108 protein-coding genes and 1 riboswitch (2 of these 109 running past the window's edge) are annotated in these 111,222 nt (G+C 70.3%); of the genes, 23 read left to right on the top strand and 85 right to left on the bottom strand.

Annotated features, from left to right (window positions below; translation table 11 throughout):
• Nucleotides 1–114: the 5' end (the start) of a polyhydroxyalkanoate synthesis repressor PhaR gene (phaR, locus tag A9O67_RS08990; RefSeq protein WP_068609395.1), read on the bottom strand. Its footprint begins 429 nt before the window's first position; 114 of the gene's 543 nt are visible here — the first part of the coding sequence; the start codon lies at nt 112–114; its stop codon lies beyond the left edge, outside the window.
• Nucleotides 115–249: 135 nt separating this feature from the next.
• On the opposite strand from phaR, the gene A9O67_RS08985 reads away from it, so the two are divergent.
• On the top strand, nt 250–846 hold the full coding sequence (locus A9O67_RS08985; RefSeq protein ID WP_068609394.1) for a chromate transporter: 597 nt from the start codon (nt 250–252) through the stop codon (nt 844–846).
• An 8-nt stretch (nt 847–854) separates the two neighbouring features.
• A complete protein-coding gene (locus A9O67_RS08980) occupies nt 855–1,460 on the top strand; it encodes a chromate transporter (RefSeq protein ID WP_082955469.1) in 606 nt (201 codons plus the stop codon).
• 40 nt (nt 1,461–1,500) lie between these two features.
• On the opposite strand, the gene rlmB is transcribed toward A9O67_RS08980, so the two are convergent.
• Entirely contained in the window at nt 1,501–2,289 is a 789-nt protein-coding gene (rlmB, locus tag A9O67_RS08975) for a 23S rRNA (guanosine(2251)-2'-O)-methyltransferase RlmB (RefSeq protein ID WP_068609388.1), read from the bottom strand.
• Between the two features lie 28 nt (nt 2,290–2,317).
• Nucleotides 2,318–3,022: an ABC transporter ATP-binding protein gene (locus A9O67_RS08970; protein WP_068609386.1), complete on the bottom strand. Its 705-nt coding sequence runs from the start codon at nt 3,020–3,022 to the stop codon at nt 2,318–2,320.
• A 14-nt stretch (nt 3,023–3,036) separates the two neighbouring features.
• On the opposite strand from A9O67_RS08970, the gene A9O67_RS08965 reads away from it, so the two are divergent.
• On the top strand, nt 3,037–3,690 hold the full coding sequence (locus A9O67_RS08965; RefSeq protein WP_068609385.1) for an arylesterase: 654 nt from the start codon (nt 3,037–3,039) through the stop codon (nt 3,688–3,690).
• A gap of 15 nt (nt 3,691–3,705) precedes the next feature.
• On the opposite strand, the gene A9O67_RS08960 is transcribed toward A9O67_RS08965, so the two are convergent.
• The 20 genes from A9O67_RS08960 to A9O67_RS08865 form a co-directional block, all read right to left on the bottom strand.
• Nucleotides 3,706–4,902: a cystathionine beta-lyase gene (locus A9O67_RS08960; protein ID WP_068609939.1), complete on the bottom strand. Its 1,197-nt coding sequence runs from the start codon at nt 4,900–4,902 to the stop codon at nt 3,706–3,708.
• A gap of 5 nt (nt 4,903–4,907) precedes the next feature.
• Entirely contained in the window at nt 4,908–5,432 is a 525-nt protein-coding gene (locus A9O67_RS08955; RefSeq protein ID WP_068609383.1) for a phosphoribosyltransferase, read from the bottom strand.
• 32 nt (nt 5,433–5,464) lie between these two features.
• On the bottom strand, nt 5,465–6,853 hold the full coding sequence (locus A9O67_RS08950; protein WP_068609381.1) for an adenylosuccinate synthase: 1,389 nt from the start codon (nt 6,851–6,853) through the stop codon (nt 5,465–5,467).
• Between the two features lie 69 nt (nt 6,854–6,922).
• Nucleotides 6,923–8,104: an ATP phosphoribosyltransferase regulatory subunit gene (locus A9O67_RS08945; RefSeq protein ID WP_068609379.1), complete on the bottom strand. Its 1,182-nt coding sequence runs from the start codon at nt 8,102–8,104 to the stop codon at nt 6,923–6,925.
• 72 nt (nt 8,105–8,176) lie between these two features.
• A complete protein-coding gene (gene hflC, locus A9O67_RS08940; RefSeq protein ID WP_068609937.1) occupies nt 8,177–9,073 on the bottom strand; it encodes a protease modulator HflC in 897 nt (298 codons plus the stop codon).
• Nucleotides 9,074–9,090: 17 nt separating this feature from the next.
• Nucleotides 9,091–10,458: an FtsH protease activity modulator HflK gene (gene hflK / locus A9O67_RS08935; protein WP_156682285.1), complete on the bottom strand. Its 1,368-nt coding sequence runs from the start codon at nt 10,456–10,458 to the stop codon at nt 9,091–9,093.
• Nucleotides 10,455–11,669, bottom strand: a complete 1,215-nt coding sequence (hflX, locus tag A9O67_RS08930; RefSeq protein WP_068609377.1) for a GTPase HflX — start codon at nt 11,667–11,669, stop codon at nt 10,455–10,457. The genes hflK and hflX overlap by 4 nt, the downstream gene beginning before the upstream one ends.
• Nucleotides 11,666–11,920 carry an RNA chaperone Hfq gene (hfq, locus tag A9O67_RS08925; protein ID WP_068609376.1) on the bottom strand — a complete coding sequence of 85 codons (255 nt, stop codon included), beginning with the start codon at nt 11,918–11,920 and terminating at the stop codon, nt 11,666–11,668. The genes hflX and hfq overlap by 4 nt, the downstream gene beginning before the upstream one ends.
• A gap of 93 nt (nt 11,921–12,013) precedes the next feature.
• Complete coding sequence (gene der, locus A9O67_RS08920) at nt 12,014–13,351, bottom strand: ribosome biogenesis GTPase Der (RefSeq protein WP_068609375.1); 1,338 nt, start codon at nt 13,349–13,351, stop codon at nt 12,014–12,016.
• Nucleotides 13,348–14,502, bottom strand: a complete 1,155-nt coding sequence (gene bamB / locus A9O67_RS08915) for an outer membrane protein assembly factor BamB (protein ID WP_068609933.1) — start codon at nt 14,500–14,502, stop codon at nt 13,348–13,350. Before bamB ends, der begins: the two co-directional genes overlap by 4 nt.
• A 5-nt stretch (nt 14,503–14,507) precedes the next feature.
• Nucleotides 14,508–15,173, bottom strand: a complete 666-nt coding sequence (locus A9O67_RS08910; protein WP_068609374.1) for a YfgM family protein — start codon at nt 15,171–15,173, stop codon at nt 14,508–14,510.
• Between the two features lie 69 nt (nt 15,174–15,242).
• The gene (gene hisS / locus A9O67_RS08905; protein ID WP_068609373.1) at nt 15,243–16,550 is read right to left on the bottom strand and encodes a histidine--tRNA ligase; all 1,308 of its coding nucleotides are present in this window, start codon (nt 16,548–16,550) and stop codon (nt 15,243–15,245) included.
• Nucleotides 16,551–16,641: 91 nt separating this feature from the next.
• On the bottom strand, nt 16,642–17,946 hold the full coding sequence (ispG, locus tag A9O67_RS08900; RefSeq protein WP_068609372.1) for a flavodoxin-dependent (E)-4-hydroxy-3-methylbut-2-enyl-diphosphate synthase: 1,305 nt from the start codon (nt 17,944–17,946) through the stop codon (nt 16,642–16,644).
• Nucleotides 17,947–17,951: 5 nt separating this feature from the next.
• The gene (locus tag A9O67_RS08895) at nt 17,952–18,890 is read right to left on the bottom strand and encodes a helix-turn-helix domain-containing protein (RefSeq protein ID WP_068609370.1); all 939 of its coding nucleotides are present in this window, start codon (nt 18,888–18,890) and stop codon (nt 17,952–17,954) included.
• Entirely contained in the window at nt 18,883–19,710 is an 828-nt protein-coding gene (gene pilW, locus A9O67_RS08890; protein WP_068609368.1) for a type IV pilus biogenesis/stability protein PilW, read from the bottom strand. The genes A9O67_RS08895 and pilW overlap by 8 nt, the downstream gene beginning before the upstream one ends.
• A complete protein-coding gene (rlmN, locus tag A9O67_RS08885; protein WP_068609366.1) occupies nt 19,707–20,861 on the bottom strand; it encodes a 23S rRNA (adenine(2503)-C(2))-methyltransferase RlmN in 1,155 nt (384 codons plus the stop codon). The genes pilW and rlmN overlap by 4 nt, the downstream gene beginning before the upstream one ends.
• A 7-nt stretch (nt 20,862–20,868) precedes the next feature.
• Nucleotides 20,869–21,294, bottom strand: a complete 426-nt coding sequence (ndk, locus tag A9O67_RS08880) for a nucleoside-diphosphate kinase (protein ID WP_068609364.1) — start codon at nt 21,292–21,294, stop codon at nt 20,869–20,871.
• A 42-nt stretch (nt 21,295–21,336) separates the two neighbouring features.
• On the bottom strand, nt 21,337–22,335 hold the full coding sequence (gene rluB / locus A9O67_RS08875) for a 23S rRNA pseudouridine(2605) synthase RluB (RefSeq protein ID WP_082955468.1): 999 nt from the start codon (nt 22,333–22,335) through the stop codon (nt 21,337–21,339).
• Nucleotides 22,332–22,979, bottom strand: coding sequence for an SMC-Scp complex subunit ScpB (gene scpB, locus A9O67_RS08870; RefSeq protein ID WP_082955467.1), 648 nt, complete (start codon nt 22,977–22,979; stop codon nt 22,332–22,334). The genes rluB and scpB overlap by 4 nt, the downstream gene beginning before the upstream one ends.
• On the bottom strand, nt 22,976–24,076 hold the full coding sequence (locus A9O67_RS08865; protein ID WP_068609363.1) for an RluA family pseudouridine synthase: 1,101 nt from the start codon (nt 24,074–24,076) through the stop codon (nt 22,976–22,978). Before A9O67_RS08865 ends, scpB begins: the two co-directional genes overlap by 4 nt.
• Nucleotides 24,077–24,112: 36 nt before the next feature.
• Here A9O67_RS08865 and A9O67_RS08860 point away from each other — a divergent pair, with 36 nt between their 5' ends.
• Complete coding sequence (locus tag A9O67_RS08860) at nt 24,113–24,937, top strand: outer membrane protein assembly factor BamD (protein ID WP_068609361.1); 825 nt, start codon at nt 24,113–24,115, stop codon at nt 24,935–24,937.
• Nucleotides 24,938–24,997: 60 nt separating this feature from the next.
• Here the strand turns inward: A9O67_RS08860 and rplI are convergent, their stop codons facing one another.
• The 5 genes from rplI to A9O67_RS08835 form a co-directional block, all read right to left on the bottom strand.
• Nucleotides 24,998–25,450, bottom strand: a complete 453-nt coding sequence (rplI, locus tag A9O67_RS08855; protein ID WP_068609359.1) for a 50S ribosomal protein L9 — start codon at nt 25,448–25,450, stop codon at nt 24,998–25,000.
• Nucleotides 25,451–25,464: 14 nt separating this feature from the next.
• A complete protein-coding gene (gene rpsR, locus A9O67_RS08850) occupies nt 25,465–25,743 on the bottom strand; it encodes a 30S ribosomal protein S18 (protein ID WP_068609357.1) in 279 nt (92 codons plus the stop codon).
• Between the two features lie 9 nt (nt 25,744–25,752).
• Nucleotides 25,753–26,070 carry a primosomal replication protein N gene (gene priB / locus A9O67_RS08845; RefSeq protein WP_269451563.1) on the bottom strand — a complete coding sequence of 106 codons (318 nt, stop codon included), beginning with the start codon at nt 26,068–26,070 and terminating at the stop codon, nt 25,753–25,755.
• Nucleotides 26,067–26,429 carry a 30S ribosomal protein S6 gene (rpsF, locus tag A9O67_RS08840; RefSeq protein ID WP_068609356.1) on the bottom strand — a complete coding sequence of 121 codons (363 nt, stop codon included), beginning with the start codon at nt 26,427–26,429 and terminating at the stop codon, nt 26,067–26,069. Before rpsF ends, priB begins: the two co-directional genes overlap by 4 nt.
• 64 nt (nt 26,430–26,493) lie before the next feature.
• Nucleotides 26,494–28,575 (bottom strand): sodium:solute symporter family protein, encoded by a 2,082-nt coding sequence (locus tag A9O67_RS08835; protein ID WP_068609355.1) that lies wholly within the window; start codon nt 28,573–28,575, stop codon nt 26,494–26,496.
• Nucleotides 28,576–28,699: 124 nt separating this feature from the next.
• Between A9O67_RS08835 and A9O67_RS08830 the strand changes: the two genes are divergently transcribed.
• The gene (locus A9O67_RS08830) at nt 28,700–30,160 is read left to right on the top strand and encodes a putative nucleotidyltransferase substrate binding domain-containing protein (RefSeq protein ID WP_068609354.1); all 1,461 of its coding nucleotides are present in this window, start codon (nt 28,700–28,702) and stop codon (nt 30,158–30,160) included.
• A gap of 39 nt (nt 30,161–30,199) precedes the next feature.
• On the opposite strand, the gene A9O67_RS08825 is transcribed toward A9O67_RS08830, so the two are convergent.
• The 5 genes from A9O67_RS08825 to ppsA are packed head-to-tail and all read right to left on the bottom strand — an operon-like array spanning nt 30,200 to nt 38,193.
• Nucleotides 30,200–32,401 carry a 3'-5' exonuclease gene (locus A9O67_RS08825; RefSeq protein ID WP_068609353.1) on the bottom strand — a complete coding sequence of 734 codons (2,202 nt, stop codon included), beginning with the start codon at nt 32,399–32,401 and terminating at the stop codon, nt 30,200–30,202.
• Nucleotides 32,398–32,772, bottom strand: a complete 375-nt coding sequence (locus A9O67_RS08820; RefSeq protein ID WP_068609352.1) for a response regulator transcription factor — start codon at nt 32,770–32,772, stop codon at nt 32,398–32,400. Before A9O67_RS08820 ends, A9O67_RS08825 begins: the two co-directional genes overlap by 4 nt.
• Before the next feature lie 22 nt (nt 32,773–32,794).
• Nucleotides 32,795–35,539, bottom strand: coding sequence for an ATP-binding protein (locus A9O67_RS08815; RefSeq protein WP_068609350.1), 2,745 nt, complete (start codon nt 35,537–35,539; stop codon nt 32,795–32,797).
• Between the two features lie 22 nt (nt 35,540–35,561).
• Entirely contained in the window at nt 35,562–35,771 is a 210-nt protein-coding gene (locus tag A9O67_RS08810; protein ID WP_068609348.1) for a hypothetical protein, read from the bottom strand.
• A gap of 28 nt (nt 35,772–35,799) precedes the next feature.
• Nucleotides 35,800–38,193, bottom strand: coding sequence for a phosphoenolpyruvate synthase (gene ppsA / locus A9O67_RS08805; RefSeq protein ID WP_068609346.1), 2,394 nt, complete (start codon nt 38,191–38,193; stop codon nt 35,800–35,802).
• Between the two features lie 184 nt (nt 38,194–38,377).
• Here ppsA and ppsR point away from each other — a divergent pair, with 184 nt between their 5' ends.
• Nucleotides 38,378–39,196, top strand: a complete 819-nt coding sequence (gene ppsR, locus A9O67_RS08800) for a posphoenolpyruvate synthetase regulatory kinase/phosphorylase PpsR (RefSeq protein ID WP_068609344.1) — start codon at nt 38,378–38,380, stop codon at nt 39,194–39,196.
• Nucleotides 39,197–39,220: 24 nt separating this feature from the next.
• Here ppsR and A9O67_RS08795 read toward each other — a convergent pair whose 3' ends face one another.
• From A9O67_RS08795 to A9O67_RS08700, 20 genes are all read right to left on the bottom strand, one after another.
• A complete protein-coding gene (locus A9O67_RS08795) occupies nt 39,221–40,099 on the bottom strand; it encodes a lytic transglycosylase domain-containing protein (protein WP_231960278.1) in 879 nt (292 codons plus the stop codon).
• Nucleotides 40,100–40,155: 56 nt separating this feature from the next.
• Nucleotides 40,156–40,515, bottom strand: coding sequence for a hypothetical protein (locus A9O67_RS08790; RefSeq protein WP_068609342.1), 360 nt, complete (start codon nt 40,513–40,515; stop codon nt 40,156–40,158).
• A 117-nt stretch (nt 40,516–40,632) separates the two neighbouring features.
• Entirely contained in the window at nt 40,633–42,486 is a 1,854-nt protein-coding gene (locus A9O67_RS08785) for a sodium:solute symporter family protein (RefSeq protein ID WP_068609340.1), read from the bottom strand.
• A gap of 16 nt (nt 42,487–42,502) precedes the next feature.
• A complete protein-coding gene (locus tag A9O67_RS08780; protein WP_068609338.1) occupies nt 42,503–42,763 on the bottom strand; it encodes a DUF4212 domain-containing protein in 261 nt (86 codons plus the stop codon).
• A 144-nt stretch (nt 42,764–42,907) separates the two neighbouring features.
• Nucleotides 42,908–43,495 (bottom strand): histidine phosphatase family protein, encoded by a 588-nt coding sequence (locus A9O67_RS08775; protein ID WP_082955465.1) that lies wholly within the window; start codon nt 43,493–43,495, stop codon nt 42,908–42,910.
• A 4-nt stretch (nt 43,496–43,499) separates the two neighbouring features.
• Entirely contained in the window at nt 43,500–44,363 is an 864-nt protein-coding gene (locus A9O67_RS08770) for an adenosylcobinamide-GDP ribazoletransferase (RefSeq protein WP_068609335.1), read from the bottom strand.
• A gap of 18 nt (nt 44,364–44,381) precedes the next feature.
• Nucleotides 44,382–45,452, bottom strand: coding sequence for a nicotinate-nucleotide--dimethylbenzimidazole phosphoribosyltransferase (gene cobT, locus A9O67_RS08765; RefSeq protein WP_068609333.1), 1,071 nt, complete (start codon nt 45,450–45,452; stop codon nt 44,382–44,384).
• A gap of 70 nt (nt 45,453–45,522) precedes the next feature.
• Nucleotides 45,523–46,992 carry a cobyric acid synthase gene (locus tag A9O67_RS08760; protein ID WP_068609330.1) on the bottom strand — a complete coding sequence of 490 codons (1,470 nt, stop codon included), beginning with the start codon at nt 46,990–46,992 and terminating at the stop codon, nt 45,523–45,525.
• Nucleotides 46,989–48,086 (bottom strand): aminotransferase class I/II-fold pyridoxal phosphate-dependent enzyme, encoded by a 1,098-nt coding sequence (locus tag A9O67_RS08755; protein WP_082955464.1) that lies wholly within the window; start codon nt 48,084–48,086, stop codon nt 46,989–46,991. The genes A9O67_RS08760 and A9O67_RS08755 overlap by 4 nt, the downstream gene beginning before the upstream one ends.
• Nucleotides 48,083–49,066, bottom strand: coding sequence for an adenosylcobinamide-phosphate synthase CbiB (gene cbiB / locus A9O67_RS08750; RefSeq protein WP_068609328.1), 984 nt, complete (start codon nt 49,064–49,066; stop codon nt 48,083–48,085). The genes A9O67_RS08755 and cbiB overlap by 4 nt, the downstream gene beginning before the upstream one ends.
• 15 nt (nt 49,067–49,081) lie before the next feature.
• Nucleotides 49,082–50,113: a biotin synthase BioB gene (gene bioB / locus A9O67_RS08745; RefSeq protein ID WP_068609926.1), complete on the bottom strand. Its 1,032-nt coding sequence runs from the start codon at nt 50,111–50,113 to the stop codon at nt 49,082–49,084.
• Between the two features lie 84 nt (nt 50,114–50,197).
• Entirely contained in the window at nt 50,198–50,914 is a 717-nt protein-coding gene (bluB, locus tag A9O67_RS08740; protein WP_068609918.1) for a 5,6-dimethylbenzimidazole synthase, read from the bottom strand.
• 8 nt (nt 50,915–50,922) lie between these two features.
• Nucleotides 50,923–51,489: a vWA domain-containing protein gene (locus A9O67_RS08735; RefSeq protein WP_068609326.1), complete on the bottom strand. Its 567-nt coding sequence runs from the start codon at nt 51,487–51,489 to the stop codon at nt 50,923–50,925.
• 95 nt (nt 51,490–51,584) lie between these two features.
• Nucleotides 51,585–52,748, bottom strand: coding sequence for an ATP-binding protein (locus A9O67_RS08730; RefSeq protein ID WP_082955462.1), 1,164 nt, complete (start codon nt 52,746–52,748; stop codon nt 51,585–51,587).
• Complete coding sequence (gene cobN, locus A9O67_RS08725; RefSeq protein WP_068609323.1) at nt 52,727–56,482, bottom strand: cobaltochelatase subunit CobN; 3,756 nt, start codon at nt 56,480–56,482, stop codon at nt 52,727–52,729. Before cobN ends, A9O67_RS08730 begins: the two co-directional genes overlap by 22 nt.
• 3 nt (nt 56,483–56,485) lie before the next feature.
• Nucleotides 56,486–57,565: a cobalamin biosynthesis protein CobW gene (cobW, locus tag A9O67_RS08720; RefSeq protein WP_068609321.1), complete on the bottom strand. Its 1,080-nt coding sequence runs from the start codon at nt 57,563–57,565 to the stop codon at nt 56,486–56,488.
• Between the two features lie 35 nt (nt 57,566–57,600).
• On the bottom strand, nt 57,601–58,170 hold the full coding sequence (cobO, locus tag A9O67_RS08715) for a cob(I)yrinic acid a,c-diamide adenosyltransferase (protein ID WP_068609914.1): 570 nt from the start codon (nt 58,168–58,170) through the stop codon (nt 57,601–57,603).
• 27 nt (nt 58,171–58,197) lie between these two features.
• Complete coding sequence (gene cobF / locus A9O67_RS08710) at nt 58,198–59,007, bottom strand: precorrin-6A synthase (deacetylating) (RefSeq protein ID WP_068609319.1); 810 nt, start codon at nt 59,005–59,007, stop codon at nt 58,198–58,200.
• Nucleotides 59,004–59,777, bottom strand: coding sequence for a precorrin-4 C(11)-methyltransferase (gene cobM / locus A9O67_RS08705; protein ID WP_068609317.1), 774 nt, complete (start codon nt 59,775–59,777; stop codon nt 59,004–59,006). Before cobM ends, cobF begins: the two co-directional genes overlap by 4 nt.
• Nucleotides 59,774–60,994 (bottom strand): bifunctional cobalt-precorrin-7 (C(5))-methyltransferase/cobalt-precorrin-6B (C(15))-methyltransferase, encoded by a 1,221-nt coding sequence (locus A9O67_RS08700; protein ID WP_068609315.1) that lies wholly within the window; start codon nt 60,992–60,994, stop codon nt 59,774–59,776. Before A9O67_RS08700 ends, cobM begins: the two co-directional genes overlap by 4 nt.
• Here A9O67_RS08700 and A9O67_RS08695 point away from each other — a divergent pair.
• Nucleotides 60,993–61,778, top strand: a complete 786-nt coding sequence (locus A9O67_RS08695) for a cobalt-precorrin-6A reductase (RefSeq protein WP_068609313.1) — start codon at nt 60,993–60,995, stop codon at nt 61,776–61,778. The two genes, A9O67_RS08700 and A9O67_RS08695, sit on opposite strands and share 2 nt — an antisense overlap.
• Before the next feature lie 41 nt (nt 61,779–61,819).
• On the opposite strand, the gene cobJ is transcribed toward A9O67_RS08695, so the two are convergent.
• From cobJ to A9O67_RS08630, 13 genes are all read right to left on the bottom strand, one after another.
• Nucleotides 61,820–62,557, bottom strand: coding sequence for a precorrin-3B C(17)-methyltransferase (cobJ, locus tag A9O67_RS08690; protein WP_068609311.1), 738 nt, complete (start codon nt 62,555–62,557; stop codon nt 61,820–61,822).
• Entirely contained in the window at nt 62,554–63,294 is a 741-nt protein-coding gene (cobI, locus tag A9O67_RS08685) for a precorrin-2 C(20)-methyltransferase (protein ID WP_068609308.1), read from the bottom strand. The genes cobJ and cobI overlap by 4 nt, the downstream gene beginning before the upstream one ends.
• Nucleotides 63,294–63,923, bottom strand: a complete 630-nt coding sequence (locus A9O67_RS08680) for a precorrin-8X methylmutase (RefSeq protein WP_197484473.1) — start codon at nt 63,921–63,923, stop codon at nt 63,294–63,296. The genes cobI and A9O67_RS08680 overlap by 1 nt, the downstream gene beginning before the upstream one ends.
• A gap of 11 nt (nt 63,924–63,934) precedes the next feature.
• Nucleotides 63,935–65,089: a hypothetical protein gene (locus A9O67_RS08675; protein WP_068609305.1), complete on the bottom strand. Its 1,155-nt coding sequence runs from the start codon at nt 65,087–65,089 to the stop codon at nt 63,935–63,937.
• Between the two features lie 74 nt (nt 65,090–65,163).
• A complete protein-coding gene (gene cobA, locus A9O67_RS08670; protein ID WP_068609302.1) occupies nt 65,164–65,961 on the bottom strand; it encodes a uroporphyrinogen-III C-methyltransferase in 798 nt (265 codons plus the stop codon).
• A complete protein-coding gene (locus tag A9O67_RS08665) occupies nt 65,951–66,628 on the bottom strand; it encodes an energy-coupling factor ABC transporter permease (protein ID WP_068609300.1) in 678 nt (225 codons plus the stop codon). The genes cobA and A9O67_RS08665 overlap by 11 nt, the downstream gene beginning before the upstream one ends.
• Nucleotides 66,603–67,529 carry an ABC transporter ATP-binding protein gene (locus A9O67_RS08660; protein WP_231960275.1) on the bottom strand — a complete coding sequence of 309 codons (927 nt, stop codon included), beginning with the start codon at nt 67,527–67,529 and terminating at the stop codon, nt 66,603–66,605. The genes A9O67_RS08665 and A9O67_RS08660 overlap by 26 nt, the downstream gene beginning before the upstream one ends.
• The gene (locus tag A9O67_RS08655) at nt 67,526–68,587 is read right to left on the bottom strand and encodes a FecCD family ABC transporter permease (RefSeq protein ID WP_068609298.1); all 1,062 of its coding nucleotides are present in this window, start codon (nt 68,585–68,587) and stop codon (nt 67,526–67,528) included. Before A9O67_RS08655 ends, A9O67_RS08660 begins: the two co-directional genes overlap by 4 nt.
• On the bottom strand, nt 68,584–69,522 hold the full coding sequence (locus A9O67_RS08650; RefSeq protein WP_082955460.1) for an ABC transporter substrate-binding protein: 939 nt from the start codon (nt 69,520–69,522) through the stop codon (nt 68,584–68,586). The genes A9O67_RS08655 and A9O67_RS08650 overlap by 4 nt, the downstream gene beginning before the upstream one ends.
• Nucleotides 69,519–70,082 (bottom strand): bifunctional adenosylcobinamide kinase/adenosylcobinamide-phosphate guanylyltransferase, encoded by a 564-nt coding sequence (locus A9O67_RS08645; RefSeq protein WP_068609296.1) that lies wholly within the window; start codon nt 70,080–70,082, stop codon nt 69,519–69,521. Before A9O67_RS08645 ends, A9O67_RS08650 begins: the two co-directional genes overlap by 4 nt.
• Nucleotides 70,075–70,938 (bottom strand): cobalamin-binding protein, encoded by an 864-nt coding sequence (locus A9O67_RS08640; protein WP_068609294.1) that lies wholly within the window; start codon nt 70,936–70,938, stop codon nt 70,075–70,077. The genes A9O67_RS08645 and A9O67_RS08640 overlap by 8 nt, the downstream gene beginning before the upstream one ends.
• A complete protein-coding gene (locus tag A9O67_RS08635) occupies nt 70,935–72,326 on the bottom strand; it encodes a cobyrinate a,c-diamide synthase (RefSeq protein WP_231960273.1) in 1,392 nt (463 codons plus the stop codon). The genes A9O67_RS08640 and A9O67_RS08635 overlap by 4 nt, the downstream gene beginning before the upstream one ends.
• A 9-nt stretch (nt 72,327–72,335) precedes the next feature.
• Nucleotides 72,336–74,201: a TonB-dependent receptor domain-containing protein gene (locus A9O67_RS08630; RefSeq protein ID WP_068609292.1), complete on the bottom strand. Its 1,866-nt coding sequence runs from the start codon at nt 74,199–74,201 to the stop codon at nt 72,336–72,338.
• 78 nt (nt 74,202–74,279) lie between these two features.
• A riboswitch (cobalamin riboswitch) is annotated at nt 74,280–74,524 on the bottom strand.
• Between the two features lie 35 nt (nt 74,525–74,559).
• Between A9O67_RS08630 and A9O67_RS08625 the strand changes: the two genes are divergently transcribed.
• The 3 genes from A9O67_RS08625 to A9O67_RS08615 all read left to right on the top strand — a co-directional run bounded on the left by A9O67_RS08625 (nt 74,560) and on the right by A9O67_RS08615 (nt 76,263).
• Complete coding sequence (locus A9O67_RS08625; protein ID WP_068609906.1) at nt 74,560–74,769, top strand: hypothetical protein; 210 nt, start codon at nt 74,560–74,562, stop codon at nt 74,767–74,769.
• Nucleotides 74,770–74,780: 11 nt separating this feature from the next.
• Nucleotides 74,781–75,143: a cell division protein ZapA gene (locus A9O67_RS08620; protein ID WP_068609908.1), complete on the top strand. Its 363-nt coding sequence runs from the start codon at nt 74,781–74,783 to the stop codon at nt 75,141–75,143.
• A 307-nt stretch (nt 75,144–75,450) separates the two neighbouring features.
• A complete protein-coding gene (locus A9O67_RS08615; RefSeq protein ID WP_068609290.1) occupies nt 75,451–76,263 on the top strand; it encodes a sulfite exporter TauE/SafE family protein in 813 nt (270 codons plus the stop codon).
• On the opposite strand, the gene rraA is transcribed toward A9O67_RS08615, so the two are convergent.
• The gene (gene rraA / locus A9O67_RS08610; RefSeq protein WP_068609289.1) at nt 76,242–76,745 is read right to left on the bottom strand and encodes a ribonuclease E activity regulator RraA; all 504 of its coding nucleotides are present in this window, start codon (nt 76,743–76,745) and stop codon (nt 76,242–76,244) included. The two genes, A9O67_RS08615 and rraA, sit on opposite strands and share 22 nt — an antisense overlap.
• A 179-nt stretch (nt 76,746–76,924) precedes the next feature.
• Between rraA and A9O67_RS08605 the strand changes: the two genes are divergently transcribed.
• Nucleotides 76,925–77,314, top strand: a complete 390-nt coding sequence (locus A9O67_RS08605; RefSeq protein ID WP_068609287.1) for an SWIB/MDM2 domain-containing protein — start codon at nt 76,925–76,927, stop codon at nt 77,312–77,314.
• 98 nt (nt 77,315–77,412) lie between these two features.
• Here A9O67_RS08605 and A9O67_RS08600 read toward each other — a convergent pair whose 3' ends face one another.
• From A9O67_RS08600 to A9O67_RS08585, 4 genes are all read right to left on the bottom strand, one after another.
• Entirely contained in the window at nt 77,413–78,588 is a 1,176-nt protein-coding gene (locus tag A9O67_RS08600) for a branched-chain amino acid ABC transporter substrate-binding protein (protein ID WP_068609904.1), read from the bottom strand.
• Between the two features lie 117 nt (nt 78,589–78,705).
• Nucleotides 78,706–78,900, bottom strand: coding sequence for a hypothetical protein (locus A9O67_RS13610; RefSeq protein ID WP_197484464.1), 195 nt, complete (start codon nt 78,898–78,900; stop codon nt 78,706–78,708).
• A 209-nt stretch (nt 78,901–79,109) separates the two neighbouring features.
• A complete protein-coding gene (locus A9O67_RS08590; RefSeq protein ID WP_068609283.1) occupies nt 79,110–79,589 on the bottom strand; it encodes a DNA polymerase III subunit chi in 480 nt (159 codons plus the stop codon).
• 22 nt (nt 79,590–79,611) lie between these two features.
• Nucleotides 79,612–81,129 (bottom strand): leucyl aminopeptidase, encoded by a 1,518-nt coding sequence (locus A9O67_RS08585; protein WP_068609281.1) that lies wholly within the window; start codon nt 81,127–81,129, stop codon nt 79,612–79,614.
• A gap of 30 nt (nt 81,130–81,159) precedes the next feature.
• Here A9O67_RS08585 and lptF point away from each other — a divergent pair, with 30 nt between their 5' ends.
• Genes lptF through A9O67_RS08565 form a run of 4 tightly spaced genes read left to right on the top strand, consistent with a single transcriptional unit; the run spans nt 81,160 to nt 85,550 of the window.
• On the top strand, nt 81,160–82,263 hold the full coding sequence (gene lptF, locus A9O67_RS08580; RefSeq protein ID WP_068609279.1) for an LPS export ABC transporter permease LptF: 1,104 nt from the start codon (nt 81,160–81,162) through the stop codon (nt 82,261–82,263).
• A complete protein-coding gene (gene lptG / locus A9O67_RS08575; RefSeq protein ID WP_068609277.1) occupies nt 82,260–83,369 on the top strand; it encodes an LPS export ABC transporter permease LptG in 1,110 nt (369 codons plus the stop codon). The genes lptF and lptG overlap by 4 nt, the downstream gene beginning before the upstream one ends.
• 17 nt (nt 83,370–83,386) lie before the next feature.
• A complete protein-coding gene (locus tag A9O67_RS08570; protein WP_068609275.1) occupies nt 83,387–84,331 on the top strand; it encodes a CysB family HTH-type transcriptional regulator in 945 nt (314 codons plus the stop codon).
• Between the two features lie 28 nt (nt 84,332–84,359).
• The gene (locus tag A9O67_RS08565; RefSeq protein ID WP_068609273.1) at nt 84,360–85,550 is read left to right on the top strand and encodes a pyridoxal phosphate-dependent aminotransferase; all 1,191 of its coding nucleotides are present in this window, start codon (nt 84,360–84,362) and stop codon (nt 85,548–85,550) included.
• Between the two features lie 12 nt (nt 85,551–85,562).
• Here the strand turns inward: A9O67_RS08565 and hrpA are convergent, their stop codons facing one another.
• On the bottom strand, nt 85,563–89,519 hold the full coding sequence (gene hrpA / locus A9O67_RS08560; protein ID WP_068609271.1) for an ATP-dependent RNA helicase HrpA: 3,957 nt from the start codon (nt 89,517–89,519) through the stop codon (nt 85,563–85,565).
• A 68-nt stretch (nt 89,520–89,587) separates the two neighbouring features.
• On the opposite strand from hrpA, the gene argA reads away from it, so the two are divergent.
• Entirely contained in the window at nt 89,588–90,937 is a 1,350-nt protein-coding gene (gene argA, locus A9O67_RS08555) for an amino-acid N-acetyltransferase (RefSeq protein ID WP_068609269.1), read from the top strand.
• Nucleotides 90,938–90,952: 15 nt separating this feature from the next.
• On the opposite strand, the gene A9O67_RS08550 is transcribed toward argA, so the two are convergent.
• Nucleotides 90,953–91,957 carry a TerC family protein gene (locus tag A9O67_RS08550; protein ID WP_068609266.1) on the bottom strand — a complete coding sequence of 335 codons (1,005 nt, stop codon included), beginning with the start codon at nt 91,955–91,957 and terminating at the stop codon, nt 90,953–90,955.
• Nucleotides 91,958–92,060: 103 nt separating this feature from the next.
• Between A9O67_RS08550 and A9O67_RS08545 the strand changes: the two genes are divergently transcribed.
• On the top strand, nt 92,061–92,948 hold the full coding sequence (locus A9O67_RS08545) for a LysR family transcriptional regulator (RefSeq protein ID WP_068609264.1): 888 nt from the start codon (nt 92,061–92,063) through the stop codon (nt 92,946–92,948).
• A gap of 115 nt (nt 92,949–93,063) precedes the next feature.
• Here A9O67_RS08545 and A9O67_RS08540 read toward each other — a convergent pair whose 3' ends face one another.
• Nucleotides 93,064–93,288: a hypothetical protein gene (locus A9O67_RS08540; protein WP_068609262.1), complete on the bottom strand. Its 225-nt coding sequence runs from the start codon at nt 93,286–93,288 to the stop codon at nt 93,064–93,066.
• A gap of 201 nt (nt 93,289–93,489) precedes the next feature.
• Nucleotides 93,490–94,677, bottom strand: a complete 1,188-nt coding sequence (locus A9O67_RS08535) for a JmjC domain-containing protein (RefSeq protein WP_068609260.1) — start codon at nt 94,675–94,677, stop codon at nt 93,490–93,492.
• A gap of 14 nt (nt 94,678–94,691) precedes the next feature.
• On the opposite strand from A9O67_RS08535, the gene A9O67_RS08530 reads away from it, so the two are divergent.
• Nucleotides 94,692–95,189 (top strand): FKBP-type peptidyl-prolyl cis-trans isomerase, encoded by a 498-nt coding sequence (locus A9O67_RS08530; RefSeq protein WP_043699090.1) that lies wholly within the window; start codon nt 94,692–94,694, stop codon nt 95,187–95,189.
• 58 nt (nt 95,190–95,247) lie between these two features.
• Here the strand turns inward: A9O67_RS08530 and dut are convergent, their stop codons facing one another.
• The 7 genes from dut to xseB form a co-directional block, all read right to left on the bottom strand.
• A complete protein-coding gene (gene dut, locus A9O67_RS08525) occupies nt 95,248–95,697 on the bottom strand; it encodes a dUTP diphosphatase (RefSeq protein ID WP_068609258.1) in 450 nt (149 codons plus the stop codon).
• Nucleotides 95,698–95,746: 49 nt separating this feature from the next.
• A complete protein-coding gene (locus A9O67_RS08520; RefSeq protein WP_068609256.1) occupies nt 95,747–97,531 on the bottom strand; it encodes a TRAP transporter large permease in 1,785 nt (594 codons plus the stop codon).
• Nucleotides 97,532–97,545: 14 nt separating this feature from the next.
• Nucleotides 97,546–98,163 (bottom strand): TRAP transporter small permease subunit, encoded by a 618-nt coding sequence (locus A9O67_RS08515; RefSeq protein WP_068609254.1) that lies wholly within the window; start codon nt 98,161–98,163, stop codon nt 97,546–97,548.
• 159 nt (nt 98,164–98,322) lie between these two features.
• On the bottom strand, nt 98,323–99,402 hold the full coding sequence (locus tag A9O67_RS08510; RefSeq protein ID WP_068609252.1) for a TRAP transporter substrate-binding protein: 1,080 nt from the start codon (nt 99,400–99,402) through the stop codon (nt 98,323–98,325).
• Nucleotides 99,403–99,615: 213 nt separating this feature from the next.
• Nucleotides 99,616–101,520: a 1-deoxy-D-xylulose-5-phosphate synthase gene (dxs, locus tag A9O67_RS08505; RefSeq protein ID WP_068609250.1), complete on the bottom strand. Its 1,905-nt coding sequence runs from the start codon at nt 101,518–101,520 to the stop codon at nt 99,616–99,618.
• Between the two features lie 22 nt (nt 101,521–101,542).
• Nucleotides 101,543–102,475 (bottom strand): polyprenyl synthetase family protein, encoded by a 933-nt coding sequence (locus A9O67_RS08500; RefSeq protein WP_068609248.1) that lies wholly within the window; start codon nt 102,473–102,475, stop codon nt 101,543–101,545.
• Nucleotides 102,472–102,738, bottom strand: a complete 267-nt coding sequence (xseB, locus tag A9O67_RS08495; RefSeq protein WP_068609246.1) for an exodeoxyribonuclease VII small subunit — start codon at nt 102,736–102,738, stop codon at nt 102,472–102,474. The genes A9O67_RS08500 and xseB overlap by 4 nt, the downstream gene beginning before the upstream one ends.
• Before the next feature lie 273 nt (nt 102,739–103,011).
• Between xseB and A9O67_RS08490 the strand changes: the two genes are divergently transcribed.
• The 3 genes from A9O67_RS08490 (at nt 103,012) to A9O67_RS08480 (ending at nt 106,038) form a co-directional block, all read left to right on the top strand.
• Nucleotides 103,012–104,175, top strand: a complete 1,164-nt coding sequence (locus A9O67_RS08490; RefSeq protein WP_068609244.1) for an aromatic ring-hydroxylating oxygenase subunit alpha — start codon at nt 103,012–103,014, stop codon at nt 104,173–104,175.
• 109 nt (nt 104,176–104,284) lie between these two features.
• Nucleotides 104,285–105,163, top strand: coding sequence for a DMT family transporter (locus A9O67_RS08485; protein ID WP_068609242.1), 879 nt, complete (start codon nt 104,285–104,287; stop codon nt 105,161–105,163).
• Nucleotides 105,160–106,038, top strand: coding sequence for a sulfurtransferase (locus tag A9O67_RS08480; RefSeq protein WP_068609240.1), 879 nt, complete (start codon nt 105,160–105,162; stop codon nt 106,036–106,038). Before A9O67_RS08485 ends, A9O67_RS08480 begins: the two co-directional genes overlap by 4 nt.
• A gap of 34 nt (nt 106,039–106,072) precedes the next feature.
• Here the strand turns inward: A9O67_RS08480 and A9O67_RS08475 are convergent, their stop codons facing one another.
• Together A9O67_RS08475 and A9O67_RS08470 are read right to left on the bottom strand one after the other, a co-directional pair.
• The gene (locus A9O67_RS08475; RefSeq protein ID WP_068609238.1) at nt 106,073–106,546 is read right to left on the bottom strand and encodes an EAL domain-containing protein; all 474 of its coding nucleotides are present in this window, start codon (nt 106,544–106,546) and stop codon (nt 106,073–106,075) included.
• 174 nt (nt 106,547–106,720) lie between these two features.
• Complete coding sequence (locus A9O67_RS08470; protein ID WP_068609235.1) at nt 106,721–107,629, bottom strand: dienelactone hydrolase family protein; 909 nt, start codon at nt 107,627–107,629, stop codon at nt 106,721–106,723.
• A 189-nt stretch (nt 107,630–107,818) separates the two neighbouring features.
• On the opposite strand from A9O67_RS08470, the gene A9O67_RS13955 reads away from it, so the two are divergent.
• Nucleotides 107,819–109,402, top strand: a complete 1,584-nt coding sequence (locus tag A9O67_RS13955) for a methyl-accepting chemotaxis protein (RefSeq protein WP_068609233.1) — start codon at nt 107,819–107,821, stop codon at nt 109,400–109,402.
• Between the two features lie 40 nt (nt 109,403–109,442).
• Entirely contained in the window at nt 109,443–110,213 is a 771-nt protein-coding gene (locus A9O67_RS08460) for a hypothetical protein (protein ID WP_197484463.1), read from the top strand.
• 18 nt (nt 110,214–110,231) lie between these two features.
• Here A9O67_RS08460 and polA read toward each other — a convergent pair whose 3' ends face one another.
• Nucleotides 110,232–111,222, bottom strand: the 3' portion of a protein-coding gene (gene polA / locus A9O67_RS08455; protein WP_068609230.1) for a DNA polymerase I. Its footprint extends 1,784 nt past the window's final position; only the last 991 of its 2,775 coding nucleotides appear in the window; its start codon lies beyond the right edge, outside the window — the gene reads right to left on this strand; the stop codon is at nt 110,232–110,234.

Here is a 111,222-nt window from a genome sequence, read left to right as displayed (position 1 = left end):
GGTGTCGTACAGGCGGCGGTTGGGGTATTTTTTGATGACACGGACCGCGGGGCCGGCCGATTCGGGCTGCTGCGTGGCTTCGGTTGCGTCGGCCTTGGCCTTCGTTGACTGCACGAAACGGACTCCTGAAACGATGGATGCAAAGATGGCCGCGCGAGCGCACGACACCCCTCGGGGCATTGTAGAGCGGTCGGGACGCCTTGCCGGGCGGGGATTTCCCGGCGTCGAACGTCACGTTGGATCGGCGCCATGAGCGCCCCGCCCGCCCCCGCCGCACCGGCTGCGCCGCGCTCCCCGGCGGCGCTTTTTTGGGCCTGCACCTGGCTGGCGCTGCAGGGCTTTGGGGGCGTGCTGGCCGTGGTGCAGCAGGAGCTGGTGGAGCGGCGCCGCTGGCTGACGCGCGAGCAGTTTCTGGAGGACTGGGCGGCCGCCCAATTGCTGCCCGGCCCCAACGTGGTCAATCTGTCGCTGATGATCGGCGGGCGCCACTTCGGCTGGCGGGGGGCCGTGGCCGCGCTGGCGGGGATGCTGCTGGCGCCGCTGGCGCTGCTGCTGGTGATCGCGATCGCCTTCACCCACGTGGCCGCGCACCCCATGGCACAGGGCGCGCTGCGGGGTATGGGGGCGGTGGCGGCGGGCTTGATCCTGGGGACGGCGCTGCGGCTGCTGGCCCCGCTGCGGGGGAATGTGCTGGGGCCGAAGGCCTGCGCCGCGCTGGCGGCATCGACCTTCGTCGCCGTGGCCTGGGTGCGGCTGCCGCTGGCCGTGGTGCTGGCGGTGACCGGCGGCCTGGGCTGGGGCCTGGCCGCGCGGCGGCTGCGTCGCCCGGGCGGGGGGCGGCCGTGAGCGCGACGATGGACGTAGCCGCGAGCGGGCTGGCCGCGGCGGACTGGCTGGCGATCTTTACGCACTTTCTGTCGCTGTCGTTGCTGGCGATCGGGGGCGCCATCACCACGGCGCCGGACATCCACCGCTATCTGGTCACGCAGCACGGCTGGTTGAGCGAGTCGCAGTTTTCGGCGGCCATCGCGCTGGCGCAGGCCGCCCCGGGGCCCAACATCCTGTTCGTGGCGCTGATGGGGTGGACCGTCGGCCTCAACAGCGCCGGGGGACCGGCGGCCGGCCCAAGCGCGTGGGGGCCAGGCCTGCTGGGGGTCGTCGTGTGCCTGGGGGCAATGCTGCTGCCCTCGTCGCTGCTCACCTACGGCGTCGCGCGCTGGCTGCACCGGCGCCGTGACTGGTGGCCGGTGCAGGCGTTCAAGCAAGGGCTGGCCCCGGCGGTCGTGGCGCTGCTGTTCGCCTCGGGCTGGTTGATGGCGCGCGGATCCGGCGATTGGCGGCAGGATGGGGCGCAGTGGCTGCTGGCTGCCGCCAGCGCGCTGATCGTCTGGCGCACGCGGCTGCACCTGTTGTGGTTGTTGGCCGCCGGCGCACTCCTGGGCGCTCTGGGCTGGGTTTGACGACGCCCACGCCGTGGGCGCGCGACCACCCAGACCGGCGTCACGCGGGCGCGGTGGACGGCACGGCAAGCCGCTGCCGGACCGCTTCGTACAGGCAGACCGCGCTGGCGACCGACACGTTCAAACTCTCGACCGCCCCGCGCATGGGGATGGACACCAGCTCGTCGCACGTGCGGCGCACCAGGGGGCGCATGCCCTTGCCCTCCGACCCCAGAACCACGGCCACAGGACCGCGCCAGTCGTGCTGATACAGGCTGCGCGGGGCGTCGTCGCTGGTGCCGATGATCCACAGCCCGCGCTGTTTGAGCGCCTCCAGCGTGCGGGCCAGGTTGGTGACCATGAAGTACGGGACCGTCTCGGCCGCTCCGCTGGCCACCTTGGCTACCGTGGCGTTGAGCCCGCAGGACTGGTCCTTGGGAGCGATGACGGCATGCGCCCCAGCCCCGTCGGCCACGCGCAGGCAGGCCCCTAGGTTGTGCGGGTCGGTGACGCCGTCGAGCACCAGCAGCAGCGGCGGATCGGCGCGGCGCTCGGGCTCGCTGCGCGCATCCAATTGGTCCAGCAAATCGTCCAAGGTGCGGGCCTGCGCCACGGGCTGCACCCGGGCCACCACGCCCTGATGGTTGGCGCCCCCCGCCAGCTTGGCCAGCCGGGGGCCGTCGGCCTCGATGACGCGCACCCCCGCTTCCTGCGCGCGTTGCAAAAACTGGCGCATGCGGGCGTCGCGGCGGGTGGGGTCGGCGTAGACCTCCAGAATGGTGGACGGCGCGGTCTTCAGGCGCACGCCGACGGCGTGAAACCCGAACAGGATTTTGGTTTCGGACGACATGGGGCGCGATTATGCGTCGCGGGGCCGCTCAGGGCGATGCGGCCGGCGCCGGTTGTACAGGCCACTCGCGGGCGCGGCCGGCCTCGATGGCGATGCGGCGCTCGCAGCGCGCGGCAATCGCCGGATCGTGCGTGACCAGCACCAGGGTGGTGCCGTGCTCGCGGTTCAAATCGAACATCAACTGCATGACGCGCTCGCCGGTGGCGTGGTCGAGGCTGCCGGTCGGCTCATCGGCCAGAAGCACCGCCGGCTCGACCACGAAGGCGCGCGCCAGGGCGACGCGCTGCTGCTCGCCACCGGACAGCACGCGGGGGTAGTGCCCCAGCCGCTCCCCCAGGCCCACGCGCTCCAGCATGCGCCGGGCGGCCGCGCGGGCGTCGCGCCGGCCGGCCAGCTCCAGCGGCAGCATGACGTTTTCCAGCGCGGTGAGGTTGCCCAGCAACTGAAAGCTCTGGAACACGAAGCCCACTTTGCGCGCCCGCAGCGCGGCGCGCGCGTCTTCGTCCAGCGCGAAAATGTCGACACCGTCCAGGTGAACCGTGCCGGCGGTCGGGGTATCCAACCCGGCGATCAGGGACAGCAGGGTGCTCTTGCCCGAGCCGGATGCGCCGACAATGGCCAGGGTCTCGCCCGGGGCGACGGCAAATTCGACGTCGTGCAGGATGCCGAGCGTGCCCGTCGCATCGGTGACCGATTTGGACAGGCGGTGCACGGCAATGATGGATGTGGACATGAAAGGCCTTTGACTTGAACCGCAGAGACTGTAACGCCACCGTGCTGGCCGCCGCCGCACTCGCGTACCTGCCCTTCAGAGCGGGGGCTGCCGAGCCGGGTTCCGCGCCGGTGATTCTGGTGGTGGGTGATTCGTTGAGCGCCGAATACGGACTGGCGCGCGGTACCGGGTGGGTGGCGCTGCTGGAGCGGCGGCTGCAGGAAGGCCGGCGCACGGCGCGGGTGGTCAACGCCAGCGTCAGCGGCGACACGACGGCCGGGGGCCGCTCGCGGCTGGCGGCCCTGCTCGAGCGCCATCGCCCGGCCCTCGTCGTGCTGGAGCTGGGCGGCAACGACGCCCTGCGCGGCCTGCCGCTGGAGACGACGCGCGACAACCTGCGCGCCATGATCCGCGCCAGCCGCGACGCCGGCGCGCGTGTGCTGCTGCTGGGCATGGACATGCCGCCCAACTACGGCGAGCGCTACCGCGCCCAGTTCCGCGCCGTCTACACAGACCTGGCCCGGGAAGAGAAAGTCGCCCTGGTGCCGTTTTTCCTGGCGGGCGTCGCCGACGGCCCGCAAGCCGCCGCCCTGTTCCAGGACGACCGCATCCACCCCAATGAGCGGGCGCAGCCGATCCTGCTGGACAACGTGTGGCCCCAATTGCAGCGGCTGCTGCCGCGGGCATGACCGTAGGCCCAGGTGTCAGGGTACCAGCGCGCCCAGCGCCTGCGCCAAGTCGGCGCGCAGATCCTCCACATCCTCCAGCCCCACGGCCAACCGCACCAGCCGGGGGGCGTAGGGCCAGGGACGCGCGCGCATCGTCGGTATGTCGTAGGGCACGCACAGGCTGACCGGCCCCGCCCAGCTGTACCCCAGGCGAAACACCCGCAAGGCATCGCAGAAGGCATCCACCCGCTGCGCGGGGATTGCCGGGTCGAACACGACGCTGAACAGGCAGCCCGCGGCGCGGGCGTCGCGGCGCCATACGGCATGGCCGGGGGAGTCCGGCAGTGCCGGGTGAAACACCCGGGCCACGTGCGGCTGGGTCTGCATCCACGCGGCCAACTCGCGCGTGGCGGCGTCTTGCGCGTGGTAGCGCAAGGGCAGGCTGGGCAGGCCGCGCAGCACCGCCTCGGCGTCGTTGGCCCCAACGCCCAGGCCCAGGCGCATGTGGGTGGACAGCAGCGCACGGTGCAGGGCCTCGTCCCGCGTGACGACGGAGCCCATCAACACGTCCGCGCCCCCGCTGGGGTATTTGGTGAGGGCCTGCATGGCCACATCCACCCCCAGATCAAACGGGTTGAAGGCCACCCCGGCGCCCCATGTGTCGTCCAGCGCCGTGACGATGGGCCGCGCGCGTCCTTCATTCGCGGCGCGGATGACACCGACCAGCGCGGGCACGTCCGGAAACTCCAGCGTCACCGAGCCGGCCGCCTCCAGCCACACCAGACGCGTCTGGGGCGTGATGGCTGCGGCCAGATCCGCGGGATCCATGGGATCGTAGATGCGGTGCCGGATGCCCCAGGCGGTCAGCTCGTGGGTGGCCAGCGCCTTGTTGGGGCCGTAGGCGTTGTCGGGGATCAGCACCTCGTCGCCGGCACGCAAAAACGCCAGATCGACCAGCGCGATCGCCGCCAAACCGCTGGGGGCCAAAACGCAGTGGTGCCCCCCTTCCAAGGTGGCCAGGCGCTCCTCCAGCGTGAAGGTGGTGGGCGTGCCGTGCAGGCCGTAGGTGTAGCCGGACTTGTCCTGCCACTGGCGCTCGCGCATCGCCGCGACGTTGGGGAAGAAGACGGTCGAGGCCTTGTGTACCGGCACCATCACGGCGTCGAAGCCGTCCGGCGCGCGGTAGGGGTGATGAATCAGGCGCGTGGCCTCGCCTGCAGATGCCGCCCCCATGGCGGTCAGATCTTCCACTTGGCCAGCAGCTGCTCGGGCCGCAGGTTGTCGTAGCACTCGAACGGCTGGTGGATCCAGGGGTTGGTGGGCAAAAACTCCACCGAATAGTCCGGCGTGAAAATGGACACGCCCTTGGTCCAGATGACGGCGCTGCGCAGCTCGGTGATCGGCGCGTAGTTGGTGCGCAGCATGTCGATCACGGCCTTGAGCGTATGGCCCGAGTCGGCCAGGTCATCGACCAGCAGGACGCGGCCGGCGATCTCGCCCTTGGGCGTGGTGATGTAGCGCGCGATGTCCAGCTGGCCGCGCACCGTGCCGCCCTCCGCGCGGTAGGAGCTGGTGGACATGATGGCCAGCGGCTTGTCGAAGATGCGGCTGAGGATGTCGCCGGGGCGCATGCCGCCGCGCGCCAGGCACAGGATGGTGTCGAAGTCCCAGCCCGACTGGTGGATTTTGATCGCGAGCTTTTCGATCAGGTTGTGGTACTCGTCGTACGAGACGTACAGGTGCTTGCCGTCTTCGGTGAGCATATCGGGGTCTTTCGCGTGGCGCTGCGGGGGCCTCAAGCGGCGAAGGGATGCCGCACCAGGATGGTATGGTCGCGGTCCGGGCTTGTCGAGATGACGTGGATCGGCACGCCGGTGGTGGCCTCGATGCGCTCCAGGTAGCGGCGCGCGTTGGCCGGCAGGTCCTCGTAGCGCGTGATGCCGGCGGTCGGCTCGCTCCAGCCCGGCAGGGTCTCGTAGATCGGCTCGCAGCGCGCGATCTCGTCCGCCCCAAGCGGCAGCAGGTCGATCTCGCGCCCGTCCAGGCGGTAGCCGACGCACAGCTTGAGCTCCGGCAGGCCGTCGAGCACGTCCAGTTTGGTGATGCACAGCCCCGACAGGCCGTTGACCTGCGCCGAGCGCTTCAACAGCGCGGCGTCGAACCAGCCGCAGCGGCGCGCGCGGCCGGTGGTGGTGCCCTTCTCGGCGCCGACGGTGGCCATGTGCCAGCCGGGCGTGCCTTCGGTCTGCCAGTCGAGTTCGGTCGGGAACGGCCCGCCGCCGACGCGCGTGCAGTACGCCTTGGTGATGCCGAGCACGTAGTGCAGCAGCCCCGGGCCGACACCGGAGCCGGCGGCGGCGTTGCCGGCCACGCAGTTGCTGGACGTCACGAACGGGTAGGTGCCGTGGTCGATGTCCAAGAGCGTGCCCTGCGCGCCCTCGAACAGCAGGTTGGCGCCGGCGCGGTGCGCGTCGTTGAGCTCGCGCGAGACGTCGGCCACCATCGGCAGCAGCTGCTCGGCCTGGCGCATCGCCTCCTCGTACACCGGCTCGAAGCGCACGCGCCCGCGCTCGATGTAGGGCGCCAGCGCCGGGCTCCACTCCAGCGTCTCGGCGCCGAGCAGCGTCACCAGCACGTGGTTGTGCAGCTCCAGCAGCTCGCGCAGCCGCTCGGCGAAGCGCTCGGGGTGGCGCAGGTCCTGCACGCGCAGCGCGCGGCGCGCCACCTTGTCCTCGTAGGCCGGGCCGATGCCCCGCCCGGTGGTGCCGATCTTGGCGGCGCCGACCTTCTCCTTGGCGGCCTCGCGCGCCACGTCCAGCGCGGCGTGGAACGGCAGGATCAGCGGGCAGGCCTCGCTGATGCGCAGGCGGCTGCGCACCTCCACGCCGGCGCGCTCCAGCCCTTCGATCTCCTCCAGCAGCTTGGCCGGCGACAGCACCACGCCGTTGCCGATGTAGCACCGGACGCCGGCGCGCATGATGCCGCTCGGAATCAGGTGCAGCGCGGTCTTGACGCCGCCGATGACCAGCGTGTGGCCGGCGTTGTGCCCGCCCTGGAAGCGCACCACGCCGTGCGCGGTCTCGGTCAGCCAGTCGACCAGCTTGCCCTTGCCCTCGTCACCCCACTGGGTGCCGACCACCACCACGTTGCGCCCCGGCTGGGGCTGGAAAACCTTGTCGTTCATGGAAAAAATCGCTCGATCGGTATCGCTTGGAGAGCGGTTGGGGAAAGGGCCGCGATGGTGCGGTGGGCATCAGCTCGCCTGCGCCGCGAGCGGTTGCACCACCCACGCGCCGTCGCGTTCGACCAGCGTGCGGTCGCAGGCAAATTCGTCCACCTCGTGCTCGTGCCCGGGCAGCACGCAGACCACGGTTTCGCCGGCCGCGCGCAGTTGGGCGATGGCCGCACGCAGGGCGCCATCGTCGCGCCACGGTGCCCGGATCGCCGGCCGCAGCGCGGGGGCCGGGGCCAGCCGGACCAGTTGCTTGAGATCCAGGCTGAAGCCGGCCGCGGGACGGCGGCGCCCAAAGACCGCGCCCACCTCGTCGTAACGGCCGCCACGCGCGATTTCCTGCCGCTCGGCTCCACCGGCGCCAAACAGCGAAAACCGCACGCCCGTGTAGTAGGCGTAGCCACGCAGATCCGCCAGATCGAAGGTGACGGAAACCAGCGGGTCGCGCTCGTGCAGGCGATCGGCCAGCCAGGCCAGATCGTCCAGGGCCCGCTGCAGCCGCTCGCCGCCCGGCAGGCGCCGCCGGGCCTCGGCCAGGACGGCCGCATCGCCATACAGCTCGGGCAAGGCCAGCAGGCCGTCGCGTACCGCGGGGGGCAATTCCGCGGCCAGCGCCGCCAGCGCGGCCGCATCCTTGGCCGCCAGCGCCGCATGCAGCCGCGCGATGCGCGCCGGCGGCAGCGGACAGCCGTCCAGCACCGCATCGACGATGCGCACATCGCCCAGGTCCACCCCCAGGCGGGACAGCCCCGCGGCGCGCAGAGCGTCCAGGGCCAGCTCGAGGACTTCCAGGTCGGCCTCCAGGCCGGCGTGGCCGTAGATTTCGGCGCCGAACTGCAGCGGCTCGCGCGAGCCGTGCGCGCCGCCTGCGCGGGTATGCACCACGGGGCCGCAATAACACAGCCGCGTGATGCCCCGCCGGTTGAGCAAATGGGCGTCGATGCGCGCGACCTGCGGCGTGGTGTCGGCCCGCAGCCCCAGCATGCGGCCCGAGAGCTGATCGACCAGTTTGAAGGTCTGCAGATCCAGCGCCTCGCCGGTGCCGGTCAGCAGCGACTCCAGGTGCTCCAGCAGCGGCGGAATCACCAGCTCGTAGCCGTAGCGGCGAGCGGCTTCGAGCAGGGAGCGGCGCAAATCCTCGATGTGGCGTGCCTCGGAGGGCAGCACATCGGCGATGTGATCCGGCAACAGCCAGGCAGACATGGGTGGTTCGAGGGCAGGCAAAGGCCGGATTCTACCCCGGCCCCGGTCCGGACCGGCCACGGATCGCGCCCGTCAGCGCGCGCCGGCCGCCGGCGCCGTGCCCTTGAACGCCTTGAAAAACTCGGACGAGGGATCGACCACCAGCACATCGCCCTTGCCGGCAAAGCTGGCCTTGTACGCCTCCAGGCTGCGGTAGAACTGGGCAAACGCCGGGTCTTTGCCGAACGCCTGGCTGTAGACGCGGGCTGCTTCGGCGTCGCCTTCGCCCTTGATCTTCTGCGCCTGGCGGTAGGCCTCGGCCAAGATGACCTCGCGCTGGCGGTCGGCCTCGGCGCGGATCTTCTCGCCTTCGGCGAAGCCGGTGGAGCGCAGCTCGTTGGCCACGCGCTTGCGCTCGGCCTCCATGCGGTCGTAGACCGAGCGGGTGATCGACTCGGCGTAGTCGATGCGCGAGATGCGCACGTCCACCACGTCCATGCCCCAGGGCTTCTCGGCGCCGCGCACCGCAGCCAGCACCTCGCGCTGCACCGCGGCCATCAGCTCCTCGCGCTTGGCGGAGAGCAGCTCGCGCAGAGTGCGCTTGTTGACCTCCTGCTGGAAGGCGTTACGCACCACGCGGTTGAGCTGGGCGGCGCCGGCGCGCTCGTCCAGCCCGACGTTGCGGATATAGGCCGACGGGTCGGAGATGCGCCAGCGCACGTACCAGTCGATGACGACGCGCTGCTTCTCGGCGGTCAGCGTCGGCTCGGTGTCGGTGCTCTCCAGCGTCAGCAGCCGCTTGTCGATGTAGGACACGTTCTGGAACGGCGGCGGCAGCTTGAAGTTCAGACCCGGCTCGGTGACCACGTTGCGGATCTGGCCGAACTGGAACACCACGCCGAACTGGCGCTGATCGACGACGAACAGGGTGGAGCTGACGATGGCCAGCAGGACCAACAGGGAAGAGGCAATGAATCCGATTCGGTTCATCATGGCGTCGGCTCCGTTCAGCGCCCTTCGCGGTCGCGGCTGCGCAGGTCGTCACGTCCGCGCGTGTCGGCAGCGGCCGGCGCGCTCGATGCGGCCGCCGTCGGAGCGGGCGACGGGACCGCCCCCACCGGCCCCTGCCCGGCGCTGACCTGTTGCATGATCTTGTCCAGCGGCAAATAGAGCAGGCTGGACTGCTGGCGGGTATCCACCATGATCTTCGTGACGTTGGTGTAGATCTGCTGCATGGCCTCCAGATACAGGCGCTCGCGCGTGACCTGCGGGGCCTTCGCATACTCGGCCTGCACGAGCGAGAAGCGCTGCGCATCACCCTGCGCCTGCGCCACGATGCGCGCCTTGTAGCCCTCGGCCTCTTCGATCAGGCGCGACGCCGCGCCGCGCGCCCGCGGCACGACGTCGTTGGCGTAGGCCTCGGCCTCGTTCTTGGCGCGCTCGCGCTCCTGCCCGGCCTTGAGCACGTCGTCGAACGCGGCCTGTACCTGCTCGGGCGGGCGCACGCCGCCGGCCTGCAGGTTGATGCCGACGATCTCGATGCCGACGTTGTAGCGGTCCAGGATGTTTTGCATCAAGGTCCGCACACGGGGGGCGATCTGCTCGCGCTCCTCGGCCAGGGCGGCGTCCATCTTCATCTTGCCGACCACCTCGCGCACGGCGGTCTCGGCGGCCTTGACCACCGCCGCATCGGGGTCGCGGCTGCTGAACAGGTAGGCGCGCGCATCGCTCAGGCGGTACTGCACGGCAAACTTGATCTCGACGATGTTCTCGTCCTCGGTCAGCATCGCCGACTCACGCAGGCCCGTGGCGCGCACGATCGCATCCCGGCCGATGTCCACCGAGCGGATTTGGGTGACGAACACCGATTCGTGGCGCTGGATGGGATACGGCAGCCGCCAGTTGAAACCCGCGCCGACCGTGCTGTGGTAGCGGCCGAACTGGGTGATGACGGCCTGCTGGCCTTCCTGCACGATGAAAAAGCCCGTGCCCAGCCAGATCAGCACCCCCACGCCGATGATCAGGCCGGCGCCGATGCCCGCCCCTTTGGGATCAGGGCGCATCGGCGCACCCCCCTCCCCCCGGCCCCAGCCGGGGCCACCCGGCGGGCGGCCACCCCCGCGACCGCCAAACAGGCCGCCGAGCTTGCGGTTGAAGTCGCGCCACAGTTCGTCCAGATCGGGCGGGGTCTGTCCGCCCGACGGCCGGCGCCGCCCGCCACCGTCGCGGGCATCGTCGTCCTCCCCACGCCCCCAGCGCGGGTCGTTGAGGTTGAACACCGCGCGCAGGCGGCGCGCCCAGCCTGCCCGGGACCACAGGCCCAGGCGGTCAGGCCCGCGTCCAGAAGGTCGTGCGCCCAAGGGGAAGTCGCTCATGGATGAAAACGTGAATCGTTGGATGGCATGCGAATTGTGCCGAATTGCGGCACGCCCCCGTCACCGTCGGGCATTGCGAGGTGCTCGCGCACGGCGTCGGCCAGCACCGCCCGCAGCACGTCGAGCCCCTCGCCGGTCTGCGCGCTCACGAAAACCCGAGTCACGCTGCGCCCTTCGAGTTCCGTGACATCGCGGTGCTGGCGCGGGCGCCGCTCGGGCGGCAGGGCGTCGATCTTGTTGAACACCAGAACCTGCGGCACGTCGGCCGCGTCGATCTCGTGCAGCACGCGCTGCACGTTGTCGATCTGTTCCGGGTGTTGCGGATTGGCCGCATCGACCACGTGCAGCAGCAAGTCGGCGTCGCGCGCCTCCTGCAAGGTGGCGGCAAAGGCCTCGACCAGCGTGTGAGGCAGGTCGCGGATGAAGCCAACCGTGTCCGACAGGGACACGTTGCAGCCGGCCTCGCCCAGATACATTTGGCGCGTGGTGGTGTCGAGCGTCGCAAACAACTGGTCGGCCGCGTAGGCGCGCGCCTTGACCAGCGCGTTGAACAGCGTGGACTTGCCGGCGTTGGTGTAGCCGACCAGCGAAATGGTAAAGGTACCGCGGCGCTCGCGCTGCCGGCGCTGGGTGCGCCGCTGGCGCTTGACCCGCTCGAGCCGCTCGCGGGTGCGCTGGATCGCCTCGGCGATCATGCGCCGGTCCAACTCGATCTGGGTCTCGCCGGGGCCGCCGCGCAGGCCGATGCCGCCCGTCTGGCGCTCCAGGTGCGACCAGCGCCGCACCAGCCGCGTCGACAGGTAGCGCAGCCGCGCCAGCTCCACCTGCAGCTTGCCCTCGTGGCTGCGGGCCCGCTGGGCAAAGATGTCCAGAATCAGCAACACCCGGTCGTTGACCGGCATCTTGAGGTGCCGCTCGAGGTTGCGCTGCTGTGCCGGGCTCAGGGACTGGTCGAACAGCACCTCGCTGGCACCATGCGCCGCGGCCAGCGCCGCGATTTCGTCCGCTTTGCCGCTGCCCACGTACAGCGCCGCATCGGGCGCTCGGCGGCGGCAGACGACCTTGTCGCACACCCGGTACCCCGCCGACTGGGCCAGTTGGGCCAGTTCGTCGAGGGTGGCGTCGAAATGCGGCTGGCCGATGTCGACGCCGACGAGAATGACACCCGGCGCCGGCTCACCGGCCGTGGATGCCGGGGCGGATCCGGTCACGGTGCCGACGCAGCCTCGGCCGTCTGGCCTGCCGTGAACTGCACCGGCCGGCCCGGCACGATGGTGGAGATGGCGTGCTTGTACACCATCTGGGTGACGGTGTTGCGCAGCAGGACCACGTACTGATCGAACGATTCGATCTGCCCCTGCAGCTTGATGCCGTTGACGAGGTAGATCGACACCGGCACGTGCTCGCGGCGGAGTTGGTTCAGAAACGGGTCCTGGAGGAGTTGGCCTTTGTTGTTGCTCACGATATCGTCCGTGTTCGATATAAAAATGGGACGCCGACCATACCACAAACGGCGGCGGCGTGCGTGGGCGCAAAGCCCCGCGGAAGGGGCGCGTCAGTCGTAGGGGTTTTCCTGCTTCTTGAACTCGATGCGCAGCGGCGTGCCGACCAGATCGAACGCCTTGCGAAACCGCGCCTCCAAGTAGCGCCGGTAGGCGTCGCCCACGTGCTCGAGCGAGTTGCCGTGGATGACGATGACGGGCGGATTCTGCCCGCCCTGATGCGCATAGCGCAACTTGGGGCGGAACATGCCGCTCTTGCGCGGCGCCTGGAAGGCAACGGCCTCCTGCAACAGGCGGGTGAGCACCGGCGTGGGCATCTTGACCATCGCCGACGCATAGGCCCGGGCGATGGACTTCCACAGCGCCTGGATGCCCTGGCGCTTGCGCGCGGAAATGAAGTGCAGCGGCGCAAACTTCAGAAAGGCCAGCCGCACTTCGATGGAGCGCTGCAGTTGCTCGCGCTGGTAGTCGTCCACCGCGTCCCACTTGTTGACCGCCACGACCACCGAGCGGCCGCTGTCCAGGATGTAGCCGGCGATGTGCGCGTCCTGGTCGGTGACGCCCTGCGTGGCGTCCAGCAGCAGGAGCACGACGTGCGCGCTCTCGATGGCCTGCAGCGTCTTGACGACGGAAAACTTTTCCACCGCCTCGAATACCCGGCCCTTGCGGCGCAGGCCGGCGGTGTCGATCAGCTCGAAGCGGCGCCCCTCGCGCTCGAAGGGCACGCGGATGGCGTCGCGCGTGGTGCCGGGCAGGTCGAAGGCAACCAGCCGTTCCTCGCCCAGCCAGGCGTTGATCAGCGTGGACTTGCCGACGTTGGGGCGGCCGGCGACGGCAAGCCGGATCGCCTCTTCGGCGGCCTCGTCGGCCTCGGAGGTGTCGTCGGGCCAGATCAGTTGATCGAGCGCGGCCTCGACCATCGAGCGCACGCCCTGTCCGTGCGCGGCCGACACCGGGATCACCTCCCCCAGGCCCAGTTCATAAAACTCCGCCAGTTGCGCGCCCTCGCGCATGCCCTCGGCCTTGTTGGCTACCAGCAGGCAGGGTTTGGCCAAGCGGCGCAGGTAGTTGGCGATTTCGTGGTCCTGCGCGCTCAGCCCGGCCCGCGCGTCCACGACGAAGATCACCACATCCGCCTCGGCCACGGCCTGGCGGGTCTGCTTGGCCATCTCGCGGTAGATGCCGCTGGACGCGTCGGGCTCGAAGCCGCCGGTGTCGATGACGATGAACTCGCGCCGCCCCAGCCGGGCGTTGCCGTAGTGGCGGTCGCGGGTCAGGCCGGGCATGTCCGCGACGATGGCGTCCCGGCTCTTGGTGAGCCGGTTGAACAGCGTGGACTTGCCGACGTTGGGGCGGCCGATCAGCGCGACGACGGGTTTGAACGCGGTCATTCGGGGCGCCAAGCGAACACGCCGCCGTTGCGGGTCACGGCCAGCAGGGTGTTGCCGACCAGCAGCGGCCCGTCGACGATGGGCGAGCCATCCGTCGGCAGCCGGTTCAGGAAGGACCCGTCGGCGCGCGACAGCAGGTGCACATGGCCCTGCGCATCCCCCACGGCCAGGGAACGGCCCACCGCCAGCGGTGCCGAGAGGCCCCGGTACAGCAGCCGCTCGTTGGCCCACGCGCGCACGCCATCCTCGCGCCGCAAGGCGATGACCCGGCCGTTCGACTCCACGCCATACACCCGCTCGGCATCGGCCTGCACGCCGGTCGTGCCGTCGGCCGGTTGCGTCCAGAGCACCCGGCCGCGCTGGGCATCCACACAGCCGATCGCGGACTGGAAAGCACGCGCGCACAGCACGTCGCGGTCGCGCCCGACACGGCCCACCAGATCGACGAGGCGCTCGATTTCGTTGGCGCCGCGCGAGCGGCCGATGGTGGCGTCCCACTGGATGCGCCCGGTGTCGGGATCCAAGCCGACCAGACGGCCGCCGATCCCGACGACCAGCGTGTTGCCCACCGCGCCCAGCACCCCGGCCTGGCGCAGCACCAGCGGCTCGGTGCCGCGGCTGGTTTGCGACCACAGGCGCGCGCCCGTCGCGGCGTCGAAGGCCACCACGCTGCGGTCGCCCCCCAGCACGAACACGCGCTCACCGGCCACGAACGGCGGCGTGAAGGTGCGCGCGGGCAGCCGCTGGCGCCAGCGCTCGCCACCCTCGGTCAGCACCACCAGATCGTTGTCGCGCGTGACGACGGCCGCGCGCCGCCCATCGAACCCGACCCCGGCGGCCATGGGGGCGCCGGACTCGGCCCGCCAGCGCACGCGACCGCTCTCGCCATCCAGCACCGTCACCGTGCCCGCGGCGTTGACCAGCGCCACCGACGCGCCGTGGACAGCCGGCACCATCAGCGCATCGACCGGGCCGAGCGCCTGCGTCCACACCTGCCGTGCGGGCACGAGCGCGGCCACCGGCTCCAGCGGCATGGGCTCGGGTTTGCGGCCGCTGGACGAGCAACCGGCCAGCGTCAGCGCGAGGGCGGCACCGGCCAGCCACGTGCCCGCACGCCGGACGAGCGAGGAGGGGTGAACGGGGGGGTGGATGAGGTTCACGGCTTGGCCTCCGGACGGGCGGTGGGATCGACACCCAGTGCGTTGAGCTTGGCCTCGACGATGGCACGGTAGCCGGCCGCAGGCTCCAGCCCCTTCCAGGCATCCAGGTAGGCCGCGCGGGCGGCTTCGTCCTGGCCCTGGCGGTGCAGCACGTCACCGCGCCGGTCGGCGCGCCACGGGCGCAGGGCCTCGGGCACATCGGCATCGAGCAGGCGCAGAGCCGCGTCGAGGTTGCCGGCGTCCAGCTCCAGCCCCGCGAGGCGCACGCGGGCCACGGCCACCAGGGCCTCGTCACGCCCACGGTCGATCACGAACTGCAGGGCCGCGCGCGCGTCGGCGGTCTGGTCGGCTTCGGCCAACACCCGGGCGGCCAGCAGCGCGCCGTGCTGCGCCTGCGCCGTGCGGGCCGCCTGGGCCTGCATATCGCCCCAGGTGCGCCGCACCCGCTCGACGTCGGCCGCGCGGGCCGCCTGATCCAACTCATCGTACAGGGCGGCCGCCTGCGCGGCCTGGCGCCGCTCCCAATACTGCCAGCCGTTGTAGGCGGCATAAGCCCCCAGCACCCCGATCAACAGCCAGGTGATGAGGTTGCCGTACTTTGCCCAAAATGCCTTGAGCTGGGCGATTTGTTCCTGCTCTTCGAGGTCGTAATGCGAGGCCATGCGGTGCCCGGTGGGTGTCGATGTGGCGGGATTGTAGAGGGGGGCGTGCCCCGGTCGCGATCGGCCGCGTCAGGTCGCGCCAGCGGGGCGCAACCGGGCGGCCCACTCGGCGGCCTCGGCCACGGGCAGCAGGGTCTGGGCCGTGACGGGGCCGCTCAGCCCTTCGCGCAGGGGCTTGACCGCCACCTGCCCGGCGGCCAGCTCGGCCTCGCCAAAGATCAGCGCGTAGCGCGCCCCGCTCGCATCGGCCTTTTTGAACTGCGACTTCATGCTGCCCAGCCCGTCCGGCCCGGCGGCGTGCATCAGCACCTGCAGACCCGCGGCGCGCAAGGCCCGCAGCACGGGCATCACCTGCGGCCAGGCCTGGGGGTCGGGCACGATGGCATAGGCGTCCGGCACCGGGGCGGCCGGCAGCCGCTGCTGGGCCTTGAGCAGTTCCAGAATGCGCTCCACTCCCATGGCCCAGCCGACGCCAGGGGCGGGTTTGCCGCCCACCTCGGCCATCAAGCCGTCGTAGCGCCCCCCGGCGCAGACCGTGCCCTGCGCCCCGAGCGAGGTGGTGACGAATTCGAACACCGTGTGGTGATAGTAGTCCAGCCCACGGACCAGCCGCGGATTGACGCGGTAGGCGATGCCCTGGGCGTCGAGCAGGCGGCGCACCGCCTCGAAGTGCGCCAGCGACGCCGGCCCCAGGTGGTCGAGCAGCTTGGGCGCCGCTTCCACCAGGGCCTGCATCGCCGGATTTTTGGTGTCCAGAATGCGCAGCGGGTTGGTGTAGAGGCGGCGGCGCGCGTCCTCGTCGAGCTGGTCGCGGTGCTGCTCGAAATACGCGATGAGCGCCTGGCGGTGCGCCTGCCGTTCGACGGGCTGCCCCAGGCTGTTGAGTTCCAGCGCAATGTCCTGCAGGCCCAGTTCGCGCCACAGGTCTGCGGCCATCGCGATCAGCTCGGCATCGGCCTCGGGGCCCGCCAAACCCAGCGCCTCCACCCCCACCTGGTGAAACTGACGGTAGCGGCCGCGCTGCGGCCGCTCGTGGCGGAACATTGGGCCCATGTAGTAGTAGCGCTTGGGGCCGTCGTAGAGCAGCGAATGCTCCACCACCGCGCGCACCACGCCGGCCGTGCCCTCCGGACGCAGCGCGAGCTGCTCGCCGTTGAGCCGGTCCTCGAAGGCGTACATCTCCTTCTCGACGATGTCGGTGACCTCGCCCAGCCCGCGCACGAACAGGGCCAGCGGCTCGACGATGGGGGTGCGGATGTTGCGGTAGCCGTAACGCGCGAACAGATCGCGCACGCGCGCCTCCAGCCACTCCCAGTGGGCGGAATCGGGCGCGACGATGTCGTTCATGCCTTTGACGGCGGTGATCTTGTCTGTCATCTCGGTCTCGGGTGGGGGCGCCGCGGCAATGGTGCGGCGGTGCCCGTGTGCCAGCAGAAAGGGGGATGGGGCGGGCGCGGCGGGCGGCGCGTCAGGACGCCCCGGCACCAAAGCGCCGAGCGACGTAGTCCTCGACGATCTGGCGAAAGTCCTCGGCGATGCGCTCACCGCGCAGGGTGGTGACCTTCTCGCCATCCAGATAGACGGGGGCGGCCGGGGCCTCGCCGGTGCCGGGCAGGCTGATGCCGATGTCGGCGTGCTTGCTCTCGCCCGGCCCATTGACGATGCAACCCATGACGGCGACCTTGAGGTTCTCCACCCCGGGATAGCGGCTGCGCCAGACCGGCATGGCCGCGCGCAGATGGTCGTCGATCTGTTTGGCCAGCTCCTGGAACACGGTGCTGGTGGTGCGCCCACAGCCCGGGCAAGCGGTGACGCTGGGCACGAATGCGCGCAGCCCCAGCGCCTGCAAAATCTCCAGCGCGACCACCACTTCCTGGGTGCGGGGCTCGCCGGGCTGCGGGGTCAGGCTCACGCGGATGGTGTCGCCGATGCCCTGCTGCAACAGCACGGCCAGGGCCGCCGCCGACGCCACGGTGCCCTTGGTGCCCATGCCCGCCTCGGTCAGCCCCAGGTGCAGCGGATAGTCGCAGCGGCGCGCCAGCTCCTGATACACGGCGATCAGGTCCTGCGCGTTGCTGACCTTGCACGACAGCACCACATCCTCGGGCGCCATGCCGAGTTCCACCGCGCGTTCGGCCGACGCGAGCGCCGAAGTGATCAGCGCCTCGTACATGACCTGCCGCGCGTCCCAGGGCTGGGGACGGCGGCCGTTTTCGTCCATCATCTGCCCGAGCAGATCGGCATCCAGACTGCCCCAGTTGACGCCGATGCGAATGGGCTTGCCCCAGCGCAGCGCCGCCTCGATCATCTGGGCGAACTGGCGGTCTTTCTTCTCGCCGCGACCCACGTTGCCCGGGTTGATGCGGTACTTGGACAGCGCCTGCGCCATCGCCGGATGGTCGGCCAGCAGCCGGTGGCCGTTGAAATGAAAGTCGCCGATCAACGGCACCGACACCCCCATGCGGTCGAGCTGTTCGCGGATGTGCGGCACGGCCCGGGCGGCCTCGTCGTTGTTGACCGTGATGCGCACCAGCTCGGAGCCGGCCTGGGCCAGTTCCTTGACCTGGATGGCGGTCGCGATGGCGTCGGCCGTGTCGGTGTTGGTCATCGACTGCACGCGGATCGGCGCATCGCCGCCGACGGTGACGCGGTGCTCACCCCAGGCGACGACACCCTGGCGGGAGCGGCGCGGGGCCGCGGCGCCCAGCGGAATCGGTCGGTCGGCGTTCGGCGCTGCGCCCCATGCGGCGGCCGAAGGGTCGATGGCGCTCATGACAATCAGCGGATTTCGAAACGGGCAACGTTGTTGCGGGTCATCGGCCCCAGATCGAAGGGCTGGCCGCGCACCACGACCTCGGTGGCATCGGCGCGCCCGACGGTGACCGCCAGCGGCAGATCCTCGTCGAAGCGGACGTCCTCGCCCGGCTGCAGGCTGCGCTGCAGCCAGACGCGCCCGGATGCGCCGATGACCTGGATCCAACTCGGGGCCTGCACGCGCAATTGCAGCGCCGCCGGGGCGGCAGGTGCCGCGGGTTGGGCACCGCCGGCGGCGGGCGCCGACGCAGACGCTTGCGGTGCCGGAGCCGGAGCCGGAGCCGGAGCCGGTACCACCGGCGTTGCCGGTGCCGTCGGGGGCGTCGGCGCGGCGCCCGTGGCCGGCGGCGGCGACATCGACGCCGGCCCGGTCGCGCCCGGGCTGGCATCGGCCGGGGATGGCACGGTCGCAGCTGACGGGCTCGCGCCGCCCTCCGCCCCACCCGCCACGGGGGCCCCGGGCGAATGCCCTGCGGTCGGCAGCACGAACCACAGTACCCCGGCCAGCACGACCAGCGCCAGCGCAATCCACAGCGGCGTGCGACGGCCGCCCCCTTCGCTGCCGCCGAAATCGGGCGAGGCGCTCTCGCGCGGCATCGGGGCATCGATCGAGCCATGGGTCGGCCCGAGCTGCGGGGCCTGCCCGGCCGGCAGGGCCGCAAGGATGGGGGCGGGATCGATCTTGAGCACGCGACAGACGCTCAGCGCCAGCGCGCGCACGAAGGTGGCATCGGGCAGCGCCTCGTAGCGCCCGGCCTCCAGCGCCTCCAGACGCTGGACCGGCACCTTCAGCGTCGCGGCGACGGCGGCGATGTGCAGCCCCGCCCGCTCACGTGCCTGCCGCAGCGCCTCGCCGGCCGACTGGGGCACCGCCGCCGGTGGGGTGACGCCCGTCTCACTCATGAAAAGCCCCCCGCTCGTACGAGCCGGCCTCGCGCGAGGCCGGGAACCGGCGTTTGAGCTGCTCGCCCAGTTGGAGCGCCGCTTCGCGGTTCTGCAGCCGGTTTTCGATCTTGATGCCCAGCCAAAGGGACTCGGCGTTGGCCAGCTCGGAATTGTTGAGGCGGCGGATGTAGAACCGCGCCCGCTCGCTGTCGCCACGCTGGTGCAGCAGCAGCGCCAGGTTGTACAGCACCACCGGGTTGCCCGGATCGAGCTCGAAGGCGCGCTGCAGGCTGCGCTCACCGGGCTCGGGCTGCCCCGCGCGGACTTGGCACACGCCCAGCGCCATCCAGGTCCGCGCCGCAGAGCGGTACCCCGGCGCCTCCAGCGCGCGCCGGAAGGCATCGAACGCGGGGGCGTGGCGCCCGTCCTGGCAATACATCCACCCCAGGTTGTGCCAGGTGTCCCCGTCGCGTGCGTCCAGCCGCAGGGCCTGCTGGAAACTCTCCTCCGCCAGCCGCAGATCCCGCAGTTGGGTGTAGATCAGCCCGCGCAGGTTGAACGCGGCCGCGTAGGTCGGATCGATCTGGATGGCCTGTTTGACCTCGTCCAGGGCGACCGTCGTCTGCCCCTGCTCGAAGTAACCGACGGCCAGCTCCAGCCGGGTGCGGGCCCGCTTGCGGGCCTGGGGCTCGTCCGATTCGGTGATCCAGTCGCGGCCGGTGCCAGCACCCGCCGCCGCCCCTGCGCCCGCGCAGCCGCCCAGGGCCGCGAGCCACACCGGCACGCCCAGCGCCACCGCCGCACGCGCGACCACCGCCAATGCCCGCCGTCGACTCATGCCGATCCCTCCGCGGCGCGGACTGGCCGGTGCACGCGCACCACGGCCAGATCGTCGCCGCGCCGTGCCAAACGCTCGCCCACGCGGGTGCGGTCGAGCACATCGCCCGCGAGCTGGCCGCAGGCTGCATCGATGTCGTCCCCCCGCGTCTTGCGGATGGTGGTGACGAGTCCCGCCGCATTGAGCCGATCGGCAAACGCCTTGACCGCCGCACGCGGCGAGCGCTGCAGGCCCGACTCGGGAAAGGGGTTGAACGGAATCAGGTTGACCTTGCACGGCACCCCCCGCCCCGCGTGGCCACGCAGGAGGGCGATCAGCTCCTGCCCATGCTGCGGGGTGTCGTTGATGCCGTCGAGCATGCAGTACTCGAAGGTGATGAAGTCGCGCGGCGCGGCCGGCAGGTAACGCAGACAGGCGTCCAGCAGCTCGTGCAGCGGGTACTTGCGGTTGAGCGGCACCAGCCGGTCGCGCAACGCATCGTTGGGGGCATGCAGCGACACGGCCAAGGCCACGGGGCAATCCTGCGCCAGCCGGTCCATCATCGGCACCACGCCCGAGGTGGACACCGTCACGCGCCGGCGCGACAGGCCGTAGCCGTGGTCGTCCAGCATCACCCGCAAGGCGGGAACGAGCGCGCCATAGTTCTGCAGCGGCTCGCCCATGCCCATCATCACGACATTGGAAATGACGCGCTCGCCCGTTCCCAGGCGCCGCCGCAGCTCGTGCTCGGCATACCACAGCTGGGCGATGATCTCGCCCGTGGTCAGGTTGCGGCTGAAGCCCTGGTGGCCCGTGGAGCAAAAGCGGCACCCGACCGCGCAGCCGGCCTGGCTGGACACGCACAGCGTGCCGCGATCGTCCTCGGGGATATAGACGGCCTCCACCGCATTGCCGTCGCCGACGTCGAACAGCCACTTGATGGTGCCGTCGGCCGACGCCTGCTCGGTGAGCACCGGCAGGCCCTGGATGCGCGCGACCGCGGGCAGCCGCTCGCGCAGGTCGCGCGCGAGGTCGGTCATGTCCTCGAAGCGCGCGACGCCTTTCTGGTGGATCCAGCGAAAGAGCTGGACGGCCCGGAAACGCTTGTGTCCGAGCCGCTCGCAGAAGGCGGCCAACCCCTCGAGGTCGAAGTCGAGCAAATTGGCCGTCATGACATGATCAGCGCGAGTAGATGTTCATGCCCGGGAAGAAGAACGCCACCTCGACGGCAGCGGTTTCCGGGGCGTCGGAGCCGTGCACCGCGTTGGCGTCGATGCTGTCGGCGAAGTCGGCGCGGATGGTGCCGGGGGCGGCCTTCTTCGGGTCGGTGGCGCCCATCAGCTCGCGGTTCTTGGCGATGGCGTTTTCGCCCTCCAGCACCTGCACCATGACCGGGCCGGACACCATGAAGTCCACCAGATCCTTGAAGAACGGGCGCTCCTTGTGGACGGCGTAGAACTGCTCCGCCTCACCGCGCGAGAGGTGCACCATCTTGGCCGCGATGATCTTGAGGCCGGCGGCCTCGAAGCGGCTGTAGATCTGGCCGATGACGTTCTTGGCGACGGCGTCGGGTTTGATGATGGAGAGGGTGCGTTCGATGGCCATGATGATCGAAATGGTTGGGGATGATAGACAAAACCTGCGATTTTAACCGGCGCGGCGACGCGGTGCACGCGCGCCCTGCCCCGCCCCGCGCCCGTTGCGCTCCGGGGCGGGCGGGCGGCTCGGCCGCGGACCGGCCCCGCGGGGCGGGCCGGCCCGGCGCCGGGGCGCCGCCGGCCGAGCGGGCAAGGGCGCGCCCGCCGCTTCCATGAGCTGGGCGACGACGCGCGGGTCCAGCTCCACGTAGGCACCACGGCGCAGGCCGCGCGGCAGTTCGACGGCGCCGTAGCGCACCCGGATCAGGCGGCTGACCGCATGGCCGACCGCCTCGAACAGACGGCGCACCTCGCGGTTGCGGCCCTCGGCGATGGTCACCCGGTACCAGCGGTTGGCGCCGTCGCCGCCGCCGTCCTCCACCGAGCGAAACTGGGCCGGGCCATCGTCCAGCTCGATGCCCTCCAGCAGCCGCTGCCGCTCGTCCTGCGACAGCGCGCCCAGCACGCGCACGGCGTATTCGCGCTCCAGCCCGAAGCGCGGATGCATCAGGCGGTTGGCCAGCTCGCCGGAGTCGGTGAACAGCAGCAGCCCCTCCGTGTTGATGTCCAGCCGCCCCACCGCCATCCACTTGCCCGAGCGCAGACGCGGCAGGCTGCGAAACACGGTGGGCCGGTTGTCGGGGTCGTCCAGCGTCACGACCTCGCCCGTCGGCTTGTGGTAGGCCAGCACACGCGGCAGGCGGGTCGGCGTGGCGCGCCAGCGCACCAGGCGGCCGTCCAGCTTGACCACGTCGCCGCTGGCGATGCGCTGCCCCACATGCGCCGCCTCGCCATTGACCGTGACCCGGCCCGCGGCGATGGCCTGCTCCATGTCCGCCCGCGAGCCCAGCCCCACCTGCGCCAGCACCTTGTGCAGCTTGAGGGTGTCCCCCGCCTGCGGCGCGGCGGGCCGGGCGGCCGGGGTGGGACGGGGCGCAGCCGCCACGGAGCGGACACGGGGGGCGCTGGATCGGGCGCTGGATCGGGTGCCGGGGGGCGTTTTCTTCATGACTGTCTTTCGTTCGTCGCGGCCACCGGGGCCTCGTCGTGGGCGGGGCCGTCCGCGGGTCGTTCGGCTCCGGCGTGTTCGGCCCCATCGAGCAGGGCGAGTTCCAGCCCCGCGTCGTCGCGGGCGGGCGCGTCCGTATCCTCCAGCAGCGGCAGCTGGTCCAGCGACGTCAGGCCCAGATCATCCAGAAACTGCCGCGTCGTCGCATACAGCGCGGGGCGTCCGACCGTTTCGCGGTGGCCGATCACCTCGATCCAGCCGCGGTCCTCGAGCTGTTTGAGGATCTGGCTGCCGATGGTCACGCCGCGAATGGCCTCCATGTCGCCACGGGTGACGGGCTGTCGGTAGGCGATGATCGCCAGGGTCTCCAGCACCGCGCGGCTGTAGCGCGGCGGCTTTTCCGGGTGCAGGCGGTCCAGAAACGGCCGCAACTGCGGCCGGCTCTGAAACCGCCAGCCACTCGCCACGCACACCAGCTCCAGCCCCCGATCCGCCCAGGCGAGCTGCAAATCCGCCAGCAGGCGGCGCAGCGTGTCGGGGGCCAGGGCGCCGTCGAACAGCGCCGTCAGCTCCCGCAGGGACAGGGGTTGGGCCGCGCACAGCAGCGCGGTTTCCAGAATGCGGCGGGCGTCGGTCGTGTTCATGCGCTGCCGGTGATACGGTCGTGCCCAGGGCCGTCGTGCTCGCCATCGGGCCGGACGGCCCACAGGAGGGCGGGATTGTAGTGCAGGCCGGCCGCCGTGACGGCGTCAGCCAGATCGGGGGGCAGCGGGCTCTCGAAGGCCAGCCAATCTCCGCCGACCGGATGCCGCAGCCCCAGCCGAACGGCATGCAAGGCCTGGCGCGCCATGCCCAGGGCCGGCCGCCCGCCGTAGAGCGTGTCCCCGACCAGCGGATGCCCCAGCCATGCCAGATGGACGCGAATCTGGTGGGTGCGCCCGGTGTGCAGCTTGCAGCCGACCAACACCCACTCGGCGCGCCCCGGCGTGCCGCCGTCGAGCCGCCGGATATCCGTGCGCGCCGGTTTGGCCGCGCCGCTCTCGGGCGGATGCACCGCCATGCGCAGGCGCTGGCGCGGATCGCGCCCGATCGGCTGATCGACCCCCACGCGGTCCGGATGCCGCCACGGCCCGCCCGCCAGCGCCACATAGATGCGCTGCACCTCCCGCGCAGCGATCATCGCCACCAGGGCGTCGAACGCCCTCGGCGTCTTGGCCACGACCATCAGGCCGCTCGTGTCCTTGTCGAGCCGGTGCACGATGCCCGCCCGCGGCAGGCGCGCAGCGCCCGCGTGGTGCGCGAGCAGGCCATTGAGCAAGGTGCCCGACCAATGGCCGGCAGCGGGGTGCACCACCCAGCCCACCGGCTTGTCGATGACGAGCAGATGGTCGTCCTCGAACACGATGGGCAAGGCCATCGGCTGCGGCACGAAGGCCTGCGCCTGCGCGGTCGGGCGCAGCTCGATGGCCAGGGATTCGCCCACGCGCAAGCGCCGCGCTGGCTTGGACTGCACCGCCCCGTCCAGGCACACCGCCCCTTCCGCGATCAGCTGCTGCAGGTAACTGCGCGACACTTCGGGCACGCGCGCCGCCAGCCAGCGGTCCAGGCGCGCGCCATGCCCGTCGGCATCCACCACGAAGCGGCGCCACTCCGACTCGGCGCCGGGGTCTGCCGCACCACCGTCCGCCGCGTCGGCCAGCGCCGCGACGTCGGCCTCGACCTCTATAATTTTTGACACCATGTTTGCTGCTGCGGCAGCGCGCCTGAGGGGCGCCCAATGAAGACCCACCGATTATCCGCCGATCGCCTGCGCGCGCCCACCCTGTCCGCCATCGCTCTGGGCATCGCCTTGCTGGCCGGCTGCGCCAGCGGCCCCGAAAAGGACGTCACCGCCGGCTGGAGCCCCAACAAGCTCTACGCCGAGGCCATGGACGAGCGCGCCGCCGGCAACTACGACAAGGCCATCCAGTACTTCGAAAAACTCGAAGGCCGGGCCGCGGGCACACCGCTGGCGCAACAAGCCCAACTCGAGAAGGCCTACGCCCATTACAAGAACGGTGAGCAGGCCCAGGCCATTGCCACGCTGGACCGATTCATCAAGCTGCACCCGGCCAGCCCCGCCCTGGACTATGCCCTCTACCTCAAGGGGCTGGTCAATTTCAACGACAACCTGGGGCTGTTCGGCTTCATCTCGCAGCAGGACCTCTCCGAGCGGGACCAGAAGGCGGCCAAAGACTCGTTCGAGGCCTTCAAGGAACTGACCGAGCGCTTCCCCGACTCGCGCTACGCCCCTGATGCGCGCCAGCGGATGACGTACATCGTCAACTCCCTGGCACAGTCCGAGGTGCACGTCGCGCGGTACTACTACCGGCGGGGGGCCTACGTGGCCGCGATCAACCGCGCCCAGGCCGCTCTCAAGGACTACCAGAATGTCCCGGCGATCGAAGAGGCGCTCTACATCCTGATGAAGTCGTACGAGGCGCTGGACATGCCCGACCAGGCGCGCGATGCCCGCCGTGTGCTGGAAGCCAACTTCCCCGCCAGCCCATTCCTCACCCAGGGCTTTCGCCGCGACAGCGGCCCGTGGTGGAAACTCTGGTGAGCACAAAAAAGGCCGCCTTGCAGGCGGCCTTTTGATGTGCGGGCAGAACGGCCTGACGGATCAGACGGTTTCGCCCAGCACCTGGACGTTGACGTCCACCACCACGTCGGTGTGCAGCACCACCGACACCGTGTAGTCGCCCACCATCTTGAGCACGCCGTTGGGCATGCGGACCTGGGCCTTGGCGACCGGGTAGCCGGCCTTGGTCAGCTCCGCAGCGATGTCGTGGTTGGTGACCGAGCCGAACAGCCGGCCGTCCACACCCGCCTTTTGCGACAGCTTGATGGTCATGCCATTGAGCTTTTCGCCCAAGGCCTGGGCCTCGGCCAGCTTGGCGGCAGCCACTTTCTCGAGCTCGGCGCGGCGCGCGTTGAACTCGTCGATGGCCGACTGCGTCGCCCGGCGGGCCCGGCCGGTCGGAATCAGGAAGTTGCGGGCATAGCCGTCTTTGACCTTGACGATGTCGCCCAGGTTGCCCAGGTTGACGACCTTGTCGAGCAGGATGACTTGCATGTTCTCGGGCTCCTTCAGACGCGGTGCTGGTCGCTGTACGGCAGCAGCGCCAGGAAGCGCGCACGCTTGATGGCGGTGGCGACCTGGCGCTGGTAGATGGCGCGGGTGCCGGTCAGGCGGGCGGGGATGATCTTGCCGTTTTCGGCAATGAAATCCTTCAGCGTGTCGACGTCCTTGTAGTCGACTTCCTCGACGCCGGCGACGGTGAATCGGCAGAACTTCTTGCGCTTGAACAGCAGGTTGTTGCTGGCGCGCTTGGGGCGGTTGCCCTGATTGCGTTGCGGTGCAGCCATGATGGTTTCCTAAATCGGCTTGAAATCCTGGATGTGGAACACGATCCCGTGACCGCGGCGCGCAGAGGTTAAAAACCCTGCACACCACAGCGTGGCGCCCAGCGGCTGGGTGGCGAGTCGTTCGGCATCGGCGCTGAACGCCACCGCTTTCAGACGCAGGGCCACTCGCCTGGGCTGGCCGGCTTCTACTTGCTCGGATGCATGCTCCAACAGCACGTCCAGCGCGGGGATGCCGGCCGGGGTGTAGCGCATGGCCGCGCACTGCGCGAGCGTGGCCACGAGCACCAGGCGATTGACGGGTGACGCGGTCGCCCCTGCTGGGGTCAAGCAGCGGCTTCCTGTTGCGCCTTGCGGGCTTCCTCGCGCTCGACGGCCTTCATCATCGCCGACGGGCCGGTCTCGGCCTTCTTCTTCTGGACCACCAGGTGACGCAGCACGGCGTCGTTGAAGCGGAAGGCGTGCTCGAGCTCGTTCATGACCTCTTGCCCGGCCTCGATGTTGAGGCACAGGTAGTGGGCCTTGGACAGCTTGTTGATCTGGTACGCCAGCTGGCGACGACCCCAGTCCTCGACGCGGTGGATGACTCCGCCGCCGGCCGTGATCATGCCCTTGTAGCGCTCCAGCATGGCGGGCACCTGCTCGCTCTGATCCGGGTGGATCAGCATGACGATTTCGTAGTGACGCATGAACTCTCCTTGTGGAACGACTGCCACCCCCGCGTCAACTGGGGTGTGGCAAGGAAGCCCGCGATTATAGCTTGCCCGCGAATGGCGAGCGCAAGCGCCGCACCCAGGCGCGCCGCTGCGGCGACGGCGCCGGGGTGATGAGGCTCACGACGACCGTGACCGCCAGGCCCACCGGAACGCCAAACACCCCCGCGGCGATCGGTTGAATGTCCCACCACAGGCGCGGCTCGCCGCTCAGGCCCAACACCGAGCGCAGCCACGGCTGCGTCGCGGCCATGTAGTAGACGGTGACGGCCAGCCCCGCCACCATGCCCGCCACGGCCCCTGGCCCGTTGGCCCGCGACCAGAAGATGCCCAACACCAACGCCGGAAAGAAGGCCGCCGCCGCCAGGGAAAACGCCGCCGAGACGAGGAACAGTATGTCCGCCGGCTTCTGTGCCGCGATATAGGCCGCAAGCAAGGCCACCACCAGCAGCAGCACCTTGGACAGGGTGACGCGGCGCGCCGTCTCGGCGGTCGGATCGAGGGTTTTGTAGTACAGGTCGTGGCTGAGCGCGCTGGTGATGGCCAGCAACAGCCCATCGGCCGTCGACAGCGCGGCGGCCAGCCCTCCGGCCGCCACGAGGCCGGCCACGACATAGGGCAAGCCGGCGATTTCGGCGCTGGCCAGCACGATGATGTCGGGCCCGATGGTGATTTCGCCCAGCTGGAGCACCCCGTCGCGGTTGACGTCGCGCACCGACAACAGGCCGGGATCGACGCGGCTCCAGGCGCTCACCCAGTGGGGCAAGGCATCGAACGAGGTGCCGACCAGGCCGTTGAGCACCTCGAACTTGACCATCACGGCCAGCGCCGGGGCCGTCAGGTACAGCAGCGCAATGAAGCCCGCCCCCCACGCCACCGACTGCCGGGCCTGGCGCACATTCGGGACGGTGTAGAAGCGCACCAGCAAATGGGGCAAGGCCGCGGTCCCCACCACGAGACAGAACACCAGCGCCAGGAAATTGCGGCGCGACGGCTCCACCCCCGCCTGCGGCCCTGCCTCGGCGGTGTCCTGCGCGTAGGGTCGCGCCTGCGGCGGCATGCCGCCGAGCGCGGTGGTCTTGGTCTGCGCCTGCTCGAGCTGACGCGTCCACAGCGCGCGGGCGGCGGCCTCGTCGCGCGGCAGGCGCGACAGCAGCCGCTCCGCCTCGGCAATGTCCGCCGGATCGCCGTCGTAACGCCGCAGCGCCTCGATGTGGCGCTCGACCTGGGTGCGCTCGCGCTCCAGGGCGGCGGCCGGATCGCGCAGGCGCTCGCGCAGCACATGGGCCTGATGGGCCCAGATGCCCTGCACATGGACCTCTTGCGGACTCTCGGCCAGGGCCTGCTCGCGCTCGGTCACCTTCTGCAGCTGGATGCCGTAGGTGAGCTGGGGCACGGGCCAGCCAGTCTGCTTGACGGACAGCCAGACCACCGGGGTGACATAAGCCAGAATCAAGACGATGTACTGGGCAACCTGCGTCCACGTCACAGCCCGCATCCCCCCCAAAAAGGAGCAGACCAGAATCCCCCCCAGACCAAGGAACACCCCCACTTCGAAGGCCAGTCCGGTCAGGCGCGAGGTGATCAGGCCCACCCCATAAATCTGCGCCACCACATAGATGAACGAGCACAACAGCAGCGCAAACACCCCGAGCAGCCGCGGCACCGGGCCGCCGTAGCGCTCCGCCAGAAAATCGGGGATGGTGAACTGCCCGAACCGCCGCAGGTACGGTGCCAAGAACAGGGCCACCAGCACGAAGCCGCCCGTCCAGCCGAGCAGGAAGGCCAGGCCGCCAAAGCCCTGCATGTACAGCGTGCCCGCCAGCCCCAGAAACGAGGCCGCCGACAGCCAGTCCGCCGCCAGCGCCATGCCGTTGTAGAACGCCGGCACGCGCCGCCCGGCCACGTAGTACTCGACCGGGTCGATGGTGCGGGTGAGGATGCCGATCGTCGCATAGACGGCCAAGGTGCCGAGCAGGAAGGTGAGTCCGATGGCGCTCTTGGACCAGCCCACGCGCTCCAACACCCCCAGCAGCAGCACGAAGCCAATGAACCCCCAGGTGAAACGCCAGTACAGACGGTCGAGATAGGGGCGAAGGTGGGAATCGGACGACGCAGGCATGGCGCAAAGACGGCAACGGCTTGACGCAACGCAAAGCCGTGGCGGGCGTTGGTCTTGGCAGCGGACGGTGCGGGTGTAGCATGGCATCGTAGCGGTTTTTGGCTCCGCCTGGGCCACCCTTGCCATGCACATCTCCCCTGACGAGCGACCGGTCGACGACTCCACCCCGCTGGCCACCCTGCCGGTGCGGGCCTTGCTGCGGCGCCCTCCGGTGACGGTGCCCCCCGATCTGCCCATCCAGGCGACCGCGCGGATCATGCGTGAGCACCGGATTTCGTCGGTGCTGGTGGCCCGCGACGGCGCCCTGGTCGGTCTGGTGACGGACCGGGATTTGCGCAACCGCGTGCTGGCCGAGGGGCTGGACCCGGCGCGTCCCGTGATCGAGGTCGCCACCACCGCGTTGCAAACGGTGGACATCGGGGACCATGCCTTCGATGCGCTGCTGCTCATGGCCCGCCTGAACATCCACCATGTGCCGGTGATGGACGGGCGCACGGTGGTCGGCATCATCTCCAGCACCGACCTGCAGCAGCAACAGAGCAACTCCGCCGTCAACCTGGCCGGCGCGATCTACCGGCAAGAGTCGGTGGAAGAACTGGTGGCGACGGCCAGCCGCATCGGCCAGCTCCAGCGGCAGCTGGCCGCCGCCAGCACCAGCGCGCACGCCATGGGGCGCATCGTTTCGGCCATGACGGACGCTCTCACCTCGCGCCTGCTGCAACTGGCCGAGGCCCAATACGGCCCGCCCCCCGTCCCTTATGCCTGGGTCGCCGCCGGATCGCAGGGGCGCAACGAACAGACCGCCAAATCCGACCAGGACAACTGCCTGGTCCTGGACGACCGCTACGACCCCGCAGCGCACGGCGCCTATTTCGAGGCGCTGGCGCGCTTCGTGTGCGACGGGCTCAACGCCTGCGGCTACGTGTATTGCCCCGGCGAGATGATGGCGGTCACCGACACCTGGCGGCAGCCGCTGGCCCGCTGGCGCGACTATTTCCGCACCTGGATCGAGCGCCCCGAGCCAAAGGCCCTGATGCTGACCTGCGTCTTTTTCGACCAGCGCTTCGTGCATGGCGAACGCGCGCTGCTCGACACCCTGCGCGCGGAGGTGCTGCAGCGCACCCCGGGGCAGCGGATCTTTCTGGCGCACATGGTGGGCAACGCGCTGACCCATCAACCGCCGCTGGGATGGCTGGGGGGGATCAGCACCATCCGCCACGGGGAGCACGAAGGCACGGTGGACCTCAAGCACACCGGCATCGTGCCCATCATCGACCTGGCGCGCATTTACGCGCTGGCCGGCGGCATCCCGGCGGTCAGCACGCGTGAGCGCCTGCAGGCCGCGGCCAGCAGCGGCGAGATCAGCGCCGAGCGCACGCGCGACCTGATCGACGCGCTGGAGTTTTTGAGCGGACTGCGCATCCAGCACCAGGCCCGCCTGATGGCCAACGGCCAGGCGGCGGACAATTACCTGCGGCTGGACGAACTCTCCGAGCTCGAACGGCGCCACCTGAAGGATGCCTTCGGCGTGGTGAAGGACCTGCAGAGCGTGCTGGAAAAACGCTACCTCGCAGGGCGCTTCTGAGGGCCGGGGCAGCGTCCGCCCCGGCATCGGCCCCCGGCATCAATACGTCAGCCGGGCGTAGTAGGTGCGCTCGGCCGCGCGGCGCGCGTCGCCCAGGGTGTGGATGCCCTGCTCGGCCAGCAGTGGGATGAGGCGCAGCAACACCTCGGCCGTCACGAAGGCGTCGCCCAGCGCCGTGTGGCGCCCGATCACCGGGATGCCGAAGCGGGCCGCAATCTCCTCCAGCCGGTGCGACGTTTGGGCGGGATGGACCACGGCCGACAGCAGCAAGGTATCGAGCACCGGATGGTCGAACACCAGCCCGGTCACCCGCTCCTTGAGCTGCAAAAACCGCATGTCGAATGCCGCGTTGTGCGCCACCAGCACCGTATCGCGGGCGAAGGCGTGGAAGGCGGGCAGCACCTGCGTGATGTCGGGCTGACCGGCGACCATCTCCGGGGTGATGCCGTGGATGGGGATGGACTCGCGCGGGATGGAGCGGCGTGGGTTGACGAGTTGCTCGAAACTCTCGTGCCGTAACAGCTTGCCGTTGACGATGCGGGTGGCGCCGATTTGGATGATCTCGTCGCCCTCGGACGGATTCAGGCCCGTGGTCTCGGTGTCGAAGACGGTGTAGGCCAGCGCCGTGAGCGGCACATCGTCCAACGCCTGCGCCGCGGGGGACTGGCGGAACAGGTCGAAGTCGTAGTACTCGGGCCGGCTCTCAGTGCGCACGAGGGGGGGCGCATCGGCCGGCTCCGCGGGCTCGATGGCCGGCAACAGCAGGCGAAAGAAGGCCTGGCCCGCCTGAGCGTCCGCCTCCACCCACAGGGCGCCGCCGTGGCGCTCCACCACATCGCGCACACTCGCAGCCAAGCCCCCGTCGCCCACGCGCATCGGGTCCAGCTCCCAGCCCATCAGACCGGCGATCGAGGCCTCGCCGGCCGGGGCGGCCCAGGCCAGATCCAGATGCGCCTGGGCGCCGGCCCGCCCTTGCGCGGCCGGGGCCGGCTGCAGCCGCAGGGTGACGGCGGCAACGCCCCCCTCCTCGTGCAGCCGGCGCGCCAGATAGAGCACGGCCTGCATCAGGGCAAAGCTCTCGATGCGCAGCCAGATCTCGCCATCGACGGGCCCCACGCCCACCTGCAGCCCTTCGACATCGGCCAGACGGCGCTCGATCGCCACGATCAGGTCGGCGCCCAGCATGTCCTCCATCGGCCACTGGCTGCCCCATTGCGTGGCGCCATCGGCGACCAGGCGCTGCACCCGGTCGCCCAAGGCCTGGACCTCGTCGCGCACCACGCCGAGCAGCCGCTCGCGCAGCGCGGGGTCGGCGTCGGGCAACTCCAGCACCTCCAGCGCCGCGCGCACATTGGCCAGGGAGCGGCGGCTGCCTTCGGTCAGGTCGAGCCAGAGCCGCTCGCGCGCCGCCGCCTGCTCATGGTCCCGGGTGATGTTGTCGAGCACGAGGACGAAGCCGGCCAGATCCTGCTCGGTGCCCTCGGCGCCCTCCGCCTGCCGCACCGGGGCCACCTGCACGCGCAGCAACTGCCCGCCGCGCGTGGCCGTGACGAACTGCGCGCTGGGGTGCGCCGCCCCCCGGCGCAAGCGCTGGCGAATGCTCTCCAACGCATGCGCAATGACCGCCCGGTCGAACACCGTGTAGATGGATCGCCCCAAGCCGATCAGCTCCGCCCCGCCGGCCAGCGTGGGCGCCTGGGACAGGGCGCGAAATTGCCAGCGCGCCCGGTTGTTGTAGAGCAGAACGCGCCCGTCCAGGTTGCACACGACGACGCTTTGTGTCAGTTCCGACATCAGGGCGGCCAGGCGCGACTTCTCCTGCTCGATGCCGCGCGCCGCCTCGCGCACGCGCTCGTCCACCTGGGCGCGCCAGGCCTCGCGCTGCTGCACGAGCTGGTTGAACAACTGGGCCACCCGGCGCACTTCCGCCGGGCCGCGCTCGCGCAGGGCGGGCGCGCCCTGCGCGGTCAACAGCACCTGGGCCTCCTCGGCCAGCCGCCGCCAGGGGTGCACGCCGACGTCGAACGCCTTCTGCAGCCCCCAGGCGATGGCGGCCATGCCGAGCAGCCACATCAGCAGCACGAAGCCCCAGCGGTCGCCCAGCAAATCGAGCATGCGCGCGCGGGCCTCGACCTCCAGGGTGACCGCGATCAGCCCCACCGTGACCGCCAGCCACGCGAGGGACACGGCCGCGGCACCGGCCAGCAGCCACCACAGGCGCGGGTCGATGCGCCGCCTCACGCCTGGGCTCCCAGCAGTTCGCGCACGCGGCGCACCAGCTCCTGCGTGGAAAAGGGTTTGGTCAGATAGGCATCCGCGCCGAGCGCCAGCCCCTTGGCGACATCGGTGTCCCGCCCCTTGGCGGTGAGCATGACGATGCGCATGCCGGCCAGTGCGGCATCGGCCCGGATGGCCTGGCACACGTCGAAGCCGCTCTTGCGCGGCATCATGACGTCGAGCAGCACCACATCCGGCCGCCAACGGCCAGCGAGGGCCAAGCCTTCCTCCCCGTCGCGGGCCACCTGCACCTCGTAGCCCTCGCGCTTCATCAGAAACTCGAGCGAGATCAGGATGTTGGGTTCGTCGTCCACGATCAGCACGCGCTTGCCCATGGGGGCGTCTCCTCGATGGTTCTCAGGGGCCGGCCTGCGGCGCCGGGGGCGGCAGCGGCAGGTCGAAGCCGAAGCAGGCACCCTCACCGGGCGTCGATCGAAGCCACAGGCGCCCGCCCAAATGCTCCACGATCCGGCGGCTGATCGGCAAGCCCAGGCCGGTGCCCGCCGGCCGGTCCAGCGCATCGCCGCCCTGGCGAAATTTCTCGAAAATCACCGCCTGCTCGGCCGCGGGCACCCCCGGTCCATTGTCGTGCACTTCGACGGTGACTTGGCGCGTGCCATCGTCGGCCAGCGTCGGCACGACGCGCACCCGCACTTGCCCCGTCTCGGCCGGGACGAACTTGGCCGCGTTCGACAGCAGGTTCATGAGCACCTGCTGCAGCCGGTCGGCATCGGCGCGCACCAGCAGCGGACCGGGCGGCAGCTCCAGCGCCAGCCGCGCCCCGCGGTCGCGCAACAAGGGCTCGGCCGCTTGCGCGGCCCGCTGCACCACCGCCACCAGGTCCACATCGGCCACGTCCCAGACGGCATGCCCCGATTCGATTTTGGCCAGATACAGCACCTGGTTGACCAACCGGGTCAGGCGCTCGGTCTCGGCCACGACGATGTTCAGGAACTGCTCGCGCTGCGCCACATCCATGCCGGGATCGTCGCGCATGATTTCCGACAAGGCCCTGATCGAGGTCAAGGGCGTGCGCAGTTCATGCGTCACCGACGACATGAAGTCGTCTTTCAGGCGGTCCAGCTCCTGCAGCCGCTCGTTGGCCGCGCGCAACTCCGCCGTGGCGCGCTCCAGCGATCGGGATTTGTCCTCCAGCGCGCGCGACAGGGCCCGCAGCCGCCCGGTCTCGCGCAGGATGTCGAGCACATCCTCGACGCGCAAGGGCTGCTCCTCCACCACCGAGGCCACCAGGCGCCGGGCCGACGCGCTGCCCACGGCCCCTGCCAGCTGCGTCTCCACCCAGTGGACCAAGGCCGCATCGGGCGGCAGGGCTGCCACCGGCACCCCACGCGCGCGGGCCTGTTCTTCCAGCAGCACGCGCGCGCGCTCGGCCCCCAGCACCCGCGCCAGCACCGCCTCCAGCGCCGGCAGGGAGGCTTCGCCGCGCCAGAACACGGGGCGGTCCTCCCCGCCGGTGCGCTCGAACACATCGACGAACAGCAGCGCCTGGCTGGTTTCGGCCGCCCCGGGCCGGCGCGCGAGCGACACGCCGACGTACAGGCCGACGTTGACCAGCAGGCTCCAGAACAGCGCGTGGGTCAGCGGATCGAACCCCCGCAGCCCCAGCAGGGCTTCCGGCCGCAGCCAATCCACACCGAGCAGCCCCTCAGTGACGAAGGTGGCGGGCAGCCACCCCGATTTGGCGAGGGACGGCAGCATCAAGGTGTAGGCCCAGACCACGAAGCCGCCCAGCAGCCCGGCCATGGCCCCGTCGCGGCTGGCCCCCTTCCAATACATGCCGCCCAGCAGCGCGGGGGCAAACTGGGCCACGGCGGCAAAGCTGATCAGGCCGATGCTCACGAGCGCGTAGGCATCGCCCGCCACGCGGTAGTACCCATAGCCCAACAACAGCAGCCCCAGGATCGCCCCGCGGCGGATGCGCAGGATGGGGCGCGTCAGATCGGCCGGAGCGCGGCCCTGCGCGGCGTGCCGCAGCCACCAAGGCAACACCAAGTCGTTGCACACCATGGTCGCCACCGCGATGGTCTCCACGATCACCATGCCGGTGGCCGCCGACAACCCCCCGATGAACGCCAGCAGCAACAGCGCCTCGGCCCCGGCGGCCTGCGGCAGCCGCAGCACGAAAATCTCCGCCTCGGAGGCGCTGCCAAACCACAACAACCCGGCCAGCGCGATCGGCAACACGAACAGGTTGATCAGCCACAGATAGAGCGGAAACACCCAGGCCGCGCGGCGGATGTGCCGCTCATCCACCGCCTCGACCACCATGACCTGGAATTGGCGCGGCAACAGCAACACGGACAGGCCGGCCAGCACCGTCAAGGCCAGCCAGCTCGACCAGGCGAAGGCGCCGGCGTCGCCGAGTGTGAGCAGCCGCGCCAGCTCCGGCACCTGGCGGGCCCGCGCGACGATATCGCCCCAACCATCGAACAGCCCCCAGGTGACATAGGCCCCCACGGCCAGAAACGCCACCAGCTTGACCAGCGACTCGAGGGCAATGGCGGCGACCATGCCCTCGTGCCGCTCGGTGCTGTCCCAATGGCGCACGCCAAAGGCGATGGTGAACGCCGCCAGCCCCAGCGCCAGGTAGAAGGTGCTCTCGCGCCACCAGGGGGGCGCACCGATGCCGTGCGCCGCCCCGTCGGTCACCACCGCATAGGCGACGGCAATGCCCTTGAGCTGCAGGGCGATGTAGGGCACGATGCCGACCACCGTGATCAGCGTGACCAGCCCGGCCAGGGCGGGGCTTTTGCCGTAGCGGCTGCCGATGAAATCCGCGATGGTGGTGATACGGTAGGTGCGCGCGATGCGCACCATCTTGCGCAGCACGGCCCAGCCCAGCACCATGGCCAGCGTCGGCCCCAGGTAGATCGGCAGGAACCACAGACCGCCGCTGGCGGCACGCCCCACGCTGCCAAAGTACGTCCAGGCGGTGCAATAGACCGCCATCGACAAGGCATAGACCCACGCGCTGCCGATGGCCGAGCGCCCTTGGTGCGCCCGGCGGTCGGCCCAATGGGCCACGCCGAACAGCACCCCCAGATAGGCGAACGCAGCGGCGATGACGAGCGCGGGCGACATCGACCGACTGCGCCACCGGGCGTCAATCCGGCGCGCGCTCCATGAGCCAGGCGAGGACGGCGATCAACGCCGCCCACACGGCGAACAGGGTCAGCACGAACGGAGCGGCGCCCCCCGCGCGCTCACCCCAGAAGGCCCAGACCGCCAGCAGCGGAAAGTTGAACGCCAGCACGCCCAGCGCAAACAGGGCCCACAGCCGCGGCTCCTCGGGGGACGGGTCGGGCGGTGGCATGGCGGGGCGCTGCCGGGAAGACGGTGGATCAGTCCCCGGCCGCCAGCCGGTGCCAGGTGTCGATCACCGTGTCCGGGTTCAGCGAGATCGAGCTGATGCCGCGCTCCATCAGCCAGCGCGCGAAGTCCGGATGGTCGCTGGGCCCCTGGCCGCAGATGCCGATGTACTTGCCCTGCGCGCGGCAGGCCGCGATCGCGCGCTCGATCAGCGCCAGCACCGCCGGGTCGCGCTCGTCGAAGTCGTGCGCCAGCAGCTCCAGTCCCGAGTCGCGGTCCAGCCCCAGCGTGAGCTGCGTCAGGTCGTTGGAGCCGATCGAGAAGCCGTCGAAGAACTCGAGGAACTGCTCGGCCAGCACCGCGTTGCTCGGGATCTCGCACATCATGATGAGCTTGAGGTCCTGCTCGCCGCGCTTGAGGCCCATCGAAGCCAGCAGCTCGGTGACGCGCCGGGCCTGCGCCAGCGTGCGCACGAACGGCACCATCACCTGCACATTGGTCAGGCCCATCTCGCCGCGCACGCGCTTGATCGCCTCCACCTCCATCGCGAAGGCCTCGGCGAACTCGTCGCTGATGTAGCGCGCCGCGCCGCGGAAGCCCAGCATCGGGTTTTCCTCGTCCGGCTCGTAGCGGCTGCCGCCGATCAGCTTGCGGTACTCGTTGCTCTTGAAGTCCGACAGGCGAACGATGACGGGCTTCGGCCAGAAGGCCGCGGCGATCGTGGCCACACCCTCGGCCACCTTGTCGACGTAGAAGGCGCGCGGGCTGGCGTGGCCGCGCGCGGCCGACTCCACCGCGCGCTTGAGGTCCGCGTCGACGTTGGGATAGTCGAGGATGGCCTTCGGGTGCACGCCGATGTTGTTGTTGATGATGAACTCCAGCCGCGCCAGGCCAACGCCGCCGTTGGGGATCTGCGCGAAGTCGAACGCCAGCTGCGGGTTGCCGACGTTCATCATGATCTTGACCGGCAGCTCCGGCATTTCGCCGCGCTTGACCTCGGTGACTTCGGTCTCCAGCAGTCCCTCGTAGATGTGGCCGGTGTCACCCTCGGCGCAGCTGACGGTGACGAGTTGGCCATCCGTGAGCGTCTCGGTGGCGTGGCCGCAGCCGACCACCGCCGGAATGCCGAGCTCGCGCGCGATGATGGCCGCGTGGCAGGTGCGCCCGCCACGGTTGGTGACGATGGCGCTGGCGCGCTTCATGATCGGCTCCCAGTTGGGGTCGGTCATGTCGGTGACCAGTACGTCGCCAGGCTGCACCTTGTCCATCTCGGCGGTCGAGTGCACGATGCGCACCTTGCCGGTGCCGATCTTCTGGCCGATGGCGCGGCCGCTGGCCAGCACCGGGCCCTTGGCCTTGAGCTTGTAGCGCAGCTCCACCTGCCCCGCGGCCTGGCTCTTGACCGTCTCCGGCCGCGCCTGCAGGATGTAGATCTGGCCGTCGACGCCGTCCTTGCCCCACTCGATGTCCATCGGGCGGCCGTAGTGCTGCTCGATGACCAGCGCGTAGCGCGCCAGCTCCAGCACCTCGGCATCCGTCAGGCTGTAGCGGTTGCGCTGCTCCACCGGCACGTCCACCGTCTTGACCAGCTTGCCGCCGGCGGCCTTTTCCTCTGGCGTGGCAAAGACCATCTGGATCAGCTTGCTGCCAAGGTTGCGGCGGATGATGGCGTGCTTGCCGGCCTTGAGCATCGGCTTGTGGACGTAGAACTCGTCCGGGTTGACGGCACCCTGCACCACCGTCTCGCCCAGGCCGTAGCTGGCGGTGATGAACACCACGTCCGCAAAGCCGCTTTCGGTGTCGATGGTGAACATGACGCCAGAGGCACCCAGGTCCGAGCGCACCATGCGCTGCACGCCGGCGGACAGCGCCACCTCACCGTGCGCGAAGCCCTTGTGCACGCGGTAGCTGATCGCGCGGTCGTTGTAGAGGCTGGCGAAGACCTCCTTGATCTTGTGCAGGATCTGCTCGATGCCGACGACGTTGAGGAAAGTCTCCTGCTGGCCGGCGAAGGACGCATCCGGCAGGTCCTCGGCGGTGGCCGAGGAGCGCACCGCGTAGCTGGCGTTCAAGCCCCCGTCCAGGCGCGCGTAGGCGTCGCGGATCGCGGCCTCCAGCTCGGGCGGGAACGGCTGCGCCTCCACCAGCGCGCGGATCTCGGCACCGGTGGCCGCCAGCGCCTTGACGTCGTCGGCGTCGAGGCTGGACAGCATCGCATCAATGCGTGCGTCCAGCCCGCCGTGCTTCAAGAACAGGCGGAACGCATGCGCCGTGGTGGCAAAGCCCGTCGGCACGCGCACGCCCTGCGGCAGCTGCGAGATCATCTCGCCGAGGCTGGCGTTCTTGCCGCCGACGATCTCGACGTCGGCCATGCGCAGCTGCTCGAACGGCACGACGAGCGCATCGGGGGGAAAACGATTGGACATGGTTGAAGACTCCACGATGTTGAAAAACCGGTCCCGCAGCCGGTGGGCGCTTGCTTGTCGTTGTTCGTGGCCCCCGCGGCCCCCGGTGCGGACGGCCGACACCGACCATCGCACCGAGTCGCGATAATGTGTCGATTGTAAGTTCCCGCCCCCGCGCCGGCACAGCCCGGCCCGCCAATCGACCATGCCCAACCGCACCGCTTTCTTCGTCTCCGACGGCACCGGCATCACGGCCGAAACCTTTGCCCGCGCCATCCTGACGCAGTTCGAAATCGACCCCAAGTGCGTGCGGCTGCCGTTCATCGACGACGCCGACAAGGCCCACCAGGCGGTGCGTCAGATCAACCACGCCGCGGCGGTGGACGGCCGGCGGCCGCTGGTCTTCACCACCGTGGTCAACATGGAGGTGCTCCAGGTGCTGCAACAGCACTGCCAAGGCATGCTGATCGACATGTTCGGCACCTTCATCGCGCCGCTGGAGCACGAGTTGGGCATGAAGTCCAACCACCGCGTCGGGCGCTTTTCGGACGTGGCCAAGAGCCGCGAGTACCACGACCGCATCGAGGCGATCAACTTCACCCTGGAGCACGACGACGGTCAGACGAACGACAACCTGGAAAAATCCGACGTGATCCTGGTCGGTGTCAGCCGCAGCGGCAAGACCCCGACATCGCTGTATCTGGCCATGCAGTTCGGGCTCAAGGCGTCCAACTACCCCTTGATTCCCGAGGACTTCGAGCGCCGACAGTTGCCCCCGGCCCTGCTGCCCCACAAGAAAAAGCTGTTTGGCCTGACCATCGATCCCCAGCGCCTGAGCGAAATCCGGCACGAGCGTCGCCCCAACTCGCGCTACGCGAGCCTGGAAAACTGCCGCTACGAGGTGCGCGAGGCCGAATCGCTGATGCGCCGCGCGGGCATCCGCATCCTCTCGACCACGCACAAGTCGATCGAGGAGATCGCCACCATCATCCGGCAGGATTTGGAAGAGCCCGCCGCGCGCTGAACCCGTCGGCCGCGGCAGAGCCGGTCACAGGGGGCCAGGGCGGGGATGGCGCGTGGCCCGGTAAAAGTGCAGGATGCGCTGCACATAGGCCCGCGTCTCGGGGTACGGCGGCACGCCCCCGTAGCGGTCCACCACCCCTTCGCCCGCGTTGTAGGCGGCGCACACCAGGGCCACGTCGCCGTCGAAGCGATCGAGCAGCCAGCGCAGGTAGGACAGGCCCCCGCGCACGTTCTGCTCGGGGTCGAACGGGTTGCGCACGCCAAAGCGCTCGGCCGTGTCGGGGATCAGCTGCATCAACCCCTGGGCGTTGCGCGGCGAGACGGCGCGCGCCTCGAAATTGGACTCGGCCCGCGCAATGGCCAGCGCCAGCCGCCCGTCGACGGCAAACCGCGGCGCCAGGCGCTGGATGAGCTGGGCATGGCGGCGCTTGTCCGGCGGCAGCGCCGCCACGAAGCGCTCCACCACCTCGTGCGGGACGGCCTCGGCCTGCTCGGGCGCTGGCGGATCGAAGCGCGGCGGCTCGCCCCCGGTCAGACAGGCGGGCAGGTCATCGGGGCGGCCTGCGCCAACGCGGGTGGCCGGGGCGTCCGCTGCGCTCGACGGCCCTTCCCGCGCCAGGGGCTGCCGCTCCAGAAGCCCCTGCGCCTCGCGATGGCCGATCTGCGCGGCCTGGCGCAGCAGCGCCCAACCCTCGGCCTCGCCGGCGGGATCGCGGCGCTCGCGCAGAGACAGCACCCCCAGCCGGTAGTAGGCTTGGCCGCTGCCGAAGCGGGCGGCGTCGCAGTAACGCGCCGCCGCCGTCGCGGGATCGCTCGCCCGCTCGGCCGCCCAGCCCTCCTCGATCCAGCGCGACAGTTGGGGCGGCTCATCGGTCCACGCTGGCGGGGCGACGTCCGTCCACACCTCTGCCCTCGCCCAGGCCGTCGCGCCCAACCCCAGCGCGGCGACCCACCGCGCCGTCAGGAACGCCGGGCGCGCGACTTGGGCTGGCCGATGCCGTGTGCGTGGCGGGCCAGGGCAAAGGACAGAAAAATCTTCATCCACAACGTCGTTCCGGCGACCGCCACCCAGGCCTGGTACTCCAGCCACCCCATCAGGACCGCCACGATGACGCCAACCAGCACGCCGCCGCCCACCAGGTTGATCGTCATCTCGTAAGGGGCCCACCGCTCGGCGTCGGCCGGGGGCTCGCCCTTCTTCAGGGCCACCTCGGAAAAATCGCGGCGCACCAGAATGCGCCACGCCCGCCGCAGCCAAAAGAATGCCACGGGAAACAGCGCCAGGAAAAACAGAATCTTGATCGGATAGATGCTGACCATTGCGTCCTCATCAAAAAAGCCCCGCCGGCCGGGCCGGCGGGGCTATTGTCGTCGGGCTCGCGGGCAAGCCGCCCAGCGGACCGCGGCGTCGGGCGCGATGCCCGACGCGCATCGCGTTCAGTGCGCCACGGCCGAGCCCGCGCCCTTGGGCACGCGGACCGACTCGACCAGGTCCTGAATGTGCGCCGGCACCGGCTTGGACACCGCGCTGACCGCGAACGCCACGATGAAGTTGACGATCGCGCCCACGGTACCGAAGGCTTCCGGCGTGATGCCGAAGAAGCTGTTGGCGCCGCCGATCAGGTCCAGGTACTCGGTGCCCTTGACGAAGAAGATGCCCTTGTGCGCGAACACGTAGAACAGCGTCACGAACAACCCTGCCAGCATGCCCGCCACCGCGCCGGAGCCGGTCACCTTCTTGCTGAAGATGCCCATCATCAGCGCCGGGAAGATCGTCGAGGCGGCGATACCGAAGGCCAACGCCACGGTGCCCGCGGCGAAGCCCGGCGGATTCAGGCCCAGGTAGCCGGACACGATGATCGCGCCCGCCATGGCGATCTTGCCGGCCAGCAGCTCGTTCTTCTCGCTGATGTTGGGGTTGATGGCGCCCTTGATCAGGTCGTGCGAGATGGCCGACGAAATCGCCATCAGCAGACCCGCCGCAGTGGACAGGGCCGCGGCCAGACCACCGGCGGCGACCAGCGCGATCACCCAGTCGGGCAGCAGCGCGATCTCGGGGTTGGCCAGCACGATGATGTCGGCGTTGACGGTCAGCTCGTTGCCCTTGAGGCCGGCCGCTTCGGCCTTGGCCTTGACGGCCGGGTTGGCGGTCTTGTCGTTGTAGAACTGGATACGGCCGTCGCCGTTCTTGTCCTCGAACTTCAGCAGGCCGGTCTTCTCCCAGCGCTTGAACCAGTCCGGACGCTGCTCATAGGGCAGCGCGGATTCGGCCGCGAACAGATCCGCATTGGCCTTGACGCGCTCGGCGTTCACGCGGATGCCACCGGCGGGATCCGGCTCCACGCCGACCGCGGTGTTGACGGTGCCGATCAGGTTGAGGCGCGCCATACCACCGACCGCGGGGGCCGTGGTGTAGAGCAAGGCGATGAAGACCAGCGCCCAGCCCGCGGACGAACGGGCGTCGGAAACCTTGGGCACCGTGAAGAAGCGCACGATGACGTGCGGCAGGCCGGCCGTGCCGATCATCAGCGACACGGTGTAGAAGAACATGTTGAGCTTGTTGCCCGCCACCGCGGTGGTGTATTCGGCAAAGCCCAGGTCCTTGACCACCTGGTCCAGCTTGGCCAGCAGCGCGACGTCCGTGCCCTTGAGGTCGGCCCCCAGGCCCAGTTGCGGCAGGACGTTGCCGGTCAGCGCCAGCGAAATGTAGACAGCCGGCACCAAGTAGGCCAGGATCAGCACGATGTACTGCGCCACCTGGGTGTAGGTGATGCCCTTCATGCCGCCGAACACCGCGTAGGCGAACACGATGGCCTGCCCGATGTAGATGCCGGTTTCGCTGGATACGCCCAGGAAGCGCGAGAACGTCACGCCCACGCCGGTCATCTGGCCGATGATGTAGGTGATGGACGCCACCAGCAGGCAGATCACGCCGACGTTGCGCGCAGTCTGCGAGTAGTAGCGGTCACCGATGAACTCCGGCACGGTGAACTTGCCGAACTTGCGCAGGTACGGCGCCAGCAGGCAGGCCAGCAACACGTAGCCGCCGGTCCAGCCCATCAGGAACACGGCGCCGCCGTAGCCCATGTTGGAGATGAGGCCGGCCATCGAGATGAACGACGCCGCGCTCATCCAGTCGGCGGCGGTGGCCATGCCGTTGGTCACGGGGTGCACGCCGCCGCCGGCGACGTAAAAGTCGGAGGTGCTGCCGGCGCGCGACCACACCGCGATGCCGATGTACAGCGCGAAGGTCGCGCCAACGACCAGATAAGTCCAGAGTTGCAAACTCATGGTGCGTTCCTTCGGATCAGTCTTCGGCCATGCCGAACTTGCGGTCGATGTCGCCCATCTTCTTCGCGTACCAGAAGATCAGCGCGATGAAGATGTAGATGGACCCCTGTTGCGCGAACCAGAAGCCCAGCGGATAGCCGCCGAGCTTGATGCCGTTGATGGCATCGGCAAACAGGATGCCTGCCCCGTAGGACACCAGGAACCAGATGACCAAGACCTTGGTCAACAGGCCCAGCGTCGCGGACCAATAGGCCCGGGCGTTGCTGTCAAGGGACATGATGGATCTCCTCGGATACACATGTAGGAATTGGCGGTGGACGCCGCCGGCCGGAACATCGCTCGGGTTTGCGCAATGTTGCTGAGCGCAATATCTGGAGGAATGCTTACAGCGGCCTGATAATTCCGAGGAAGATGGCCAAAACTAGGGTAAATCCCAACCTTCGCGGGTATCCGGAAGCGCCACGCAGACCCATTGCCCAGGGGCCGGGGCCTTGCGCGGCCAATGCCCGGCGTCCGGGGGCACGGCGGCGCTTCCCCATTGCAGGGTGTATCGGACGGCGCGGATCACCCCCGCGTGGGTAATCCAGACCTGGTCGTCCACACCGTCCGCCATCGCGGTGCGCAGGGCGTGCCGCACGCGGCGCAGCAGCATCCGCACGGACTCGCCACCGCCGGGGCGGTAGTCGGTAAAGTCCGCCGCCCAGGCGTCGAGTTCGGCGCGCGGCACGTCGTCCCAGAGGAGGCGCTCCCACGCGCCGAAATCCAGTTCGCCCAGGTTGGGGTCCACGACGGGTGCCGCGAGACCGGGGCGTCGCGCCTGCAGCGCTTGGGCAAGCTGGCGCGCCCGAATCAGCGACGAGACGCGCCAGCCAAAACGCGCCGGCAGCACGGCGTCCAGCCGCCGGGCCGCCTCCACCGTGGCCACCGGATCGGCGGGAATGTCGCTCGCGCCGTAGCAAACGCCCGTCGGCAACGCGGTGGCGGCATGGCGAACGAGCCACAAGCGCACGGCCTCAGCCCCACCCCCGGGCCTGCAAGCCCAGCCCGACCGCCAGCCCCAGATAAAAGGCCAGCTCCGTCATCTGCTGGGTGGCGCCCAGCGTGTCCCCGGTAAAGCCCTGCAGGCGTCGCCGCAGCCAGCGGCGCATGGCCACCAACATCCCCCCGGCTGCCGCGACCGCCGCGCCCCACGGCGCGGACGGCAACAGCCCCGTCACCAGCGCCATCGCAGCCGCCCACCAGCCCAACCCCACGATCCCGGCGGACACACCGATCGCATCCGCCAGCGGCTTGGATTTGGAACGCGGCGTATCCCCCACATGCGGCAGGGTGCGGATGATCCACAGCGGGGCCAGCCGCGACGTGACATGGGCGGCGAACAGCCCAGCGGCCGCCAGCGCGGTGCCGTGCTGGGCCAGCAGCGCCAGCAACCCCACTTTGGTCAGCAGGGCCAGCACCAGCGCCACCGCCGCGTAGCTGCCGATGCGCGAGTCCTTCATGATGTCCAGCGCCCGCTCGCGCTCGACCACGCCGCCCAGGGCATCGGCGGTGTCGGCCAACCCGTCCTCGTGAAAGGCGCCCGTCAGAGCGACGCTCGCGGCCGTGGCCAGGGCCGCCGCCACCCATGCCGACGCGGGCTGGGCGGGCAGCAGCCACAGGGCCGCGGCACACACCAAGGCGCTAGCCCCGCCGACCAGCCACCCCACCCCCGGAAAATGCGCCGCACTGGCGCGCAGCATCGCCGGCGAATAACCGACCCACGCCGCCAGCCGCCCCGTGATGGGAATGCGCGTAAAAAACTGCAGCGCCAGCAAAAAATGCCGCACGCCGGTGGCCAGAGCGGCCAGGGGGCGTGGAGGCGTCTGCGGTTCCGCCATGCGGCTCCTCCGGGCGTGTCAGGGGGTGGTGGGCGCCGGATCCGGCGCGGCCCGCGCCACGCCGGCGGCGCCGAAACTGGCCATCTCGCGCAGGATGGCGCAGGCCGACACCAGCAGCGGCCACGCGAGCGCGGCACCCGACCCCTCCCCCAGCCGCAGACCGAGGTCCAGCAGCGGCTCCGCCTTCAGATACGCCAGCAGCAGCGCGTGGCCGCGCTCGCCGGAGCGGTGCGCGAACACGCAGCGCTGCAGCACATGCGGGCGCAGCCGCGCCGCCACCAGCACCGCAGCGGTGGTGATGAAGCCGTCCACCACGATGACGCGCCGCTCCGCGGCGGCCTGCAGCACGGCGCCGGTCATCGCGGCGATTTCGAAGCCGCCCAGCGCCGCCAGCGCCGGCAGCGGCTCGGTGGCCTGCGCGTGGCGCTCGAGCACCCGGCGCAGCACGTCGATCTTGCGCTGCACACCGGCGGCGTCCAGCCCGGTTCCGGCGCCGGTGCAGTCCGCAATGTCCAGCCCCGTCAGGCGGCTCATCAGCAGCGCCGCGGCGGAGGTGTTGCCGATGCCCATCTCGCCCAGCAGCAGCACGTTGCCGGGCAGGCGCCGCACCAGCTCCATGCCGTGCCGCAGCGCGGCGGCGCACTGCGCTGCGGTCATCGCCGGCTGCTGCAGCGCGTCCGCCGTGCCCCAGGCGACCTTCGCGTCCACCAGGCCCGCCCGCGGCGCGAAGGCATGGCGCACGCCGCAGTCGACCACCGTCAGCGCCAGGCCGTGCTGGCGCGCCAGCACGCTGACCGCCGCGCCGCCGGCGAGAAAGTTTTCCACCATCTGCCAGGTGACGTCGCTCGGGTAGGCCGACACGCCGTGCGCAGCCAGCCCGTGGTCGGCAGCAAAGACCACCAGTTGCGGCGCGCGCAGCGCCGGGGCCTCGGTGCCAAGGATCAGGCCGAGCCGCTGCGCCAGCGCCTCCAGCCGGCCGAGCGACCCGAGCGGCTTGGTCTTGTCGTCCAGCAGCGCCTGCAGGCGCGCGGCCAGCGCCTCGTCGTGCAGATCCGCCACCACGGGCAGGTCGTTTGTGGTCGGTGTCATCGCAGTGGTCTCCTCGTGCAACGGGGAAAGGAAAGGGATATCGGCGATCGCCAAGGAATGGGGTGGGCCGTCATGGCCCGGCCAGCGCGGCCAGCACGCCGGGGGCGAAGTGCGCCTCGACCAGGCCGGCGAGGTCGTCGAACACGTCGGCCAGCGGCCGGGCGCGCGCGCCGAGCAGCGCGCGCAGCGCGGCCTCGTCCTCGAACAGGCCGTGCAGGTACAGGCCCAGCACGTTGCCGGCGGCGTTGCACCACGCCAGCCCCGGCAGCACCTCGTGCGCGATCTCCCCGCGCGCCACCAGCGCCGGATGCGGCACGGTGCGGCCGTGGTGGATTTCGTAGCCGCGCACCCGCACGCCACCCAAGCCCGCCCACGGACCGGGCGGCAGCGCGGCGAACGTCGCGGCGCTGCGGCGCACGGTCTTGTCGCGCTCGAAGGCGGTCACCAGCGGCAGCAGGCCGAGCCCCGGGGCGTTGCCGTCCACCCCGTGCGGATCAATGAGCGCCTCGCCCAGCATCTGCAGCCCGCCGCAGATGCCCAGCACCGCCCCGCCGCGCGCGGCGTGCGCGGCGATCGCGGCATCCAGCCCCTGCGCACGCAGCCAGGCCAAGTCCGCCGCCGTCGCCTTGGAGCCGGGCAGGATGATCCAGTCCGCCCCGGCGCAATCGGCTGGGGTGCGCGCCCACACCAGCCGCACGCCGGCGGCGTTCTTCAGCGGCTGGAATTCGTCCAGGTTGCTGATGCGCGGGTAGGCCACCACCGCCACCGTGCTACGCACCGGCCCGCCCCCCCGCGTCGCGCGGTCGTCGAACACGCCGTCTTCCTCCGGCAGGCCGTGGCCCCAGCGCAGCGGCAGCGTGGCCAGCGTCGGCACGCCGGTGAGCGCCTGCAGCCGCTGCGGCGCCGGCTCCAGCAGCGCCGCGTCGCCGCGGAACTTGTTCAGCACGAAGCCGCGCAGCGCGCCGCGCAGGTCCGCCGGCAGCAGCGCCCAGGTGCCGTAGAGGTGCGCGAACGCCCCGCCGCGGTCGATGTCGGCCACCAGCAGCGCGCGCGCCTGCGCGTGGCGCACCGGCGCGAGGTTGACGATGTCGGTGTCCTGCAGGTTGATCTCCGCCGGGGAGCCGGCACCCTCCATCACGATCAGGTCGTGCTCCGCACGCAACTCGTCCAGCGCCTGCCGCACCACCGGCCAGACGCGCGGGGAGCGCTCGCGCCACCGCAGGGCGGTCAGCTCGGCATCGACGCGACCCAGAAGCACCACCTGGCTGCGCGTGTCGGCCTCGGGCTTGAGCAGCAGCGGGTTCATCCGCACGTCGGGCTCGACGCCGGCGGCCAGTGCCTGGAAATACTGCGCGGCGCCGATCTCGCCCTCCCCACCCTCGGGTGTGGCGACGACGCGCGCGTTGTTGCTCATGTTCTGCGCCTTGAACGGCGCCACGCGCAGACCCTGGCGCGCATACCAGCGGCACAGCGCGGTGGCAAGCCAGCTCTTGCCGGCGCCGCTGCTGGTGCCCCAGACCATCAGGCAGCGCGCGGTCATCGCGGCGCCCTCCGCCGGGCTGCTGCGGGGGCGCCCGCCAGCGCCGGCACGTCCAGCGCGTCGGCCAGTGCCTGCAGCGCCTGCGGCGGCTGCGCCGACAGGCGCCACCAGCCGGGCAGGCCCAACGAGGCCGCATCGCGCAGCTTGACGCCGCGCGCGCGCAGCGCCGCCGCGTCGAGCGGCTGCGGCGGGCGGGCGCAGAGAAACGGCGTGACGCTGGCGGCGACCTCCCAGCCGCGCGCCTCGAGCATCTGCACGAGCGCGGCCTTCCACTGCGCCAGCGTGGCGTGGGTTGCCTGCAGCCAGCGCTGTGCAGAGGGCTCGATCCACGCCGCCAAGAGCGCCACGCCGTCGGCCCCGATCGGCCACGACGGCGCCAGCGCCTGCAGCTCGGCGAGCTGGCTGGGTTCGGCCTCGTCCGGCGCGATCACGTAGGCCGCACGCACGCCGGTCAGGCCGAGCGCCTTGTTGGGGCTGTAAAGCTGCCAGCAGCGCGCGCGCTGCCGCTCGGTCAGCACCGCCTCGCCCTGCAGCCGCAGCGGCGCGTAGGCCAGGTCCAGCGTCACCGGCGCGCCGGCGGCCAGCAGCGCCTCGGCCACGGCGGCATCCTCCGGCTGGCCAAGCGGGCTGCCGGGGTCGCACAGCCAGCCGGCGCGCGCCTGCGCCGGGCCGGGCGCGCGCACCAGGCCCCAGACGTCGGCGGCGTGCGCGTAGTCGCCGTAGCCGGGCACCGGCCACCAGAGGGGCCCGTACCCACGCCGCGCGCACCAGGCGGCAAAGCGCAGGATCCACTCGCTGCCGCTGGCGGCCAGCAGCACCCGGTGCGGTGCCACGCCGTGCCAATCGGCCAGCCGACGGCGCAGGTCCGCGTAGGTGGGGTCAGGGTAGTGACGCCGCGCCGCCGCCTGCACGCGCGCCAAGGCTTGCGGACAGGGTCCGCAGGCATTGGCATTGGTGGAAAAGTCCCACGGCGGCACACCGTCGGCGTCGGGGCCGCCGTGCGTGCGCGGCGGCCCCGCAGGCGACTGCGTCGTCCCCGGAGCCGGTTCGGTCACGCCGGCTTCGGCAGCCAAGTGTTCCAGCCGCTCTTTCATGACGGCCTCCCGAGCATCGCCACGCCCGCCAGACCCGCCACCAGCAGCGCGCCCCACCCGGCCACCGCGCGGTCGCACCATGCCAAGGCACGCGCGGTATCGACAGGCTGCGGCAGCCGCGCGGCCTCGTTGAGTGCATACACCCCGGGCTTGACGAGCCGCACCCCCAGCCGCAGCGCCAGCGCCCCCATCGGCCAGCCACCGTTGGGCGACGGCGTGCGCCGCGCCTGCGCGCGCAGCGCGCGCCACGGCACGCTTCGGCCGGAGGCGGCCAGCAGCAGCACAGCGGTCAGCCGTGCCGGCAGCCACGACAGCGCATCGTCGGCCCGCGCGGCCCAGCGCCCGGCAAAGGTCCAGTCGCGCCCGCCGCGCACGCCGCGGTATCCCCACATCGCATCGGCGGTGTTGGCCCAGCGGTACAGCGCCGCGCCGGGCAGGCCCGCCAGCGCAAACCAGAACAGCGGCGCCACCACCGAGTCGTTGAGGTTTTCCGCCAGGGTGGACAGCGCCGCCTGCCGCACGCCGGCCTCGTCCAGCGCCTGCACGTCACGGCTGACCAGCCGCGCCACCTGCGTGCGACCGGCCTGGAGCCCCCGCGCCAGCGCCGCTTCGACCGCGGCCACCTCCTCGCGGAGCATGCGCCAGGCCAGCAGCGGTTTGAGCAGCAGCCCAAGCGCCAGCCCCTGCACCCACCACGGCGCATGGCTCAGCAACGCCTGCGGCACCCACGCCAGCGCCACCACCCCAGCAGCCCCGAGCGTCGACGCCAGCATCCCGGCGGCAAACACGCGCGCCGGCGGCACCGGCGCGCCCGGCATCGGCGCCACGCGTCGCCCCAGCCTCTCCAGCATCCAGCCCATGCCGACGACCGGATGCAGCCGCGCCGGCGGCTCGCCAAAGCGCACGTCCCACAGCAGCGCCGTGGCCACCGCCAGCGCCAGCGCGCCCGCCGTGGGCCATCCGAGCGCTGCCTGCTCCATCACCGGGGCTGGCTCTCAACCTTCGAGCGACACCGGGCGCGTGCGCAGACCCAGCCGCGTCAGCAGCGCGCGGTCGGCCTCCACGTCCGGGTTGCCGGTGACCAGCAGCTTGTCGCCGTAGAAGATCGAGTTGGCACCCGCCAGAAAGCACAGCACCTGGGTCGACTCATCCATGCTGCGCCGCCCGGCCGACAGCCGCACCCTGGCGCGCGGCATCGTGATGCGCGCGGCCGCAATCGTGCGCACGAACTCCAGCGGGTCGAGGTCGGGCTGGTCCGCCAGCGGCGTGCCGGCCACCTTGACCAGATGGTTGATCGGCACCGACTCCGGATAAGGGTCGAGGTTGGCCAGCTGCGCGATCAGCCCGGCGCGCTGCAGGCGCGACTCGCCCATGCCGACGATGCCGCCGCAGCAGACGCGGATGCCGGCTTCGCGCACGTGCTGCAGCGTGCGCAGGCGATCCTCGTACTCACGCGTGTGGATGATGGCACCGTAGAACTCCGGCGCCGTGTCGAGGTTGTGGTTGTAGTAGTCCAGGCCCGCCTCCCTCAGCGTCTGGGCCTGCTCGGCGGTGAGCATGCCCAGCGTGCAGCACGCCTCCAGGCCTTCTTCCTTGACGACGCGCACCAGCTCGGCGACCTTGTCCAGATCGCGGTCAGTCGGCGCGCGCCACGCCGCCCCCATGCAGAAACGCTGCGACCCGGCCTGCCGGGCCGCACGCACGGCGGCCCGCACGTCCTCGGGCGACATCAGCTTGGTGGCCTTCACGCCGGTTTCGTGGTGAACCGACTGCGGGCAGTAGGCGCAGTCTTCGGGGCAGCCGCCGGTCTTGACCGACAGCAGCGTGGCCAGTTCGATTTCCGCCGGATCGTGGTGCTGACGGTGCACCTGCTGCGCGCGAAAGATCAGCTCGGGCAGCGGCAGCTCCAGCAGTGCCTGCACGTCGGCCACCGTCCAGCGCTCCGACGCTGGCGATGGGGCAACGCGTGCAGGTCTGGAGGCGGATTCGCAAGCCTCAATCGACGCAGCCGGTTGTGCCTCAGTCATGCCTTTGAACTCCTTCATGCAAACGCCACCGACCCGCATCCGTTCGATGCGGCGGCGACCTTGAGCCACCGCTGCGTCCCACGCTCATGCGGCGGGCGCATCGTCACGCAGCGGCAACGTGCTGGGCTGCTCCCAGCGATTTTCAAACACCACATCGCGCAGCGACAGGCGCTTCGCCCAGCGCTCGCGCTGCAACATCGGCTCATCATAGAACAAGTACACCGGGCCTAAGCACAGCAGCGCCAGCGGACGCGACCCTGGCGGACAGCCCAGCAGATCGGCAACCTGCTGCGGGTCGAAGATCGACACCCACCCCACGCCGAGCCCCTCGGCGCGCGCGGCGAGCCACAGATTTTGGATGGCACAGGCAGCGGAGGCTACATCCATCTCAGGCAAGGTGCGCCGGCCAAAGACATGCCGTTCACGCTCGGGCATCAGCACCACGGCCCACAGCTCTGCGGACTCCAGAATGCCTTCCACCTTCAGACGCGCAAACGCCTCACCGCGCTCACCGAGCGCCTGGGCCGTGCGTACCCGCTCCTGCTGCACCAGCTCATGCAAGCGTTGACGTTGCACAGGGTGCGTGATGCGGATCCAACGCCACGGCTGCATGAAGCCGACGCTGGGTGCCCAGTGCGCAGCGCGCAGCAGCCGCACCAGCACTTCGGGCTGCACGTGACCACCGGCAAAGTGACGCATGTCGCGCCGCAGTTCGATGGCGCGATAGACCGCAGCGCGCGAGGCGGGGTCGAACGCGTGCGCAGCGGTCTCGGGTTGCGAACGGGATGAGAGAAGAGACATGGCGAGCTTCAGTTCCAATCGTTCAACGCCACATGATGGGCCTGCCAATGGTGCGCCCACTGGCGAGCTTGGCCGAGCGCGGGTTGGTCGTCGTCGGCGTCCACCACCACACAAACCTCAAAAGCGGGGCGCGGCGGCTCCTGTCGCACCTGCCCGTCGGTGAGCAGCCACAGGACCCGCCGCGCGCGCCCGCCGAAGCGCCGAGTCCACGCCTGCGCCAGCGTCTCGGCGCGCTGCAGGGCTACCGTCAGCGGCGTGCCGCCGCCCCCCCTCACCGCGCGCACGGTCACCCCCAAGGCGCGCCGCGCCGGCGCGGGCGGCTGCAGCACCTGCGCGCCGTAACCGCTGGCCAGCAGTAGCGCGACATGCTGGTCGCGGCGCGCGGCGCGCTGAACCAGCAGCAGCGCCACGGTCTTGGCGCGCGCCAGACGCCCGCGGCGCAGCATCGAGCCGGATGCGTCCAGCACGATCACGTGCAGGCACGCCGGCTCGGGCGGGACCGCGCGCCAGACCAGGTCGGCGGGCCTGAGCGGACGGGGCCCTTTGCGCGCGAGGGTGGCAGGCCAGTCCAACATCACCGGCGTGGCGCCGTCGCGCCGGGCGGACGCGGCGGCATGGTCAGGCGATCGCAGCCCCATCCCGGCAGGCGGCTTACGCGCGCCGGCGGGGCCTAAGGCTTTGGGACAGGCCAGCCTCCGGGCATCTGGGCCAGCGGCGGCGCCATGCCGACCGGTTGCGGCGGCAACGCACCCCAGTCAGCCTCGCCCGCCGCTGCGTGGCGCGGGGGACTCTCTCCCTGCAGCTTGCCGTCTTGCGGCGCAGACCCATCGTACGGCGCGGCAGACGTGCGCTGCGGCGCCGCTGACTGCCAAGGGGGTGTGATGGCGCTGGCTGCTCCCTCGGCAGCGGCTGCCGCCGTGCCACTGCGCCGGTGCGCCAACACCCACGGGGCCACCGCCCGCAAGTCGGCCAGGTCAATGGCGGTCTTGCCGTGCCAGGCCGCGTGGGCGCGTGCCGCTTTCAGCAGCGTTAAGTCACCGCGCAAACCGTCAGCGCCGCTTTGGAGCGCCTGCGCACAGGCTTGCACAATGAGTTCGTCCGACCAGGTCAGCGTGCCCAGCGCCTGCCGCGCGCGCTGCAAGCGCTGCTGCAAGGTCTGCTGCTGCAAATGGTGGCAGGCGACGAAGGCCGCCGGGTCGGCTTCGAACGCCAGCCGCGCTCGCACGATAGCGGCGCGCACCGCCGCAGCGTCCGGATTGCTCAGCTCGACGCACAGGCCAAAGCGATCCAGAAGCTGCGGGCGCAACTCCCCCTCCTCCGGGTTCATCGTGCCGATCAGCGCAAAGCGCGCGGCGTGGCGCTGCGAAATGCCGTCGCGTTCCACGGTGTGCACGCCGCTGGCGGCGGCATCCAACAGCACATCGGCCAGCGCATCGGGCAACAGGTTGACCTCGTCCACGTAAAGCACCCCGCCGTGTGCGCGCGCCAGCAGCCCGGGCCGCCATGTAATGCGTCCATGGCGCAGCGCATCTTGAAGTTCCAGCGTGCCGACGATCTGCTCCAGCGTAGCCCCCAGTGGTAACTGCACAAACGGGGCGCCCGGTAGCAAGTCGGCCAGCGCGCGCGCCGCGGTCGACTTGGCCGTGCCGCGTGGGCCGCGGATAAGTACCCCACCGAGCGTAGGGTCGATGGCCACCAACAACAGCGCCAGCTGCAAATCCGGTACCCCCACCAGCGCTGCAAAGGGATAGCGCGGTGTCTCTGGCGTCGTATCAGGTGGCGCAGCCGTCGTTGAGCACGCGTCCGTGGTGGTCAGATTGACGGATGTTCCCATGACTCTTCCAGCTCCAGCTGTAATTGCCGCAGGCGCTGCTGCAGCGCCACCGGAGGCGTCCAAAGCCCCTGTTCGATGGCTTGCCATAAGCGCTGCGCCATACGGCGCAAGGCCGGCAGGTTGTGCTGCCGTAAAAAGCTCTGGTTGGACTCGTTGAACAGCAGCGTCTCCGCAACCAGATCAAGCTGGTGCGCCGACACCCCCTGACCAAGCGCCGCCCAACCCAGCAGATGTTCCAGCGTGGCGGCCATCTCGGCTGCGCCCGCGTAGCCGTGCGCCTGCATGGCTTGCAGCCAGCGCGGGTGCGTCACGCGCGCGCGCACGATGCGCGCCAGCTCTTCCCGCAACGGGCGCACCCGCACCGCGGTCGTACTGCTGTCGGCGTGATAGACCGCGGGCGCTTGCCCGCGCAGGACTTGCGCGGCGGCAGCCATGCCGCCAAGGTATTCGACAAAGCCATCGATGTCCAGCGCATCGTGCTCACGGTGGTCCTGGATGTGCGCGGCCAGATCCAGGCGCGCCAACCGCCGCTCCCACGCCGCCGGCGCCGCCACCCCATGGGCTCCCCGGCCGTAGGCGTAAGCACCGCTGCCCAGGTAGGCGCGAACCAGCGCGTTCCGGTCAAACGCTGCGTCTGTTTGCGCCACCTCGCCGATGCCGGCGCCATACGAGCCCGGGCGCGGACCAAACAAGCGCCAGCTGGCCTGGCGCTGCGCTTGCGCGGGGTCCAGGCCTTGCGCGAGCAGCGCTTGTGCCTCCCGCTGCACGTGCACGCGCACGGGGTTGAGTTCGTCTGGCTCGTCCGCTGGATCGATGGCGGCCACCGCCTGCACGGCGGTGTCGAGCAAATCGATCAGGTGCGCAAACGCGTCGCGGAACAAGCCGGAGACCCGCAGCGTCACGTCCACCCGCGGATAGGGCCGCAGCGACGCCGGCAGAACCTCCACCTCGATCACGCGGCCACTGCCTTCATCCCAGCGTGGCCGCACACCCAACAGGGCCAGCGCCGTGGCCACGTCCTCGCCGCCTGTGCGCAAGGTGGTGGTGCCCCACAGCGACAAGCCGATGGCGCTGGGAAACACTCCGTGATCTTGGGCGTAGCGCTCAATGAGTCGCGCCGCGATGCGCTGACCGCTGTCCCACGCCGCTGGGGTTGGTAGGCTGCGCGGGTCGCTAGCATAAAAATTGCGCCCTGTGGGAAGCGCATCGATGCGTCCGCGTGACGGCGCCCCGCTGGGGCCTGGCGGCACAAACCGGCCATGCAGTCCGCGTAGCAGTTGTGTTGTCTCATTGGATCCGCAAGCATCCAGCCGCGGCGCGAGATACTGCCAGACCCAGCGCAGCACCTGCTGAGCGCGCGGGCCGGCCTGCCGCTCGGCCAGCGCTGGATCTTGCAGCCACGCCAGCGCCAGCTGGTGCAGCCGCTGGCGCGTGTGGCCGGCGTGGCGCCATGGTCCGCCGGGGTCGATGGCCCGCAGCAGCGCCGGGCGCGGCCCGCGCCAGGGCTCGGCGGGGTCTGCTTGCAGCGGGTCGAAGCCGTCCAGCCCCAAATCTTGCGCCATGGCACGCAGCAGGCTGTCGTCCTGCGCGCGGTTGCCGCGCGGCTGGCGCAGGAAGGCCAGCAGGGTTTGCGCACGCGTCAAGCCTTGGGGCGAAGTGCCCCATACGTGCAAGCCAGCACGAAGTTGGCTTTCCTTGATTTCGCAGAGGTAGGCATCTAGACGTTGCAGCCACTGCGCCAGCACCGCCGCATCCCGCGGATCGCCCTGCAAACCCAGCTCCTCGTGCACGCCCAGCCGCAACGTTTCGTCCACGATCGCTTGACGCAGCCGCCGCGCGCGTGGGGGATCCATCGTCAGCGCATCGTAATACTCCTCCACCATGCGCTCCAGCGGGAGCAGGGTGCCGCTGTCCTGCGCGTCGGCCAGCGGCGGCATCAGGTGGTCGATGATCACCGCCTGCGTGCGCCGCTTGGCCTGCACGCCTTCGCCCGGATCGTTCACGATGTAGAGGTAGAGGTGCGGCAGCGGTCCCAGCAGCCGCTGCGGCCAGCACAGCGGACCCAGTGCCACGCTTTTGCCCGGCAGCCACTCCAGGTTGCCGTGCGTGCCGACTTGCACGACGGCATCCACTTGCCAAACCTCGCGCAACCAGAGGTAAAACCCCACGTGGGCGTGCGGCGGCACCTGCTCGGCATCATGGTAGGCAGCGCGACGCTGCCTCGGGTCGCGTGGGGGCTGCAGGCCGATGAACACCTGACCCAACCGAATACCGGGAATCATCAGCCGGCCAGCGCGCGCCATCGGATCGCGCTCGGGTGCCCCCCACCGCTGCTGTAGCGCTTCGACCAGCGGTGCCGGCCACGCCTCCAGCATTCGCCTGTAGTCGGTCAGCGCCAGGCTTTGCCAAGCCGGGCGTGCATCGTTGTCGTCGATAGCGTGCGTGACGCCGCTGCGCAGCCAGCGCATCAGCTCGTCACCGTCACGCGGCAACGCGGGACCATCGCCCAGGTCATAGCCATTGCGGTGCAACGCCTGCAACATGCGCACGACCGAGGCCGGTACGTCCAGCCCCAGCGCCATGCCGATGCGGGCGTCGTCGCTCGGGTAGTCAGTCAGCACCACGGCCAGCCGCACCTGGGAGCGCTCTAATCGGCGCAGCCGACACCAGCGCCAAGCTAGCTCGGCGACCCAATCGATGGCCTCAGTGTCGGCGGCATAGCGGATCAAATCGATCTGGGTGCGTGGGTCGTGGCACTGCACCGCTTTGAAGCTGATGGCGCGGGTGGCGATGCGACCGTCGAGCTCTGGCAGCACCACTTGCATGGCCATGTCGCGCGGCGGCAGACCGTGCGGGTCGTCGTTCCAGTGCTGGCGCGTCACGCCCGCGGTGATAAGCTGCAGCACCGGAGCGTCGCCCGCCAGTGTCTGGCCATCCTCCAAACCAAGGGCGAAAGCCGTGGCGTTTAGCACCAAATCCACACCGCCACCCTCCGCCAGGTCATGCAGGCGTTGGCGCACCTGGGGGTTTTTCAGGCTGTCCACGGCCCAAGCGCGCGCACGCAGCCCCCGCGCGTGCAGCGCACGCAGCAAGGCATCGAAAGGCCCTGTGTTGCTGGCCTGGACATGGGCGCGGTAAAACAGCAGCAGCGCCTGCGGCGCGTCGGGAGCCACCGGCGGCAAGTCCGCGACTTGGTGCTCCACGATAGACGGCAGCGGCTGCGGCGGCGTGTAGGGTTGTTCCTTCAACCCTAGGGCGCGCTGTCCGATCAGGGCCCAAAAGCGCGCGGCGTTGGCTTGTCCACCGTAGCGCAGCGCGCGCCAAAGCGTGCGCGCGTCATCCCAGTCCACGGTACCTTGCGCCAGCAGCTGCGGATCGTCCTGTCCGTCGCCGGAAAACACCGCTAGCCACTGCCCGCGCTGACGCGCCAGCGCCGCGCAGCGCTCCACCAGATAAGCCCAGTCGTGGTAAGCCCCCAGGTGATCGATGATCACCGCGCGCGCGTGCTGCAGCACGTCCTCCACGTAGAGATCCACCGTCGCCGGCTGGCGCAGCGCCATCAGATTGGCCAGCCGCACTTCGGGGTAGTCTTTCGGCAGCACCGAAGCCAGCAGCGACAGCGTGGTATCGGCGGCGCTGAGCACCACCACGGGCGCAGGGGTTTGCGCCAGCCGCACGACCGCGCCGCTGGTGTCGTCGATAAAGCCGCCGGCACGGGTGGCCAACAAGTGCATGGGTCACACTCCGGCCGACGTGGATGACTCCGCCAGCAACCCAGCCTGGCGCAGATCGGCGCGCAGCGCGGCCTCGTCGAGCCCTAGCCCGATGCAAACCAGGACGCTGCAGCGCGGCTCGCCCACGCGCCACGGGCGGTCGAAGTGGCTGTCCAGCCGCGGACCCACACCCTGCACCACCAGCCGCAGCGCCGCCTGCGGCAGCGCCACGAACCCCTTAATGCGCAGCAGGCCGTGACGCGCCACCAGCGTCGAAAGCGTCTGCAGCAGGTGTTGCCTGTCGCGCACGTCCAGCGCCAGCACCACGGATTGAAAGGCGTCGTGGTCGTGGTCGTCGTCCTCATCGTCGTGGTGGGTGAGGCGGCTTTCGATCACTTCTTCCACAGCGCGGCCCAAGCCCAGCAGCACCTCGGGCGGCACTTGGCCGTGCCGCGCCACCACGGTCTGCACCGCCGCCGGCGAGCGCGCCGCCACCATCGCGCGCACGCGCTGCAGGGTATCGGCATCGACCCGTTCGACTTTGTTGAGCACGACTAGGTCGGCGGTGGCCAGCTGATCCTCAAAGAGCTCGGCCAACGGCGTGTCGTGGTCAAGCTCCGGGTCGGCGCGACGCTGCGCTTCGACCGCCTGTGGGTCAGACGCAAAACAACCCTGCGCCACCGCCGGCACATCAACCACGGTGACCACCGCATCGACGGTGAAAGCGTGCCGGATAGTGGGCCACTGAAACGCCTGCACCAGCGGTTTGGGCAGCGCCAGGCCGGAGGTTTCAATCACCACGTGATCAATCAGGTCGCGGCGCTGGGCGAGCAGTTCCATCACCGGAGCAAATTCTTCTTGCACCGTGCAACACAGGCAGCCGTTGGCCAGCTCGATGACCTGGCCGTTTTCCGCGCCGGTCTCGTCGCAGCCGATGCCACAGCCTTTGAGCAATTCACCGTCGATGCCGAGCTCGCCAAACTCGTTGACGATGACGGCGATGCGCCGCCCCTGCGCGTGGGTCAGCAGATGGCGCAGCAGCGTGGTCTTGCCGGCGCCAAGAAAGCCGGTGATGATGGTGGCAGGGGTTTTGTCAAGATTCATGACTTGAAATGTCGTAAAGAAAAATGCCAAAGAGGTCAATCTTCAATGCCACGCTGCGCTGGCACGCCGGCATCGAAGTGGTGCTTGTGCTTGACCATTTCGGTGACGGTGTCGGCCAAGTCGATGAGCTCCTGGGGCGCGTGGCGCCCAGTGAGCACCACCGTCATCTCGGTCGGGCGCTGACGCAGCGCGTCCAGTACCGCCTCCAGTGGGATCCAGCCGTAGCGCAGCGGGTACATGATTTCGTCGAGCACCACCATGAAATGCGCGCCTGCGCGGATCACCGCCTCGGCGCGCGCCCATCCTTGGCGCGCCAGCTCGGCGGAGTGCTCAAGGTCACGGCTTTTCCAGCTAAATCCATCCCCCAGCCCTTCGATCGGAATGCCGAGTTGCTCGAAAACGCGGTGCTCACCGAAGCGGGCGCTGGGCACTTTCATGAATTGAAAAATCTTGACGGCCTTGCCGCGTCCGTGCGCACGCAGCGCCAGGCCGAAGGCCGCGGTGCTTTTGCCTTTGCCATGGCCGGTGTGCACGATGATGAGGCCGCGGCGCGGACCTTGCGGCTTGGGGGTGGTGCGCAGCAGCGGGGGGGTCTGCAGTTCCATCGGTTCCATCTCCAGAGGTTGCGGAGGTCAGCAGTCGTCGGCGCCACGACGCTTGAGCAGGTAGATATCCAGCATCCAGCCGTGCGCCTGCCGCAAGGCCGCGCGGGCGCGCGCGATGCGCGGACCGGCTTGCGGCAGCGGGCCGCTGTCCAAGGTTTGCTGCGGCAGCCCGAGGTAAGCGCCCCACCAGATGTGCCATGCGTACGGGTCGGGCAGCGCCTCAAAAGCCGTGCCGCCATCAAGCATGACGGCCAGCGCCGGCACGTCCGCAGGGCAGCCGTGCTGGCGCAGCCACCGTCCTGAAGTGATCAACACCGGGCTAGCCAGCTCATTGAGCGGCACGGCATGCGCGGCGGCCAGCGCCTGCAGGGCGCTGATGCCGGGCACCACCTCCCATTCAAGCGGCAGCTCGCGCGCCACACGCTGGGCGATGCGCATCGAGCTGTCGAATAAGGCCGGATCGCCCCAGATCAGCACACCTGCTTGTCCGCCTTGAGGCAGGTGCTCACGCAGCGCTTGCGTCCAGGCTCGGGCCAGTGCGTCGTGCCAGCGCCGCACAGCGTCGAGATAGCGCGGTGTGTCGGCGGCATCGGCGCCTTCACGCGAGGGCACGGCGTAGCGCGCCACGCGCGGACCGCCACCCGCCTCGGCGTCGAAGTCGGGGCGCACCGTCTGCAGCAGGCGCAGCCGCGCCGCGGCCAGCTCGGCCTTATCTTCGCCTTTGTCCGGCAGCAACAACAGATCGACGCGGCGCAGCGCCTGCTCGCCCTGGAGCGTCAGGTGCGCAGGGCTACCCATGCCCATGCCAATGAGGCTCAACCGCCAGCGCGGACTCATGCAGCATCCTCCGCGGACGTGGCCCGGCGATAGCGGCGCTCGTAATCCGGCGCATACAGGCGGCTGCGGCCAAAGCCGTCTTGGGCCAGATTGCGCCCGACCAGGATCAGCGCGGTGCGCTCCAGCCCACCCTGCGCGGCCTGCACCAGCTCGCCCAGCGGCGCGCGCACGATCCGCTCATCCGGCCAACTGGCGCGCCAGACCACTGCTGCCGGGCAGTCGCCGCCGTAGTGCGGCAGCAGTGTCTGCACCACTGGCTCCAGCACGTGGATGCTCAGGTGGATCGCCAGCGTGGCCCCGGTGGCGGCCAAGACCTCCAAACGCTCGCCATCTGGCACCGGGGTGGCGCGCCCGTGGGCGCGGGTCAGCACGACCGTTTGGCTGCCGCCGGGCAAGGTCAACTCGCAGCCCAAGGCCGCCGCCGCGGCAGCAAAGGACGGCACTCCAGGCGTGATCGTGTACGGAATGCCTTCGGCCCGCAGCGCGCGCAACTGCTCTGCCATCGCCGACCACACCGACAAGTCGCCCGAGTGCAACCGAGCCACGTCCTGCCCGCAGGCATGGGAGGCGCGGATTTCCTCCAGGATTTGCTCCAGCGACAGCGGCGCGGTGTCGATCAAGCGCGCCTGCGGCGGGCAGTACGCCAGTACCTGCGGCGGCACCAACGAGCCGGCATACAGGCACACCGGACAGCGGGCGATCAACTCGCGCGCGCGCAGCGTCAGCAGATCGGGCGCGCCCGGCCCGGCACCGATGAAATGCACGGTCATGTCACATCTCCTCCAAGTTCGAAAGCTGATGCCTGCCACGCCCACTGCCACTGTGGCCGCCACGGCACCCAGCCCTGTTGCGCCCCAAGGGGTTGCGCCTCGGCCAGGACGATCTGGCGCAGCTGGCCACCGTGGCGCTCATGCAACTGCGCCAACAAGGCTTGGGTGGCGGTGGTCACGGCGTTGACAACCACCCGGCAGCCCGCAGGCAGCCGAGGCCGCAGTGCATGCCACAGTGCTGCGTCCATGCCGCCGCCGATGAACACCGCCTGCGGCTCGGGCAGCTGCGCCAGCGTCGCCAAGGTCTCGCTCGACCAGACGCGCAGGCGTGGGGTTAGGCCGAAGCGCTCGGCGTTGCGCTGCACGCGCTCGGCACGCACCGCGTCGCGCTCCACCGCCTCGGCCACACCGCCAGCCAGGCACCACTCGATGCTGATTGAGCCGCTGCCGGCACCCAAGTCCCACAACCGCTGCCCAGGGCGCGGCGCCAGCGCCTGCAGCGTCAACGCCCGCATCGGCGCTTTGGTGAGCTGGCCGTCGTGCTCGAACAGCGCATCGGGCAAACCGACGCAGGCGGGCAAGCCTTCCGGGCCATCGTGCAAGTCCAGCGCCAGCGCCAGCGGCGCTTGCAGGCCAGCTGGCGCGCCGTCCCGGATCGAGAAACGCTCGATGCGCTGCCGCGGCCCGCCCAGCCGTTGCAATGCCCAGGCGGTGCTGGCGCCAAAGCCTTCTTCGCGCAGCAGCACCACCGCTGCCTGCAACGCCGCCTCGTCGCGCAGCAGGCACAGCAGACGCCGCCCCCGCCCCAGGTGCGGCCAAAGCGCGCGCAGCGGTTGCGCGTGCAACCCAAGGCAGCGCACCTCCTCCAAAGGCCAGCCCAAGGCGCTAGCGGCCCACGCAAATGTTGAGGGCGCGGGGATAGCTTGCCACTCCTGGCGTGGCAACGCGCGCGCCAGCACGCTGCCGGCGCCAAACCAAAACGGATCGCCCGAGACCAGAGCGACTACCGGCTGGCCGCGCCAGGCCAGCAGCGGGCCAATGTCGAACGGCACCGGCCACGGCTCGGCGCGCTCGGGCTCGATGCCCGCCAGTGCCAGATGGCGCGGCCCGCCAAACACGCGCCGCGCTTGCGCCAACAAACGGCGGGTAGACTCGCTGCAATCCTCTAAACCGTCTTCGCCGATGCCGATAATCGACAACCACGCTTCAGCCGCCATGCATGTCCTCCTGCTCGGGGGCACCACCGAAGCCTCGCAGCTGGCGCAGGCACTCGCCCGCGCTGGCGTGCCCGCGACTTTTTCCTACGCCGGGCGCACTGCGCAGCCTATTGCGCAGCCGCTGCCAACTCGCGTGGGCGGCTTCGGCGGCCCCGATGGGCTGGCGGCCTTCTTGCGCCAGCAGCGCATCACGCACGTGATCGATGCCACGCACCCTTTTGCCGCACAGATGAGCCGCCACGCCATTGAGGCTTGCGCTCGGCTTGGCGTGCCGCTGCTGGCGTTGCAGCGCCCGCCTTGGCGTCCCGGCCCCGGCGACCGCTGGCACAGCGTGCCCGATTTCGACGCCGCGGTGCGTGCCCTGCCGACTGCGCCAAGCCGCGTCTTTTTGGCCATTGGGCGCCAGCAGGTGCAGCCTTTCTTGCAGCACACGCCGCACTGGTATTTGCTGCGCGTCGTGGAGCCGGGGCTTGAGGTGGCGCCGCAACGCGGCACGGTAGTGGTGCAGCGCGGCCCTTACACGCTTGAGGACGATCTGGCGCTCCTGCGCGCCCATCGCATCGAGTGGATAGTGGCCAAAAACTCGGGCGGCGAAGGGGGCCAAGCCAAGCTCGAAGCCGCACGCGTCCTGGGCCTGCCGGTGCTGCTGATCGAGCGTCCGACGCTGCCGCCGCGCCCCCTTGTAGAGACCGTCGCCGAAGCGTTGCAATGGCTTGGGCTGCCGGCACAAGAGGGTCACGCCAACCTCAACACAGGGCCGTCCGCCCATGCCCCTGCAGCCTGAGCCGCGCCGATGCGACGGCTGACGCCCCCGGCCCGGCGCCATCAGCCGCCCCTCCGCGGGGTGTAGATGTAGCGCCCCACCGTGCGCGTGGCGCGGTTGCCAACGATGACCAGCGTGCGCATGTCGGCCATGTCCGGCTGCACGTGCGCCAGCGGCAGGTGCCGAATCGATTCCTGTGGTGTGAAGACCGCGCGCGCCAACCCCACCCAGCGCTGCGGCTCGCAGTGCTGGCGCAGCACCGCCAAGGCGCGGGCAAAACCTTCAGGCCGGCCGCGCGAACGCGGATTGTAGAGGGCCAGCACCAGGTCGGCTTGCACCGCCAGCACGAGCCGCCGCTCGATCACCGACCACGGCTTGAGGTTGTCGCTTAAATTGATGGCGCAAAAGTCATGCCCGAGTGGCGCGCCCAGCCTGGCAGCTGCCGCCAGCATCGCCGTCACCCCGGGCAGCACGCGCACATCCAGCTGCTGCCAAGCCGGCTCAGACTCCATGACTTCGAACACAGCCGCAGCCATGGCAAACACCCCCGGATCGCCAGAGGAGACGATCACCGCCCGCCGCCCCGCCTGCGCGAGCCGCAACCCGTGGCGCGCGCGTTCGAGCTCCTCGCGGTTGTCGCTGGCGTGATACGCTTGATCCGCACGCCGCGGCACACGCGCCAAGTAAGGGCCATACCCCAGCACGTCGGTGGCTTCCTGCAACGCCTGCTGCACCTGAGGGGTGACCAGCGCCGCATCCCCCGGCCCGAGGCCAGCCACGCACAGCCAACCGCCGCTCATCCTTCCACCTCCGGCCGGCGGCCCTGACCCGGCACCAGCACCAGGGCGAAATAGGGGCAAGACGCTTGCTCATCCACGCTGGCCAGCGGCTGCACCTGCTGCCCGTTCATCGTGCCTTCCTGCACCAGCCAAGCTCGTGCCAGCAGACCCGCGCGCTGCAGCGCCCGCCGCACCCGCCCGAGATGCCGGCCCACTTTCATCACCACCAGCGCGTCGGCCTGCTGCATGTGCCGCACCAAATCATCCTCGGGCAGCGTGCCCATCAGGATGGTCAACACGTCATCGCCCCAGGTCATCGGCTGGCCGCAGACCGACCAGCAACCGACCATACCCGGCAACCCCGGCACCACCTCCACCGGCACGTGGCCACGGCGGCGCAGTCGCTCATAGAGGTGCATGAATGAGCCGTAGAAAAACGGATCGCCCTCGCACAGCACCACCACGTCGTTCTGCGCGGCCAGCGCCTCCAAACGCTCAACCCAGTGGTCATAAAAGCGGGCCAGCAGATCGATGTAGGCCGGGCTGTCGAACGGCAGCTCGGTGGTGACGGGGTACTCCATCGCATGCTCCACCGCCTGCGGCGCCAGCCAGGTCAGGGCGATGCGCCGCGCGCGTCCGGGGCGGCCAGACTTGCGGAAATAGGCCACCTGACGAGCCTGGGAGAGCCAACGCTGGGCACGCACCGTCACCAACTGCGGGTCGCCCGGCCCCAAACCGACGCCAACGATGCGCCCCATCAGTGCTCCTCCTCGCTGGCCAGTGCATTGATCGCCGCCGCGACAATGGCCGAGCCGCCCAGACGCCCGTGCACCGTCAGCGCCGGTGCGGGCGGCTGCGCCATCAACGCCGCTTTGGATTCTGCCGCCCCGACGAACCCCACCGGACAGCCCAAAATGGCCGCGGGGCGCGGGCAGTCGGGCTCGCGCAGCATTTCCAGCAGCCGAAACAGGGCCGTAGGCGCGTTGCCGATAACCACCACCGCGCTGGCCAGATGGGGCCGCCACAGCTCCAGCGCCGCCGCGCTGCGCGTGGTGCCCAGCCGCTGCGCCAGGGTACCGACCTGCGGATCGTGCAGCGTGCACAGCACCGGGTTGTCAGCTGGCAGACGGCGGCGCGTGATGCCGGCGGCCACCATCTGCGCGTCGCACAGAATCGGCGCACCGCTGCACAGCGCGGCGCGGGCCGCCGGCACCAGATCGGGCGTGAAAGCCACGTCCTTGGCCAGCTCCACCAGGCCGCAGGCGTGGATCATGCGCACCACCACGGGCTCTTGCTGGGCATCGAAGCGCCCCAGGTCGGCCTCGGCACGGATGATGGCAAACGAGCGGCGGTAGATCGCCGCACCGTCGCGCTCGTAATCGTCCAACACCCCTGTCGTCATCGTGCAACCCCCCCCTCTTCCGATCGCTGCCAATCCTGCCGCCCAACATTACGGCGCATCGCGTCGATGAGCGGTTCAACTTCGTTGAAATGCGCATCTGCCGCGACATCAGCCCGACCCCACCCGATCCAATCCCAGCCTTCGGGGCGCACGCGCACGGTGGGCGCCGGATGGGGATGCGCGCAGCCCTTGGCGCAGCCGCTGACATGCAACCAACCGTCCGGCGGCAGGTTGGCTGCCAACAAGCCGGCCAATCGCAGCGTGTCACCGGCGGCCTGCACGCAGCCGGGGGCGCCGACGCACGCCGCCACGCGCAGCCGCGGATCCGTCGCTTCGGTGATCCACGCTTCATCCTGGGGAGCCCGAGCGTGGCGCTCCAGCAACACGGCCCGCCACGGCGTCAGCCGCAGCGGCGCCAGCTGCGCCAGCCTCGTCCACGCCGCGGCGCTGAGTCGCCCCCAAGGCGCGGCCACCCAGGCCACCCCTGGCGGCAGCACGGCCCACCATGCGAACGCATGGGGCCCGGCATCGGGCTGCACCCCAGGCGCAAGTTCGCTTGCGAGCCGGCGCCGTTGCGCCATCCAGGCCGCCATGCGCCGCGCAGCGCCAGGACCCTGAGCGCGCTGGGCAAACCATGTCGCCAGCGCCATGGCTTCCTCGGCCGCACGCTCCAGCGGCACCGCCATGCCATACGGGCTGCCGTCGGGTCGCACGAGCGCCCAGCCGTCTTGCGACACTTCGATGCGCACGTCGGCGCTGGCCTTGCGCAGATAGGGGCGCTGACCCAGATCGACGGCAAAGCCGAACTTGGCTGGTAGCTGCGGCGCCTCGGGCTGGCGCAGCCGCTGCAGCAGCTGCCGCGCCACCCGGTGCGTGGCATCGCCTGGTTGCCAGCACGGCTGCACCAACACATTGCGCCGCGCCTCCTGCGTGGCGTCCTGGTCCAGCAGGCCCAGCGCCCGCAGGCCGCGCAACAGTGCGGCGTGCTGCTCCGGCTGCACCCCGCGCCACTGCAAATGAGCGCGCTGGGTCAATTCGATGACATCGAGCCGCTGCGCCTGCATCAGGGCCGCCAACCCCTCGGCCTGCCGCCGCGACAACCGCCCCAGCGGCACGCGGATGCGCAGGATCCAGCCGTCGCCCGACGGCATCGGCCGCCAGGCTCCCGGGCACCAGCCACGGCGCAGCGCCTCTGGAGTTCGGCCAGTTGCGAGCGTGCTCGTGCTCATCGCCCCGACGCCTCCACGGTTGCCGCCACGTCCGTCTGCTCCGCCTGATAGTGGGGGCTCAACGCCACCGTCGGGCCGATGATCAACAGCCCGGGCCGCGGCCCATAGGGCGGGGCTTGGCTGGCCAACACCTGCAGCGGACGGGCCAACACGGTTTGGGTCGGGCGCGTGCCATCCAGCACCAGCGCGGCTGGCGTATCCGGCGCCAGTCCATGCGCCATGAGGCGCTCGGCGATGCACGCCAGCCGCGCCACGCCCATGTAAAACACCAAGGTCTGGCCGGGGCGGGCCAACGCCGCCCAATCGTAGGCGCCGTCGCCGCGGTCTGCGTGCCCGGGCAAGAAGACGCACTGGCTGGCCAGTTCCCGTTGCGTCAGCGGGATGCCAGCGGCGGCGCCGCAGCCCTGCGCGGCGCTGACCCCAGGCACGACCTCAAACGGCACCGCCGCGGCGCACAGCGCCTGCATCTCCTCGCCGCCGCGGCCAAAGATGAAGGGATCGCCGCCTTTGAGCCGCACCACGCGCCGTCCGGCGCGGGCGTGCGCCACCATCAGCGCGTGGATGTCGGCCTGCGGCAGCGTATGCCGACCGCGCGCTTTGCCGACGTCGTAGCGCAGCGCCCGCGCCGGGATTTCGGCCAGGATGTCGGCGCCGATCAGGCGGTCGTGGATGACCACTTCGGCGCGACGCAGCCGATCCAGGGCGCGCAGGGTGAGCAAATCCAACGGCCCAGGGCCGGCGCCGACGATCGACACCCACCCCGGCGCCATCGGCACCGCAGCCTCAAGCAGCATGGTAGAGCCGGCGCTGCACCGCCACGCTGCGCTTCAGCGCGTGCAGAGCTTTGGCTGCCGCCAGCACCGCCAGGTCGATCAGCGGCTCAGCCACAATCACCGCCACATACGCCGCGCCAAACGCGCCGATGTTGGCCAGGTTGTCCGCCTCGAGGCCATGACCATACAGCGCCCAGAACGCCACCCAAGCCACGATGCCGCCCTGATAGGCCACGGACAGCTTGAGCGCCTGCGCGTAGCGCAGATCGACGTAGGCCACCTGCTGCGGGATGACCCGCTGCGCCAGCGCCGCGGTGGCATACAGCGGCACCAACAGCGTGGTGACGTTCATCCCGTATTGCGGCAAATCCGCCGGCGCAAAAAACAGCCCTTGAATCAGCAGCCCGCCAGCCAGCCCCAAGGCAGCTGGCGCCACCCCGAACAGCAGCAGCAACGTGGTGCCCAGGATCAGGTGCACCTCCGAGACGCCGACCGGATGGCGCGGCAGCACCTCGAAAAAGCAAAACACCAGGGCGGTGGTCAACAGCGAGCGCAGCAGCAAAGCCTGCGCCCCCTCCTGTCGCAGCATGTCCCAAGCCAGCTTGCCAGCCCAAGCCACCGCAGCGGTGCCGGTGGCGTAACCGAGTAACGCTTTGCTGCCTTCAACAACTCCGGGTTCGATGTGCATGACAGACCTCCTCACAGATGAATGCGCCCGGGCGGGCGCGGGGGGCCGAGGCGACCTCACCGCCTTCGGCAAAAACGGGCTCCTTGGGCAGCACCACCCAACGCGCCGACACGCCATCCGCGCCGGCGGCGCCGGCGTCCAGCGGCCGCACCGCGATGCGCTGCCCGAACACCTGCTCCAGCGCGCGGTGCGTGGCCGGATCGTCCGCCGGCCCTTGATGGCGCACGCGGCCGGCGTCCAGGATCAGCAGCTCGTCGGCGTGCAGCGCCATGTTGAGCTCATGCAACACGGTCACCACCGTCTGCCCCTGGCGCGTGAGCGCGCGCACCAGCGCCAGCCAGTCGGCCTGGTGCGGCGGATCCAGGTGCGCCAGCGGCTCGTCCATCAGCAGAATCGGCGCCTGCACCGCCAGCAGCCGCGCCAGCAGCACGCGCTGGCGCTGCCCGCCGGAAAGCTGCGCCAAGGGCCGCGCGCGCCAGTCCCACGCCTGCGTCTGGCGCAGCGCCTGCTCCACCGCCGCGCGGTCGGCCGCGCTCGCGGCGGCCAGCCACGGCTGGTGCGGCAGGCGGCCCAGCATCGCCACGTCCCAGGCGGTCAGGTCGTCGCCGCCCGGCTCGGCCTGCCCGAGCCACGCCACCGTGCGGGCGCGCGCCCGGCGCGGCCAGTCCTGCAGCGCCCGCCCCAGCAGCTCGACGCGCCCGCCCTGCAGCGGCAGCAAGCCCGCCAGCGCCTTCAGCAGCGTCGATTTGCCCGCGCCGTTGGGGCCGACGATGCAGGTCCAGCGCCCGCGCGGCAGCGCCGCCGTCACGCCGTGCAGCACGGGGTGGCGGCCCAGCCGGACGCTGACCGCCTGCGCGGCCAGCGCGACGGGGCCGTTGGCATCCACCGCGGTGTGCATCATGCCCCCTGCCCCCGCAGCCGCCCGCGGTGCATCAGCCACAGCAGGTAGCCGCCGCCCAGCACCGCGGTCAGCACGCCCACCGGCAGCTCCTGCGGCGCCAGCCACCAGCGCGCCAGCGTGTCGGCGGCCAGCAGCAGCGCGCCGCCCATGGCCGCAGCCAGCGCCATCAGCCAGCCGTGCGTCGTCGGCACCAGCGAGCGCACCAGGTGCGGCGCGGCCAGCCCGACGAAGGCAATGAGCCCGGTCTGCGCCACCGCGCTGGCCGTGGCCAGCGCCAGCACCGCCACCAGCGCCAGGCGCAGCGCCGGCAGCGGCACACCCAGGCTCGAGGCCGTGGCCTCCCCCAGCGCCAAGGCGTCCAGCGCGCGTGCCAGCAGCGTCGCCGCCGCGGTGCACAGCGCGGCGGCGACCAGCATCAGCCCCGCCGAGGACCAACCGACGAACGCCGTGGAGCCGAGCAGAAACGCCTGCATCGCCTGCAGCGCATCCGGCGCCAGCAGCAGCACGAACTGCGTGCCCGCCCCCAGCACGACGCCCACCACGACGCCCGCGAGCAGCAGTCGCAGCGTGTGCTGCACCCCGCGCGCCAGCGCCAGCGTCAGCAGCACCGCCGCCAGCGCCCCGACGAACGCCGCCCCGGTCAGGCCCAGCCGCACCCACAGGCTCGCGGACAGCACGCTCCAGCCGGGTGCGCCGCCGCCGCCCAGCATGCCGGCCGAGCCGCCCAGCGCCACCAGCGCGAGCGCCACCGCCAGCGACGCCCCCGCGGCGCTGCCGAGCAGGAAAGGGTCGGCCAGCGGGTTGCGAAACAGCCCTTGCGCCACCGCGCCCGCCACGCCGAGCAGCGCCCCGGCGGCCCAGGCACCCAGCGCCCGCGGCAGGCGGATCTCCCACACGATCTGCGCCGCCAGCGCCGCCTGCCCCTCGTCCGACGGCGATGCGAGCATCGTCCACACCGGCTCCAGCCCCTGGCTGCCGACGCTGACCGCCAGCACCAGCAGCCCCGCCGCCGCCACGAGCAGCGCGAGCAGCACCCCGGCGGCGCGGCGCGCGTTCACGGGCGTCCTCCCGCCGCAGAGGTCGCGCCTGCCGCCGGGCACGCCGGGGCGGCGGCGCGCGCCAGGCAATCGGCCATCAGCCGCGCCGCCTCGGCCATGCGCGGCCCCGGGCGCACCAGCACGTCCGACTGCGCGGCGTCGAACGCGCACACCCGCCCCTGCCGCACCGCGCGCAGCCGCGCCCAGCCGGGCCGCTGCGCCAGCGCCTCGGCGGCGCGGCTGCTGACCAGGATCACGTCCGGGTCGGCGCGCACGACGAACTCCGGGTTCAGCTTCGGAAAGGGGCCCAGCGAGGCCGGCACCACGTTGCGCGCGCCGAGCCGCTGCAGCGTCTGGCCGATGAAGGAGGCCTCCCCCGCCGCGTAGGGCCCGGGGCTGACCTCCATATAGACGCGCAGCCCGCGCGCCGCTGGCGGCAGCGACTGCGCCGCCGCCGACACCCCCGCGTCGATCGCGCGCCAGACGCGTGCCGCATCCGGCACCTCGAGTAACGCCCCCAGCGTCAGCAGCACGCGCTGCACGTCGGGGTGCGTGCGCGGCTCCAGCGCCACCACCTTGAGGCCCAGCGCGCGCAGCCGCTCGATCGCGCGCGAGGAGGTGGCCAGCAGCACCACGTCGGGCCGCAGCGCCACGATCGCCTCGATGTTGGGGTCCAGCCCGCCGCCGACACGCGGCACGGCGGCAAGCATCGGCGGCCAGTTGGTGTAGCGATCGACCCCCACGAGCCGGTCGCAGCGGCCGAGCTCGCACACCGCCTCCGACAGCGACGGCAGCAGGCTGACGATGCGCTGCGGCGGCTGCGCCAGCCGCACCTCGACGCCGTGGTCGTCGGTGATGCGCACCTCGGCGCGCGCGGGCCAGCCGGCCAGCAGCGCGGCGGCCAGCCCCAGCGCCCCCGCCCATCCGAGCCGCGCAAGCCGCCTGAACCCCATCATCCCGACCCCTTCACAGTGAGCGGGCAGCCCGCCACCATCAGCGTGACGCGCTCGCAGCAGGCCGCCACGCGCTGGTTCAGCGCGCCCAGCGCATCGACGAAGGCGCGCGCCTCGCTGCCCAGCGGGATGACGCCCAGGCCGATCTCGTTGCCGACCAGCACCACCGGGCCGCTGACGGCCTGCAGCGCCTGCTCCAGCGCCTGCATCGGCGGCTCCAGCGTCTCCAGCTCCACCGCCGCCGCCCGCCCCGGCGGCCACGCCAGCTGCGTCAGCCACAGCGTCAGGCAATCCACCACCACCAGCGCCTGCGGCGAGCTCTGGCGCTCCAACGCCTGCGGCAGTTCCGCGCCGGTCACCTCCAGCGTCTCCAGCCCCGGCACGCGCGCGGCGCGCTCGCGCCGGTGGCGCTCGATGCGCGCGCGCATCTCGGCGTCGCGCGGCTGGGCGGTGGCCAGCAGCACCGCGCGGTGGCGCGCATCCGCCGCCAGCCACTGCGCCGCGCGGCCTTCGGCCCAGCGCGACTTGCCGCTCTTCTGCCCGCCCAGCACCAGCTCACGCATCGCGGGCCTCCCTTGGGGGCTCGCCGGGAGCCGCACGGCCCGCCCCGTCCATCCAGGCCAGGATCAGGCGGTGCAGCTGCGCCACGCCGTCCGTCAGCGCCGCCGGGCCGGGCTGCAGGATGTCGGCGCTCTTGATCTCGTGCAGCTGGCCGTCGCGCACCGCCGGCACGTCCTGCCAGCCGGGGCGCGCGGCCACGCGCTCGGGCCGGAACTTCTTGCCGCACCACGAGCCGATGATGAGGTCGGGGGCGCGACGTATCACCTCCTGCGGATCCGGCAGCACCCGGTCCTTGCCGAGCGGCTCGCGCGCGCGCTCCGGGAAGATGTCCTGCCCGCCGGCCAGCTCGATCAGCTCCGACACCCAGCGGATCGCGGTAATCGGCGGGTCGTCCCACTCCTCGAAGTACACCCGCGGGCGCCGTGCGCCCTGCCGCAAGCGCTCCCGCACCGCGGCGCGCATCGCGGCGTGCTGCGCCCGCATCGCCTCCAAGAGCCGCTCACCCTGCTGCGCGCAGCCGACCAGCGCCGCCACCTGCCACAGCATCGCAAAGATCTCCTCGACGCTGCGCTGGTTGAACACCGTCACCGCCACACCCGCGCGGATCAGCGCCGCGGCGAGGTCGGCCTGCAGGTCCGAAAAGCCAAACACATGATCCGGCCGCAGCGCCAGGATCTTGTCGATCTTGGCGTTCAGGAAGGCGCTGACGCGCGGCTTTTCCTGCCGCGCCTGCGGCGGGCGCACCGTGTAGCCGCTGATGCCGACGATGCGGTGCTGCTGCCCGAGCAGGTAGAGCCACTCGGTGGTCTCCTCCGTCAGGCAGACGATGCGCTGCGGGCCAAAGTCGGGCCGGGTCATGCGGCGGTCTCCTGCGCCATCACCGAGGCTGGCCCCTCCTGCGGCAAGGGCAGAAACAATTGCGCCGCCGCCTGCGGAGCCGAAGCAAACCAGGCGTGAAAGTAACTCGCCCGGACCGGCCCGTGGCGCCAGATGGCCTCAGGCCGGCCATGCGCCCGCGCCGGGGTGGTGTGCGCCGCGGGCGCAAGGGCAGTCTGCGTCTCCGAGTAGTGAAAGGTATGCCCGCGCAGCTCGCCCCAGGGTGTCGCCCACGCATGCGGCCCCAGCGCCACGAGCCGCGCGCGCATGACGGCCTCGCCCGGCAGCAGCCCCCACATCGGCACGCGCCGCCCGTCGGCCAGGGTCAGGCCCTCCAGCAGCGCCAGCATGCCGCCGCACTCCGCCCACACCGGGCGGCCCGCCTGCACGTGGCGCTGCACGCTGGCGCGCGTGCGGCCCGCGGCAGCCAGCGTGTCGGCGTGCAGCTCGGGGTAGCCACCCGGCAGCCACAGCGCATCGGCGTCGGGCAGCGGCTCGTCCGCCAGCGGCGAAAAGAACACCACCTCCGCCCCCAGCGCCTGCAGCGTCTCCACGTTGGCGGGGTAGATGAAGCTGAACGCCGCATCGCGCGCCACCGCGACGCGGCGCCCGGCCAGCCACGGCTCCACCACGGGCAGTTCGGCCGGCACCTCCAGCGCCACCGCCCAGCGCTGCCATTCGGACCCATCGAGCTGGCCCAGCGACGTGCCCTCCAGCGCATCGGCCAAGCGATCCAGCCGGACCAGCGCATCGGGCAGCTCACCAGTCTGCGTCAGGCCGAGGTGGCGCTGCGGCAGGGCAAAACCTTCGTCACGCGGCAGCGCTCCCCACCAGGGGCCGTCGCCGTCGCGCAGCGCCGCTTGCAGCATCTGCGCGTGCCCCGTGCCGGCGACGCGGTTGGCCAGCACCCCTGCCCACGGCAGCCCCGGCCGGTAGTGGCGCAGCCCGTGCACCAGAGCGCCGAAGGTGCCCGCCATCGCTCCGGCGTCCACCACCGCCAGCACCGGGATGCCCAGTCGCTGCGCCAGTTCGGCGGCGCTGGGCTCGCCGTCGTAGAGGCCCATCACCCCCTCGATCAGGATCAGGTCGGCCTGCTGCGCCGCGCGCGCCAGCCGCGCGCGCACGTCGGCCTCGCCGTTCATCCAGAGGTCGAGGTTGTCCACCGGGTGGCCGCTGGCGCGTTCCAGCCACTGCGGATCGAGAAAATCCGGCCCGCACTTGAACACCCGCACGCGCCGCCCCTGGCGCGCGTGCCAGCGCGCCAGCGCCGCGGTGACGCTGGTCTTGCCCTGACCGGAGGCCGGGGCCGCGATCAGCAGCGCGGGGCAGCGCATGGCGGCAGCGTTTACAGCGGCGGTCACCGGGGCCATGACCCGGCCTCAGCGTGGGGCCCAGGTCAGGCCGACGAACACCGTGCGGCCCGCCGTGGCATAGCCCAGCACCGATTCGTAGGCGCGATCGGTCGCGTTGTCGATGCGCGCGAGCAAGCGCCAGTCGCGCCCCAGCGGCCGCTCGGCCGTCAGGTTGAGCAGGGTGTACCCAGGCAGCCGCTGGGTGTTGGCCGCGTTGTTGTAGCGCTCGCCCACGTATTGCACCTCGCCACCCAGGCGCCAGCCGGCCAGCGCGGTGTCGGCCGTCAGGGTCGCCTGCGACCGCGCGCGGCGCGCCAGCCACTTGTCCGTCAACGCATTCTTGGGTCGCATCACGTCCCACGAGCCGCCCAGGTTGACCGCACCGACCCGGGTGCCGCCGCTGAACGTCACCCCCGTGATGCGGGCCCGCCCGACATTGCCGTAGCAACCGGCGTACGTTCCCACGCCGTTGACGCACGGCCCCGGCCCACTCACGTAGTCGATCAGGTCGCGCACGCGGTTGCGGTAGACCACCACGGCCAGGCGGTCCGTGCCGGATTGCCAGTGCACACCGGCCTCGACGTTGTGCGCGGTCTCGGCCTTCAGGTCCGGCGTGCCGTAGATGCTGAAGCGCTGAAACAGCGTCGGCACCCGGAACGCCGTACCCGCCGACGCCGTCAGGCGCAGCGTGCGGCTGACGTCATAGCCATAGGCCAGCAGCCCGGTGGACTGGCCGCCGAATTCGCTGTCGTCGTCGTGGCGCGCATTGACCTGCAGGTTGTGCGGCCCCGACCGCCAGCCGTAACCCACGGCCAGGGCGTTCTGGTGGCGGTCGGTGCGGGCCGGCGTGGTGCTGCGGTTTTGCAGCGCATCCTCGCGCCGCTCCAGGTCCACCGTCATCAGGCCCTGGCCCAGCCGCACTTCGTTGCGCAGCAGCACAGTGGTCACGCGCGTTTCGGTCAGGTACGGCGACGGCGTCGTCTCGTAGCGGTCGGTGCCGCGGGTCAGACTGGCGCGGGTGGACCAGACATCGCTCCACTGCGCCGTCCAGTGCAGCCCGGCCGTGCGCAGGCGGTGCAGGCTCTGGTCGTCCAGCCCGGGAGTGAAGCCGTCGTAGCCGGCGCGCTGCCGGCTGTCCAGCAGCGTCACGTCCAGCTTCTGCCCGGGGGCCACCTGCCAGCCAATGCGGCCGGACAGGTTTTCGTTGCGGTAGCCGTCGCGGTCCGGGTTGCCCAGCGGACGGACATTGAAGCCGTCGCTGCGCTCGGTCCCCACGCCCACCGCATAGTCCACGCCCTCGGCCCCACCGCGCAGCGACACCCCGAGCGTGCGCGTGTCCTGACTGCCCAGCCCCACCCGCACCGAGGGGAAGAACCCGGCCTCGCCCTGCCGCGTAAAGATCTGCACGACCCCGGCCAGCGCGTCCGAGCCATAAATGGCCGCGGCCGGACCGCGCAGCACCTCGATGCGATCCACCTGCGACAGCGGGATCGCATTCCAGGTCGCCCCGCCGGTGGATTGCGAATCGATGCGCACCCCGTCGATGAACACCGCGGTGAAACGGCCCTCGGCACCGCGCAGATAGACGTTGGTCGTCGTGGCCGGCCCGCCGTTGCGGCTGATGGTGACACCCGGCACCCGCGCCAGAACATCGGCCAGCGCGGCCGCGCCGCTGCGCTCGATGGTGTCGCGGTCGATCACCGTCACATCGGCGATCACGTCGGTGATGGGCTGCTGCGAGCGGGTGGCACTGACCACCACCGCCCCCAGGGACGGCCCGGCCCCAGCCGGGGTGTCATCGGCCGCATGGGCCACGGGTACACACAACAAGGCACCCACCGGCAGGGCAGGTGCGAGCGCAGCCGCGGCGGCGCGCACGAGAGGCTTTTTCATGAAAGCACGAACCAAACGAACGTGTCCTCACCGCCTTCCCCGACGGTGCGTGGACGTCACAACCGGCCCGACCGCGTCGAGCCGATCACCGCGTTGGCCGGTATCCGGGCTGGTGGAAGCAACCTTCGCGGGCCTTCCCAGATGCCAGGCATCCAGTGACCGACGGGCGAAAGCGGGGTGCGTGCGCGAGACGCACCCGTCCACTTACCGTTGCGGGGGCAGCGCTGGTTAGGACCCGGCCGAGCGGCCGGCATCCCCCCAAGCTTCCCGTTTAACTGCGCCGCGAGAACCGCGGCGCGAGCACCAACGCCCCACATTGTATTTCGAACCCTTGCGCGGCCCCTACAATTCGCGGGTCATGACGCCTGCGATCATTGAAGAGCTCGCCCAGCGGCTCGAACGGCTGCTTTTGCGGCACCAGGAACTGCTGCGCACCCAGGCCCTGCTGCAGCAGGAGGTCCAGCGCCTGGCGCAGGAGCGCGATCACCTGCTCGCGCAATGCGCGGCCGCCCGGCAGCGTCTGGACGCCGTGATCGCCCGTGTCGCCGCCGAGGAGGACGCCCCATGAGCAAACCCGGCATCAAACAGGTCGAGGTCCAGATCATGAGCCAGACCTACCTGCTGGCCTGCCCCGTGGACGGCGAAGAGGCGCTGCGCGAAGCGGTGGCCAAGGTCGACGCCGCCATGTGCCGCATCCGCGATGCGGGCAAGGTCAAGGCGCGCGACCGCATCGCCGTGCTCGCCGCGCTCAACATCGCCTTCGACGCCTCGCACCGGGATCCATCGCTGGCCTTTCGCAACTCCTCCTTCGGCACGGCCGAAGGGGGCGACACCCCCACGGCCGACGCCGCGCCGGCGCTGTCGGCCGAAGCCGACGAGGCCCTGCGCCGGCTGATCGCGCGTATCGACGGCGCGCTCGCGGCCGACGACCGGTTGCTCTGATCCCCGTGGGCGCCAGGCCCCGGGGAGCGCCTGCGCGGCACGCCGGCACGCGACCGGCCTGACACCGGCGTACAATGGGGGCGTCTGTCAACCGTCGGGCTTTATATTCCTTGAACCAATGCTCTTTGAGCCCGGGCTTGGTACATCGTGCAGTGGGCGCGATCGTCTCGCGTCAGACGAACCCGAAGCTGCGCTGCCCTCGCCCACCTGAACCCCCGCGTTCAGGATGCCGGCCCGGCGGCTTGGCAGACACCTCTTCGCCCACCACCGGCGCCGTCCTGCGCGCTGGTATCGCTGCGCTGTTGGCATGCTCGATCCCCTGCTGATCGCCGAATTGGCCGCTCTGGGCCTCGTGACCGGATTTTTTGCGGGGCTGCTGGGCATCGGCGGCGGCATGATCCTGGTGCCCTTCATCACCTTCATCCTGAGCCACCGCGGCATCTCCGCCGATCTGGCGGTCAAGATGGCCATCGCCACCTCGATGGCCACCATCGTGTTCACCTCCATCTCCAGCGTGCGCGCGCACCATCGGCGGGGCGTCGTGCGCTGGGATCTGGTGGCGCGGCTGGCACCGGGCATCGTGCTCGGGGCCGCGCTGGCGGGTGCGGGGGTCTTTCGCATCGTGCAGGGGCGCTGGCTGGCCCTGCTGTTCGCCGCCTTCGTCGCCTTTTCGGCCACGCAAATGCTGCGGGGGAGCAAACCCTCGGCGCACCGCAGCCTGCCCGGCCCGGGCGGACAGTTTGCCGCTGGCGGGCTCATCGGATTTCTGTCCGGCCTGGTCGGCGCGGGCGGGGGCTTCATCAGCGTCCCGTTCATGACTTGGTGCAACGTCGCCATGCACCAGGCGGTCGCCACCAGCGCGGCGCTCGGCTTTCCCATCGCGCTGGCCAACGCCGTGGGCTACATCTGGTCGGGCGCCCAGGTGGCGGGCCGACCCGCAGGGTCGCTGGGCTTCATCTTTTTGCCCGCGCTGGCCGTCATCGCCAGCGCCAGCGTGCTCATGGCCCCGGTGGGGGTGCGCGTGGCCCACGCGCTGCCCGTCTCCACCCTCAAACGCGTCTTTGCGCTGATTCTGTACGGCCTGGCGGCCGCGATGACTTACGAGGCGTGGAGCGGTTGAGCCGCGACGACGATGCCGTCCGCATCGGCGTATAGCCAGTCACCCGGGCGCACCCAGACGCCCTGAATCTGGACGGCCACATCGCGCTGGCCCTGCCCCCGCTTGTCGGTGGGCAGAGGCATGGCCGCCAGGGCGCGGATGCCGACAGGGGCCGCCGCCAGCTCGGCCACGTCCCGCACGCAGCCATCCACGACCACCCCGGCCCAGCCGTTGCGCGCCGCCGCGGCCGCCAGATTGCCCCCGACCAGCGCGCGCCGCAACGACGCCCCGCCATCCACGACCAGCACTCGACCCAACCCGGGCTCGTCCAGCGCGGCTTTGACCAGGCTGTTGTCCTCGTGGCATTTGACGGTGCTCACCGGGCCGCCGAAATGGCCGCGCCCGCCAAAATCCCGAAACACCGGCGGCAGCACGCGGAATGCGCCGCTCGTGTCGCCCTTGTGGGCATCGCACAGATCGCAGGTGGAAAACGCGGTCGTCATGGGCCTAAGCAATGCGGAAGTCGATCCAGTCCGCATCATAGGTCATGGCCCAGGCCCCACCGGCGTCGGCGCGGCGCAACGGCCACCCCCACCCCGACGCGGGAAAACCCCGCCCAGACGCCAAAATGCCCGCTGCGCTCTAGAATAACCAGGGGTTTGCGTATACGATGCGTTCGTCCATGCGAGCGCCAGGCGCTCCGTGGCGAGCTTGCAACCAACCGAAGGAACCCTCCATGGCCACTGCGAAGAAAGCTGCCACCGCCAAGTCTGCCCCCGCGGCCAAGACCGCCCAACCGGCTGCCAAGGCCGCCGCGCCGAAGCGCACGCCCAACGCGGCGTTCATGAAGCCGATGACGCCGAGCGCCGATCTGGCGGCCATCGTCGGTGCCAAGCCGCTGCCGCGCACCGAGGTGACCAAGAAGGTGTGGGAGTACATCAAGAAGAACAAGCTGCAGGACGCCACCAACAAGCGCATGATCAACGCCGACGCCAAGCTCAAGGCCGTGCTCAAGAAGCCCCAGGTGTCGATGTTCGAGATGACCAAGCTCATCAGCGCCCACCTGTCGTGAGCTGAGATCTTTTGCCGCCGGCCGGCCGCGCGACGCGACGGCCCAGCCAACAAAAAACCCCGCCTCGGCGGGGTTTTTTGCGCGGGAGCGAAGCGCGATCAGCGGATGACCGCGATCTCCGAACGCTGGCCACCCTTGTAGGTGTACAGCGTCAGGGCGCCGTTCTTGATGTCACCCTTCTCGTCGAACTCGATCTGGCCCGTCACGCCCTTGTAGCTGATCGACTTGAGCGCCGGCAGGTACTTGGCGGGATCGGCCGAGTTGGCGTTCTGCATGGCCTTGACCATCACGTTGACGGCATCGTACACGTACGGCGCGTAGACCTGGACGTCGGTACCAAACTTGGCCTTGAAGTCGGCGCGGAACCTCTCCATGCCGGCCTTCTGTTCGCCTTCCACGCCACCCGCCTCGGCGCAGTAGACCTGATCATCGGCCATGCCGTCGCCCGCCAGCTTGGGCAGCTCGCTGGAGCAGATGCCGTCGCCACCCATGAACTTGGCGTTGATGCCCAGCTGCTTCATTTGCTTGAGCATCGGGCCGGCCACGGCGTCCATGCCGCCGAAGAACACCACGTCGGGCTTCTTGGCCTTGATCTTGGTCAGGATGGCGTTGAAATCGGTGGCCTTGTCGTTGGTGAACTCGCGGTCCACGACCTCGCCACCGGCGGCCTTGACGCCCTTCTCGAACTCATCGGCCACGCCCTGGCCGTAGGCGGTGCGGTCGTCGATGACGGCCACCTTCTTGGCACCCAGCTTCTCGATGGCGTACTTGCCCAGCGTACCGCCCAGGTGCGTGTCGTCGGCCACCACGCGGAAGACGTTGTTGAAGCCCTGACGGGTGTACTTGGGGTTGGTCGCGGACGGGGAGATCTGCGGGATGCCGGCCGCGTTGTACAGCTGCGACGCCGGGATGGTGGTGCCCGAGTTCAGGTGACCGATCACACCGTTGACCTTGGCGTCGACCAGCTTCTGCGCCGCGGCCGTGCCCTGCTTCGGATCCGCCGCATCGTCTTCGGCCAGCAGCTCGAACTTGACCGGCTTGCCTTCGATCTGGATGCCGGCGGCGTTGAGCTCGTCGATGGCCATGCGGGCGCCGTTTTCGTTGTCCTTGCCGAGGTGCGCGATCGGGCCGCTGGTGGGGCCGACGTGACCGATCTTGACGACCAGCTGTTCGACAGCCGGGCCTTGCGCCGCAGCGGGCTTGGCTTCTTCCTTCTTGCCGCAGGCAGCCAGAGCGATGGCGGCAGCAGCGACGATGGCCAGTTTATATTGCATTTGCATGGTGACCCTTGTCAGACGAAATGGTTGAACGGTTTGCGCAACACGGAACTTTTCGCGCAGGCCTTTACGATACACGAAAAACGTCAGATCAGATGAGGGCGTCTGAAAGGGTCAATTGCGGGTTGACCCTAATGCATCACCCAACGCTTCGCGGACATGATCCGCGATTTCATCGCGCAATGTCGCGGCAATCACCGCGGCACCGGCACTCGACTGCGCCAGCATCCAGGCCTGCAGCGCATCCGCAATGCGCCACTCCAACTCAGGCAAAAAGCGTGCCATCACCCGGTCGGTGATCGTGTCCACCAGCGCCTCGGTCGGCGGGGCGGGTGCCGCGGCCTCGGTCGCCACCCCATCGGTCGCCACCGCCTCGGGAATCGAATGAGGCCCCGGTGGTGATGACGCGGGTGGCACGAACGACGGCGCGGACGGCGCTGGGGCCGGAGCCACCGACAGCCCCGCCACCACATCGGTGAGCGTGGGGACGACCGGCGGCGGCTGACGACCCGGCGGTGTCATGCCCCCACCCCGGCCGGTGCCGGCGCAGACCGTTGGGCCCGATCGTGCGCGACCGGGCTCACACCCATGCCCTGGTAGCGGCGCCAGCGCTGCCGCGCGGCGGCCTTGTCGGCCTCGTCGGACGAGACCACCTCCACCACGCGCGCAAACCGCACCCCGTCGGCCTCCAGCACGCTGGGCCATTCGGGCTGGGCATTCACGAGCACGCCGCGCTCGCCCGCCAGGGGATCGGCGGGCCCGGCGATCACGACGGGCGATCGTTTGCGCAGCAGCTCGGCCGCGTCGGCGCGAACATGGGGGACGAAGTCATCGACCGGCAGCGTCCACAGCGCCTCGTCGAGGCGCGCCACCTCGTCCGGCGCGACCACCACCCACACCCGCGCCCCCGCCGCGTAAGCCTTGGCCAGCAGACGGCAGAGGTAGGTGCTGCGCGCTGGCCAGGGGGCCGGCACGTTCAGGTGAAACGCCACGTCCATGGCGGCATTCGCATTCAGGGGGTCAATGGGCGGCGCGCCGGCTGCGCTTGGACGGGCGGGTCGAGCGGTCCGGTTGGCCCTGGGTCTGCGCCCGCGCCGCCTCGTCGAGCAGATAGCGCACCAGCAGCGGGACGGGCCGCCCCGTGGCGCCCTTGTCCTTGCCGCTCTTCCAGGCGGTGCCGGCGATGTCCAGGTGCGCCCACGGTACGTCCTTGACGAAGCGCTGCAGAAACTTGGCCGCGGTGACCGCACCTGCCGCCCGACCGCCGACGTTGGCCACGTCCGCAAAGGACGACTTCAGCGCCTCGCCGTACTCCTCGTCGAGCGGCATGCGCCAGCAGGGATCGGCCGCCGCATCGCCGGCCTCGAGCAGGGCGCGCGCCAGCTCGTCGTCGTTGGCGAACAGGCCCGAGCGCACCTGGCCCAGCGCGATCACGCAGGCCCCGGTCAGCGTGGCGATATCGATCACGGCACGCGGCTGGAAGCGCTGCGCGTAGGTCAGCGCGTCGCACAGGATCAGACGCCCCTCGGCATCGGTGTTCAGAATCTCGATGGTTTGACCGCTGAGGCTGCGCACGACGTCGCCCGGCTTGACCGCGCGGCCGCCCGGCATGTTTTCGCAGGCCGGGATCAGGCCCACGACGTTGAGGGCCGGGCGCAGATGGGCCAGCGCCTCGAACGTGCCCAGCACGCTGGCCGCGCCGCCCATGTCGAATTTCATTTCGTCCATGTCCGCCGCGGGCTTGAGCGAGATGCCCCCCGTGTCGAACGTGATCCCCTTGCCGACCAGCACCACCGGCGCGACCGACTTGGCCGCCCCGCGGTAGTGCAGGACGATGAAGCGCAGCGGCTGATCCGACCCCTGCGCGACGGCGAGGAAGGCGCCCATGCCCAGCTTGGCCACCTCTTTGGGGCCGAGCACCTCCACGGCGATGCCGCGGCCTTGCAGGGCCTTGGCCGCCTCCGCCAAGTCCGACGGCGTGGCGTGGTTGGCGGGGCGGTTGGCCCATTCCTTGGCCAGCTCCTGCCCGCGCACGGTGGCCACGGCCTCGTCGAAGGTCGATTGCACCCCCTCGCGGTTCGCCACCCCCACGGTGACGGCAGCCAGGGCACGCGGCTGCGGCTCGGACAGCGTGGTCGTGTAGCGGTAGCTCGCCTCGGCCACGGCCAACACGGCGGACCGCACGGCCAGCGGCGGCAGCGCCCCCAGTTGCAGGACCAGACGGCGCACCGGCGAGCCGCCCTTGAGGGCACCGAACGCGGCCGAAACCGCCTGCCGCACCCGGGGCGCACTGCCGTCGCCGCAGCGCACCAGCACGACGCGCCGCGGCCGCACGCCAGGCAGCCGGTGGGCGGCCAGCCACTGTCCGGGCTCGGCCTTCAGATCGCCCTCGGCCAGCGCCTGGCGCGCCCAGAGGGTCAGCGGATCGGCCTGGGCGGCATCCCCGCCGTCGCCGGCATCGGGCCACAGCAGGATCAGCGCATCGGCCTCGGTGGAGGCGGCTTCGTGCGCCGTGAGCGTCTTGAGTTGGAAGTCCATAATGCGGGCTGTCGTTTCGAACCACCGTCGATGTTATTCGAATCCTCGATCCGCCGCGAACTGGCGCGCAGCTTCGGCGCCGCGCTGGTCGTGATGCTGACCGTCGTCATCACCATGATGCTGGTGCGATCGCTCGGCCAGGCCAGCCGCGGCGAGGTGGACCCGCAGACGCTCGTGCTGTTTTTGACCTACGGCATGCTCGGGCAACTGGGCCCCGTGCTGACCGTCGCGCTGTTCGTCGCGGTGGCGGGCACGCTGTCGCGCATGTACCGCGACAGCGAGATGGTGATCTGGCACATGAGCGGGCTGGGGCTCGGGCGCTTCATTCGTCCCGTGGTCCGGTTTGCGTGGCCCATCTGGGTCGCGATCGCCGTCCTGATGGCTTTTGCCGCGCCGTGGGCGCAGCAGCAGCGCGACGAGATGCGCGCGCGCTACGAGCAGCGCGGCGACCTCGAGCGCATCGCGCCCGGACAGTTTCAGGAGTCCAGCGGCGGGCGCCGGGTGTTTTTCATCGACCGCGACACGCAAAATGGCCGCGAGGGCCGCAATGTGTTCGTCGCCAGCGTCGAGCGCGACGGCAGCGAAAGCATCGTGTCGGCCCGCGCGGGCCGCGTGGTGACGGTGGACGGGGTGACCTATCTGGTGCTGGAGGACGGCCAGCGCCTGTGGCGGCCGGCCCAGGACAGCCACGAGGCGTTGCAGGTCAGCGAGTTCGAGCAGCACTGGGTGCGGGTGCACGGCGCCAGCGCCACGGCGGGCGACGTCAGCCGGCGCGGTGCGCTGCCGACCTGGGTGCTGCTGCGGGACGGGTCGCCCGCCAGCCGCGGCGAGCTGGCGTGGCGCGCCGGCATGGTGATCAGCGCCATCAACCTGGCCCTGCTGGCCATCGCCGTCGCGGCCACCAATCCGCGCGCGGGCAAGAGCGGCAATCTGCTGTTCATGCTGCTGGCCTTCGTCACCTACTACAACCTGCTGAGCGCGGGCAGCGACTGGATCGCCCGCGAACGCGTCGGCGCCCTGTCCTTCATGCTGGCGCTGCACGGGGGCGTGGCCCTGGGGGCGCTGCTGTGGATGGCGCACCGCGAACACCCCTGGACCCTGCGGCTGCGCCGCCGCGCGGAGTCGCCCGCATGAAAACCGTCCGGCGGCTGATCTACGGCGAGGTGCTGGCGGCGGTGGCGTTCGTGCTGCTGGCCTTCCTGGCGCTGTTCTCGTTCTTCGACCTGATCGACGATCTGTCGTCCCTGGGCCGCCCGTCGCTCGTGCGCCCCGGGGACCAGTACGACATGACCGACGCCCTGCTCTACGTCGGCCTGCTGCTGCCCAGCCGCTTGTACGAGCTGATGCCGATCGCGGTGCTGATCGGCACGGTGTACGCCATGGCCCGGCTGGCCCAGGGGTCGGAATTCACCATTTTGCGCACCAGCGGCCTGGGACCGGGGCGGGCCCTGCGGCTGGTGGCGGTGCTGGGCGTGGGCTTCGCGGTGCTGACCTTTGCCGTGGGCGACTACCTGGCCCCGGCGGCCGAGCGCCAAGGCCAATTGCTCAAGGCGCAGTTTCGCGGGGGGATCAGCATCGGGCAGACCGGCGCCTGGCTGCGGGAGCGCACGCAGGACACGCACACCTCGGTAAATGTGCGGGCGCTGTCCCCCGATGGAGAGCTGCGCGGCATCCGGCTGTTCGTCTTCGACGCCCACGGCCGCGTGCGGGAGACGGTTCGAGCAGCGGCCGGCACCATCGACGCGCAAACGGGCGTCTGGCACCTGCGGGAGGTGGAGCGCCAGCGGTTCGACGACGCGCAGCACACCCGCCGCGAAGCGCTGGCCACGCTCGACTGGCCCTCCTCCCTGAGCGCGGACATGCTCAACGTGGCCCTGCTCAAGCCCCAGCGCATGCGCACGCTGGACCTGTTCAACTATGTGCGGCACCTGGAGGCCAACGAACAGACCGCCCAGCGCTACGAGATCGAGTTCTGGCGCAAGCTCTTCTACCCGCTGAGCTGCGTGGTGATGGTGGTGCTGGCGCTGCCGTTCGCCTATCTGCACTTCCGCAACCAGGGGCTGTCGGCCTATGTGTTCGCGGGCATCATGATCGGCATCAGCTTCTTCCTGATCAACAGCGTGTTCGGCCACATCGGCAACCTGCACGACTGGCAGCCCTGGCTGGCCGCGGGGGCGCCGTCGGCCCTGTACTCGCTGCTGTCGCTGGCCGCCTTTGGCTGGCTGGTGCTGCGCCGCTGACGCGTTGGAGGTCGTGCGTGAATCTGCATCAGTTTCGCTTCGTGCAAGAGGCCGTGCGCCGCAACCTCAACCTGACCGAGGCGGCCAAGGCCCTGCACACCTCGCAGCCGGGCGTCTCCAAGGCCATCCTGGAGCTGGAGGACGAACTCGGCATCGACATCTTTGCGCGCCACGGCAAGCGCATCAAGCGGCTGACCGAGCCCGGCCGGCAGGTCGTGCGCAGCATCGAAATCATCCTGCGCGAGGTGCAAAACCTCAAACGCATCGGGGAGCATTACGCGGCCCAGGACAGCGGCACGCTGTCCATCGCCACCACGCACACCCAGGCGCGCTATGTGCTGCCCGCGCCGGTGGTGCGGCTGCGGCAGGCCTACCCCAAGGTCAGCATCAGCCTGCATCAGGGCTCGCCCGATCAGGTGGCGCGCCTGGTGCTCGAAGACGGCGCCGACATCGGGATTGCGACGGAATCGCTGTCGCACTACGACGATCTGGTCACCCTGCCCTGCTACGAATGGCAGCACATGCTGGTGCTCCCCCCGGGCCACCCGCTGCTGGAGCGCGAGCGCATCGGGCTGGAGGACCTGGTCGCGCAGCCGCTCATCACCTACCACCCCACCTTCACCGGGCGCACACGCATCGACCAAGCCTTCGCCCAACGCGGCCTCACGCCCCAGATCGTGCTGGAAGCCATCGATTCCGACGTCATCAAAACCTACGTCAAGCTGGGCATGGGTGTGGGCATCGTGGCCGAAATGGCCGTCCAGGGCGAGGAGCGCACGCCGGATCTGGTGGCCCGGCCGGCGGGCCACTTGTTCGGCCAGAACGTGGCGCGGGTGGCGTTCAAACGCGGTGCGTACCTGCGCCAGTTCGTGCTGCGTTTTGCCGAGTTTCTCAGTGACCGCCTCTCGCGCGACCTCATCCTGCGCGCGATGGAAGGCGGCGGCCACGACTACCAACTGTGATGCCCCCGACGCCAGCGCCCCACCGACCATGAACGCCCCCATTGCCCCCCAGCCCCCGCGCACGCCCGCGCTGACCAGTCGGCTGCCCCACGTCGGCACGACCATCTTCACCGTCATGTCCACCCTGGCGCAGGAGACCGGTGCCGTCAACCTGGGGCAGGGCTTTCCCGACTTCGACTGCGACCCCCGGCTGCCCCAGGCGGTGACCGCGGCCATGCAGGCCGGGCACAACCAGTATCCGCCGATGGCGGGCGTGCCGGCGCTGCGCGAGGGCATCGCGCGCAAGGTCGAGGCGCTGTACGGCCGCCGCTACGACCCCGGCACCGAGATCACGGTCACGGCAGGCGCCACCCAGGCCATCCTGACCGCCATCCTGGCGCTGGTCCACCCCGGGGACGAGGTGATCGTGCTGGAGCCGTGCTACGACAGCTATGTACCCAACATCGAGCTGGCCGGCGGTACGGTGGTGCGCGTGCCGCTCGTGCCCGGCACCTTCCGCCCGGACTTCGACCGCCTGGCCGCCGCCCTGAGCCCGCGCACGCGCGCCATCCTGATCAACACCCCGCACAACCCGAGCGGGACGGTCTGGGGCGCCGGCGACCTGCAGCGCCTGTACGACCTGGTGGCCAGCACGGATGTCTGGCTGATCGGCGACGAGGTCTATGAGCACATGGTCTACGACGGCCAGACGCACCAGAGTCTGGCCACGCACCCCGGACTGGCGGCGCGCGCGCTGATCGTCAGCAGCTTTGGCAAGACCTACCATGTGACCGGCTGGAAGGTGGGCTATGTACTGGCCCCGGCGGCGATGATGGCCGAGTTCCGCAAGGTGCACCAGTTCAACGTCTTTACGGTCAACACGCCGATGCAGCACGGGCTGGCGGCCTATCTGGCCGACCCGGCCCCCTACCTGGGGCTGAGCGCCTTCTACCAGGCCAAGCGCGACCGCTTCCGCGCCGGGCTGGCGCGCACCCGGTTCCGCCTGCTGCCGTGCGAGGGCACCTACTTCCAGTGCGTGGACTACAGCGCGCTGGCGGTGCCCGAGCGCGACCTGCCCGAGGCCGCTTTCTGCGAATGGCTGACGCGCGAGGTGGGCGTGGCCGCGATCCCGCTGTCGGCCTTCTATGGCGACGGGTTCGATCAGCGGGTGGTGCGCTTTTGCTTTGCCAAGCGCGACGCCACCCTGGACACCGCGCTGGAGCGGCTGGCCCGGCTGTGACGGGACCTTCCCTCAGCCGATCTGCGCCCAGACCTTGTCCAGCCGCTTGAGGCTGACCGGGTAGGGGGTGCGCAGCTCCTGCGCGAACAGGCTGACGCGCAGCTCCTCGAGCATCCAGCGCAGTTCCTGCAGGCGCTCGTCGAGCTGGCCCTTGCGTTCGGCCACCAGACGCCAGAAGCGCTGCTCGTGCGGGCGCAGCTCGGCCAGCCGCGCGGCATCGCGCGCCGGATCGGCGCGGCACTTGTCCAACCGCAACTGCACCGCCTTCAGATAGCGCGGCAGATGGGTCAGCGCCTCCCACGGCGTGTCATGCAAAAACCGCTTGCCCACCAACCGCTGCAGGTGCTGTTGCTCGTCTGCCGCCGTGGCGGCCGGGGGCTTGCCGTCGCGCAACTTGCGCTGGGCGGCGGCCCACTCGGTGAGCACCTGCGCGGCCAGCCGCGCGACCTCGTGGGCGATCAGCACCAGACGCCCCCGCCCCTCCTGCAAGCGGCGCTCGAAGGACTCGCCATCGTGCGGCAACGGCGCCTGCAAAAAGGCGCGCTCGATGGCCACCTCCACGATCTGGGTGCGCAACTCGTCCTGCGTACCCAGCGGCATGTACAGCACGGCCATCTTCTGCCAATCCGGCAGGTTTTTGTCCAGCGCCTTGAGCGTGTCGCGCAACTGCAGCGCAAACAGCCGCCGCAGCCCCAGACGATGGTGGCGCGCGGCCAGCTCGGGCTCGTCGTAGACGGCCAGCGTCACGGCGTCGCCCGCGTCCAGCAGCGCCGGGTAACCGATCAACGTCTGGCGGCCCTGGCGGATTTCCATCATCTCCGGCCAGGGGCCGAAGGTCCAGCGGGTGTGGCGGGTGCTGGCGTCAGGCAGATCCGGCTGTGCGGGCGCAGCCGGGCGGTCCGGGGCCCGGTCGGCGGTGGGCCGGTCGGCAGCCTGCACGGAGGGCTGGGCGGCAGACGGCGGGGCGGACTCGGGGACGGCGGCGGCGCCGAGTTTGAGTGCCGCAAGCGCCTGGAAGGCGCCCCGCGCCTGCCCCCCCCACTCCGCCTTGAGGGCCGGCAGGTTGCGCCCCATGGCGAGCTGGCGGCCATGCTCATCCACGACCCGGATGTTCAAGAACAAATGGGCCGGCACCGTCTCGAGCTTGAAGTCGGTACGCTGCACCGGCAGACCCGTGCGCTCGCGCACGGCGGCCAGCACGGCATCGAGCAGGCTGCCCTGGGCCCAGCGCGCGGGCGCGAGCAGCGCCTCGGTCAGGCTCTGCGCCGTCTCGGGCAGCGGCACCAGCCGTGCGCGGGGCTTTTGCGGCAGGCTCTTGAGCAAGGCCAGCACCTTGTCCCGCAACATTCCCGGCACCAGCCACTCGGCGCGCTCGGCCGACACCTGGTTGAGGGCGAACAAGGGCACATCCACCGTCACGCCGTCGCGCGGGTCGCCCGGCTCGTGCAGGTAATGCGCCCGGCAATCCACCCCGCCCAGGCGCACCACGGGCGGAAAGGCCTGCGTGGTGATGCCTGCCGCCTCGTGGCGCATCAGCTCATCGCGGCTGAGCATCAGCAGCCGCGGCTGGGTGCGCGACGCCTCGCGCCACCAGCGCTCCAGATCGCGGCCCGTGCAGATGCCGGCCGGGATCTGGCTGTCGTAGAAGGCGTAGATCAGCGCATCGTCCACCAGCACATCCTGGCGCCGGGCCTTGTGCTCCAGCGCCTGCACCTCGCGCAGCACGCGGCGGTTGTGCGACCAGAAGGGCAGCCGGGTGTCCCAGGTGTCCTCGGTCAGCCCGGCGACCAGCGCCTCGCGGATGAAGACCTCGCGCGCGGCCGCGGGGTCGATGCGGCCATACGACACACGGCGCTGGCTGTACACCGTCAGGCCGTAGAGGGTGCCGCGCTCGTGGGCGACGACCTCGGCGCTGCGCTTTTCCCAGTGGGGATCGCCCACTTGGCGCTTGATCAGATGCGCGCCCACCTGCTCCAGCCACTGCGGCTCGATCGTGGCCAGCCCGCGGCCGTACAGGCGCGTGGTTTCCACCAGCTCGGCGCAGAGGATCCAGCGGCCGGGGCGCTTTTTCAGCCGCACCCCCGGGTGCGGCACGAACTTGATGCCGCGCGCGCCCAGATAGACGTCCTCCGACTCGTGCTTGCAGCCCACGTTGCCCAGCAGCCCCGCCAGCAGGCTCAGGTGGATCTGCTCGTAGGTGGCGGGCTGGGTGTTGGGCTTCCAGCCGTGCTCCGCGGCCACGGTGTGCAGCTGCTGGTGGATGTCGCGCCATTCGCGCAGGCGGCGCAGGTGGATGAAGCGCTCGCGCAGCAGCGCCTCGTACTGCCGGTTGGACAGCCGGTGCGTCGGGGCCTCGCCCGGCGCATGCACGCCGCCGCGCGCCTTCTCCAGCCAGTCCCAGAGCTTGAGGATGCCGACGAATTCGCTGCGCTCGTCGTCGAAGGCCGCGTGCGCCTGGTCGGCCTTGGCCTGCGCCTCCAGGGGCCGCTCGCGCACGTCCTGCACGCTCAGGGCGCTGGCGATGACCAGCACCTCCGCCAAGGCCCCGCGGTCGCGCGCCGCCAGGATCATGCGCCCCACGCGCGGGTCCAACGGCAGCCGGGCCAGCTCGCGTCCCAAGGGGGTCAGCGCCAGGCCGTCGTCCAGCGCGCCCAGCTCCTGCAGCAGTTGGTAGCCGTCGGTGATGGCGCGGCGCGACGGCGCTTCCAGAAACGGAAACGCCTCCACGTCACCCAATCCCAGCGACTTCATGCGCAGAATGACGCCGGCCAGCGACGAGCGCAGGATCTCCGGGTCGGTATAGCGCGGCCGCGCGGCAAAATCCCGCTCATCGAACAGACGGATGCAAATGCCCTCGGCGACGCGGCCGCAGCGGCCCGCGCGCTGGTTGGCCGCGGCCTGGCTGATCGGCTCCACCAGCAGCTGCTCGACCTTGCTGCGCAGGCTGTAGCGCTTGACGCGCGCCAACCCGGAGTCGATCACGTAGCGGATGCCCGGGACGGTGAGCGACGTCTCGGCCACGTTGGTGGCCAGCACGATGCGCCGCGCCCCGCTCGGGTGGAAGATGCGGCTCTGCTCCGCCGCGCTCAGGCGCGCGTACAGCGGCAGCACCTCGGTGCCGCGCAGCGCCGGCTGGTGGCTCAGGTGGCGGCGCAGATGGTCGGCGGCGTCGCGGATCTCGCGCTCGCCGGGCAGAAAGACCAGGATGTCGCCATCGTGCGCGCCGCCGCGCCACAGTTCGTCCACCGCGTCGGCGATCGCCTCATTCAAGCCGTAGTCGCGGCTTTCCTCGAACGGGCGCCAGCGGATTTCCACCGGGTAGGTGCGTCCGCTGACCTGGATGACCGGTGCGGGCCCGTTGGGCCCGGCAAAATGCTGCGCGAAGCGTTCGGCGTCGATCGTCGCCGAGGTGATGATGACCTTGAGGTCCGGGCGCTTGGGCAGCAGCTGCTTCAGATACCCGAGCAGGAAATCGATGTTGAGGCTGCGCTCGTGCGCCTCGTCGATGATCAGCGTGTCGTAGGCGCGCAGCAGGGGGTCGCGCTGCGTCTCGGCCAGCAGGATGCCGTCGGTCATCAGCTTGATCGCCGCGCCCGGCTGCAGCCGGTCGTGGAAGCGGATCTGATAGCCGACCAGCGCGCCGAGCTCGGTCTGCGTCTCTTCCGCGATGCGCGCCGCGACCGACGTGGCCGCCAGCCGTCGCGGCTGGGTGTGGCCGATCAGCGGTCGCCGCCGCCGCGTCGCCCCGTCCCCCGCGCGCCAGTCCACGCCGCCGCCACGCCCCATCGCCAGCGCGATCTTGGGCAGCTGCGTCGTCTTGCCCGAGCCGGTCTCCCCGCTGACGATGACGACCGGGTGCGCGCGCAGCGCGGCCTCGATCTCGTCGCGCCGGGCGGACACCGGCAGCGATTCCGGAAACGCGATCACCGGCGCCCGCGCCGGCTGGTGGCACACTTCGTTTTGCGGCATGACCGCGCGATTATCCCGATCCCGACCGCTCCCCACGCCGCCACCGGCGGCCGCCTGCTGCCCACCCGATGTCCACCGTCTTCAATTTCACCTTCGTGCCCTGGTTCCGGTCGGTGGCACCGTACATCCACAAGTTCCGCAACCAGACCTTCGTGGTCGGCGTGCCGGGCGAGGCCATCGCCGCCGGCAAGCTGCCCAACCTGGTGCAGGACCTCGCGCTCATCCAAAGCATGGGCGTGCGCGTGGTGCTGGTGCACGGCTTTCGCCCGCAGGTCAACGAGCAGTTGCGCGCCAAGGGGCACGAAGCCCGCTACCACCGCGGCATCCGCATCACCGACTCGGTGGCGCTGGACAGTGCCCAAGAGGCCGCGGGCCAACTGCGCTACGAGATCGAGGCCGCCTTCAGCATGGGGCTGCCCAACACGCCCATGGCGGGCGCCACCGTGCGCGTCATCTCGGGCAACTTCATCACCGCGCGGCCGGTGGGCATCGTCGATGGCATCGATTTTCAGCACTCGGGGCTGGTGCGCAAGGTGGACGCCGTCGGCATCGTGCGCGCGCTGGACATGGGGGCGCTGGTGCTGCTGTCGCCCTTCGGCTTCTCGCCCACGGGCGAGGCGTTCAACCTCAGCATGGAGGAGGTGGCCACCAGCGTCGCGGTGGCGCTGCAGGCCGACAAGCTCATCTTCGTCACCGAGATCCCCGGCATCCGCGTGCGGCCGTTCGATCCGCCAGGCGACGACAACCCCATCGACACCGAGCTGCCGCTGGCCGACGCCGAGCGCATCCTGGCCGAGGGGCCGCAGCCCGCGCAGCCCACCGACCCGGGCTTTTACCTGCAGTACTGCGTGCGGGCCTGCAAGGGGGGCGTGGAGCGCAGCCACATCATCCCCTTTGCCGTGGACGGCTCGCTGCTGCTGGAGGTGTATGTGCACGACGGCATCGGCACCATGGTCGTGGACGAGAAGCTGGAGAGCCTGCGCGAGGCCAACGCCGACGACGTGGGCGGCATCCTGCAACTGATCGAACCGTTCGAGAAAGACGGCACGCTGGTCAAGCGCAGCCGCACCGAGATCGAACGCGACATCGCCAACTACACCATCATCGAGCACGATGGCGTGATCTTTGGCTGCGCGGCACTCTACCCCTACCCCGAGGCCCGCACCGGCGAGATGGCTTCGCTGACCGTCTCGCCGCAGGCGCAGGGCCAGGGCGACGGCGAAAAACTGCTCAAGCGCATCGAGCAGCGCGCGCGGCTGATGGGGCTGGAGAGCATCTTCGTGCTCACCACCCGCACCATGCACTGGTTCCTCAAACGGGGCTTTCAGCCCGTGCCGCCCGATTGGCTGCCCGAGGCGCGCAAGCGCAAATACAACTGGGACCGGCGCAGCCAGGTGCTGGTCAAGCGCCTGGGTTGAGGCGGCCCCCGCCCGTCACATGACGCGGTGCGGGCCGCCGCGGGCGGCCTCGTCCTGGCGCGTCTTCCACAGCGAGTACAGCACGCCTCCGGCGATCAGGCCCAAGGTCACCGACAGCGAAACCACCGCCGGGATCTTGCCCACGATGCCGACCAGGAAAATCTTCGCCCCGATGAACACCAGCACCAGCGCCAGCGCGTACTTGAGGTAGTAGAAGCGGTGGATCATCGCCGCCAGCGCAAAGTACAGCGCCCGCAGGCCCAGGATCGCAAAGATGTTGCTGGTGTAGACGATGAACGGGTCGGTGGTGATGGCAAAGATGGCCGGCACCGAGTCGACGGCGAAGATCAGGTCGGCCGTCTCCACCAGCACCAGCGCCAGCAACAGCGGCGTCGCCCACAGCACGGGCTGCCCCGTCGCGGGGTGCGGCTCGCGCACCACGAAGGCGTTGCCGCGCAGGCCATCCGTCACGCGCATGTGCCGGCGCAGAAACTTCAGCAACGGGTTGTTGGCGATGTCCGGCTCCTCATCCGCCGCAAACCACATCTTCACACCCGTGATGACCAAAAAGCCGCCGAACACGTACAGGATCCACGCGAACTCCTGGACCAGCACCGCGCCCAGACCGATCATCAGCGCACGCAGAACGATCACGCCCAAAATGCCCCAGAACAGCACCCGGTGCTGGTACAGGCGCGGAATGCCCAGAAAGCCAAAGATCAGCGCGATCACGAAGACGTTGTCCATGGACAGCGACTTCTCGATCAAAAAGCCGGTGTAGTACGCCATGCCGCTGTCGGCACCCAGGTACCACCACACCCAGGTGCCGAACAGCAGGCCCGCGGTGATGTAACCCGCCGACAGCAGCAGGCTTTCGCGCACGCCAATCTCGCGCTGCTCGTGATGCAGCACGCCCAGGTCAAAGACCAGCAAGGCGATGACGATGCCGATGAACACCGCCCAGATCCAGGCGGGTTTGCCCATGAAATCGGCGGCCCCAAAAGCAAGCAAAGCGTCCATACGGTGGTCGGATATTCCTGAAAAGCCTCGATTATGCGGACACCGACGTCCGAAAAAAATACCGACGATACGGATAATCGGTTCGAAAAAACCGAAACGTCAGATGCTCAACTACCGCCACCTGTACTACTTTTGGATGGTCGCGCGCGAAGGCGGCTTTGCCCGCGCGGCCGAGCGCCTGGACATGGCGGTGCAGACGGTCAGCGCCCAGGTGCGCGAGCTGGAACGGGCGCTGGGCCACCAGCTCCTGCGCCCGGCCGGCCGCACCGTGGCCCTGACCGACGCCGGCCGGGCCGCCTTTGCGCGGGCGGACGAGATTTTTCGCATCGGCAGCAGCCTGCCCCAGGCCGTGCGCGAAGCAGCCAGCCGCCCGGCGCTGCGCCTGGCCGTGGGGCTGTCCGACGGCCTGTCCAAACTGGCGGCGCACGCGCTGTTGCAGCCGCTGCTGGATGCGCCCGATCTGCACCTCGTCTGCCACGAAGGCGAACCTGCCGCCTTACTCGCGGAACTGGCGCTGCACCGCCTGGACCTGGTGCTGACCGGCCAGCCCGCCACGCCGCTGCCCACCTTTGCCGTGGACAGCGAGCGCCTGGCCAGCTCACCCGTGGACTGGTACGGTCCGGCGACGCTGGTCACGCCCGACGCCCGGCGCGGCTTTCCCCACGCGCTGCAGGGGCTGCCCGTGCTGCTGCCGACCGCGCATTCGCCGCTGCGCCCGCTGCTGGATCGCTGGCTGGACGAGCACGGCCTGTGCCCCCGGGTGGCCGGGGAGTTCGAGGACAGCGCCCTGATGGCCGTGTTTGCCGCGCGCGGGCTGGGGGTCTTTCCCGCCAGCCGCCTGGGCCTGGACAGCGACGGGCCGCTGCCCGGACTGCTGCCGCTGGGCGCGTGCGCGGGCGTGCGGGAAGACATCCACGCCATCCTGAGCCGGCGCATGCGCCAGCACCCGCTGGTGCAACGGCTGCTGCAGCATGCCGCCAGCCCCCCGTAACGGCATCCCGAAAAAACGAAACCGCCTCCGTGGGAGGCGGCTCGGTGGCAGCCGGGTTACGGCCCGGCGTGCCCGATCGCTCAGGCGCCGGCATGCTTGCCGACGCGCGACGACATCACTGCTTCTGCTCGGCCGGCTTTTCCTCGCCAGCGGGCTGCTGCGCGGGTTGCTGAGCCTGGTCGCCAGCGGGCTGCTGGGCGTTGTCGGCGGGCGCCGCAGCGGGGGCCGGGGCCGGAGCGGCCGCCGGGGCGGGCGCGGGTGCAGGAGATTCTTCCTTCTTGCCGCAGGCAGCCAGGCTGGCGGCGGCGATCAAAGCAGCGATCAGAGCGGTCTTGTTCATGTGAGGTCGATTCCGAATCGGGGGGACACCGGGAGTCCGTGTTGCACAACCGTCGCCCCGCCGGCACGGGGACGACCTGTGGTCCGTGTGCGCCAACCGCGCGAGCGGCTGTGCACCAAACGTATTCATTATGTAACCAACCCAGGGTTTACCCTTGTAAGCAATCGTAACGTTTGCTACCGAAGTTGTCTGCCGCGCCCATCAGGACACCGCATGCAGCCAGCCGGCCTCGAACCACTGCGCCAGCACGGCGCGGGCATCGTCGCTGGCGCGCCGCACCTCGTCGGCCGACAGCTCGCGCGCATCGGCCAGCCGGCGCATCAAGCGGGCGTCGCGCCCGCGTGCGATCAGCGCTTCGCCATTGATGAAGACATGGTGCTCGTCGTACGCCATGCGGGTGCGCCGGTCCAGCACCACTGCGCCTGGTGTCCACGAGACTTCGGTGGGCTCGAACCACACGCGCGGCTTGGGTTCGGTCAACACCTCGCCCAAGGCGCAGGCCAGCGCCCGCTCGTCCGCCACCAGGCGCTGCAACCCCTCGCGCGCAAAGGCCTGCAGGGCCGCCGGGATACGCGCGGGCTCGGTCGTTGCAGGCTGGCGAGGGTCGCGGTACAGGGCCTCGTCCTCATGCTCGTCGGCCAGCCGCTGCACCAGCTCGGCCGCCAGCCCTCCACGCTGCGGCACCCGGAATCCGATGGAATACGTCATGCAGTCGTCGCCCAGGGCCACCCCTTCGTGGGCCCAGCGCGGCGGCAAATAGAGCATGTCACCCGGCTCCAACACCCACTCCTGTTCGGGCTCGAAGCGCTGCAGAATCTTGCACGGCAGATCGGGCCGCAACGCCAGATCCCGCTGCCGGCCGATGCGCCAGCGGCGCCGCCCGCTGGCCTGCAGCAAAAAGACGTCGTAGCTGTCGTAGTGCGGCCCCACCCCGCCGCCGTCGCTGGCCCAGGAGATCATCACATCGTCCAGCCGGACGTCGGGCACGAAGCGAAAGCGCTGCATCAGCGCATGCACCCCGTCGTGGTGCAGGTCCACGCCCTGCACCAGCAGCGTCCAGCCCGGGCGCCGCAGCGGCGGCAGCGCGCGCTCGCCCCGCCGTGCGCGGGGATCGAACGGCCCGTGCCGCAGCCGCCAGGTGTGGGCTGGGTCGCCGGCGTCGGGGTGCTGTTCGACCACGCGCGACTCCACGTCCTCGCGCGCGGCCAGCGCAAACAGCTCGGCGCGCGACAGCAGCGGGCGGAAGCCCGCCACCGCCTGCCGGATCAGCAGCGGGCGGCGCTGCCAGTGGCGCTGCATGAACTGCTCGGGCGTCAGCCCGCCGAGCAGGGGTGTCGGCTCGGTCGGCAGGGGGAACGGAAAGGCGCTGGAGGGCGTGGGTCGTCTCATGGGACAATTGTCCGATGAAAATCGCACCCCCCTGCGTGGCCAGCCTGAGCTGGACCCTGAAGGACACCTTGGGCGACGTGCTCGACGCCTCGGACGAGCCGGTGGAGTTTTTGGTCGGCGGCCGCGACCTGCTGGCCAGCATCGAGCAGGCCCTGGTCGGCCGTGGCCCGGGCGACCGCGTGGAGCTGCACCTGGAGCCGAAGGACGCCTTTGGCGACTTCGACGACCAGTTGATCTATCTGGAGCCGCGCTCGGCCTTCCCGGCCGAGCTGGAGGTGGGCATGGCCTTCGAGGGGCTGCCCCCGGGTTGCACGCCGGACGCACCGCGCGACCGGCTGTATTTCGTCAGCGAAATCTACCCCGAGCACGTGGTGCTGGACGCCAACCACCCCCTGGCGGGCATGGCCCTGCGGCTGACGCTGCGGGTGCACGACGTGCGCGAGGCGACGGTGGACGAGGTCGGCCGCGGCAGCACCGGCACGGGCTTTTTCCAGGTGCATTTGCGCGACTGACGGCGCAATCCACTGCGCGGCTGAACGCCCTGCACCCCGGGCCCGGAACGGGGAACGATCACGCGCGGCCGGTGGAGCCGTAGCCGCCCTCGCCGCGCGCCGTCGCCTCGGCAAATGCCTCGACCACACGGAACTGCGCCTGCACCACCGGCACGATGACGAGCTGCGCAATGCGCTCCAACGGCTCGATGGTGAACGGCACGGGACTGCGGTTCCAGGCGCTGACCATGAGCTGCCCCTGGTAGTCACTGTCGATCAGCCCGACCAGATTGCCCAGCACCAGACCGTGTTTGTGGCCCAGACCGGAGCGCGGCAGGATCAGCGCCGCGTAGCCGGGGTCGGCCAAATGGATGGCCAGCCCCGTGGGCACCAGTTGCCAGGCGTTGGGCGCCAGCGTCAGCGGGGCATCCAAGCAGGCGCGCAGGTCCAGCCCGGCGCTGCCCGGTGTGGCGTAGGCGGGCGGCTGTGCGTGCAGCCGGGGATCGAGGATCTTGACGTCGACGTGCATGGGGATGGCATGCGCGGGGCGGCACCGGCCTCGGGCCGCCCCGGCGGGGTCACTGCTGGGCCTTCTTGGCGGCTTCCTCGAGCGCCTTGATGGGGTCGATCTCCTCGCCCTGATCGCTCGGGGCGGATTCCTCCTGCCCCTCGTCGGGGTTGGCCTCTTCGTCATCACCCCAGGGCGAGGCGCCATCGCCACCCAGCTGGTCGAGCTTTTCCATCACGGCGGCGTCGTACACCCCCGTCTTGGGGCCCAGGTGGTCGATGACCAGCCCGGGGAAAGCCATGATGACGGCCACCATGATGAGCTGCAGCACGATGAAGGCGATCGAGCCCTTGTAGATCTGGGCCGTGGTTACCGCGGGAATGCGCTGCTTGGTCACGCGATCCGTGTAGTCCTCGCGTGCCGCGACGCTGCGCAGATAGAACAGCGCAAAGCCAAAGGGCGGGGTCAGGAACGAGGTCTGCAGGTTCATCGCGATGATCACGCCAAACCAGATCAGGTCGATGCCCATCTTGTCGGCCACCGGCGCCAGCAGCGGGATCACGATAAACGCGATCTCGAAGAAGTCGATGAACATGCCGAGGACGAACACCAGCAGATTCACGACAATCAAGAACCCGATCGCGCCACCCGGCAGTTTGTCGAACAGATGCTCAACCCAGATGTGGCCGTCGGCCGCGTTGAAAGTGAAACTGAACACCGTGGAGCCGATCAGGATGAACATCACGAAGATGGTCAGCTTGGTGGCGTTCTCCATCGCCTGCTTCAGCAGCGACAGCGACAAGCGCCCGCGCGAGGCCGCCATGATCAGCGCCCCCACCGCGCCCATCGCACCGCCTTCCGTCGGCGTGGCGATGCCCAGGAAGATGGTCCCGAGCACCAGGAAGATCAGAATCAGCGGCGGGATCAGGACGAAGGTCACGCGCTCGGCCAGTCGCGACAACAGGCCCAGCCGCGCGACATGGTTGACCATGGCCAACAGCAGCGCCGCGAAGGAAGCGACGGCGACCGGAAAGATCACCAGCTCATCCCCCGGCGCAGGGCCCTCGCGCCCGGTGAGGGGATTGATCAGCGCCTCGTGGTTCTGCCACCACAGATAGCCGGCCGCGGAGGCCACCAGCAACAGCGCAAACAGCGACCGGTGGCCGCTGGCACCGTTGGGCTCGTTGTACACCCGCGCCTCAGGGGGCAGCGGCGGCACCCACGCCGGCCGCACGATGGCCACACCCGCGATGAACACCAAATAGAGCCCGACCAGCAGCAGACCGGGGACCAGCGCCCCCGCATACATGTCGCCCACCGAGCGGCCGAGTTGGTCGGCCAACACGATCAGCACCAGCGACGGCGGAATGGCCTGCGCCAGCGTGCCCGAGGCGGTGATGGTGCCGGTGGCGATGGTGCGGTTGTAGCCGTAGCGCAGCATGATGGGCAGGGAGATCAAGCCCATCGAGATGACGGCCGCGGCCACGACGCCGGTGGTGGCTGCCAGCAGGGCACCGACCAGCACCACGGCCACCGCCAGCCCGCCGCGCACCGGGCCAAACACCTGTCCGACGGTCTCCAGCAGATCCTCGGCCATGCCGCTGCGCTCCAGGATGATGCCCATGAGCGTGAAGAACGGGATGGCCAGCAGCGTGTCGTTTTGCATGATGCCGAACACGCGCAGCGGCAGCGCCTGAAACAGCGTGTCCGCAAACAGGCCGATCTCCATGCCAATAAAGCCGAAGAACAGCCCTGTCGCCGCCAGCCCGAAGGCCACGGGGAAGCCGCTCAGCAGAAAGACCAGCAGCCCGGCGAACATCACCGGGACGAAGTTGTTGGTGAGGAATTCGACCATGGTCGTCTCGTCGCTCAGTGTTGGCGGGCCGCGGCGGCGACCTCTTCTTCATGGCGCTTCTCGGCCTCGGCGATGTCCTTGGCGAGCTGCTGCGCCTCGCTCGGGCCCGTATGCGCCAGCACGTCGGGGCCGTGCCCGGTGAGGAAGGCGATGCGCTTGATCAACTCGCTCACGCTCTGCAGAAACAGGATGACGAAGCCCACCGGGATGAGCAGATAGACCGGCCAGCGAATCAGCCCCCCGGCGTTGGACGACATCTCACCGGACTGCCAGGCGCGCTCGAACAGCGGCCAGCCCAGCACCACCATCATGTAGCACAGCGGCAGGACGAAGACGAGGATGCCGACGATGTCGACCCAGTTGCGGGCACGGTCGGAAAAGCGGCTCGACACGAAGTCGATGCGCACATGGGCATTGCGCAAAAACGCGTACCCGCCACCGAGCAGAAAGACCGCCGCGAACAGATACCACTGGATCTCGAGAAACGCGTTGGAGCTGAGGTCGAACGCCTTGCGCGAGACGGCATTGGCGGCACTGATCAACGTGGTCAAGAGGATCAGCCACATGCCGAGCTTGCCGATGCGGTCGCTGATGGCATCGATCAGCCGAGAGAAGGTGAGCAGCGCTTGCATTCCTATCCCCTGGTTCAGGGTCCCGAACGAGAAAGCCGGGCAGTATACCGACCAACCGGCACGGCCCGCAGGGCGTGCCGGTGCCGCCCGGCACCACACCCAACGGTCACCCACAAAAAACCCCGCTTGCGCGGGGCTGGGGATGACCGCCCTCGTCGATTACAGCTTGGTGCCCTGCATGTAGCGGTCGAACGCCGCTTCCGGCAGGCGGAACCACAGGTTCTGGTCGCGACGGAAAGCCGCGTAGTCGCTGTAGATCTTCTTCCAGTTGGGGTTGGAGTTGCTCAGCTCGTCGTACAGCGCCATGGCCTGCTTGAAGGCCTCGTCCATCACCGTCTTCGGGAACGGCGCCACTTTGGTGCCAGCCGCGACCAGACGCTTGAGGGCCGCCGGGTTGCGCACGTCGTAGCGGGCCTGCATTTCGGCGTGGGCATAGGCCGCCGCCGACTCGACCATGGCCTTGTATTCGGCCGACAGGTCGTTGTAGGCCTTCTTGTTGATGTAGAAGTCGACCTGGGCGCCGCCCTCCCAGAAGCCCGGGTAGTAGTAGTTCTTGGCGACTTTGTTGAAACCCAGCTTCTCGTCGTCGTACGGCCCGATCCATTCGCAGGCGTCGATCGTGCCCTTCTCGAGGGCTTGGTAGATCTCGCCGCCGGGGATGTTTTGCGGCACCGCACCCATACGGCCCAGCACCTTGCCGGCAAAGCCACCTATGCGGAACTTCAAGCCCTTGAAGTCCTCCGGCCCCTTGATCTCCTTGCGGAACCAGCCGCCCATCTGGGCGCCGGTGTTGCCGCCGGGGAAGTTCACGATGTTGTACTGGTCGTAGAACTCGCGGAACAGCTTCAGGCCGTTGCCGTCGTAGTACCAGGCGGTCAGCTGACGGCTGTTCAGGCCGAAAGGAATGGCCGTGCCCATGGCGAAGGTGTCGTCCTTGCCAAAGTAGTAGTACGGGGCGGTGTGACCAGCCTCGACCGTGCCCTGCTGCACCGCGTCCACCACGCCCAAGGCGGGCACCAGTTCACCCGGAGCATGCACCGTCACCTGGAACTTGCCACCGGACATCTCGCCGATCTTCTTGGCGAACACGTCGGCCGCGCCGTGGATGGTGTCCAGCGACTTGGGGAAGCTGGAGGTCAGGCGCCAGCGGATCGTGGCCTGGGCGTGCACCGCGGGTGCGGCCGCAGCGGCCAGGATGCCGGCCATGCCAGCGTGCTTGATGACGGAACGACGATCCATCTCGGAAGACTCCTTGGGGTTGAATCACTGTTGCTACCAGCTCTCGGGAAGCCGATCGGCACTGCGGTGGCGACTATAATCGACGCCTACCGGCCGCAGCGGGAGTGTTTACCCTGAGAGCGGGGTTTTCGCGGGGAATTTTGAATTTATTTCAAACGTCAAACAAATCGTCTCACGCCCCACGCTTGTGCACACGGGCCGCACATCAGCCGCTCAAGCGGCGGGATGCACCACTTCGAGCACGGGTCGGGCCACCAGGTGCGCACCGAACCGGTCGCGCACGCTGCGCTCGATCCCGGCCGCATCCAGCCCCAGCCGCGCCAGCAACAGCGCCGGGTCACCGTGCTCGATGAAGCGATCGGGCAGGCCGAGCGGCAACACCGGGCGCACCACGCCTTCGGCGGCGAGCAGCTCCATCACCGCGGCCCCGGCACCGCCGGCGATGGCGCCCTCCTCCACCGTGACCAGCGCCTCGTGGTCGCGCGCCAACGCCAACACCAGGTCGCGGTCCAGGGGTTTGGCCCAGCGCATGTTGGCCACCGTCGCGCCCAGCGCCTCGGCTGCCTGCAGCGCCGGGTGCAGCAGGGTCCCGAAGGCCAGGATCGCCACCCCCCGGCCCCGTCGGCGCACCTCGCCCCGGCCGTAGGGCAGTGCCTGCGGCTCGCGCGGCAGGGCCGCGCCCACGCCCGCGCCGCGCGGGTAGCGCACCGCCACCGGATGCGACTGTTCGTAGGCGGTGGTCAGCAGCTGGTAACACTCCGCCTCGTCCGACGGACACGCGATGGCGACGTTGGGAATGCAGCGCAGGAACGGGATGTCGTACGCGCCGCAGTGGGTCGGACCGTCGGCACCGACGATGCCGGCACGGTCCAGCGCAAACACGACGGGCAAATTTTGCAGCGCCACGTCGTGGATGGCCTGGTCGTAGGCGCGCTGCAAAAAGGTGGAATAGATCGCCACCACGGGCTTGAGGCCCTCGCAGGCCAGCCCTGCGGCAAAGGTCACCGCATGCTGCTCGGCAATGCCGACGTCGTAATAACGGTCCGGAAAACGCCGGTGGAACTCCACCATGCCCGAGCCCTCGCGCATCGCGGGCGTGATGCCGATGAGCCGCTTGTCGCGCTCGGCCATGTCGCACAGCCACTGGCCGAACACGGCGCTGAAGGTGGGCTTGGGCGGCTGCGCCGGGGGGACGACGCCGACCTGCGGGTCGAACTTGCCCGGGCCGTGGTAGGTGATCGGGTCGGCCTCGGCCAGCTTGTAGCCCTGCCCCTTCTTGGTGACCACGTGCAAAAACTGCGGACCCGCGCCGTCGTCGAGCAGGCGGCGGATGTTCTCCAGCGTGGGCACCAGCGATTCGAGGTCGTGCCCGTCGATCGGGCCGATGTAGTTGAAGCCGAACTTCTCGAACAGCGTCGCGGGCACGACCATGCCCTTGGCGTGCTCCTCGAAACGGCGGGCAAACTCCAGCAGCGGCGGGGCCACGCTGAGCACCTGCCGACCGACGCTGCGCGCCGCCGCGTAAAACCGCCCGCTCATGAGCTGCGCCAGATACCGGTTGAGCGCACCGACCGGCGGGCTGATCGACATGTCGTTGTCGTTGAGCACGACCAGCAGCGGGGCCTTGGTGACGCCCGCGTTGTTGAGCGCCTCGAACGCCATGCCGGCGGTCATGGCCCCGTCACCGATCACCGCCACCGCGCGCCGGCGCTCGCCCTTGGCCTGGGCCGCCAGGGCCATACCCAGCGCGGCGGAGATGCTGGTGGACGAGTGCGCGGTGCCGAAGGCGTCGTACTCGCTTTCGCTGCGCACCGGAAAACCGCTGATGCCGCCGAGCTGGCGCAGGGTGTGCATGCGCTCGCGCCGGCCGGTCAGAATCTTGTGCGGATAGGTCTGGTGGCCGACATCCCACACCAGCCGGTCGTGCGGCGTGTCGAACACATAGTGCAGCGCGACCGTCAGTTCCACCGTGCCCAGGTTGGAGCTGAAGTGCCCGCCCGTGCGCGCCACGCTTTGCACCAGAAACTCGCGCAGCTCATCGGCCAGCGGGCGCAACTGAGGACGCGCCAGCCGGCGCAGATCGGCCGGCGAGTCGATGGACGAGAGCAATCCGTTCATGGCTATCCCCCTGTCGAAGCCGTCAATACCGGCGCTGCACCACCCACCGCGCCAGCGCCGCCAGGCGTTGCGTCGGCTGTGCCGGCATGTCGTGCAAGGCCTGCAGGGCCTGCGCCAGCAGCGCCTGCGCATAGGCCCGCGCCGGCTCGACGCCCAGCAGCGAAACGAACGTGGGTTTATCGGCGGCGGCGTCCTTGCCCGCCGTCTTGCCCAGCGTGGCGGAGTCGGCCGTGGCATCGAGCACATCGTCGATCACCTGGAAGGCCAGGCCGAGTGCCCGGCCATAGCGGTCCAGCGCCGCCAGCACGGCGCCTGCCCCCCCGGCCGCCAACGCCCCCATGCGCACGCTGGCCAGCAACAGCGCACCCGTCTTGCGGCGGTGCATGTCCTCCAGCGCCGGCTGGTCCAGGCGCTGCCCGACCCCGGCCAGATCGATGGCCTGCCCGCCCGCCATGCCCGCCGCGCCGGACGCCACGGCCAGCTCCCGCGTCAGCGCCACGGCCAGCGCGGGCCGCGCCTGCGCCCAGGGCGGCGCGACCAGCCACTCGAAGGCCAGCGCCTGCAGCGCATCCCCCGCCAGCAAGGCCTGGGCCTCGCCGTAACGCACATGGACGGTCGGCTTGCCCCGCCGCAGGACATCGTCGTCCATGCAGGGCAGGTCGTCGTGCACCAGCGAATAGGCGTGGATGAGCTCGACCGCCCCCGCCACCGACCACACGGGAGCGTCCGCCGCCGGATCGGCATCCCCGGACACCGCCTCCCAGGCCGCCAGAGCCAGCAGGGGGCGCAGCCGCTTGCCCCCGTCCAGCACGGCATACCGCATGGCATCGCCGAGCCCGGCTGGCGCATCAGCGGGCAGGCGCGCGTCCAAAAACGCCTCCATCTGCTCCAGGCGCCGCGCCATCCACTCCCCCAATCCGGCCGCGGGCGCGGCCGGCAGCGCCACGTCCGTCATGCCCCGGGCTCCCACGGCCGGGTCTGCTGGCCATCCACCACGCGGATCTGCTGCTCGACCGCCTCCAGCCGCGAGCGGCAATACGCCAGCAGGGCCGAGGCGCGCTGGTACGCCCCGAGCAAATCGTCCAGCGGCATCTGCCCGGACTCCAGCCGCGCCAGCAGGGCTTCGAGCTCCTGCACCGCCGCCTCGTAGGTGCTGGGCAGCGGCTCGGGGGCCGCGTCGCTGTCGGCAACGGCGGGGGAGGATTTGGCGCGTGGCATATCGGGATCCGTTGCGTCGGGGCGCGTGATGGCGGATGTGACGCCGTTTTTTTGATCCGGCTCAAAAAGCCAATCATTGTAGTGGGTTGCCCCGCCGACGGGGGTGTGGGTAGAATCCGCCGTCCCCCGCGGCCTGGGTTCGTCCAGACTGGCGGGGGACAGTGCTTTCACCCCACAAGGAGGTGTGTTTCCCCAACCCCGCGCCGAACCGTCCCCACGTTTCTGTAGCGCTTGTACGCCCCGTCATCGGGGGAGTCTGAGGTCAGGATCATCATGTCCGATTTGAGTCTTCCATTGCAGCAGGCGAAAAGCCAACTGCCGGTGTCCGTGTATTTCGACGAGGCGCTGTTCCGGCGCGAGCTGGAGACGATCTTTCAGTCCGGGCCCCGCTACGTGGGGCACGCCAATGCGGTTCCGAACGTCGGCGACTACTTCGCGCTGCCGCAGGAGGGCGAGGGCCGCGCGCTGGTGCGCACCGAGCGCGGCGTGGAGCTGGTCAGCAACGTCTGCCGCCACCGGCAGGCCGTGATGCTCAAAGGCCGCGGCAACCTCAACCACGAGGGGCAGGCGCACGCCGGCGGGCACATCGTCTGTCCGCTGCACCGCTGGACCTACAGCGGCGGCCTGGGCCAGAACCTGCCCACGGGCACGTTGATCGGAGCGCCCCACTTCGCGCAGGATCCGTGCCTGAACCTGCAGCGCTGGAAGCTGCGCGAATGGAACGGCCTGCTGTTCGAGGACAACGGCCGCGACATCGCCGCCGACCTGCGCGCGATGCAGGTGGCCGACGTGTTCAACTTCGATGGCATGGTGCTCGGCCACGTCGAGCTGCACGAGTGCAACTACAACTGGAAGACCTTCATCGAGGTCTATCTGGAGGACTACCACGTCGTGCCTTTCCACCCGGGGCTGGGCAATTTCGTCACCTGCGACGATCTGCGCTGGCAGTTTGCGCCGGAGTTTTCGGTGCAGACCGTGGGCGTGCAAAACCTGGCCGCCAAGGCCGGTAGCCCGGTGTACGAACGCTGGCACGAGGTGCTGATGCGCCACCGCGAGGGCCGCCTGCCCGAACACGGTGCGGTGTGGCTGACCTACTACCCGCACATCATGGTCGAGTGGTATCCGCATGTGCTGACGGTCTCCACGCTGCACCCGATCGCCGTGGACAAGACGCTCAACCTGGTGGAGTTCTACTACCCTGAGGAGATCGCCGCATTCGAGCCCGAGTTCATGGAGGCGCAGCGCGCCGCCTACATGGAGACGGCCATCGAAGACGACGAGATCGCCGAGCGCATGGACGCCGGCCGCAAGGCGCTGCTGCAGCGCGGCACCAGCGAGGTCGGCCCCTACCAGAGCCCGATGGAAGACGGCATGCAGCACTTCCACGAGTGGTACCGGGCCCGCATGGGAATGCCGGTCGGCGGCGTCGGAGGCTGAACCCCTGCGCCACGATCCCGCCAGCGCCGCCGGGGCCGCCAGGACCACGACGGGCGGCTCTCCCCCGGCAGCGCCCCCGCGCCGCGAGCGCCCCGCCCAGGCCCTGTGGATGGTCGTGGGCGCGTTCTTGTTCGCCTCTATGGGGGTGTGCATCAAGTTCGCGTCCAGCCACTTCCACAGCTTCGAGGTGGTGGGCTACCGCGGCCTGATCGGCATGCTCTTTTTGCTGGTGCTGACGCGTTCGCGCGGGGTGTCGCTCGCGACGCGCGTGCCGATGATGCACCTGTGGCGCACCATCGTCGGCACCGCCTCGCTGCTGGCGTGGTTCTACGCCATCGCGCAATTGCCGCTGGCCACCGCGATGACACTCAACTACATGAGCAGCGTGTGGGTGGCGGCCTTCCTGCTCGGCGGCGCGTTGTTGCTGCAGCGCGGCAGCCAGCCGCTGCGGGATCAGACGCCGCTGTTCCTGACGGTGCTGGTGGGCTTTGGCGGGGTGGCGCTGGTGCTGCGGCCCACCTTCGACGGGACGGCGGCACTCGGGGGCCTGTCCGGCTTGCTGTCCGGCCTGACGTCGGCGCTGGCCTATCTGCAGGTCGCCGCCTTGTCCCGCGCGGGCGAGCCGGAGAGCCGCACGGTGTTCTACTTTTCGGTGGGGGCGACGCTGGTCGGCTTTGCGGGTACGGCCGTCGTCGGGCCCAGCCCGCTCGCCACGCCCCAGGCCCTGTGGCTGATACCCATCGGGCTGCTGGCGGTGCTGGGGCAGTTGTGCATGACGCGCGCCTACGCCAGCGGGGCGACGCTGGTCGTGGCCAACCTGCAATACTTTGGCATTGCCTTTGCCGCGCTGTACGGCTTGGCGGTGTTTGGCGACCGCCTGCCGCTGACCGGGTGGCTGGGCATGGCGCTGATCGTCGCGAGCGGCATCGCGGCCACCTTTTTGCGCGAACGCGCCGTCCCCAAGCTGCCGGCCGAGGAACACGCATGACCACCGATCTGCCCTTCCCCCTCATCGATGCCGCCACCCTGCGCGAGCGGCTGGCGCGCGGCACCACGACGCGGGTGTTCGACTGCAGCTTCGACCTGGCCGACCCGACGGCGGGGCGAGCCCAATACCGTGCCGGGCACATCCCCGGGGCGCGGTATGTGCACCTGGACGACGACCTGAGCGCCGGAGCGGACGACGAGGCGCCTGCCGCCAGCGGCGGGCGCCACCCCCTGCCCGCGCGCGAGGTGTTCGCCCAGCGTCTGCGCACCTGGGGCCTGAACAGGGACGAGGCCGTGGTGGTCTACGACCGCCAGGGCGGCATGGTGTGCGGGCGCTTGTGGTGGATGTTGCGCTGGTGCGGGCATGCGCCGGTCGCCGTGCTGGACGGGAGCTGGGCCGCTTGGGTGGCGGCGGGCGGCGCCATCGAAACCGGCGACGCTGCCCCTGCGACGCCCGGGGACTTTGCCCTCGGCCCGGCGCGGGTGGCCCTGCGCCGGACCGACGAGGTGGCGGCCGCCCTCGGCACGCCTGGGCAAACACTGATCGATGCCCGCGCCGCGCCGCGCCACCGCGGGGAGGTGGAGCCGCTGGACCCCGTGGCGGGCCACATCCCGGGGGCGCTGAACCGGCCGTTCACCGAAAACTTCGACGCCGACGGCCGCTACAAATCCCCCGACCGTCTGCGGGCGGAGTTCGACGCCTTGCTGGCGGGGCGCGATCCGGCCACGGTGGTGCACCACTGCGGCAGCGGGGTCAGTGCCATCCCGAATGTGCTGGCCATGACGATCGCGGGACTGGGCACGCCGCCCCTGTTTGCCGGCAGTTGGAGCGAGTGGTGCAACACGCCGGGCCTGCCCTGCGCCCGGTCGTGCTGAAGAACGCGGCCCCAGGCGCGGGGACGCTCGGCCGTCAGCCCTGCGCGGCCCAATCCGGCTCGGGCAGCGCTTCGACCTCCGGCCGCGCGATCAGATTACCCTGGAACAGCGCCACGCCCATGGCGCGGGGCTGGTCGTACTCCGCGCGGGTTTCCACCCCCTCGGCGATCACCTGCACCCCCACGGCGGCGCAGGTGCCCAGCACGCCGCCGACGATCGCCTGCCGGGCCCGGTTGCGGTCGATGTCGCGCACCAGCGCCATGTCCAGCTTGACCAGCTGGGGCTGGAACTCCGCCAGCAGATTCAGCCCCGAGTAGCCGGCGCCGAAGTCGTCGATGGCCGTCAAAAAGCCCCGGTCCTGATAGTCGCGCACGATGGACAGCGCGTGTTGCGGATCGCGGATCTTCTCCGCCTCGGTCATCTCGAACACCAGGCGCTGAGGGTCGAAGCCGACCTTGTGCGCCGCGGCCAGCGTCAGCCGGATGCAGGTGGCCGGCAGAACGCCCATCCGCCCACCGGGCCAGTGCCTCGTAGGCAAAGACTTCGCGCCGCGCCACGTCGACGATCGGCTGAAACGCCATGCGCGGCTCGCCCGCGTATTCGCCAGAGCCCCGGCACTGCACACAGCCTGCGACGTCGCCCGGCGCGCCCCGAAAGAACCGCAAGTTTCGGCATGCGGGCATCATACGACGCCGTGTCGCGCAAACCAATCGAGGCAGCGCTTCCAGCCATCCTCGGCGGCTGCCTGGCGGTAGCTGGGGCGGTAGTCGGCGTGGAAGGCGTGCGGCGCATCGGGATAGACCACGAAGGTGGAGGCCCGCGCCGCCGGACTGCCCTGCGCCAGGGCGGCCTGCATGCGCTCGACCGACGCCAGCGGGATCCCCGTGTCGGCCCCGCCGTAGAGCCCGAGCACGGGCGCTTTCAGCTCCCCCGCCCGATCGAGCGGATGCTGGGGCTGCAGGGGCGTGCGCTCGCCCTCCAGGCGGCCGTACCAGGCCACGGCGGCCTTCAGGCGCGGGCTGTGCGCGGCATACAGCCACGTCTGGCGCCCGCCCCAGCAAAACCCGGTGACGGCAGCCTTCGACAGATCTCCGCCATGGGCGCCCGCCCACACCAGACAGGCATCCAGATCGCGCGCCACCTGCGCATCGGCCACCTGGGAGACGACCTCGGCGATCAGCCGCGCCATCTCGCCATAGCTCTGGGGGTCGCCCTGGCGCACGAACAGCTCCGGCGCCAGCGCCAGGTAGCCCGCCCGCGCAAAGCGCCGGGCCGTGTCGGCAATGTACTCGTGGACGCCAAAAATCTCGGACAGCACCAGCACGACGGGCAGACCCGTGCGCCCGGCGGGTGCGGCGCGGTAGACGGGAATGCTCTCGCCACCCGCCGGCACCTGCACCTCACCGGCCACCAGCCCGTCGGCCGGCGTCTTGATGGCAGCCGACGCGACGATGGGGGCTGCGGCCGCGGCATACCCCACGCCCAGCGCACCGCGCAGGACGGCCCGCCGTGGCACACCCGCGCCGGGACGGGCGTCGAGCAGGGCACGCAGATCGCGTTCGTGGTCGGCAGGGGTGTCGGTGACGGGCATGGCATGGCCTCCAAAACGATACGTGCGACGCGAGGGTTTGACGCAGGTCAGAATCGGCGCCTGGGCCTTCGATATCCTGACAGTGCTATTGTCTGGTCTGGCCGCCACGCATCGGCGCACGGGGGATAACCCGGGTGCAAAGCGGGTTTTGCGGCCCCCCGGCTCGGCCTCCCCCTGACTCACCCATCCATGAACGCTTTGCTGAACCGTCTGCGCCTGACCCAGCGGGTCTTTGCCGTCATCGTCGGCTATCTGATCGTGCTCGCCCTCGTGGTCAGTGCCGGGCTGTGGGGGCTGTACACGGCCAAGACCAGCCTGCGCCAGGTGCATGCCCACCGCATGGCGATCAGCGAAGCACTGGCCACGCTGCTGCGCAACTACTACGACAACCGCTTGCACGTCCTGCTGGCCTTCCAGCACGCGCCGGACAGCCCAACCCGCGCGCTGCATGACCATCCCACGTCGATGCACTTGGACGTGGTGAAACAGCAACGTGAATCGAACAACCAGGCGCTGAAAACCATCGAATCGATGCTGCCGCAGATGGACGACGAGGAGCAGCGCCTCTATCAAGCCGTGATGGACGCGCGCAAGGCCTGGCAGGCCAAGCGCGACCAGGCGCTGGAGGCCCTTCGGGCCGAGAACTTTGGCGCCGAGGTCATGCAGGCCTTTCTGGCGGCCGGCCGCACCGAAGGCGCGGCGTTCGAAGCCGCGATGCAAAAGCTCCGCGATCTGCAGCACCGGCGTGCCGACGAGGAAGCGAATGCCGCCGAGCGGCGCTACCACTTCAACCTGGCGCTGGTGGTGGCGGTGCTGTTGCTGGGTGCGCTGCCCATGACGGTGCTGATGGTGGCGACCCTGCGGCGCATGTCCACGGGCTTTCGCATCGCCGACGAGACGGCCACCGCAATCGCGGCGGGCGACCTGTCGCGCGCCATCGTCCCCGACGGCCGCGACGAGATCGCCCATGTGCTGCAACAACTGGAGCAGATGCGCCAGGGGCTGCGCGAACTGATCGGCAATGTGGTGTCGGCCGCGGACAGCATCGCCAGTGCCGCCAGCCAGGTCGCCAGCGGCACACTGGACCTGTCGCAGCGCACCGAGCAGCAGGCCAGCTCGCTGGAGCAGACCGCGTCGGCCACCGAGCAGCTCAACAGCACCGTGCACCAGAACGCGGCCAATGCGCGGCAGGCGGACGACATGGCCGAAAAGGCGTCGGCCATCGCCGAGCGCGGCGGGGACGTGGTACGCCAGGTGGTGCAGACCATGAACGACATCAACGAGTCGTCGCAGCGCATCGCCAACATCATCGGCGTGATCGACGGCATCGCGTTCCAGACCAACATCCTGGCGCTCAACGCCGCGGTGGAAGCCGCGCGCGCCGGCGAGGCCGGGCGCGGCTTTGCCGTCGTGGCCTCCGAGGTGCGCAATCTGGCCAGCCGCAGCGCCGAGGCCGCGCGCGAAATCAAGGCCTTGATCAGCGACTCGGTGACCAAGGTGGGGACAGGCAAGGACCAGGTCGATGCCGCCGGCGCGACGATGGCCGAGATCGTCCACAGCATCGAGCGCGTCACGGAGCTGATGCGCCAGATCGCCACCTCCAGCGCCGAGCAGGCGGATGGGCTGGGGCAAATCAACCAGGCCGTCGCGCTCATGGACGGGGTGACGCAGCAAAACGCCGCCTTGGTGGAAGAGGCATCGGCCGCCGCGGCTGCCCTGCGCGAGCAAGCGCAGCAACTGACGCAGCAGGTGGGGCGCTTCCGCCTGCGTTGAGAGGGGGCGGATGCGGGTCCGGATCTGGTAGGCTGGCGCCATGTCCCTGCAACAGCCGCGCCCGGTCCGCGCGTCCGCCCCGCCGCCCCTCACGGACGGGCGGTTCGCCGCCCGTACCGCCCTTCGCCCGTGGTGGCGGTGGTCGGTTTGGGGGGCGGGCTTGGCGGTGCTCGCCGCGTTGGCGGGCTGTGGCACGCCGGCACCGCGCCCCGGCGCCGCCTCGGCACCGGCCACGTCGGACCGCGACTTCGGCTACGACGGAGGGTCGGTGACGGCCACGCAGACGGGTGCGGCCTGCGAGCTGCGCTGGCAGGGTGCGCTCCATGCCGGCGCCGTGCCCCGGTTGCGCCAGGCTCTGGATGCGGTGGACCGGCAGCGCTGCGAACGCCGCACGCTCGTGCTCGGCGCCGTGGACGGGGCCGTGGGCGAAGCCATCACCATCGGCGCGATGGTGCGCAACCGGGGCTGGGACACGGCGATTGCGCCCGGTGGTCTGTGCCGCACCCCCTGCTGGCTGGTGTTTGCCGCCGGCGCCCAGAGGCACATGGCCGATGGCCCGACGCCGGCGCGGGTGGTGTTCAACCAGATTCCGCCCGACGCGGACTTTGGCCGCCAGACTTGCGCCACCGAACTCAGCCGCGCGCAGCAGTTGACGCTGACGCGCTACCTGCGCGCCATGCTGCCGCCACCGACCGCGACCGCCGTGTACCAGAAGCTGCTGGCGGCCGACTGCCGCAGCGCCGAGGCGTACGGGCCACAGCAGGCCCGGCTGATGGGGTTGGCAACCGGGCCGGGCGGCAGCCTGCCCTGACCCGTGGGCAGCGCGCCTTCAGTGCGCCTGCTCCCAGTTGGCGCCGACACCCACCTCGGCCACCAGCGGCACGCGCAGGGTCGCGACGCCGGCCATCAGGCGCGGCACCTCGGTGCGCACCCAGTCGATCTCTTCCGGCGGCACCTCGAACACCAGTTCGTCGTGCACCTGCAGCACCATGCGCGTGCGGCGCTGCTGCTCGTCCAACGCGCGCTGCACCGCGACCATGCTCATCTTGATCAGGTCGGCGGCCGTGCCCTGCATCGGCGCGTTGATGGCCGCGCGCTCCGCTGCAGCCCGCCGCGGCCCGTTGGGGGAATTGATTTCGGGCAGCACCAGGCGGCGGCCGAACACGGTCTCCACATAGCCGCGCGCCTTGGCCTGGGCCCGCGTGCGGTCCATGTAGTGGCGCACCCCGGCAAACCGCTCGAAATAGCGCTCGATGTAGTTCTTGGCCGCCGTCGCGTCGATGCCCAGCGCCTTGGCCAAGCCGTAGGCGCTCATGCCATAAATGAGGCCAAAGTTGATCACCTTGGCATAGCGGCGCTGCTCGGGACTGACCAGCTCCGGCGGCAGGCCAAACACCTCGGCCGCCGTGGCGCGGTGCACATCCTGCCCTTCGGCAAACGCGCGCAGCAAGGCCGCGTCCTCGCTCAGGTGGGCCATGATGCGCAGCTCGATCTGCGAATAGTCGGCGCTGGCGATGGACCAGCCCGGGGGCGCCACGAAGGCCTCGCGAATGCGCCGCCCCTCGGGCGTGCGGATGGGGATGTTCTGCAGATTGGGATCGTTGCTGGCCAGCCGCCCGGTGACGGCGACGGCCTGCGCATAGTGGGTGTGCACCCGCCCCGTGACGGGGTGGATCATGCCGGGCAGCTTGTCGGTGTAGGTGCCCTTGAGCTTGGAGAGGCTGCGATGCTCCAGGATGCGCGCCGGCAGCGGATAGTCCTCGGCCAGTTTTTCCAGGACCTCCTCGTCGGTGCTTGGCGCGCCGGTGGCGGTCTTTTTG

It is taken from the genome of Tepidimonas fonticaldi (assembly GCF_001675355.1).
Taxonomy (GTDB): domain Bacteria; phylum Pseudomonadota; class Gammaproteobacteria; order Burkholderiales; family Burkholderiaceae_C; genus Tepidimonas; species Tepidimonas fonticaldi.
Note: the sequence above shows the minus strand (reverse complement) of the source record. Positions and strands in the feature narration are given on the sequence as shown.

Coding starts and splice junctions, on each gene's coding strand:
- A9O67_RS08985 (WP_068609394.1), top strand. CDS start 250: ATGAGCGCCCCGCCCGCCCCCGCCGCACCGGCTGCGCCGCGCTCCCCG.
- A9O67_RS08980 (WP_082955469.1), top strand. CDS start 855: ATGGACGTAGCCGCGAGCGGGCTGGCCGCGGCGGACTGGCTGGCGATC.
- rlmB (WP_068609388.1), bottom strand. CDS start 2,289: ATGTCGTCCGAAACCAAAATCCTGTTCGGGTTTCACGCCGTCGGCGTG.
- A9O67_RS08970 (WP_068609386.1), bottom strand. CDS start 3,022: ATGTCCACATCCATCATTGCCGTGCACCGCCTGTCCAAATCGGTCACC.
- A9O67_RS08960 (WP_068609939.1), bottom strand. CDS start 4,902: ATGGGGGCGGCATCTGCAGGCGAGGCCACGCGCCTGATTCATCACCCC.
- A9O67_RS08955 (WP_068609383.1), bottom strand. CDS start 5,432: ATGCTCACCGAAGACGGCAAGCACCTGTACGTCTCGTACGACGAGTAC.
- A9O67_RS08950 (WP_068609381.1), bottom strand. CDS start 6,853: ATGAACGACAAGGTTTTCCAGCCCCAGCCGGGGCGCAACGTGGTGGTG.
- A9O67_RS08945 (WP_068609379.1), bottom strand. CDS start 8,104: ATGTCTGCCTGGCTGTTGCCGGATCACATCGCCGATGTGCTGCCCTCC.
- hflC (WP_068609937.1), bottom strand. CDS start 9,073: ATGAACCGAATCGGATTCATTGCCTCTTCCCTGTTGGTCCTGCTGGCC.
- hflK (WP_156682285.1), bottom strand. CDS start 10,458: ATGAGCGACTTCCCCTTGGGCGCACGACCTTCTGGACGCGGGCCTGAC.
- der (WP_068609375.1), bottom strand. CDS start 13,351: ATGACCGCGTTCAAACCCGTCGTCGCGCTGATCGGCCGCCCCAACGTC.
- A9O67_RS08910 (WP_068609374.1), bottom strand. CDS start 15,173: ATGGCCTCGCATTACGACCTCGAAGAGCAGGAACAAATCGCCCAGCTC.
- hisS (WP_068609373.1), bottom strand. CDS start 16,550: ATGACAGACAAGATCACCGCCGTCAAAGGCATGAACGACATCGTCGCG.
- ispG (WP_068609372.1), bottom strand. CDS start 17,946: ATGAGCGCCATCGACCCTTCGGCCGCCGCATGGGGCGCAGCGCCGAAC.
- A9O67_RS08895 (WP_068609370.1), bottom strand. CDS start 18,890: ATGAGTGAGACGGGCGTCACCCCACCGGCGGCGGTGCCCCAGTCGGCC.
- pilW (WP_068609368.1), bottom strand. CDS start 19,710: ATGAGTCGACGGCGGGCATTGGCGGTGGTCGCGCGTGCGGCGGTGGCG.
- rlmN (WP_068609366.1), bottom strand. CDS start 20,861: ATGACGGCCAATTTGCTCGACTTCGACCTCGAGGGGTTGGCCGCCTTC.
- ndk (WP_068609364.1), bottom strand. CDS start 21,294: ATGGCCATCGAACGCACCCTCTCCATCATCAAACCCGACGCCGTCGCC.
- rluB (WP_082955468.1), bottom strand. CDS start 22,335: ATGAAGAAAACGCCCCCCGGCACCCGATCCAGCGCCCGATCCAGCGCC.
- scpB (WP_082955467.1), bottom strand. CDS start 22,979: ATGAACACGACCGACGCCCGCCGCATTCTGGAAACCGCGCTGCTGTGC.
- A9O67_RS08865 (WP_068609363.1), bottom strand. CDS start 24,076: ATGGTGTCAAAAATTATAGAGGTCGAGGCCGACGTCGCGGCGCTGGCC.
- A9O67_RS08860 (WP_068609361.1), top strand. CDS start 24,113: ATGAAGACCCACCGATTATCCGCCGATCGCCTGCGCGCGCCCACCCTG.
- rplI (WP_068609359.1), bottom strand. CDS start 25,450: ATGCAAGTCATCCTGCTCGACAAGGTCGTCAACCTGGGCAACCTGGGC.
- rpsR (WP_068609357.1), bottom strand. CDS start 25,743: ATGGCTGCACCGCAACGCAATCAGGGCAACCGCCCCAAGCGCGCCAGC.
- rpsF (WP_068609356.1), bottom strand. CDS start 26,429: ATGCGTCACTACGAAATCGTCATGCTGATCCACCCGGATCAGAGCGAG.
- A9O67_RS08835 (WP_068609355.1), bottom strand. CDS start 28,575: ATGCCTGCGTCGTCCGATTCCCACCTTCGCCCCTATCTCGACCGTCTG.
- A9O67_RS08830 (WP_068609354.1), top strand. CDS start 28,700: ATGCACATCTCCCCTGACGAGCGACCGGTCGACGACTCCACCCCGCTG.
- A9O67_RS08820 (WP_068609352.1), bottom strand. CDS start 32,772: ATGGGCAAGCGCGTGCTGATCGTGGACGACGAACCCAACATCCTGATC.
- A9O67_RS08815 (WP_068609350.1), bottom strand. CDS start 35,539: ATGTCGCCCGCGCTCGTCATCGCCGCTGCGTTCGCCTATCTGGGGGTG.
- A9O67_RS08810 (WP_068609348.1), bottom strand. CDS start 35,771: ATGCCACCGCCCGACCCGTCCCCCGAGGAGCCGCGGCTGTGGGCCCTG.
- ppsA (WP_068609346.1), bottom strand. CDS start 38,193: ATGTCCAATCGTTTTCCCCCCGATGCGCTCGTCGTGCCGTTCGAGCAG.
- ppsR (WP_068609344.1), top strand. CDS start 38,378: ATGCCCAACCGCACCGCTTTCTTCGTCTCCGACGGCACCGGCATCACG.
- A9O67_RS08790 (WP_068609342.1), bottom strand. CDS start 40,515: ATGGTCAGCATCTATCCGATCAAGATTCTGTTTTTCCTGGCGCTGTTT.
- A9O67_RS08785 (WP_068609340.1), bottom strand. CDS start 42,486: ATGAGTTTGCAACTCTGGACTTATCTGGTCGTTGGCGCGACCTTCGCG.
- A9O67_RS08780 (WP_068609338.1), bottom strand. CDS start 42,763: ATGTCCCTTGACAGCAACGCCCGGGCCTATTGGTCCGCGACGCTGGGC.
- A9O67_RS08770 (WP_068609335.1), bottom strand. CDS start 44,363: ATGGCGGAACCGCAGACGCCTCCACGCCCCCTGGCCGCTCTGGCCACC.
- cobT (WP_068609333.1), bottom strand. CDS start 45,452: ATGACACCGACCACAAACGACCTGCCCGTGGTGGCGGATCTGCACGAC.
- A9O67_RS08760 (WP_068609330.1), bottom strand. CDS start 46,992: ATGACCGCGCGCTGCCTGATGGTCTGGGGCACCAGCAGCGGCGCCGGC.
- A9O67_RS08755 (WP_082955464.1), bottom strand. CDS start 48,086: ATGAAAGAGCGGCTGGAACACTTGGCTGCCGAAGCCGGCGTGACCGAA.
- cbiB (WP_068609328.1), bottom strand. CDS start 49,066: ATGGAGCAGGCAGCGCTCGGATGGCCCACGGCGGGCGCGCTGGCGCTG.
- bioB (WP_068609926.1), bottom strand. CDS start 50,113: ATGACTGAGGCACAACCGGCTGCGTCGATTGAGGCTTGCGAATCCGCC.
- bluB (WP_068609918.1), bottom strand. CDS start 50,914: ATGTCTCTTCTCTCATCCCGTTCGCAACCCGAGACCGCTGCGCACGCG.
- A9O67_RS08735 (WP_068609326.1), bottom strand. CDS start 51,489: ATGTTGGACTGGCCTGCCACCCTCGCGCGCAAAGGGCCCCGTCCGCTC.
- A9O67_RS08730 (WP_082955462.1), bottom strand. CDS start 52,748: ATGGGAACATCCGTCAATCTGACCACCACGGACGCGTGCTCAACGACG.
- cobN (WP_068609323.1), bottom strand. CDS start 56,482: ATGCACTTGTTGGCCACCCGTGCCGGCGGCTTTATCGACGACACCAGC.
- cobW (WP_068609321.1), bottom strand. CDS start 57,565: ATGAATCTTGACAAAACCCCTGCCACCATCATCACCGGCTTTCTTGGC.
- cobO (WP_068609914.1), bottom strand. CDS start 58,170: ATGGAACTGCAGACCCCCCCGCTGCTGCGCACCACCCCCAAGCCGCAA.
- cobF (WP_068609319.1), bottom strand. CDS start 59,007: ATGAGTCCGCGCTGGCGGTTGAGCCTCATTGGCATGGGCATGGGTAGC.
- cobM (WP_068609317.1), bottom strand. CDS start 59,777: ATGACCGTGCATTTCATCGGTGCCGGGCCGGGCGCGCCCGATCTGCTG.
- A9O67_RS08695 (WP_068609313.1), top strand. CDS start 60,993: ATGCATGTCCTCCTGCTCGGGGGCACCACCGAAGCCTCGCAGCTGGCG.
- A9O67_RS08700 (WP_068609315.1), bottom strand. CDS start 60,994: ATGGCGGCTGAAGCGTGGTTGTCGATTATCGGCATCGGCGAAGACGGT.
- cobJ (WP_068609311.1), bottom strand. CDS start 62,557: ATGAGCGGCGGTTGGCTGTGCGTGGCTGGCCTCGGGCCGGGGGATGCG.
- cobI (WP_068609308.1), bottom strand. CDS start 63,294: ATGGGGCGCATCGTTGGCGTCGGTTTGGGGCCGGGCGACCCGCAGTTG.
- A9O67_RS08675 (WP_068609305.1), bottom strand. CDS start 65,089: ATGCCGTCGGGCGACGGCTGGATCCTGCGCATCCGCGTGCCGCTGGGG.
- cobA (WP_068609302.1), bottom strand. CDS start 65,961: ATGCTGCTTGAGGCTGCGGTGCCGATGGCGCCGGGGTGGGTGTCGATC.
- A9O67_RS08665 (WP_068609300.1), bottom strand. CDS start 66,628: ATGCACATCGAACCCGGAGTTGTTGAAGGCAGCAAAGCGTTACTCGGT.
- A9O67_RS08660 (WP_231960275.1), bottom strand. CDS start 67,529: ATGATGCACACCGCGGTGGATGCCAACGGCCCCGTCGCGCTGGCCGCG.
- A9O67_RS08650 (WP_082955460.1), bottom strand. CDS start 69,522: ATGATGGGGTTCAGGCGGCTTGCGCGGCTCGGATGGGCGGGGGCGCTG.
- A9O67_RS08645 (WP_068609296.1), bottom strand. CDS start 70,082: ATGCGTGAGCTGGTGCTGGGCGGGCAGAAGAGCGGCAAGTCGCGCTGG.
- A9O67_RS08640 (WP_068609294.1), bottom strand. CDS start 70,938: ATGACCCGGCCCGACTTTGGCCCGCAGCGCATCGTCTGCCTGACGGAG.
- A9O67_RS08635 (WP_231960273.1), bottom strand. CDS start 72,326: ATGGCCCCGGTGACCGCCGCTGTAAACGCTGCCGCCATGCGCTGCCCC.
- A9O67_RS08630 (WP_068609292.1), bottom strand. CDS start 74,201: ATGAAAAAGCCTCTCGTGCGCGCCGCCGCGGCTGCGCTCGCACCTGCC.
- A9O67_RS08625 (WP_068609906.1), top strand. CDS start 74,560: ATGACGCCTGCGATCATTGAAGAGCTCGCCCAGCGGCTCGAACGGCTG.
- A9O67_RS08615 (WP_068609290.1), top strand. CDS start 75,451: ATGCTCGATCCCCTGCTGATCGCCGAATTGGCCGCTCTGGGCCTCGTG.
- rraA (WP_068609289.1), bottom strand. CDS start 76,745: ATGACGACCGCGTTTTCCACCTGCGATCTGTGCGATGCCCACAAGGGC.
- A9O67_RS08605 (WP_068609287.1), top strand. CDS start 76,925: ATGCGAGCGCCAGGCGCTCCGTGGCGAGCTTGCAACCAACCGAAGGAA.
- A9O67_RS08600 (WP_068609904.1), bottom strand. CDS start 78,588: ATGCAATATAAACTGGCCATCGTCGCTGCTGCCGCCATCGCTCTGGCT.
- A9O67_RS08590 (WP_068609283.1), bottom strand. CDS start 79,589: ATGGACGTGGCGTTTCACCTGAACGTGCCGGCCCCCTGGCCAGCGCGC.
- A9O67_RS08585 (WP_068609281.1), bottom strand. CDS start 81,129: ATGGACTTCCAACTCAAGACGCTCACGGCGCACGAAGCCGCCTCCACC.
- lptF (WP_068609279.1), top strand. CDS start 81,160: ATGTTATTCGAATCCTCGATCCGCCGCGAACTGGCGCGCAGCTTCGGC.
- lptG (WP_068609277.1), top strand. CDS start 82,260: ATGAAAACCGTCCGGCGGCTGATCTACGGCGAGGTGCTGGCGGCGGTG.
- A9O67_RS08565 (WP_068609273.1), top strand. CDS start 84,360: ATGAACGCCCCCATTGCCCCCCAGCCCCCGCGCACGCCCGCGCTGACC.
- hrpA (WP_068609271.1), bottom strand. CDS start 89,519: ATGCCGCAAAACGAAGTGTGCCACCAGCCGGCGCGGGCGCCGGTGATC.
- argA (WP_068609269.1), top strand. CDS start 89,588: ATGTCCACCGTCTTCAATTTCACCTTCGTGCCCTGGTTCCGGTCGGTG.
- A9O67_RS08550 (WP_068609266.1), bottom strand. CDS start 91,957: ATGGACGCTTTGCTTGCTTTTGGGGCCGCCGATTTCATGGGCAAACCC.
- A9O67_RS08545 (WP_068609264.1), top strand. CDS start 92,061: ATGCTCAACTACCGCCACCTGTACTACTTTTGGATGGTCGCGCGCGAA.
- A9O67_RS08540 (WP_068609262.1), bottom strand. CDS start 93,288: ATGAACAAGACCGCTCTGATCGCTGCTTTGATCGCCGCCGCCAGCCTG.
- A9O67_RS08535 (WP_068609260.1), bottom strand. CDS start 94,677: ATGAGACGACCCACGCCCTCCAGCGCCTTTCCGTTCCCCCTGCCGACC.
- A9O67_RS08530 (WP_043699090.1), top strand. CDS start 94,692: ATGAAAATCGCACCCCCCTGCGTGGCCAGCCTGAGCTGGACCCTGAAG.
- dut (WP_068609258.1), bottom strand. CDS start 95,697: ATGCACGTCGACGTCAAGATCCTCGATCCCCGGCTGCACGCACAGCCG.
- A9O67_RS08520 (WP_068609256.1), bottom strand. CDS start 97,531: ATGGTCGAATTCCTCACCAACAACTTCGTCCCGGTGATGTTCGCCGGG.
- A9O67_RS08515 (WP_068609254.1), bottom strand. CDS start 98,163: ATGCAAGCGCTGCTCACCTTCTCTCGGCTGATCGATGCCATCAGCGAC.
- A9O67_RS08510 (WP_068609252.1), bottom strand. CDS start 99,402: ATGGATCGTCGTTCCGTCATCAAGCACGCTGGCATGGCCGGCATCCTG.
- dxs (WP_068609250.1), bottom strand. CDS start 101,520: ATGAACGGATTGCTCTCGTCCATCGACTCGCCGGCCGATCTGCGCCGG.
- A9O67_RS08500 (WP_068609248.1), bottom strand. CDS start 102,475: ATGACGGACGTGGCGCTGCCGGCCGCGCCCGCGGCCGGATTGGGGGAG.
- xseB (WP_068609246.1), bottom strand. CDS start 102,738: ATGCCACGCGCCAAATCCTCCCCCGCCGTTGCCGACAGCGACGCGGCC.
- A9O67_RS08490 (WP_068609244.1), top strand. CDS start 103,012: ATGTCCGATTTGAGTCTTCCATTGCAGCAGGCGAAAAGCCAACTGCCG.
- A9O67_RS08485 (WP_068609242.1), top strand. CDS start 104,285: ATGGTCGTGGGCGCGTTCTTGTTCGCCTCTATGGGGGTGTGCATCAAG.
- A9O67_RS08480 (WP_068609240.1), top strand. CDS start 105,160: ATGACCACCGATCTGCCCTTCCCCCTCATCGATGCCGCCACCCTGCGC.
- A9O67_RS08475 (WP_068609238.1), bottom strand. CDS start 106,546: ATGGGCGTTCTGCCGGCCACCTGCATCCGGCTGACGCTGGCCGCGGCG.
- A9O67_RS08470 (WP_068609235.1), bottom strand. CDS start 107,629: ATGCCCGTCACCGACACCCCTGCCGACCACGAACGCGATCTGCGTGCC.
- A9O67_RS13955 (WP_068609233.1), top strand. CDS start 107,819: ATGAACGCTTTGCTGAACCGTCTGCGCCTGACCCAGCGGGTCTTTGCC.
- A9O67_RS08460 (WP_197484463.1), top strand. CDS start 109,443: ATGTCCCTGCAACAGCCGCGCCCGGTCCGCGCGTCCGCCCCGCCGCCC.